Annotated in this window: 101 protein-coding genes and 1 tRNA gene (1 of these 102 only partly in view); 73 read left to right on the top strand and 29 right to left on the bottom strand. The window is 73.0% G+C overall.

The genetic code is table 11. From position 1 onward, the window contains the following. Nucleotides 1–204 precede the first annotated feature (204 nt). The 5 genes from AB0J08_RS04715 to AB0J08_RS04735 all read left to right on the top strand — a co-directional run bounded on the left by AB0J08_RS04715 (nucleotide 205) and on the right by AB0J08_RS04735 (nucleotide 5,383). Nucleotides 205–900, top strand: coding sequence for a TetR family transcriptional regulator (locus AB0J08_RS04715; RefSeq protein ID WP_360627340.1), 696 nt, complete (start codon nucleotides 205–207; stop codon nucleotides 898–900). 238 nt (nucleotides 901–1,138) lie between these two features. Further along, nucleotides 1,139–2,539 carry a chloride channel protein gene (locus AB0J08_RS04720; protein WP_360626874.1) on the top strand — a complete coding sequence of 467 codons (1,401 nt, stop codon included), beginning with the start codon at nucleotides 1,139–1,141 and terminating at the stop codon, nucleotides 2,537–2,539. 164 nt (nucleotides 2,540–2,703) lie between these two features. Beyond that, a complete protein-coding gene (locus AB0J08_RS04725; protein ID WP_360626877.1) occupies nucleotides 2,704–3,720 on the top strand; it encodes a DUF2278 family protein in 1,017 nt (338 codons plus the stop codon). A gap of 109 nt (nucleotides 3,721–3,829) precedes the next feature. Beyond that, nucleotides 3,830–4,111 (top strand): hypothetical protein, encoded by a 282-nt coding sequence (locus AB0J08_RS04730; RefSeq protein ID WP_360626880.1) that lies wholly within the window; start codon nucleotides 3,830–3,832, stop codon nucleotides 4,109–4,111. Between the two features lie 48 nt (nucleotides 4,112–4,159). Next, nucleotides 4,160–5,383, top strand: a complete 1,224-nt coding sequence (locus tag AB0J08_RS04735; RefSeq protein ID WP_360626883.1) for a hypothetical protein — start codon at nucleotides 4,160–4,162, stop codon at nucleotides 5,381–5,383. 4 nt (nucleotides 5,384–5,387) lie between these two features. Here the strand turns inward: AB0J08_RS04735 and AB0J08_RS04740 are convergent, their stop codons facing one another. Then, the gene (locus tag AB0J08_RS04740; protein ID WP_360626886.1) at nucleotides 5,388–5,747 is read right to left on the bottom strand and encodes a zinc ribbon domain-containing protein YjdM; all 360 of its coding nucleotides are present in this window, start codon (nucleotides 5,745–5,747) and stop codon (nucleotides 5,388–5,390) included. A 228-nt stretch (nucleotides 5,748–5,975) separates the two neighbouring features. Between AB0J08_RS04740 and AB0J08_RS04745 the strand changes: the two genes are divergently transcribed. Further along, nucleotides 5,976–6,419 (top strand): hypothetical protein, encoded by a 444-nt coding sequence (locus AB0J08_RS04745; protein WP_360626889.1) that lies wholly within the window; start codon nucleotides 5,976–5,978, stop codon nucleotides 6,417–6,419. A gap of 576 nt (nucleotides 6,420–6,995) precedes the next feature. Here the strand turns inward: AB0J08_RS04745 and AB0J08_RS04750 are convergent. Further along, a tRNA-Leu gene (locus AB0J08_RS04750) sits at nucleotides 6,996–7,080 on the bottom strand. 292 nt (nucleotides 7,081–7,372) lie between these two features. Between AB0J08_RS04750 and AB0J08_RS04755 the strand changes: the two genes are divergently transcribed. The 3 genes from AB0J08_RS04755 to AB0J08_RS04765 all read left to right on the top strand — a co-directional run bounded on the left by AB0J08_RS04755 (nucleotide 7,373) and on the right by AB0J08_RS04765 (nucleotide 10,387). Next, the gene (locus AB0J08_RS04755) at nucleotides 7,373–8,719 is read left to right on the top strand and encodes a M20/M25/M40 family metallo-hydrolase (RefSeq protein WP_360626892.1); all 1,347 of its coding nucleotides are present in this window, start codon (nucleotides 7,373–7,375) and stop codon (nucleotides 8,717–8,719) included. 257 nt (nucleotides 8,720–8,976) lie between these two features. Beyond that, entirely contained in the window at nucleotides 8,977–9,222 is a 246-nt protein-coding gene (locus tag AB0J08_RS04760) for a chaplin (protein ID WP_360626895.1), read from the top strand. A 391-nt stretch (nucleotides 9,223–9,613) separates the two neighbouring features. Next, a complete protein-coding gene (locus AB0J08_RS04765) occupies nucleotides 9,614–10,387 on the top strand; it encodes a chaplin (RefSeq protein WP_360626897.1) in 774 nt (257 codons plus the stop codon). Nucleotides 10,388–10,761: 374 nt separating this feature from the next. Here AB0J08_RS04765 and AB0J08_RS04770 read toward each other — a convergent pair whose 3' ends face one another. After that, entirely contained in the window at nucleotides 10,762–10,971 is a 210-nt protein-coding gene (locus AB0J08_RS04770) for a DUF5703 family protein (protein ID WP_037846781.1), read from the bottom strand. A gap of 331 nt (nucleotides 10,972–11,302) precedes the next feature. On the opposite strand from AB0J08_RS04770, the gene AB0J08_RS04775 reads away from it, so the two are divergent. Then, the gene (locus tag AB0J08_RS04775) at nucleotides 11,303–11,908 is read left to right on the top strand and encodes a hypothetical protein (RefSeq protein ID WP_360626899.1); all 606 of its coding nucleotides are present in this window, start codon (nucleotides 11,303–11,305) and stop codon (nucleotides 11,906–11,908) included. Between the two features lie 344 nt (nucleotides 11,909–12,252). On the opposite strand, the gene AB0J08_RS04780 is transcribed toward AB0J08_RS04775, so the two are convergent. From AB0J08_RS04780 to AB0J08_RS04790, 3 genes are all read right to left on the bottom strand, one after another. Continuing rightward, a complete protein-coding gene (locus AB0J08_RS04780; RefSeq protein ID WP_360626902.1) occupies nucleotides 12,253–12,813 on the bottom strand; it encodes a cysteine hydrolase family protein in 561 nt (186 codons plus the stop codon). A 150-nt stretch (nucleotides 12,814–12,963) separates the two neighbouring features. Further along, nucleotides 12,964–15,057 carry a helix-hairpin-helix domain-containing protein gene (locus AB0J08_RS04785; protein WP_360626905.1) on the bottom strand — a complete coding sequence of 698 codons (2,094 nt, stop codon included), beginning with the start codon at nucleotides 15,055–15,057 and terminating at the stop codon, nucleotides 12,964–12,966. 229 nt (nucleotides 15,058–15,286) lie between these two features. Next, a complete protein-coding gene (locus AB0J08_RS04790) occupies nucleotides 15,287–16,267 on the bottom strand; it encodes an aldo/keto reductase (RefSeq protein ID WP_360626908.1) in 981 nt (326 codons plus the stop codon). A 406-nt stretch (nucleotides 16,268–16,673) separates the two neighbouring features. Between AB0J08_RS04790 and AB0J08_RS04795 the strand changes: the two genes are divergently transcribed. After that, on the top strand, nucleotides 16,674–17,723 hold the full coding sequence (locus tag AB0J08_RS04795) for an LLM class F420-dependent oxidoreductase (protein WP_360626911.1): 1,050 nt from the start codon (nucleotides 16,674–16,676) through the stop codon (nucleotides 17,721–17,723). 42 nt (nucleotides 17,724–17,765) lie between these two features. Here the strand turns inward: AB0J08_RS04795 and AB0J08_RS04800 are convergent, their stop codons facing one another. After that, nucleotides 17,766–18,758: a magnesium and cobalt transport protein CorA gene (locus AB0J08_RS04800; RefSeq protein WP_360626914.1), complete on the bottom strand. Its 993-nt coding sequence runs from the start codon at nucleotides 18,756–18,758 to the stop codon at nucleotides 17,766–17,768. A 209-nt stretch (nucleotides 18,759–18,967) separates the two neighbouring features. Here AB0J08_RS04800 and AB0J08_RS04805 point away from each other — a divergent pair, with 209 nt between their 5' ends. The 6 genes from AB0J08_RS04805 (at nucleotide 18,968) to mshC (ending at nucleotide 25,080) form a co-directional block, all read left to right on the top strand. Further along, complete coding sequence (locus tag AB0J08_RS04805) at nucleotides 18,968–19,675, top strand: histidine phosphatase family protein (protein WP_360626917.1); 708 nt, start codon at nucleotides 18,968–18,970, stop codon at nucleotides 19,673–19,675. 334 nt (nucleotides 19,676–20,009) lie between these two features. Beyond that, nucleotides 20,010–20,582, top strand: coding sequence for a DUF3090 family protein (locus AB0J08_RS04810; protein WP_360626920.1), 573 nt, complete (start codon nucleotides 20,010–20,012; stop codon nucleotides 20,580–20,582). A gap of 68 nt (nucleotides 20,583–20,650) precedes the next feature. Next, entirely contained in the window at nucleotides 20,651–21,442 is a 792-nt protein-coding gene (locus AB0J08_RS04815) for an SCO1664 family protein (protein ID WP_360627343.1), read from the top strand. Between the two features lie 260 nt (nucleotides 21,443–21,702). Continuing rightward, nucleotides 21,703–22,620 carry a helix-turn-helix domain-containing protein gene (locus tag AB0J08_RS04820; RefSeq protein WP_360626923.1) on the top strand — a complete coding sequence of 306 codons (918 nt, stop codon included), beginning with the start codon at nucleotides 21,703–21,705 and terminating at the stop codon, nucleotides 22,618–22,620. A 141-nt stretch (nucleotides 22,621–22,761) separates the two neighbouring features. Further along, nucleotides 22,762–23,631 (top strand): carbohydrate-binding protein, encoded by an 870-nt coding sequence (locus AB0J08_RS04825; RefSeq protein WP_360626926.1) that lies wholly within the window; start codon nucleotides 22,762–22,764, stop codon nucleotides 23,629–23,631. A gap of 219 nt (nucleotides 23,632–23,850) precedes the next feature. Beyond that, nucleotides 23,851–25,080 carry a cysteine--1-D-myo-inosityl 2-amino-2-deoxy-alpha-D-glucopyranoside ligase gene (gene mshC, locus AB0J08_RS04830; RefSeq protein WP_360626929.1) on the top strand — a complete coding sequence of 410 codons (1,230 nt, stop codon included), beginning with the start codon at nucleotides 23,851–23,853 and terminating at the stop codon, nucleotides 25,078–25,080. An 82-nt stretch (nucleotides 25,081–25,162) separates the two neighbouring features. On the opposite strand, the gene AB0J08_RS04835 is transcribed toward mshC, so the two are convergent. Next, nucleotides 25,163–26,113, bottom strand: coding sequence for a PAC2 family protein (locus AB0J08_RS04835; RefSeq protein ID WP_360626932.1), 951 nt, complete (start codon nucleotides 26,111–26,113; stop codon nucleotides 25,163–25,165). Between the two features lie 505 nt (nucleotides 26,114–26,618). Here AB0J08_RS04835 and AB0J08_RS04840 point away from each other — a divergent pair. Continuing rightward, nucleotides 26,619–27,134, top strand: coding sequence for an SRPBCC family protein (locus AB0J08_RS04840; protein ID WP_360626936.1), 516 nt, complete (start codon nucleotides 26,619–26,621; stop codon nucleotides 27,132–27,134). A 51-nt stretch (nucleotides 27,135–27,185) separates the two neighbouring features. Here AB0J08_RS04840 and AB0J08_RS04845 read toward each other — a convergent pair whose 3' ends face one another. After that, the gene (locus tag AB0J08_RS04845) at nucleotides 27,186–28,163 is read right to left on the bottom strand and encodes a glycosyl hydrolase family 18 protein (protein WP_360626939.1); all 978 of its coding nucleotides are present in this window, start codon (nucleotides 28,161–28,163) and stop codon (nucleotides 27,186–27,188) included. A 255-nt stretch (nucleotides 28,164–28,418) separates the two neighbouring features. Between AB0J08_RS04845 and metH the strand changes: the two genes are divergently transcribed. The 3 genes from metH to AB0J08_RS04860 all read left to right on the top strand — a co-directional run bounded on the left by metH (nucleotide 28,419) and on the right by AB0J08_RS04860 (nucleotide 34,740). Continuing rightward, entirely contained in the window at nucleotides 28,419–31,922 is a 3,504-nt protein-coding gene (metH, locus tag AB0J08_RS04850; RefSeq protein WP_360626942.1) for a methionine synthase, read from the top strand. Nucleotides 31,923–32,065: 143 nt separating this feature from the next. After that, entirely contained in the window at nucleotides 32,066–32,770 is a 705-nt protein-coding gene (locus tag AB0J08_RS04855; protein ID WP_360626945.1) for an HAD family phosphatase, read from the top strand. A 356-nt stretch (nucleotides 32,771–33,126) separates the two neighbouring features. Then, nucleotides 33,127–34,740 carry an ABC transporter substrate-binding protein gene (locus AB0J08_RS04860; RefSeq protein WP_360626948.1) on the top strand — a complete coding sequence of 538 codons (1,614 nt, stop codon included), beginning with the start codon at nucleotides 33,127–33,129 and terminating at the stop codon, nucleotides 34,738–34,740. Nucleotides 34,741–34,838: 98 nt separating this feature from the next. Here AB0J08_RS04860 and AB0J08_RS04865 read toward each other — a convergent pair whose 3' ends face one another. Together AB0J08_RS04865 and AB0J08_RS04870 are read right to left on the bottom strand one after the other, a co-directional pair. Next, nucleotides 34,839–35,510 carry a response regulator transcription factor gene (locus AB0J08_RS04865; RefSeq protein ID WP_329486940.1) on the bottom strand — a complete coding sequence of 224 codons (672 nt, stop codon included), beginning with the start codon at nucleotides 35,508–35,510 and terminating at the stop codon, nucleotides 34,839–34,841. Next, nucleotides 35,511–36,434, bottom strand: coding sequence for a RecB family exonuclease (locus AB0J08_RS04870; RefSeq protein ID WP_360626951.1), 924 nt, complete (start codon nucleotides 36,432–36,434; stop codon nucleotides 35,511–35,513). A 165-nt stretch (nucleotides 36,435–36,599) separates the two neighbouring features. Between AB0J08_RS04870 and AB0J08_RS04875 the strand changes: the two genes are divergently transcribed. The 3 genes from AB0J08_RS04875 (at nucleotide 36,600) to AB0J08_RS04885 (ending at nucleotide 39,581) form a co-directional block, all read left to right on the top strand. Continuing rightward, nucleotides 36,600–37,820: a site-2 protease family protein gene (locus tag AB0J08_RS04875; RefSeq protein WP_360626954.1), complete on the top strand. Its 1,221-nt coding sequence runs from the start codon at nucleotides 36,600–36,602 to the stop codon at nucleotides 37,818–37,820. Nucleotides 37,821–37,865: 45 nt separating this feature from the next. Continuing rightward, a complete protein-coding gene (locus AB0J08_RS04880) occupies nucleotides 37,866–38,834 on the top strand; it encodes a tRNA (adenine-N1)-methyltransferase (protein ID WP_360626957.1) in 969 nt (322 codons plus the stop codon). 141 nt (nucleotides 38,835–38,975) lie between these two features. Continuing rightward, the gene (locus AB0J08_RS04885; RefSeq protein WP_360626960.1) at nucleotides 38,976–39,581 is read left to right on the top strand and encodes a hypothetical protein; all 606 of its coding nucleotides are present in this window, start codon (nucleotides 38,976–38,978) and stop codon (nucleotides 39,579–39,581) included. A gap of 296 nt (nucleotides 39,582–39,877) precedes the next feature. Here AB0J08_RS04885 and AB0J08_RS04890 read toward each other — a convergent pair whose 3' ends face one another. Further along, the gene (locus AB0J08_RS04890) at nucleotides 39,878–40,180 is read right to left on the bottom strand and encodes a ferredoxin (RefSeq protein ID WP_360626963.1); all 303 of its coding nucleotides are present in this window, start codon (nucleotides 40,178–40,180) and stop codon (nucleotides 39,878–39,880) included. 285 nt (nucleotides 40,181–40,465) lie between these two features. Between AB0J08_RS04890 and arc the strand changes: the two genes are divergently transcribed. The 23 genes from arc to AB0J08_RS05005 all read left to right on the top strand — a co-directional run bounded on the left by arc (nucleotide 40,466) and on the right by AB0J08_RS05005 (nucleotide 63,932). Further along, nucleotides 40,466–42,232, top strand: coding sequence for a proteasome ATPase (arc, locus tag AB0J08_RS04895; protein WP_360626966.1), 1,767 nt, complete (start codon nucleotides 40,466–40,468; stop codon nucleotides 42,230–42,232). Nucleotides 42,233–42,461: 229 nt separating this feature from the next. Next, entirely contained in the window at nucleotides 42,462–43,973 is a 1,512-nt protein-coding gene (dop, locus tag AB0J08_RS04900) for a depupylase/deamidase Dop (protein WP_360626969.1), read from the top strand. A 172-nt stretch (nucleotides 43,974–44,145) separates the two neighbouring features. Continuing rightward, entirely contained in the window at nucleotides 44,146–44,364 is a 219-nt protein-coding gene (locus AB0J08_RS04905) for a ubiquitin-like protein Pup (protein ID WP_360626972.1), read from the top strand. Nucleotides 44,365–44,524: 160 nt separating this feature from the next. Further along, nucleotides 44,525–45,367, top strand: a complete 843-nt coding sequence (gene prcB, locus AB0J08_RS04910; protein WP_360626975.1) for a proteasome subunit beta — start codon at nucleotides 44,525–44,527, stop codon at nucleotides 45,365–45,367. A 30-nt stretch (nucleotides 45,368–45,397) separates the two neighbouring features. After that, nucleotides 45,398–46,183: a proteasome subunit alpha gene (gene prcA, locus AB0J08_RS04915; protein WP_360626978.1), complete on the top strand. Its 786-nt coding sequence runs from the start codon at nucleotides 45,398–45,400 to the stop codon at nucleotides 46,181–46,183. Between the two features lie 270 nt (nucleotides 46,184–46,453). Then, entirely contained in the window at nucleotides 46,454–47,815 is a 1,362-nt protein-coding gene (gene pafA / locus AB0J08_RS04920; protein WP_360626981.1) for a Pup--protein ligase, read from the top strand. A 129-nt stretch (nucleotides 47,816–47,944) separates the two neighbouring features. Further along, nucleotides 47,945–48,931: an FKBP-type peptidyl-prolyl cis-trans isomerase gene (locus tag AB0J08_RS04925; protein WP_360626984.1), complete on the top strand. Its 987-nt coding sequence runs from the start codon at nucleotides 47,945–47,947 to the stop codon at nucleotides 48,929–48,931. A gap of 216 nt (nucleotides 48,932–49,147) precedes the next feature. After that, nucleotides 49,148–50,470, top strand: a complete 1,323-nt coding sequence (locus tag AB0J08_RS04930; protein WP_360626987.1) for an FKBP-type peptidyl-prolyl cis-trans isomerase — start codon at nucleotides 49,148–49,150, stop codon at nucleotides 50,468–50,470. Nucleotides 50,471–50,632: 162 nt separating this feature from the next. After that, nucleotides 50,633–51,007 (top strand): FKBP-type peptidyl-prolyl cis-trans isomerase, encoded by a 375-nt coding sequence (locus tag AB0J08_RS04935; RefSeq protein WP_360626990.1) that lies wholly within the window; start codon nucleotides 50,633–50,635, stop codon nucleotides 51,005–51,007. 168 nt (nucleotides 51,008–51,175) lie between these two features. Beyond that, nucleotides 51,176–52,210 (top strand): WYL domain-containing protein, encoded by a 1,035-nt coding sequence (locus tag AB0J08_RS04940; protein ID WP_360626993.1) that lies wholly within the window; start codon nucleotides 51,176–51,178, stop codon nucleotides 52,208–52,210. After that, on the top strand, nucleotides 52,207–53,178 hold the full coding sequence (locus tag AB0J08_RS04945; protein ID WP_360626996.1) for a WYL domain-containing protein: 972 nt from the start codon (nucleotides 52,207–52,209) through the stop codon (nucleotides 53,176–53,178). Before AB0J08_RS04940 ends, AB0J08_RS04945 begins: the two co-directional genes overlap by 4 nt. Before the next feature lie 3 nt (nucleotides 53,179–53,181). Further along, nucleotides 53,182–53,424, top strand: a complete 243-nt coding sequence (locus AB0J08_RS04950) for a hypothetical protein (protein WP_360626999.1) — start codon at nucleotides 53,182–53,184, stop codon at nucleotides 53,422–53,424. A 66-nt stretch (nucleotides 53,425–53,490) separates the two neighbouring features. Continuing rightward, nucleotides 53,491–53,667, top strand: coding sequence for a hypothetical protein (locus AB0J08_RS04955; RefSeq protein WP_360627002.1), 177 nt, complete (start codon nucleotides 53,491–53,493; stop codon nucleotides 53,665–53,667). A 256-nt stretch (nucleotides 53,668–53,923) separates the two neighbouring features. After that, on the top strand, nucleotides 53,924–54,223 hold the full coding sequence (gene tatA / locus AB0J08_RS04960; protein WP_360627005.1) for a Sec-independent protein translocase subunit TatA: 300 nt from the start codon (nucleotides 53,924–53,926) through the stop codon (nucleotides 54,221–54,223). A gap of 81 nt (nucleotides 54,224–54,304) precedes the next feature. Beyond that, nucleotides 54,305–55,246, top strand: coding sequence for a twin-arginine translocase subunit TatC (gene tatC / locus AB0J08_RS04965; protein ID WP_360627008.1), 942 nt, complete (start codon nucleotides 54,305–54,307; stop codon nucleotides 55,244–55,246). 133 nt (nucleotides 55,247–55,379) lie between these two features. Then, entirely contained in the window at nucleotides 55,380–56,549 is a 1,170-nt protein-coding gene (locus tag AB0J08_RS04970) for an FAD-binding oxidoreductase (RefSeq protein ID WP_360627011.1), read from the top strand. 99 nt (nucleotides 56,550–56,648) lie between these two features. Then, nucleotides 56,649–56,963 carry a (2Fe-2S)-binding protein gene (locus tag AB0J08_RS04975; RefSeq protein WP_360627014.1) on the top strand — a complete coding sequence of 105 codons (315 nt, stop codon included), beginning with the start codon at nucleotides 56,649–56,651 and terminating at the stop codon, nucleotides 56,961–56,963. 112 nt (nucleotides 56,964–57,075) lie between these two features. Next, the gene (locus tag AB0J08_RS04980; RefSeq protein ID WP_360627346.1) at nucleotides 57,076–58,452 is read left to right on the top strand and encodes an NAD(P)/FAD-dependent oxidoreductase; all 1,377 of its coding nucleotides are present in this window, start codon (nucleotides 57,076–57,078) and stop codon (nucleotides 58,450–58,452) included. Nucleotides 58,453–58,525: 73 nt separating this feature from the next. Next, complete coding sequence (locus tag AB0J08_RS04985) at nucleotides 58,526–59,434, top strand: dihydrodipicolinate synthase family protein (protein ID WP_360627017.1); 909 nt, start codon at nucleotides 58,526–58,528, stop codon at nucleotides 59,432–59,434. An 88-nt stretch (nucleotides 59,435–59,522) separates the two neighbouring features. After that, a complete protein-coding gene (locus tag AB0J08_RS04990; protein ID WP_360627020.1) occupies nucleotides 59,523–60,527 on the top strand; it encodes a proline racemase family protein in 1,005 nt (334 codons plus the stop codon). Between the two features lie 23 nt (nucleotides 60,528–60,550). Then, the gene (locus AB0J08_RS04995) at nucleotides 60,551–61,924 is read left to right on the top strand and encodes an aldehyde dehydrogenase family protein (RefSeq protein WP_360627349.1); all 1,374 of its coding nucleotides are present in this window, start codon (nucleotides 60,551–60,553) and stop codon (nucleotides 61,922–61,924) included. After that, nucleotides 61,924–62,952: a proline racemase family protein gene (locus tag AB0J08_RS05000; protein ID WP_360627023.1), complete on the top strand. Its 1,029-nt coding sequence runs from the start codon at nucleotides 61,924–61,926 to the stop codon at nucleotides 62,950–62,952. The genes AB0J08_RS04995 and AB0J08_RS05000 overlap by 1 nt, the downstream gene beginning before the upstream one ends. Nucleotides 62,953–63,044: 92 nt before the next feature. Beyond that, the gene (locus AB0J08_RS05005; protein ID WP_360627352.1) at nucleotides 63,045–63,932 is read left to right on the top strand and encodes an ornithine cyclodeaminase family protein; all 888 of its coding nucleotides are present in this window, start codon (nucleotides 63,045–63,047) and stop codon (nucleotides 63,930–63,932) included. Nucleotides 63,933–64,199: 267 nt separating this feature from the next. On the opposite strand, the gene AB0J08_RS05010 is transcribed toward AB0J08_RS05005, so the two are convergent. Then, on the bottom strand, nucleotides 64,200–64,778 hold the full coding sequence (locus AB0J08_RS05010) for a TetR/AcrR family transcriptional regulator (protein ID WP_360627025.1): 579 nt from the start codon (nucleotides 64,776–64,778) through the stop codon (nucleotides 64,200–64,202). A 354-nt stretch (nucleotides 64,779–65,132) separates the two neighbouring features. Between AB0J08_RS05010 and AB0J08_RS05015 the strand changes: the two genes are divergently transcribed. Next, nucleotides 65,133–65,843 carry a GntR family transcriptional regulator gene (locus AB0J08_RS05015; RefSeq protein ID WP_360627028.1) on the top strand — a complete coding sequence of 237 codons (711 nt, stop codon included), beginning with the start codon at nucleotides 65,133–65,135 and terminating at the stop codon, nucleotides 65,841–65,843. A 31-nt stretch (nucleotides 65,844–65,874) separates the two neighbouring features. Here the strand turns inward: AB0J08_RS05015 and AB0J08_RS05020 are convergent, their stop codons facing one another. Next, nucleotides 65,875–66,555 (bottom strand): ABC transporter ATP-binding protein, encoded by a 681-nt coding sequence (locus tag AB0J08_RS05020; protein ID WP_360627031.1) that lies wholly within the window; start codon nucleotides 66,553–66,555, stop codon nucleotides 65,875–65,877. Beyond that, on the bottom strand, nucleotides 66,552–67,628 hold the full coding sequence (locus AB0J08_RS05025; RefSeq protein ID WP_360627034.1) for an ABC transporter permease: 1,077 nt from the start codon (nucleotides 67,626–67,628) through the stop codon (nucleotides 66,552–66,554). Before AB0J08_RS05025 ends, AB0J08_RS05020 begins: the two co-directional genes overlap by 4 nt. Before the next feature lie 193 nt (nucleotides 67,629–67,821). Between AB0J08_RS05025 and AB0J08_RS05030 the strand changes: the two genes are divergently transcribed. The 3 genes from AB0J08_RS05030 to AB0J08_RS05040 are packed head-to-tail and all read left to right on the top strand — an operon-like array spanning nucleotide 67,822 to nucleotide 70,808. Beyond that, nucleotides 67,822–69,033 carry a sensor histidine kinase gene (locus AB0J08_RS05030; protein WP_360627037.1) on the top strand — a complete coding sequence of 404 codons (1,212 nt, stop codon included), beginning with the start codon at nucleotides 67,822–67,824 and terminating at the stop codon, nucleotides 69,031–69,033. Next, nucleotides 69,030–69,713: a response regulator transcription factor gene (locus tag AB0J08_RS05035; protein ID WP_360627040.1), complete on the top strand. Its 684-nt coding sequence runs from the start codon at nucleotides 69,030–69,032 to the stop codon at nucleotides 69,711–69,713. The genes AB0J08_RS05030 and AB0J08_RS05035 overlap by 4 nt, the downstream gene beginning before the upstream one ends. Before the next feature lie 57 nt (nucleotides 69,714–69,770). Further along, entirely contained in the window at nucleotides 69,771–70,808 is a 1,038-nt protein-coding gene (locus AB0J08_RS05040) for a nitronate monooxygenase (protein ID WP_360627043.1), read from the top strand. Nucleotides 70,809–70,936: 128 nt separating this feature from the next. On the opposite strand, the gene AB0J08_RS05045 is transcribed toward AB0J08_RS05040, so the two are convergent. Beyond that, nucleotides 70,937–72,415: an aminopeptidase P family protein gene (locus tag AB0J08_RS05045; protein ID WP_360627047.1), complete on the bottom strand. Its 1,479-nt coding sequence runs from the start codon at nucleotides 72,413–72,415 to the stop codon at nucleotides 70,937–70,939. 215 nt (nucleotides 72,416–72,630) lie between these two features. Between AB0J08_RS05045 and AB0J08_RS05050 the strand changes: the two genes are divergently transcribed. The 5 genes from AB0J08_RS05050 to AB0J08_RS05070 are packed head-to-tail and all read left to right on the top strand — an operon-like array spanning nucleotide 72,631 to nucleotide 78,358. Next, entirely contained in the window at nucleotides 72,631–74,382 is a 1,752-nt protein-coding gene (locus tag AB0J08_RS05050; protein WP_360627050.1) for an ABC transporter substrate-binding protein, read from the top strand. Between the two features lie 13 nt (nucleotides 74,383–74,395). Next, nucleotides 74,396–75,355 carry an ABC transporter permease gene (locus AB0J08_RS05055; protein ID WP_360627053.1) on the top strand — a complete coding sequence of 320 codons (960 nt, stop codon included), beginning with the start codon at nucleotides 74,396–74,398 and terminating at the stop codon, nucleotides 75,353–75,355. Next, nucleotides 75,352–76,338, top strand: a complete 987-nt coding sequence (locus AB0J08_RS05060; protein WP_360627056.1) for an ABC transporter permease — start codon at nucleotides 75,352–75,354, stop codon at nucleotides 76,336–76,338. The genes AB0J08_RS05055 and AB0J08_RS05060 overlap by 4 nt, the downstream gene beginning before the upstream one ends. After that, nucleotides 76,338–77,336, top strand: a complete 999-nt coding sequence (locus tag AB0J08_RS05065; protein WP_360627059.1) for an ABC transporter ATP-binding protein — start codon at nucleotides 76,338–76,340, stop codon at nucleotides 77,334–77,336. Before AB0J08_RS05060 ends, AB0J08_RS05065 begins: the two co-directional genes overlap by 1 nt. Continuing rightward, complete coding sequence (locus tag AB0J08_RS05070) at nucleotides 77,333–78,358, top strand: oligopeptide/dipeptide ABC transporter ATP-binding protein (protein WP_360627062.1); 1,026 nt, start codon at nucleotides 77,333–77,335, stop codon at nucleotides 78,356–78,358. The genes AB0J08_RS05065 and AB0J08_RS05070 overlap by 4 nt, the downstream gene beginning before the upstream one ends. Nucleotides 78,359–78,824: 466 nt before the next feature. Here AB0J08_RS05070 and AB0J08_RS05075 read toward each other — a convergent pair whose 3' ends face one another. The 3 genes from AB0J08_RS05075 to AB0J08_RS05085 form a co-directional block, all read right to left on the bottom strand. After that, the gene (locus tag AB0J08_RS05075) at nucleotides 78,825–81,197 is read right to left on the bottom strand and encodes an immune inhibitor A domain-containing protein (protein ID WP_360627065.1); all 2,373 of its coding nucleotides are present in this window, start codon (nucleotides 81,195–81,197) and stop codon (nucleotides 78,825–78,827) included. 170 nt (nucleotides 81,198–81,367) lie between these two features. Beyond that, nucleotides 81,368–81,745 (bottom strand): YrdB family protein, encoded by a 378-nt coding sequence (locus AB0J08_RS05080; RefSeq protein ID WP_360627068.1) that lies wholly within the window; start codon nucleotides 81,743–81,745, stop codon nucleotides 81,368–81,370. Nucleotides 81,746–81,833: 88 nt separating this feature from the next. Continuing rightward, nucleotides 81,834–83,906, bottom strand: a complete 2,073-nt coding sequence (locus AB0J08_RS05085; RefSeq protein WP_360627071.1) for a prolyl oligopeptidase family serine peptidase — start codon at nucleotides 83,904–83,906, stop codon at nucleotides 81,834–81,836. Between the two features lie 92 nt (nucleotides 83,907–83,998). On the opposite strand from AB0J08_RS05085, the gene AB0J08_RS05090 reads away from it, so the two are divergent. Next, entirely contained in the window at nucleotides 83,999–85,186 is a 1,188-nt protein-coding gene (locus AB0J08_RS05090; RefSeq protein WP_360627074.1) for an aminotransferase class V-fold PLP-dependent enzyme, read from the top strand. Nucleotides 85,187–85,262: 76 nt separating this feature from the next. On the opposite strand, the gene AB0J08_RS05095 is transcribed toward AB0J08_RS05090, so the two are convergent. Both AB0J08_RS05095 and AB0J08_RS05100 read right to left on the bottom strand, forming a co-directional pair. After that, nucleotides 85,263–85,595, bottom strand: coding sequence for a metalloregulator ArsR/SmtB family transcription factor (locus AB0J08_RS05095; RefSeq protein ID WP_360627077.1), 333 nt, complete (start codon nucleotides 85,593–85,595; stop codon nucleotides 85,263–85,265). Nucleotides 85,596–85,623: 28 nt separating this feature from the next. Next, on the bottom strand, nucleotides 85,624–85,998 hold the full coding sequence (locus AB0J08_RS05100; RefSeq protein ID WP_360627080.1) for a hypothetical protein: 375 nt from the start codon (nucleotides 85,996–85,998) through the stop codon (nucleotides 85,624–85,626). Nucleotides 85,999–86,256: 258 nt separating this feature from the next. Between AB0J08_RS05100 and AB0J08_RS05105 the strand changes: the two genes are divergently transcribed. Next, complete coding sequence (locus AB0J08_RS05105) at nucleotides 86,257–89,112, top strand: DEAD/DEAH box helicase (RefSeq protein ID WP_360627083.1); 2,856 nt, start codon at nucleotides 86,257–86,259, stop codon at nucleotides 89,110–89,112. Between the two features lie 81 nt (nucleotides 89,113–89,193). Here AB0J08_RS05105 and AB0J08_RS05110 read toward each other — a convergent pair whose 3' ends face one another. Next, nucleotides 89,194–90,093 carry a 5'-3' exonuclease gene (locus AB0J08_RS05110; RefSeq protein WP_360627355.1) on the bottom strand — a complete coding sequence of 300 codons (900 nt, stop codon included), beginning with the start codon at nucleotides 90,091–90,093 and terminating at the stop codon, nucleotides 89,194–89,196. 58 nt (nucleotides 90,094–90,151) lie between these two features. Beyond that, nucleotides 90,152–91,231 carry a cation diffusion facilitator family transporter gene (locus tag AB0J08_RS05115; RefSeq protein WP_360627086.1) on the bottom strand — a complete coding sequence of 360 codons (1,080 nt, stop codon included), beginning with the start codon at nucleotides 91,229–91,231 and terminating at the stop codon, nucleotides 90,152–90,154. A 173-nt stretch (nucleotides 91,232–91,404) separates the two neighbouring features. Between AB0J08_RS05115 and chrA the strand changes: the two genes are divergently transcribed. Then, on the top strand, nucleotides 91,405–92,613 hold the full coding sequence (gene chrA, locus AB0J08_RS05120) for a chromate efflux transporter (RefSeq protein WP_360627089.1): 1,209 nt from the start codon (nucleotides 91,405–91,407) through the stop codon (nucleotides 92,611–92,613). A gap of 117 nt (nucleotides 92,614–92,730) precedes the next feature. Here the strand turns inward: chrA and AB0J08_RS05125 are convergent, their stop codons facing one another. Continuing rightward, nucleotides 92,731–93,501 (bottom strand): gamma-glutamyl-gamma-aminobutyrate hydrolase family protein, encoded by a 771-nt coding sequence (locus AB0J08_RS05125; protein WP_360627092.1) that lies wholly within the window; start codon nucleotides 93,499–93,501, stop codon nucleotides 92,731–92,733. Between the two features lie 155 nt (nucleotides 93,502–93,656). Here AB0J08_RS05125 and AB0J08_RS05130 point away from each other — a divergent pair, with 155 nt between their 5' ends. From AB0J08_RS05130 to AB0J08_RS05145, 4 genes are all read left to right on the top strand, one after another. Continuing rightward, the gene (locus AB0J08_RS05130) at nucleotides 93,657–95,069 is read left to right on the top strand and encodes a glutamine synthetase family protein (RefSeq protein WP_360627095.1); all 1,413 of its coding nucleotides are present in this window, start codon (nucleotides 93,657–93,659) and stop codon (nucleotides 95,067–95,069) included. 5 nt (nucleotides 95,070–95,074) lie between these two features. Next, nucleotides 95,075–96,442 (top strand): aldehyde dehydrogenase family protein, encoded by a 1,368-nt coding sequence (locus AB0J08_RS05135; protein WP_360627098.1) that lies wholly within the window; start codon nucleotides 95,075–95,077, stop codon nucleotides 96,440–96,442. A 9-nt stretch (nucleotides 96,443–96,451) separates the two neighbouring features. Further along, complete coding sequence (locus tag AB0J08_RS05140) at nucleotides 96,452–97,258, top strand: 3-oxoacyl-ACP reductase (RefSeq protein WP_360627101.1); 807 nt, start codon at nucleotides 96,452–96,454, stop codon at nucleotides 97,256–97,258. Between the two features lie 99 nt (nucleotides 97,259–97,357). Then, nucleotides 97,358–98,506, top strand: a complete 1,149-nt coding sequence (locus AB0J08_RS05145; RefSeq protein WP_360627104.1) for a DUF2510 domain-containing protein — start codon at nucleotides 97,358–97,360, stop codon at nucleotides 98,504–98,506. A 139-nt stretch (nucleotides 98,507–98,645) separates the two neighbouring features. On the opposite strand, the gene AB0J08_RS05150 is transcribed toward AB0J08_RS05145, so the two are convergent. The 3 genes from AB0J08_RS05150 to AB0J08_RS05160 form a co-directional block, all read right to left on the bottom strand. After that, nucleotides 98,646–99,569 carry a lytic polysaccharide monooxygenase gene (locus tag AB0J08_RS05150; protein WP_360627107.1) on the bottom strand — a complete coding sequence of 308 codons (924 nt, stop codon included), beginning with the start codon at nucleotides 99,567–99,569 and terminating at the stop codon, nucleotides 98,646–98,648. 240 nt (nucleotides 99,570–99,809) lie between these two features. Beyond that, nucleotides 99,810–100,265: a hypothetical protein gene (locus AB0J08_RS05155; protein WP_360627110.1), complete on the bottom strand. Its 456-nt coding sequence runs from the start codon at nucleotides 100,263–100,265 to the stop codon at nucleotides 99,810–99,812. 81 nt (nucleotides 100,266–100,346) lie between these two features. Continuing rightward, complete coding sequence (locus tag AB0J08_RS05160; RefSeq protein ID WP_360627113.1) at nucleotides 100,347–101,579, bottom strand: amino acid deaminase/aldolase; 1,233 nt, start codon at nucleotides 101,577–101,579, stop codon at nucleotides 100,347–100,349. A gap of 118 nt (nucleotides 101,580–101,697) precedes the next feature. Between AB0J08_RS05160 and AB0J08_RS05165 the strand changes: the two genes are divergently transcribed. Then, on the top strand, nucleotides 101,698–102,441 hold the full coding sequence (locus AB0J08_RS05165) for an SseB family protein (protein WP_360627116.1): 744 nt from the start codon (nucleotides 101,698–101,700) through the stop codon (nucleotides 102,439–102,441). Nucleotides 102,442–102,541: 100 nt separating this feature from the next. Here AB0J08_RS05165 and AB0J08_RS05170 read toward each other — a convergent pair whose 3' ends face one another. Then, a complete protein-coding gene (locus AB0J08_RS05170; RefSeq protein ID WP_209415201.1) occupies nucleotides 102,542–102,919 on the bottom strand; it encodes a DUF1844 domain-containing protein in 378 nt (125 codons plus the stop codon). Nucleotides 102,920–103,401: 482 nt separating this feature from the next. Here AB0J08_RS05170 and infC point away from each other — a divergent pair, with 482 nt between their 5' ends. The 9 genes from infC to AB0J08_RS05215 all read left to right on the top strand — a co-directional run bounded on the left by infC (nucleotide 103,402) and on the right by AB0J08_RS05215 (nucleotide 112,988). Beyond that, a complete protein-coding gene (infC, locus tag AB0J08_RS05175) occupies nucleotides 103,402–104,121 on the top strand; it encodes a translation initiation factor IF-3 (RefSeq protein WP_360627358.1) in 720 nt (239 codons plus the stop codon). 140 nt (nucleotides 104,122–104,261) lie between these two features. Then, a complete protein-coding gene (gene rpmI / locus AB0J08_RS05180) occupies nucleotides 104,262–104,456 on the top strand; it encodes a 50S ribosomal protein L35 (RefSeq protein WP_360627119.1) in 195 nt (64 codons plus the stop codon). Between the two features lie 109 nt (nucleotides 104,457–104,565). After that, on the top strand, nucleotides 104,566–104,961 hold the full coding sequence (gene rplT / locus AB0J08_RS05185; RefSeq protein ID WP_329486876.1) for a 50S ribosomal protein L20: 396 nt from the start codon (nucleotides 104,566–104,568) through the stop codon (nucleotides 104,959–104,961). A 140-nt stretch (nucleotides 104,962–105,101) separates the two neighbouring features. Next, nucleotides 105,102–105,968 (top strand): RNA methyltransferase, encoded by an 867-nt coding sequence (locus tag AB0J08_RS05190; RefSeq protein ID WP_360627122.1) that lies wholly within the window; start codon nucleotides 105,102–105,104, stop codon nucleotides 105,966–105,968. Between the two features lie 125 nt (nucleotides 105,969–106,093). Further along, nucleotides 106,094–107,197 (top strand): ATP-binding protein, encoded by a 1,104-nt coding sequence (locus AB0J08_RS05195; protein ID WP_360627125.1) that lies wholly within the window; start codon nucleotides 106,094–106,096, stop codon nucleotides 107,195–107,197. 279 nt (nucleotides 107,198–107,476) lie between these two features. Further along, entirely contained in the window at nucleotides 107,477–108,598 is a 1,122-nt protein-coding gene (gene pheS, locus AB0J08_RS05200; protein ID WP_360627128.1) for a phenylalanine--tRNA ligase subunit alpha, read from the top strand. After that, the gene (gene pheT, locus AB0J08_RS05205) at nucleotides 108,598–111,099 is read left to right on the top strand and encodes a phenylalanine--tRNA ligase subunit beta (RefSeq protein ID WP_360627131.1); all 2,502 of its coding nucleotides are present in this window, start codon (nucleotides 108,598–108,600) and stop codon (nucleotides 111,097–111,099) included. The genes pheS and pheT overlap by 1 nt, the downstream gene beginning before the upstream one ends. Before the next feature lie 225 nt (nucleotides 111,100–111,324). Next, complete coding sequence (locus AB0J08_RS05210; protein WP_360627134.1) at nucleotides 111,325–112,164, top strand: chitosanase; 840 nt, start codon at nucleotides 111,325–111,327, stop codon at nucleotides 112,162–112,164. A gap of 92 nt (nucleotides 112,165–112,256) precedes the next feature. Continuing rightward, nucleotides 112,257–112,988 carry a hypothetical protein gene (locus tag AB0J08_RS05215; protein WP_360627137.1) on the top strand — a complete coding sequence of 244 codons (732 nt, stop codon included), beginning with the start codon at nucleotides 112,257–112,259 and terminating at the stop codon, nucleotides 112,986–112,988. Between the two features lie 428 nt (nucleotides 112,989–113,416). Here the strand turns inward: AB0J08_RS05215 and AB0J08_RS05220 are convergent, their stop codons facing one another. Next, nucleotides 113,417–113,952, bottom strand: partial view of a 3-hydroxybutyryl-CoA dehydrogenase gene (locus AB0J08_RS05220; protein WP_360627140.1) — the 3' portion only. It continues 334 nt past the right edge of the window; the window shows 536 of its 870 coding nt (coding positions 335–870); its start codon lies off the right edge, out of view; the stop codon is at nucleotides 113,417–113,419.

Raw genomic sequence — 113,952 nt, forward strand, 5'->3', positions numbered from 1 at the left:
GAAGATCACGCAGATCTACGAGGGGACCAACCAGGTCCAGCGCATCGTGATGGCCCGCAACCTGCCGTAGCGGGTACCGGCGGGGTACCCCGGCACCCCGCCGCACACGTTGGCTCGGCTGTTCGAAGCCGGTGCTATGTTCCGGGAATGAGCGAGAAGGAAGAGCAGGACCAGCCCATGAACGACGGTCCGCCGAAGCCGGCGATGCGTGAGGCGCTCGTCGCCGCCGCCTTCGAACTCTTCCTGGAACGCGGCTTCGAACAGACCACCGTCGACGACATCGTCTCGCTCGCCGGAGTCGGTCGGCGCTCCTTCTTCCGCTACTTCCCGGCCAAGGAGGACGTGGTCTTCCCCGACCACGAGCGCAGCCTCGCCGAGATGACGGAGTTCCTGGAGTCCGGCACCGGTGAGGAGGACCCGGTCCGGCACGCCTGCGACGCCGCCCGCCTCGTCCTGCGGATGTACGCCGAGCAGCCGTCCTTCTCCGTCCAGCGCTACCGGCTCACCCGCAAGGTGCCCGGCCTGCGCGCGTACGAGCTGTCGGTGGTCTGGCGCTACGAGCACATGCTCGCGCACTACCTGCGCGGGCGTTTCGCCGAGCGGCCCGACGGGGCGCTGCGCGCCGACGTGATCGCGGCCGCGGTGGTCTCCGCGCACAACCACGCGCTGCGCACCTGGCTGCGCTCCGGCGGCGAGAGCGACTGGATCACCGAGGTGGACGCGGCGATGGCCTTCGTCACCGGCACCTGGAGCGACCGGCCGGCCGAGGGCACGGCGGACGGCGGGACCGAGGCGGACGACGTCGTGGTGCTGGTCGCCAGCCGCCGGGCGCCGCTCTGGCGGATGGTGCAGGGGATCGAGAGCGCGCTGGAGGAGTCCCGGCAGGTCCCGCAGGCGTGACTCGCCCGCCCGCGTGCGGCCGCCCGGCGCGCCTGCCGGGCCCCGTCCGCGCGCCCGCGGGGCCTCGGCGGCCGACTCCGGGGGCCGTCGGACCGGGTCCTGACGACCGCTCACCCGTACGGCGCAACCCTCCCGGGGGCGCGCCGTGCCGGGGCGCGGGCGCCGGGGCCCCGGGCGAGACTCGGTCCCAGGACGGGACCGGGCAGCGGCCGGCTCCGGGGAGCGCGGAGGAGCGGGCATGCCTGAGCAGGCCGGGCAGCGGAGCAGCGGCCCCGACGCCGTGCGCGCGCTGCTGCTGAAGAAGGGCTACCTGGCCCTCCTGCTGATCTCGGCCCTCGTCGGCATCCCGGTCTCGCTGGCCGCGTTCGGCTTCGTCAGCCTGGAACACGAACTCCAGCACTGGGTCTGGGAGAGCCTCCCGGACGCGCTCGGCCTGGACCGCGCGCCCTGGTGGTGGCCGCTGCCCGCGCTGCTGCTCGCCGGGCTGCTGCTCGTCCCGGTCGTCACCTGGATGCCGGGCCGGGGCGGCCACATCCCGGTGGACGGACTCGGCGGCCCGCCCATCCTGCCGAAGGCCGTGCCCGGGGTGGTGCTGGCGGCCCTGGCCTGTCTGCCGCTCGGTGTCGTGCTCGGTCCCGAGGCGCCGCTGATGGGCCTGGGCAGCGGCCTCGCCCTGCTCGCCGTCCGGTCCGTCTGGCTGGCCGCCAAGCCCCAGCTGGGACCGGTGCTCGGCGCGGCCGGCTCGGCGGCGGCGATCTCCACCATCTTCGGCAGCCCGCTGGTCGCCGCCGTGCTGATCATCGAAGCGGCCGGGCTCGGCGGCCCGCAGCTGACGGCGCTGATCCTGCCGTGCCTGCTGGCGAGCGGCATCGGCGCGCTGGTGTTCACCGGCTTCGGCCACTGGACCGGGCTGTCGATCGGCGCCCTCTCGCTGCCCTCGGTGCCCGCGTCCACCGTTCCCGATGCGGGCGACTTCCTCTGGGGCATCCCGGTCGCGGTCGTGGTCGCGGCGGTCTGCGTGACCGGCCGCTCCCTCGGCGCGCAGGTCAAGGGGTACGTCACCGGCCGGCCGGACCGGCCCGCGCCGACCGTGCGGGCGACGGCCGTCCGGACGGTGCTGTGCGCCGTCGCGGTCGGCGCCTGCATCTGCGCGTACGCGCTGCTCACCGGGCGCTCGCCGGAGGAGGCCGCGCTCTCCGGGCAGATCACCCTCGCCAACCTGGCCGCCGACCCGGCGTCCTGGCCGGTCGGTGCGCTGCTGGCGCTGGCGCTCTGCAAGGCGCTCGGCTGGGGCATCGCGCTGGGCAGCCTGCGCGGTGGCCCGATCTTCCCGGCGCTCCTGATCGGCGCGGCCGTCGGGGTGGCCTGCGGCTCGCTGCCCGGCTTCGGCTACACCTCGGGCCTGGCCGCCGGCCTCGCCGCCTCCGGCGCCGCGGTCACCCGGTTGCCGGTCACCAGCACCGTGCTCGCGTCGGTACTGCTCGGCGCCGACTCCGCGAACGCGATGCCGCTGCTGATCGTCGCCTCGGTGACGGCCTTCGTCGTCGCCGAGACGCTCCACGCGCTCGGCCGGCGCCGGGCGGTCGCGCGGCCCGGCGGCCCGGCACCGGCCGAGGCCGCTCGACCGACGGGAGGGTGAGCCGGCCGCCCCCCGGTGGCCGGCCTTCGTGGCCGCCGGCGTTCCGGCAGCCGGTTCGGGCGGACAACAGGTGAACATCCGTCGATTCGCCGGCGCCGGGCGCCCCGGGTACGGGACAACGGAGTGCGTTCCCGCCACCGAACCCTCCGAAGGACACCTCATCCATGCCCCTCAAGAACTACGGCGTGCTCGCCGCCACCGCTGTCGACCGGCGCCGTGAGGACAGCACCGACACCCCGCACTACCAGATCCACCTCCGCGACGCGGCCGGCACCGACTACCGGGCGGCGGTCAACGTCGAGTCCCAGCAGGCCCCGTCCGAGCTGCTCCACATCGTCGTCGACGACTTCCGGCACCCGCTCACCGGGCTGCTCCCGGCCGCCGGCGGCGGCTGGACCGACCTGTCCTCGAAGCCCGGCACCGCCGCGCTGGACTTCATCCGCGGCAACCTCTTCGACCCGGCCGCGCTGCGCGTCCTGCCGCCCGGCCTCCCGGGCGCCGACAACGACCTCGCCGATCTGCTGGACCACTACGTGGGGCGCGCGATCAACGACCCGGCCGCCGCCGTCTACGTGATCGGCCAGCGATTCGGCCCGGAACCGGGCGTCCCCGACAAGGTGTTCGGCTTCCGGCCCGGCAACGGCGTCCACGACATCCACATGAACCAGGGCAACAGCGGCCGGTTCCACTCCGACAACGGCGTCTACCAGGACGGCGGCCTACTGATCCACCTGCCGGCCGAGAACCGCTGGGTCGCGGTCTTCCTCGCCTTCCAGTCCCAGGCCTGGCACACCGACGACACCACCGGCCAGCCCCTGCCGGGCACGCCGCCCCGTCCGACCGACCCGACCGGCCACGACGCCCCGCTGCGGATCGTCGCCGCCCTGGTCAACCCGATCGGTCCGGCACCCGAGGAGGAGACCGTCACCGTCCTCAACAGCTCGGCCGCAGCGGTCGACCTGACCGGATGGCACCTCGTCGACCAGTCCAAGGCGCGCCTCGCCCTGCCTGCCGTGCCGCTGGCCGCCGGCACCGCCCTCACCGTCCACGCCGCCGACGGTTTCACGCTCGGCAACCACGGCGGAGGCATCACCCTCCTGGACCCCAGCGGGCTCAAGGTCCACGGTGTCGCCTACACCGCCCGCCAGGCCGCCGCCGAAGGCCGGACGATCACTTTCTGAAGGCGGCCCGGGCCGTCCCGGCTCCCGGTCGCCGCTCCTGGCCCCGCCCGCGGTCGCCCATCCGGGTGAGCCCCGGATTCACCGGCCGCGGCCGGGGCAACCTCGCTGCGTGACCACTTCCACTCCCCGCCGTCGGCGCCGCCGCCCGGCCGCCCCGCACCGGACGCCGGCCCCGCCGCACACCTCCGCCCCGTCCACCGTGCCCGGTCCGACCACGCCGGTGTCCCCACGCTGCCCCGCTCCCGCCCCCGTCTCGGCCACCGCTCCCGTCTCCGCCACCGCGACACCGCGCTGCTGCGCCGTCTCCACCACCGAACACCGTTCGCTCGGCGGCACCATCATCCGCACCCACCGCCACCACCCGGCCTGCCCCGTCTGGACGGCCCGTTGACGGGCCGAAGCCCGTCGGTCGGCCGCTGCGGTTTGCTTGAATGACGGGGTGACGAGCAGCGCCGGATTCACCGAGGACGACCTGAGCGGGCTGGCCGGGCCGCGCTCCTTCGAACGAGGTCTGGGCTACCGGGACGCGGTCGCCGAACTCGACGTCGGGGCACAGCGGTTCACCGCCGTCGTGAGCGGCACCGAGGCCTACGAGGTCGTGCTGGAGGTGGACGAGGAGTACGGGCTGTCGGGCGAGTGCGACTGTCCCTACGGACTCGACGGCAACTTCTGCAAGCACTGCGTCGCGGTGGGCCTGGTGGTGCTGGAGAAGTGGCACGAGCTGCCCCGGCTCAAGGCCGAGGGGAGGGCCCGGGCCGGCGCCCTGGCGTCCTGGCTCGACTCGCGCTCGCGGGAGGACCTGCTGCTCCTGGTGCGCGAACTGATGGACGGTGACCGGAGCCTGCGCCGCCGCCTGGAACTCCGGGCCGCGACCGCCCAGGCCGATCCCGCCCAACTACGGGCCCGGATCGCCGATCTGCTCGCGGTCGGCCGCTTCAGCCGGTACGGCTACGTCGAGTACGCGGACGCCCAGGCCTACGCGCTCCAGGCCGGCGAGGCGGTGGCAGCCGTCCGCGCCCTGACGGCGGAGGGGCAGGCCGAGCAGGCGGTCGCCCTGGCCCGGGAGGCGATCAGGCTGCTCGGCCGCTCCTACGACCGGATCGACGACTCCGCCGGGTGCGTCGGCGGTGTCGCCGCCGATCTCGACGAGGCCCACATGGAGGCGTGCCGGGCAGCGCCGCCGGACCGGACCGAGCTGGCCGAGTGGTTGGTCGACCGGCTGCTGGGCGACCACGACCACCTGCTGGAGGCCGAACTGGGCGACTACCGCGACCTCCTCGGCGGACCGGGCCTGCGACGGGTCCGGGAGAGGGCGGAGGAGGCGAGCCGGCGCAATCCGTCCGGCTGGGCCGAGAAGCACCTGATGGGGCAACTCGCCAAGGCAGAGCGCGGCCTCAAGTCACCCCTGCCGGCCCAGCTCGGCCGCGGCGGCGCCGGCCGGGACGCCGAGGCGCTGGAGGGGTACCGCCGGGCGATCGAGCGGCTCAAGCCGCTCACCGGCGACGGCCCCTACCGGGAGATGGCCCGGCTGCTGCTCGAAGCCCGGGCCTGCCACCGGGCCCTGGGAACGGAGGCGGCGTTCGCGGACGACCTCGCGGCCCTGAAGGCCGAGCAGCGGCGCAGGCGCAAGCTCCTGACGATCCTCGACGAGCACGGCCTGTGACCGCTCAGGCCTTCTTGACCACGCTCGACTTGAGCTGCATCGGGCCGAATCCGTCGATCTTGCAGTCGATGTCGTGCCCGTCGACGCCGTCGACCAGGCGGATGTTGCGCACCTTGGTGCCCGCCTTGATCCCCGAGGGGCTGCCCTTGACCTTGAGCGCCTTGACGACCGTCACCGTGTCGCCGTCGTTCAGCACGTTCCCGACAGCGTCTTTGATCACCCGATCCCCGGCGGCAACCCCGTCGGGGCCGTCACTCTCGGCAGGCGTCCATTCGTTCCCGCACTCCGGGCAGACCATCAGCGCGTCCATCGCGTAGGTGTACTCACTGGAGCAGCGGGGGCACGGAGGCAGGTTCTCGTTCATCGACTCATGGTATCCGAGCCCCCTAAACGCCCCGCCACCTGCGCAGATCCGTTCCGAGGCGCCCCCTGGCCCACCCGGTCGCAGCGAGCCCTCACTTCGTGTACGGGCGTGCGACAGGCTGAATCGCTCTGAGGTCGGTGGGTGACTTTGAGTAACGTCGGCTTGGTGCACAAGGACGGGAAATGGCACATCTACGGGGAGGTTCTTCCCCGGTGAAAGGGCTGATCGATGAGTGAGGACGGGGGAAGTCACCTCCTCGGCGAAGACATGCAAATGCGGTTGGTAGAGGGCGGGCCAGTCGACTACACCTTCCGGACCGACAAGCCCGTCGAGTACGTGGCGGTCGCCAACGAGGCCAACGGCATCCTTGGTTACCTGTGGGCCTGCGACGCCGACGACGCCGCCGGCTGGGAAGGAAGGCTCGCCGCTGGCGCCATCGCGATGAATGGCAGCAGGTACTGGTACGGAAGGCTGCGGGAGGCCAAGACCCGTGGGCTACAGCCGTCACTGGCCTTGGCCGAGTTGTCCACCGACACCGAAGGCGGGTGGTCGGGGCACCTCGTCCCCGGTTCGCGGGCAATAGCAGCGAGCGTCTCCGAACTGCGGGAGAAGGCCCGCGACGGTTGGGAGCCGCCTTCGCCCGCCCCGGCGCCACGTGGTCGAGGTCGCTGAGTTCCACCCGTCTCCGGGGTGGCCCCGGAGATCCTCCGGGGCCACCCCGGGAGGTCGATGTTCCTCAGCCCGGGGTGCGCGGGCCTTCGGCAGCTCGCCGGAGATCCCGGAGGGGGAAGGCGAGCGATGTCGGGCTCACTGGGTTGAGACGCAGGTCCAGCCCTGCGGGCGCCGTGGCCGGATCACGGCCCGACATGTGAACGATGCGCGCCCAGTGCCCTGGCGCACGGCTCTGCGAGGTGCATGCGTCCACGCCGTCCTTGCCATTGGCTCCGGTCGTCATGTTCAGCAATGCGACACCGGCCGGTTGCCGCCCCGCTCGTAGTGGAGGTAGCCGTCGCTCCGTCCCGCTCACTAACCCCCTGAACCCTGGTCCACTTACAGTCGCGACGAGCCTACGCGTCCACCGGTGGCGGTGGTGGCCGCCGCCGGGGTGGAGGGGAAGCGCGACGTGGTCGGGGACGGATCCGGGTGGCCGGGCCCCGCACTGTCGTAGGACCCCGCGCAACGCAAAATGCGGGTCAGGATTGCTCCTGACCCGCATTGCTCTCGCCGACCGCGTCGACGATCCTGCTGTGTCCGAGGGGGGACTTGAACCCCCACGCCCGATAAAGGGCACTAGCACCTCAAGCTAGCGCGTCTGCCATTCCGCCACCCGGACCGGGTGTTGTCTCTTCGGCCTCGTCGGCCGCGCTGACAGATGTAACTGTAGCAAAGATCGGCTTGAGCTCCCAAAACGGCTGTGGACCGGTGGGCGGGGGCGGTGACCAGGGCAAGGGGAGCTCTGTGGCGGGGGTGTGACCAGGGGGTTTCGCGCCGTTTCCGGGGACCCTGCGGGGTGGATACGGGTGAGGGGCTGGGGGAGGATGGGCGGACGTGCTCGTACGGCCCGGGTGCAGGTCCCGGGGGTGGCGCGCTGGCGCGTCGGTGCGGGGCTGAGACGAGGAGTGACCGTGAGCGAGCGGAGCGAGTCGGCGGCGGGGCGGGCGGTGGCGCCGAAGGTGACGGCCGAGTCGGAGGTCGCCGAGATCTGTCGCGACCTGATCCGGATCGACACCAGCAACTACGGTGACGGCTCGGGCCCGGGCGAGCGCAAGGCCGCCGAGTACGTGGCGGAGCAGCTCGCGGAGTTCGGTATCGAGCCGCAGATCTTCGAGTCCGCCAAGGGGCGGGCCTCGACGGTGGTCCGGATCGAGGGCGAGGACCGTTCGCGCCCGGGCCTGCTGATCCACGGGCACACCGACGTCGTGCCGGCCAAGGCGGCGGACTGGACGCACGACCCGTTCTCCGGCGAGATCGCGGACGGGTGCGTCTGGGGGCGCGGCGCGGTCGACATGAAGGACATGGACGCGATGACGCTGGCCGTCGTGCGCGACCGGCTGCGGACCGGGCGCAAGCCCCCGCGCGACCTGGTGCTGGCCTTCGTGGCGGACGAGGAGGCGGGCGGCACGTACGGCGCCCGGTACCTGGTGGACGAGCACCCGGACCTCTTCGAAGGGGTGACGGAGGGCATCGGCGAGGTCGGTGGTTTCTCGTTCACCGTCAACGACCAGGTGCGGCTCTACCTGGTGGAAACGGCCGAGAAGGGCATGCACTGGATGCGGCTCACGGTCGAGGGCCGGGCCGGGCACGGGTCGATGGAGAACGACGACAACGCCATCACCGAGCTGTGCGAGGCGGTGGCCCGGCTCGGGCGGCACACCTTCCCGCTGCGGATCACCAAGACCGTCCGCGCCTTCCTGGACGAGCTGTCGGACGCGCTCGGCGTGCGGCTCGACCCGGAGAACATGGACGAGACGCTGCGGGTGCTGGGCGGCATCGCCAAGATGATCGGCACCACGCTGCGCAACACCGCCCAGCCGACGATGCTCGGCGCCGGCTACAAGGTGAACGTGATCCCCGGGCAGGCGACCGCCCATGTGGACGGGCGCTTCCTGCCCGGCTACGAGGAGGAGTTCCTGGCCGAGCTGGACAGCGTGCTGGGCCCGCGCGTGAAGCGCGAGAGCCTGCACTCGGACAAGGCGATCGAGACCAGCTTCGACGGCGCCCTGGTCGAGGCGATGCAGAGCGCGCTGCAGGCCGAGGACCCGATCGCGCGCGCCGTGCCGTACTGCCTCTCCGGCGGGACGGACGCCAAGTCGTTCCAGGACCTCGGCATCCGCTGCTTCGGCTTCGCGCCGCTGCGGCTGCCGCCGGAGCTGGACTTCGCCGGGATGTTCCACGGTGTGGACGAGCGGGTGCCGGTGGACGGGCTCAAGTTCGGCGTGCGGGTGCTGGACCGCTTCATCGACGCCTGCTGAACGACCGTCCCGCCACGTGGGACCGCGGCCCGCTCCCGGGAGTCCGGGGGCGGGCCGCCCGCATTGTCCGAGCTAATGATTTGGGACAGTGAAATGGAGATCGAGAGAAACGATTCTGCTGGAGTCCACTGATCGACTGCCTGTGCGAGTCATCACCGTTGCGGGTGAATGGAGAAGAGTCTCCGTACCCCGTTTGCCACACCGTCGTTCACTCCTATGCAGCCCGCCGAACGGGTTGCGTTGCTCATACAGGAGGAATGATGAAGGTCAAGAAGATCGCCGCTGTTGCCGCTGCCACCGGTGGCCTGGTGCTGGCCGTCGCGGGTGTCGCGTCCGCCCACGGCGGCGCCGCCGCCGACGGTGTGGCCGCCGGCTCCCCGGGCGTGGTCGCGGGCAACCAGGTGCAGATTCCCGTGCACATCCCGGTGAACCTCTGCGGCAACACCGTCAGCGTGATCGGCGTGCTGAACCCGGCGTTCGGCAACCACTGCGCCAACTTCTGAGCCGCGCCGCTCGCTGAGCACGCGATGACCGTGTGATCGGTCGACGGGTCGACCGGCCGGTGTTCCACCGGCTGACAGGTCGACGGGCTGATCATCGGATCGACTCACTTGGCCCCCGGGTGGCGGACGCGCCACACCGGGGGCGCTTGTGTGTCCGGAGCCGCTCGGCGGCGTGCAAGCGGCCCGGTGGCAACCTTTCGGCGCCGTGTCGCTCGATCGGGTGAAGTGGGTTCGTTCGGCTCAACCTCTCCGCTTGCGCCTCGTTGTCCCCTGTGCACTCGAAGACCTTGCTCGTTGTTCGGAAATTCCGATATTCAGTAGGTCATCACGTCGTCTCGATACGTCAGGGGAAATAATGAGGAATGTAGCCAAGAAGGGGCTCCTCACGGCTATGGCCACCGGCAGTGTCCTGGCCTCGACCGCCGGCTACGCCTACGCGGGCGCCGAGGCGCAGGGGGGCGCCGTCGGTTCGCCGGGCGTGGCCTCCGGGAACTCGGTGCAGGTGCCGGTCGAGGTGCCGATCAACGCCTGCGATAACACCGTCGACGTGATCGGCGTGCTGAACCCGGCGTACGGCAACCACTGCGCCAACGTCAGCGGGCACCCCGGCGCCGGCGCCGGCCAGAGCGCCTCGGGCGCCTCCGCCTCCGGCTCGGCGGCCGGCTCGCCTGGGGTGGCCTCCGGCAACAGCGTCCAGGCGCCCGTGCACGTCCCGGTCAACGCCTGTGGCAACTCCGTCGACGTGGTCGGCGTCGGCAACCCGGCCTTCGGGAACGCCTGCGGGAACGAGGGCCCGGCCGTGTCGCCCCCGCCCGCCCAGCCGGACGAGGACTGCCCCGAGGAGCACGGGACGGGCGGCCCCTCCGCCACCACCCCGGCCGCTACCACCCCGGCCGCTACCACCCCGGCCGCTACCACCCCGGCCGCCACCACCCCGGCGAAGACCACCGGTACGAGCGCCCCCACGGGGACCACCGCGGCCGGCGGTGGGCAGAGCGGTCAGGCCGTACCGGCGTCGGCGCGCACGGCCGCCCCCGAGACGGCCGGGGGCGGCCAGCTGGCCTCGACCGGCGCGGGTGGCACCGAGCTGCTCGGTGCGGCCGGCCTCGCGCTGCTGCTCGGTGGAGGCGTGCTCTACCGCCGCGCCCGCGCCGGCGCACGCTGAGTGGAGGCCGCACGCCCGGCGAGGCGTCTCCGCGCCGGGTGAGGTGGTCGCCGGAGGGGATCGCCGCCTGAGTCGGCACCCGTGCTGCCGCCGGATCCCGGGCGGGCCGGGTGCGGCACGTGCCTCGGTAGGCGCGGTGCGGGCCCCAGTGGGGTGAGCCGTGTGCCCGCGGCCGTCGGTCGGACATCGAACGGACGGTCGCGGGCGCCGGAGGCCGCGCTGCGACGACAGCGGGCGCCCACGAGGACGGCCCACGGACCTGCGCAGCACGCAGGGCCGCGCGGGGCGCGGCGCACGCGCGGTCATGTACCGATCCGACGGGTGAGGAGCCGGGGGCGCGCGGGGGGTCCGAACCGATCAGCGCGCGGGGCGCGTCACCAGCTCCGGACCTGCCGGATGATCCGCCGCCGCAGCAGCACCGTTCGGCTTCCGTCCGGGAACAGCCGCAGTCTGTCCAACTCCCAATGCCCGTATTCGGCATGGTCGGTGAGCAGTTGGCGCGCCGCGTTGCGGGAGGTGCCGCGCGGCATGCGCAAGGACTGGTACTCGTACTCCGGCTGCCGGACCGGCTTCGGTGGGGTCAAAACGCTCCTCCTGAGGGACACCTGCGGGCAAGCCTACGGCCTGCCTCCGACAACGGGCCCGGGTATTTTCGGCCGCCCTTCCGGCAGGCCCTCCACCCGCGCTGCTGACAGTGCATCAGTTCAGCTTCCACTGTGGACGGGATACCCCGATCGCAGCTCGCGGAAGCCGTGGGCGAACGGCCCGGCGGCGCCGGATACCTGCGCCCTGCGCGGGCGTGCGCGAGTACAGAACCACGCGGATCGGACATCAGGGGGGAAGTTGCGGTGAAATCGCGGGTGTAGGTGACAACCGCTGTGCGTACCGACACCGCGGGGAGATAGCGTCTGCACCATGTCTGATGCCGCGCAGCCCACCATTGCCGAGGTACGCGCCGCCGCCGAGGCGGTCAAGGCCGCCATCGACCGTCATCTGGAAGCGGTGTCAAGCCCCAGCGCAGCGGACGATCCCGCTGTGTTCGCCGCCTACGAGCAGCTCGCGACGGCGGCCATCGCCTACGACCAACTCCTCTACGAGGTCTACGACGAGGTCACCCCGTTCGAGGTCCCCGGGGACGAGGGGCCGGGCGGGTACCACGGCCCCGAGCAGCCCGAGGCGATCAGCGTGCTGATCCGCCGCGACTACCACGTCGTCGACCCGAAGCGGCTGCGCGCCCAGGCCGAGCGGCTGGACGACACGCTGACCCCCGGCGGGGGCGCGGCGGGCGAGGTGAACGCGGCCATCGGTGTGCTGTTCGGTGAGTACGAGCCGGACGAGATCGCCGCCCGGAGCGAGGAGTTCGGCCTGGAGGAGGGTGACTCCACGCTCTGGGTCGCCGCCGCGGAGCCGACCGAGCCGGGGGAGTGGCTGCCGGAGCCGTTCGAGCACGCGGACCCGCAACTGCTGATCTGCCGGTTCGACGTCAGCGAGGTCTACGACGACGAGGACCCGGACGACTGACCTGGCCCTGTGTCGTCCCGCCCTGCCGCCCGCTCCCTGCCCCCGGGCGGCAGGGCGGTGGCCTGACCGGGAGCTCGGCGGCCGGGTGATCCGCGACGGCGGGCGCGCGGCGGAGACCGCCACCGCGGTGAAGAGCGGGCCGGCGAGCCCGAGTGCGGCGGCGGCGCGGAGACGCTGCCGCGAGCGCATGGTTTCGGACGTTTCCTGTCGGGGAGCGACTCGGGGGCGCGAGAGCAGGGTGGCCAGTGCCTCGACGCGCTCCCCGAACGCTGCCGGCCTGCCCGCCGCCCGCCTATCCGCCCGCCCGTCCGCCTATCCGCCCGTCCGCCCGCGTGGTGCGGATGTCAGGACGCGGCGCCGAAATCGACGTCCTCGGTGGCGACCGTCCCGGCCGTCCGCCCGGGCGCCGTCTGGTACGTCCAGTACAGGTTGGTGTGGGCGATGACCTGGGCCGGCGGCGGCGCACCCCAGGCGGTCTGGTCCTCGGTGGTGTGGGCGTCACGGACCAGGATCGCGTCGTAGCCCCGGACGAGGGCGCCGTGCAGGGTCGAGCGGATGCACTGGTCGGTCTGGGCGCCGACGACGACGAGCCGGCCGACGCCGAGGCCCGACAGCACCGTCTCCAGGGTGGTGTCCTCGAAGGAGTCGCCGTAGTTCTTCCCGACCAGCGGCTCGGTGTCGCCCGGAGCCAGCTCGGGGACGATCCGCCAGCCGTCGCTCTCCCGCACGAGGTCCGCGTCGGAGTGCTGGACCCAGACGACCGGGACCAGTTCGCGGCGGGCCTTCGCGACCAGTCGGCCGATGTTGGCGACGACCGCGTCGCGTTCGTGCGCTCCCTCGACGACGCCGTTCTGGACGTCGATGACGAGCAGCGCGGTGTGCGGGCGGTCTTCGAGTGTGGTCATTGGTCTCCCCTTGCCCGTAGCGGGGCCACGAGTGGTGGCCTGGGAGCACGGTAGACCGCCCCCCCCTGACAGTGCCGGCCGGGCAGCCCCCGGGGTGGTCCGGTCGGCGAAGCGCCTCGCCGACCGGACCACCCGGGTGCCGGACAGGCGCTAGTAGGCCTGGGCGGCGTTCTCGGCGAGGATCGCCCGCAGCCGGGTGGTGCGGGCCGCGGCCGGGCGCTCGGCGACGGCCTGGGGGAGGGCGGGCCCGGCGGCGTGGACCACCGAGAGGTGACGCTCGCCGCGGCCGAACGCGGTGTAGACCCACTGGCGGGTGAGGGCGGTGCCTGCGTCCTCGGGGAGGACGACGACCGCGCCCGGCCAGCGGCGGCCGACCGCCTGGTGGACGGTCAGTGCCCAGCCGTGCCGCAGCCGGCCGGCCTCGGCGGGCGGGACGCTGCGGCGCGAGCCGTCCGGGTACTCCAGGTGCAGGCCGGTGGCGTCGCCGTCGACCACCCGGGCGGGGCGGACGACACCGGGGGCGGGGGAGTCCACCACCCGGTCGCCCGGGTCGAATCCGCCGAAGCGGCCCGAGCCGGGGTTGAGGCGGGCCTTCGCGGCGGCGTTCAGCGCCCGGGTGCCGGCGGCGCCGCCGTGGCCGGGGGTCAGCAGCACCACCTGCTCGGCGGGGATGCCGAGCGCGCGCGGGATGGAGTCGGTGAGCAGCTGGATCGCGCGGTGGACGGCCTCGCCGCTGTCCTTGGCGGTCAGGATGACCACCTCCTTGTCCGGCGCCTCCACCGGCTGGAGCTCGCCGATCCCGATGCCGGAGACCAGTTCGCCGATCGGACCGAAGTCCGGGGTGCGGGAGGCCACGGAGGGGCAGACCTTGGCGGCCAGCAGGTCGGCGAAGAACCGGCCCGGGCCGGCCGACCAGAGCTGACCCGGGTCGCCGCTCAGGACCAGCCGGGTGCCGTCGGCGAGCGACTCCAGGAGGGTGGCGGCCAGCTCGACGTCCAGCAGCGGTGCGTCGAGCACGACCAGGAGGTCGAGGGCGAGCGTGCCGTCGGAGGACCGGCCGGGGCCGGCCGTACCGGACAGCAGCTCGGCCAGGGTGGCGACGGACACCGGGCCGTCGGCGAGCGCGGCGACGGCGTCCCGGCCCTGCTCGGTCCAGGTGGCGGCCCAGGCGCGCAGGCCGAGGCCGGCGGCGGCGCGCACCAGGGCGACCGGCTCGGCGCGCGCCGCCTCGCCACCCGTATGGGTGACCAGGGCGCTCTGCGCGACGGCCCGGACGAGAGCGGTCGCCGAGGAGGACGGCGCCGCGACGGCCGCCGCCTCCCACGCGGTCGGGCCGGGGGCGGCGGGCGTACCCGCAGCATCGAGGCCGTCCTCGGCCGCGTCCTCCACAGCGCCCTCGGCCGGCGCGCCCTCCACGGCGGGTTCGTCGCTGCCGTCGCCGTCGCCGTCCTCCTCGGCGACGTCCACCCCGGGGACGAAGGTGGACATCAGGCGGACCAGCCCGTCGGCCAGACTTTCCTCCGCCAGCGCGAGCCGCTCCAGCGCGAGCACGGTGCGGGTCGGCGGCTCGTCGTTCTTGTCGCCGCCCGCGCTGTGCGCCTCGGCGCCGGTCAGCTCCTCCTGGAAGGGCATCGCCCGGCCGTCGACCACGGCGGACTGCAGTGCGGCGGCCGGGTCCGGCAGGCCGAGCCGGTCGAGCCCGGCCGTCACCTCGCCGATCTCCACGGCGGAGTGGCCGCGCAGGGCGGCCTGCTCCAGCAGCCACGGCACCAGCGCCTGGGCCCGGCGCGGGTCGCCCGGGCCGGCGGCGGGGCCGAGCAGCCCGCGGGCGAACCCGTCCGCATGCTCGGGGCGGACGCCGGGCAGGGTCAGCACGGCCCACGGGTCGGCGCGCAGCTCCTCGGCGGCGGCGTCGCCGAACGCGGCCACGGCGGCGGGCGCGAGGTCGGTGGGTGCGCCGCCCGCGGCGAGCACCTCGGCGGTGGCCCGCAGGGCCTGCGCGCGCTGTTCGTCCGGCTCGGGGGAGGCCGGTGCGGCAGGACCGCCCGCCTCCCCGGCCGGCGCCTGCGCCGTGCCCGGGGCGCGGGTGCCCCCGGCGGCCGGAGCGCCTGCCGGGCGGCCCGACTGCTGCCCGACCACCCGGATCGCCTCCGCCAGCGCCGCGACGGCGGCCGCCTTGTCGGGGCTGTCCGTACCCGGGGCCGCCGAGGTCTCCTCCGGAGCGCCGTTCTCCGTGTCACTCATCGTTCGCTCCAAAAGGTCACTCCACTGCTGGGGCTCCGCCGCCCGTGCCGTGCCCGGGGCAGCGGCCGGTTCGCGGCCGCCACCGCGGTACGCGCGGTCGGCGTGGTCGGGGCCGGATCAGGCCCGGGCCCGGCCGGTCACGTGGTCGTCGGCCGTCGGTCGTCAGCAGCTGTCGGTCATCGGTCATCGGTCGTCGAGATCCGGCCGCACCGGGCGGCGGTGCCAACCCCTAGAGCTCGCTCCACCCCTGGTCCGGATAGCGGTGGACCGGCGACGAGATGTCGTCGAGCGCACCGCGGATCTCACCCGGAAGCGTAAGCGCCTCCACTGACAGCGCCGACTGCAGCTGCGCCACCGTCCGGGCCCCGACCAGTGCGCTCGCCACGCCCGGCCGGTCCCGCACCCAGGCGAGCGCGACCGCGAGCGGGCTGCTGGCCAGCCCGTCGGCGGCGGTGGCGACGGCGTCCACGATCCGGCGCGAGCGCTCTCCGAGGTACGGCTGGACGAAGCCGGACAGGTACGGGGAGGCGCCGCGCGAATCCTGCGGGACGCCGTGCCGGTACTTCCCGGTGAGCACGCCGCGGCCGAGCGGCGAGGAGGCGAGCAGCCCGACGCCCGCTTCCTCGGCGGCGGGCAGCGCCTCCCGTTCGAGGCCGCGCTGGAGCAGCGAGTACTCCAGCTGGGCACCGGCCAGCGGCACCCGGCCGTGGTGGGCGCGCTGCCAGGTGGCGGCCCGCGCGAGTTGCCACCCGCTGTAGTCGCAGACGCCGACGTACCGGGCGCGTCCGGAGGCGACGGCGATGTCCAGGGCGCTGAGCGTCTCCTCGACCGGGGTCGCCGGGTCGAAGGCGTGCACCTGCCAGAGGTCGACGAAGTCCGTGCCGAGCCGACGCAGCGAGGCGTCGAGGGCGGCGAGCAGGTGCCCGCGCGAGCCGTCGAAGCGGCGGGGGGAGTCGGGGACGCTGCCCGCCTTGGTGGCGATGACCAGTTCGGAACGGGGGATCAGGTTGTCGGTCAGCCGGGAGAGCAGGTACTCGGCGCCGCCGTCGCCGTAGACGTCGGCGGTGTCGACGAGGTTGCCGCCCGCGTCGACGAACTCCTTGAGCTGGGCGGCGGCCTCGTGCTCGTCGGTGTCGCGGCCCCAGGTCATGGTGCCGAGACCGAGCCGGGAGACCTGTAGCCCGGTACGGCCGAGGTGACGCTTTTCCATCGGACGGGCCCTCCACTGGCCGACAACACCGCTTGTACCGCTGATACCGCTCGTCCCACCGGAGCCGCTGGGACCGCTCGTCCTGCTGAAACCGCTGAAACCACTCAAACCGCTGAAACCGCTCGCACTGTCGGTAACGCCTGCGCCACGCGGCCCGCGCCGTCCGCACCGGTGGTGCGACGGAACCGGCGGTATCGGCGGGGTCCGGCAAACGCGCAGGTGGGGAGAGGCGTCCCCACGTCGGCTGAGCGTAGCGGCCGGTGCCCGGGCAGGTGTGCAGACCCGCAGAACGATCACCACCCGACCGGCCGATCGGGATGTGGCCCAGCCCACAGCTACCGGCCAGTAGCATTGCCGCCGGACCTGCGGTTACCCTCACGGACAACCCGACTGGAAGGCATGGCAGATGCGACTCGGTATCAACCTCGGCTACTGGGGACTCGGTATGGACGCCGACAACACCGCCGTCGCCCAGGAGGCGGACCGGCTCGGCTACTCGGTCTGCTGGGCCGCCGAGGCCTACGGCTCGGACGCGGCCACCGTGCTGGCGTACGTCGCCGCCAAGACCGAGCGGATCGACGTCGGCTCGGCCATCTTCCAGATCCCGGCCCGTACGCCGACGATGACCGCGATGACGGCGGCCACCCTGGACACCCTCTCGGGCGGGCGCTTCCGGCTCGGCCTGGGCGTCTCCGGCCCGCAGGTCTCCGAGGGCTGGTACGGCGTGAAGTTCGACAAGCCGCTGGCCCGCACCCGCGAGTACGTGGAGATCATCCGCAAGGCGATGTCCCGCGAGCGGCTGGTCCACGAGGGCGCGAACTGGACGCTGCCGCTGCCCGGTGGGCCCGGCAAGCCGATCAAGCTCACCGTGCACCCCGTGCGCGAGCACATCCCGCTGTACATCGCCGCGATCGGGCCGAAGAACCTGGAGCAGACCGGCGAGATCGCCGACGGCTGGCTCGGCATCTTCTTCTCGCCCGAGCACGCCGCGCTCTCCCTCGACCCGCTGCGGTCCGGCCGGGCCAAGACCGGGCAGACCCTGGACGAGGGCTTCGACCTCTGCCCGACCGTCACCATCGCGGTCGGCGACGACATCAAGGCCGGGGTCGACTCCCAGCGCTCCTACGCCGCCCTCTACATCGGCGGCATGGGCAGCAAGGAGAAGAACTTCTACAACCAGCTCGCCCGGCGGATGGGCTACGAGCAGGCGGCGGACGAGATCCAGGAGAAGTACCTGGCCCGGGACTACGAGGGCGCCGCGGCCGCCGTGCCGCACGACCTGATCGACGCCACCTCGCTGGTCGGCGACACCGCCCGGATCGCGGACCGGATGCAGGCCTACGCCGACGCAGGCGTCACCACGCTCACCCTGGCGCCGGCCGGCTTCACCCTGGAGGAGCGGGTCCGGGCGCTGCGCACCGGCGTCGAGGCGATGGAGCGTGCCGGGCTGGCGTGATCCGGGCGCTCGCGGGGCGCGGGCCCCGGCCCGCGCCCCGCCCTACAGCCAGTCGTGCCGCTTGAACACCCGGTGCAGCACCACGCAGACCGTCACCATCAGTGCCACCGCCGCCGGGTAGCCCCAGGGCTGGTGCAGCTCGGGCATGTGCTCGAAGTTCATCCCGTACACGCCCGCGATCATGGTCGGTACGGCGGCCAGCGCCGCCCACGCCGAGATCTTCCGCATGTCGTTGTTCTGCTGCACGCTGACCTGCGCCAGGTTGGCGCTCAGGATGTCGGAGAGCAGCCGGTCCATGCCCTCGACCTGGTCGTTGGCCTTGGCGAGGTGGTCGGCGACGTCCCGCAGGTACGGCAGCGCCTCGGGGCGCACGAACGGCACGCCGCCGCGCTCCAGCCGCAGCATCGGGTCCAGCAGCGGCGCGGTGGCCCGGCGGACGGTCACCAGCTGGCGCTTGTAGCCGTAGATCCGGCCAGCAGTGTCGCGGCCGACCCGGGTGGGGGCGAACACGTCGGCCTCCAGCTCGTCGAGGTCGGCCTGGAGCCCGACGGCCACGTCGACGTACCCGTCCACCACCGTGTCGCAGACCGAGTGCAGGACGGCGCTCGGCCCGTACCGCAGCAGCTCGGGCTGTCGCTCCAGGTCCTCCCGGAGGTCGCCGAGCGGGCTGTCGGTGCCGTGCCGGACCGTCATCACGAAGTCCTCGCCCACGAAGACCATCACCTCGCCGCTGGTCACCGCGTGTCCGCCGGGGTGGTAGCCGAGCGTCTTGAGCGCGACGAACAGCGAGCCCTGGTAGGCCTCCACCTTCGGGCGCTGATGGGCGCGGACGGCATCCTCGACGGCCAGCGGGTGCAGCGAGAACTCCTCGCTGACCTGGTCGAGTTCCTCGACGGTCGGCTCGAAGAGGCCTATCCACACGAAGCTGCCCTTGCCGGCCGCCCGCGCGGCGGCGAGGGCGCCGGTGTGGTCCTCGGGCCCCTCGATCCGGCGGCCGTCACGGTAGATGGCGCAATGGACGATCATGCGGGCCATTCTGGCCCCTCGACGGCCACGACGCGGGCACACCGGCCACCGGGACGCGGGCACACCGGCCGCCGCGACGACGGCCCAAGGCCACCCACTCGATCGGGGGAGCCCCACGGCGCCGGACCGGCCAGCCGGCCGGCGGGACCGGACGGCGGGACCGGACGGCGACGGAATCCGGTCCCCACAGCCCGCCCGTGAGGCCTTACGCTGACCCCATGCCCACGCTGCTGCTCGTCCGCCACGGCCGATCCACCGCGAACACCGCCGGAATCCTGGCCGGTTGGACACCCGGAGTGGACCTCGACGACACCGGGCGCGAGCAGGCCGCCGCGCTGGCCGGCCGGCTCGCCGCCGTCCCGCTGGTGCAGGCCGTCAGCAGCCCACTGGATCGCTGCCGGCAGACCCTGGAGCCGCTGCTCGCCGTCCGCCCCGAACTCGCGGCACTCGCCGAGGACGAGCGCCTCGGGGAGTGCCACTACGGCGAGTGGACCGGCCGTCCGCTCGCCGAGCTGGCCAAGGAACCGCTCTGGCGCACCGTCCAGGACCACCCGGCGGCCGCGGCCTTCCCCGGCGGCGAATCCCTGCGCGAGCTGAGCCACCGCACGGTGAACGCGGTCCGCGAGTGGAACGCCAAGATCGCCGCCGAGCACGGCGAGGACGCGGTCTGGGTCGCGTGCTCGCACGGTGACGTGATCAAGGTGGTGGTGGCCGACGCACTCGGCCTGCACCTCGACCACTTCCAGCGGATCAGCGTCGAGCCCTGCTCGGTCACCGCGATCCGCTACACCCCGCAGCGTCCCTTCGTGCTGAGAATGGGCGACACCGGCGACCTCACCTCGCTCGCGCCCAGGCCATCCCGCGGCGGTCACGGGGACGGGGACGCGACCCCGGCCGGGGACGCGGTGGTCGGCGGCACGGCCTGACCGACGGCCCCCACGGCGCCGGCGACGCTCGCGCGGAGCCGCCACGGCCCCGGGCCCTGCCGCTGACCGGCTCACCCCCGCCGTCGGACCCGTCACCGGCTCGGCTCCCCGGGCCGGGCCCGGAGGTCGTAGGGTGACTAGCGAGCCTGCCGAGACCCGGCCCACCGGTGTCCGGCCGGCGGCGCCCGGACGGTCCGGTTGTCCGAGCGTCCGAACCAGTACGACAGACAGACGACACAGATCCGCAGACGTACGACAGCACGGCACCACACGACCCACCCGATACACCCGAGCCACCCGACATACGACGATCGAAACGATCCGGAGCGAGAGCGTGCCCCGTCAGGTCTTCTTCTACGACCAGCCCGAACGGTTCGTCGCGGGCACCGTCGGCCAGCCCGGCGCCCGGGCGTTCTACCTGCAGGCCAGCGCCCGGGGGCGGATCACCAGCGTGCTGCTGGAGAAGACCCAGGTCGCCGCGCTCGCCGAGCGGATCGAGGAGGTCCTCGACGAGGCCCTGCGGCGCAGCGGCGGCGACTCGGTGATCCCCGCCGCCGCCCCGGTCGACCTGCTCGACACCGCGCCGCTGGACCTGCCGCTGGAACAGGAGTTCCGGGTCGGCACCATGGCCCTGGCCTGGGACAGCATCGACAACTGCCTGGTCGTCGAGGCGCAGGCGGTGATCGAGGAGGAGGAAGCGGCCGAGGGCGCCGCCGAGACCGTCTTCGAGGACGACGAGAACGGCCCCGACATGCTGCGGGTGCGGCTCTCCGGCGCGATGGCCAGGGTGTTCGCCAAGCGGGCGCTGGACCTCGTCGCGGCCGGGCGCAAGCCCTGCCCGTTCTGCAACCTGCCGCTCGACCCGGAGGGCCACCTGTGCCCGCGCGCGAACGGGTACCGGCGCTGAACACCGAGACCGCGCCGCAGTCGGACCCGGCGGCCGGCGCCGCCCTGGCCGCCGACGTGCCGACCGCGCTGCGTCTGCTGCGCGAGGGCGCGCTGACGGTCCACGGCCGGCTCACCGACGCCTCCAACGCCGCGCTGTACTGCAGTGTCACCCTGGGCGGGCCGGACGGGCCGGACGGGCCGACGGCACAGGCCGTCTACAAGCCGGTGGCCGGTGAACGCCCGCTCTGGGACTTCCCGGACGGCACGCTGGCCGGCCGCGAGGTCGCCGCGTACGAGGTCGCCGCCGCCACCGGCTGGGCGTCGATCCCGCCCACCGTGCTGCGTGACGGCCCGCACGGGCCCGGCATGGTGCAGCTCTGGGTGGAGCCCGACCCGGACGCCGATCCGCTGCTCGCCCTGCAGGACCCGCGCGGACCGGAGGACGGCTGGCTGCCGATCGTGCGCGCCGAGGTCGGCGGCGGGCGGACGGCTCTGCTGGTGCACCCCGACGACGAGCGGCTGCGCCGGCTCGCCGTGCTGGACGCGGTGCTCAACAACGCCGACCGCAAGGGCGGTCACCTGATCGCCGCCGCCGACGGCCGGATCTACGGCATCGACCACGGCGTCACCTTCAACACCGAGGGCAAACTGCGAACCCTGCTCTGGGGCTGGGCCGATCAGCCGCTGCCGAAGGAGGCGCTGGAGGTGCTGGGCGGGCTCGCCGAGCAGCTGGACGGCGCACTCGGCGAACGGCTCGCCCCGCATCTGACCGCCGCCGAGCTGACCGCCACCCGCGCCCGGGTGGCCGAGCTGCTGCGCACCGGCCGCCACCCGCTGCCGTCGCAGGACTGGCCGTCCATCCCCTGGCCGCCCATCTAGGGGCCGCGACGGGGCGACGGCTGCCTGACGCGGTACTACGGGCCTTCGTGCTCACACCCCGAGCACCCTCCCCGGGTCAGCGGGCGGACCGGAGTGGAGTCCGGCCAGCTGGATGGTCGCGGTCCTCTCGTAGCGGGTTGCGATGCGTGCCACCGCCTCACGCCGCCGTGCAGCCTGGGCCGGGCCGTCCATGGCCCGCCGGCCCGGCCCCGTCTGCAATGGTCTGGACCGCTACGGCGGCTCGGCCCCAGACTGCTCCGATGGACGAGCGACGGACCACCCCCCACCTGGACCTGCCGCTGCATCGCTTACAGGTCCCACTGCCGCATCTGCTCCCGTTCGCGATCGGCAGCTTCGATGCCATCGGCCCGCTCTCCCGCGCGGGCTTCCCCCACCGGCACTCCTTCTACGAGATCGTCTACGTCACCGGCGGCCACGGCGCCCATGTCCTGGACCTGGTCCACCGGACGCTGCAGCCACCGCAGTTGTGCGTGATCGCGCCCGGCCAGGTGCACTACTGGGCCGACGCGGACGACCTGACCGGCCAGGTCGTCCTCTTCAACGAGGACTTCCTGCTCTCCCATCCCGAGGACCTCGCCGCGCTCCGCGGCCTGTCGGCCCGGCCGGCCCTGGCCCTGGGTGAACACGCCGGGCCGATCGCCGCGTTGCTGGCCGACATGGAGTTGGAGTACCGGACACGGCCGGCCGGCTACCCGGGGGTGCTGCGGGCCAGCCTGCACATCCTGATCGTCCGGGCGCTGCGCGCCTGCGCGCCGGGCACGGACGGTGCGGCGCCCGGCCGGGTGAGCGAACTGGCCGCCGCCTTCGCCAGGCTGGTCGCCGACCCGGGCGGGCTGCACCGCTCGGTGGCCTCCTGCGCCCAGGAGCTGGGCGTCTCGCCGGGCCATCTGCAGACCCTGGTGAAGCAGGCCACCGGCTGCACGCCGGGCCGGCTGATCCGACAGCGGCAGACGCTGGAGGCCAAACGGCTGCTGGCCTCCACCGAGCTGACCATCCGCCAGGTCTCCCGGGAGGCCGGATTCGGCGATCCGGCGTACTTCTGCCGCTTCTTCCGGCGGGAGACCGGGATGACGCCGGGGGAGTTCCGGGCCCGGGTCGGAGGAAATCACCACGATCCCCGGATCACGTCCATCGCGGGGGCTCCGGAGGCCCCGTAGGTTGACTGCTGGCCACCGGTGGCCGACCCGTACGGAACGGGTGGGCCGCCGGCGCGGTCCTTGTCATGCCCCCACCATGACAAGGGCCGCCCACACCCCCACACCCCAACCCCCACACCCACACACCGAAGGAGTCGGCCCATGCCCGCGTCCGAAGAGCCCACCCGGCCGGAGGGCCTGATCGACCGCCGGATCAGCCGCAAGACCGTCCTCAAGGCGGCCGCGGTGCTCGGCACCGCCCCGCTGCTGATCGGCGGCGGCGTCGCGCTGGCCCGCGACCGGGTCGGCACCGGCGAGGCACCCGGCCTCACCCCCGCCTGCCACGACGGCGACGAACCGACGATCGAGCAGACCGAGGGCCCCTACTTCAAGCCGAACTCCCCGCTGCGGACCTCGCTGATCACCGACAGCACACCCGGCACCCGGCTCACCGTGAGCGGCTACGTCTTCGGCCGGGCCTGCCTGCCGATCTCCGGCGTGCTGCTCGACTTCTGGCAGGCCGACGTCAACGGCGCCTACGACAACACCGGCTTCGCCTTCCGCGGTCACCAGTTCACCAACACCCAGGGTGCGTTCACCCTCACCACCATCGTGCCGGGCCTGTACCCGGGCCGCACCCGGCACATCCACGTCAAGCTCCAGGCGCCCGGCCGCCCGGTGCTCACCACCCAGCTCTACTTCCCCGGCGAGCCGCGCAACAGCACCGACACCATCTACGACGCGCGGCTGCTGATGAACGTCCGCCAGATCGGCTCGGCGAAGGAGGGCACCTACGACTTCGTCCTGAACGTGCCGCAGACGCCCACCACGCCGCCGACCAGTCCGAACCCCAGCTCGCCCACCACCCCGCCCCCGACCACCCCGCCCGGCGGCACCTGGACCGCCGGCACGCTCTACAACGCGGGCGACCGCGTCACCTACGCCGGCGCCTCCTACCGCTGCCTCCAGGGGCACACCGCCATCACCGGCTGGGAGCCGCCGAACGTACCGGCCCTCTGGCAGCGGCTGTAGCGGCTCCAGCCGCACCCCCAGGGGGTCGGGCGCCCGGTCGGCGGCAGGGCCGGCCGGGCGCTCATCCGCCGGCCTGCAAACGGGGGCTCCGGCGGGCGGACCACGTCAAGCACCGGTCCCTATCAGTCCAGAAGCGCTCAGGCAACGACAGGATGCGAATCCAGTCGATCTTGCGTACTGGTTAGGCTTTCAAATGTTCGCGCGGTTAAAGTGATTCCCATGCATGCCTGGCCCGCCTCCGAGGTTCCCGCCCTGCCTGGTCAGGGGCTCCCCCTTCGTATCCACGACACCGCCGCGGGCTGTATCCGCGAGGTCGTCCCGCAGGACGGCACCGCCCGGATCTACGTCTGCGGCATCACCCCCTACGACGCGACCCACATGGGCCACGCCGCCACGTACAACGCCTTCGACCTGGTGCAGCGAGTGTGGCGGGACGCCGGCCACGACGTCCTCTACGTGCAGAACGTCACCGACGTGGACGACCCGCTGCTGGCGCGGGCGGTCGAGACCGGCCAGGACTGGGTGGCCCTCGCCGAGCGCGAGACCGCGCTCTTCCGCGAGGACATGACCGCCCTGAGGCTGCTCCCGCCGGCCCACTACATCGGCGCCGTCGAGTCGATCCCGTGGATCGTCCCGCTGGTCCAGAAGCTGCTGGCGAGCGGCGCCGCCTACAAGGTGGACGACGATATCTACTTCTCGGTCGAGTCGGAGCCGCACTTCGGTGAGGTGTCCGGCCTGACCCGGGAAGCCATGCGCCCGATCTTCGCCGAGCGCGGCGGAGACCCGGACCGCCCCGGAAAGCGCCACCCGCTGGACGCCCTGCTCTGGCTCGCCGCCCGCCCGGGCGAGCCCGCCTGGGACACCGAGCTCGGCCACGGCCGCCCCGGCTGGCACATCGAGTGCGTCGCGATCGCCCTGCAGTTCCTCGGCATGTCGTTCGACATCCAGGGCGGCGGCAGCGACCTCTCCTTCCCGCACCACGAGATGGGCGCCGCACACGCCCAGGTCGCCACCGGCGGCCACCCCTACGCCCAGGCGTACGTGCACGCGGGCATGGTCGGCCTGGACGGGCACAAGATGTCCAAGTCCCGCGGCAACCTGGTCTTCGTCTCGGCGCTGCGCCGTGAGGGCGTCGACCCGGCGGCGATCCGCCTCGCCCTGCTCTCGCACCACTACCGCGAGGACTGGGAGTGGACCAAGGCCACCCTGGATGAGGCCGTCGAGCGCCTCGCCCGCTGGCGTGCCGCGGTCTCCCGCCCGGACGGCCCGCCGGCCGAGGCCATGCTCGCCGAGGTCCGGGAGGCGCTCGCGCACGACCTGGACGCGCCCGCGGCGCTGGCCGCGGTCGACCGCTGGGCCGCCGGCCAGGAGGCCGGGGGCGGCACGGACATCGGCGCGCCCGGTCTGGTCTCCCGCACGGTGGACGCCCTGCTCGGCGTCGCACTGTAGGACCGCGCACGACGTGGACGCACGGGAGGGGCGTCGGGACCACTGGTCCCGACGCCCCTCCTCCGTTCCGGCGTGCGGAGGGTCAGTCCTCCTCGCCGCCGTCCTGGCTCTCCCGGGCGGACGGCGGCTCGGGCTCGCTCGGCCGCTCCGCCGTGGCGTGCCCGGCGACCGGCTTCTCACCGGCCGGTCCGACGTTCTCCCGGCGCCGCAGATAGCGCTCGAACTCCCGGGCAATCGCGTCGCCCGAGGCCTCCGGCAGCTCGGCGGTGTCCTGCGCCTCCTCCAACTGCTGGACGTACTCGGCCACCTCGGTGTCCTCGGCGGCCAGCTGGTCCACGCCCAGCTGCCAGGCCCGGGCGTCCTCGCCGAGCTCACCCGGCGGGATGCGCAGGTCCAGCAGGTCCTCCAGCTTGTTGACCAGCGCCAGCGTGGCCTTGGGGTTCGGCGGCTGCGCGACGTAGTGCGGCACCGCCGCCCAGAGCGTCACGGCCGGCACGCCGGCGTGCGTGCAGGCCTCCTGGAGCACCCCGACGATCCCCGTCGGACCCTCGTAGCGGCTCTCCTCCAGGTCCAGCCGCTGGGCGAGCTCCGGGTCGGAGGTGACCCCGCTGACCGGGACCGGGCGGCTGTGCGGGGTGTCCCCGAGCAGTGCGCCCAGGATCACCACCAGCTCGATGCCCAGCTCGTGCGCGAAGCCGAGCAGCTCGTTGCAGAACGAGCGCCAGCGCATGCTGGGCTCGATGCCACGCACCAGGACGATGTCCCGGGTGGTGGGTTCGGTCACCCGGACCACCGAGAGCCGGGTCGTCGGCCAGGTGATCCGGCGGATGCCGCCGTCCAGCCAGACCGTGGGCCGGTTGACCTGGAAGTCGTAGTAGTCCTCGGCGTCCAGGGCCGCGAACACCTTGCCGCCCCAGGTCTCGTCCAGATGCGCCACGGCCGCGGAGGCCGCGTCCCCGGCGTCGTTCCAGCCCTCGAAGGCGCAGACCATCACCGGGTCGATCAACTCGGGAACATCTTCCAACTCGATCACCCAGCGTCTCCCTCCGGTCGGCGGACGGACGTGCCCCGCCCCGGCTGGCCTGCCGAGGCGCCGGTGGGCCGGCTGCCGACTGTCGAACCTCTCATCACCCATGGAACGCCTCGCTCCATGGTCCCTACCTGCCCAGCCTACGGGCTTTGATGCGCCTCCCGGCCGGGCACCGGGACAGTCTGGGGGAGCGGGGCGCCGGGATCCAGCGGTTATCGCCGGGGCGGGTTCCGGCCGCCCGGAGCGGTGCCCCGACGAGGTGCGGGACGCGTCGGGGCACCTGGGGACGGGCGCGGCTCGGCGCCGCCCGGTCGCGGCGGTGACGGCCGGCAGGTGGCCGGCCGGTGACGACCACCCGGGCCTGCGGGGCGGCGGTCCGTACGGCCGCCTCGACCCATCGGGCACGGACCGCATCGGACCGGGGATGCACAGTGGTGCCGTGCCGGTGCGGCGGGGCGGCGCGATGATGGAGGAAGGGGCCGGACGGCGGGTGTGAGGAGCCGGGCGGATGACTGGACGGCGGTGGATCGGTGTCGGCGCGGTGATGGCCGCCGGGGCCGCGGCGGTGTTGGCGGTCCTGGCGGCGGGCCGGCGCCTGCCGGTGGAGCACGTGACCGAGGGCGGCCTGGAGCTGGCCCAGCCGCCGGGCGCGGTGTGGGAGGTCCTGACCGACGTCGACCTCTATCCGGCGTGGCGCCCGGGCCTGTCCCATGTCGAGCGGCTGCCGTCCGGGGCCGACGGCCGGCCGCGCTGGCGCGAGTACCACCGGCACGGCCACACCACCTACGAGGTGGTGGAGAGCGAGGCCCCGCACCGCCTGGTGACCGGTGTCGCAGATCCGGACCTCCCCTACGGCGGCACCTGGACGTTGGTGCTGACGCCGACCGGCGGGGGCTGCTCCCTGACGGTCACCGAGCGCGGTGAGGTGTACCGGCCGTTCCAGCGCGCCGTCTCGCACTACGTCCTGGGTGAGAACGCCACCGTCCGGCGCTACCTGGGCGCCCTCGCGCACCGGATGGCGTAGCCGGCCGGGTCTTCGCCGCGGCCCCGGCGGGCCGCCGCCGCGCGCCGCGGCTCAGCGCACCCAGCCGCGCCGGTAGTCGGTCCAGTTCTGCTCGGTGGCGGCGAAGTCGACGTACAGGCCGACGCCGAAGTTCTCCCGGTCGAGGTCGTGGCGGCCGAGACCGAGCCGGATGCCGCGGATGCCGGCGTCCACCGTCTCGGCGTGCCCCCAGTGGCCCCACTTGTCCTCCCAGTAGAACGGCAGGCCCATCAGCAGGTCCACGTCCTCCGGGGTGGCCTCCAGGGCCAGTTCGGTCTGGTAGGCGTTGTAGCCCCCGTAGAGCGACGCGGTCGGCATGCTGGAGTCGTAGGTCATCACCGCGATCTGGTCGACCCGGCGGGCGGTCTCGGCGAAGTACGCCTGGTCCCACCACTTGCCGTGGTCGGTCAGCGCGATGGCGACGGTGTGCTGGAAGGGCAGCGGGTCGATCTGGGGGGCGGCCACCGACAGCCGGGCGCCGCGGGCGGCGGTGACCGGGCGGACCTGGTCCAGCAGGGCGAGCCAGCCCCGGGAGCCCGGGCGGATCGGCTCCATGTCGAAGTGCACCCCGTCGAAGCCGAGGTCCAGCACCTGGCGGGCGGAGGCGGTCACCCGGTCCCGGGTGGGCGCGTCCTCCAGGTCCAGGGCGTCCTTCTCGGGCTTGACCTCGTCGCCCAGCCAGCTCTGCACCCGGATGCCGGGCACCGCCCGGTGCGCGGCCTCGACGAACCACCGGGCCCGGGTGTGGACGGCCGGCGGCAGGGAGCCGTCGTGCTCCAGCGGGCCGGTGTGGACGTACAGGTCGCGCACGCCCGTCCCGGCGAGCCGCCGGGCGAGGTCGGCGACGTCGGCGTCACTCTTCCGGCCGTCCACCCAGGCGTGGCCCAGCCAGACGGCGTCCTTGCCGCGGGTGCGGGCCTCAGGGGAGGGGTCTCCGGCGTACTGCAGTCGCAGGGCGAGTGCCGCCGAGCCGATCGGCAGCAGGGCGACGGCCAGGGCGACCAGCGTCACGGCAAGGGTCCTGCGCCACCGCGACCACCTCCGCCAGCGCGTTCGCAGGGCCCGTGGCGGGGCCGCCAGGACCCCTCCGACCTGTCGTATCCGTGCGCCGATCCCCGCCATGCAGTCGCTCTCCCCTCGCGGCCGAGTGCTCAGGATACGAAATGCTCCACCGGTGCACGCCATCGGCCGGATACGCTGGCCACGTGCGTGCCCGATTCAGCGGGCGCGCAAAGCCGACAGCCGTCGCACCCAGGGAGAAGCCCCATGGCCACTGCAGCCGACCCGTCCATCACTCAGCAGAGCCGCGCGAACGCTTTGCGTGAGTCGCTCGCCACCAGGGTGGTGGTGGCCGACGGGGCGATGGGAACCATGCTCCAGGCCCAGGACCCGAGTCTGGAGGACTTCCAGAACCTGGAAGGCTGCAACGAGGTCCTCAACGTCACCCGGCCCGACATCGTCCGCTCCGTCCACGACGCGTACTTCGCGGTGGGCGTGGACTGCGTGGAGACCAACACCTTCGGCGCCAACTTCTCGGCGCTCGGTGAGTACGACATCCCCGAGCGGATCTTCGAGCTGTCCGAGGCGGGCGCCCGGATCGCCCGCGAGGCCGCCGACTCCTTCGACGACGGCCGCACCCGCTGGGTGCTCGGCTCGATCGGTCCCGGCACCAAGCTGCCGACCCTCGGCCACGCCCCGTACGAGGTGCTGCGTGACGGCTTCCAGCTGAACGCGGCCGGCCTGATCGCCGGCGGCGCCGACGCGCTGCTGGTGGAGACCAGCCAGGACCTGCTGCAGACCAAGGCCGCGATCCTGGGCTCCAAGCGGGCGCTCGCCGAGGCCGGGCTGGACCTCCCGGTGCTCGTCCAGGTGACGGTCGAGACCACCGGCACCATGCTGCTCGGCTCGGAGATCGGCGCGGCGCTGACCGCGCTGGAGCCGCTGGGCGTCGACTACATCGGCCTGAACTGCGCCACCGGCCCGGCCGAGATGAGCGAGCACCTGCGCTACCTGGCCAAGAACGCGAAGATCGGCCTCTCCTGCATGCCGAACGCGGGCCTGCCGGTGCTGGGCAAGGACGGCGCGCACTACCCGCTGTCCCCGCAGGAGCTGGCCGAGGCGCACGACACCTTCACGCGCGAGTACGGCCTCTCGCTGGTGGGCGGCTGCTGCGGCACCACGCCCGAGCACCTGCGCCAGGTGGTCGAGCGCGTCCAGGGCCGTCCGGTCGCCGCGCGCGACCCGCGCCCGGAGCCCTCGGCGGCCTCGCTGTACCAGGCGGTGCCGTTCCGCCAGGACACCTCCTACCTGGCGATCGGCGAGCGCACCAACGCCAACGGTTCGAAGAAGTTCCGCGACTCGATGCTGGCCGGCGACTGGCAGGCCTGCGTGGAGATCGCCCGTGAGCAGATCCGGGACGGCTCCCACCTGCTGGACCTCTGTGTGGACTACGTCGGCCGCGACGGCGTCGCCGACATGAAGGAGATCGCCGGCCGGCTGGCCACCGCCTCCACCCTGCCGATCGTGCTGGACTCCACCGAGCCGGACGTGCTGCGGGCGGGCCTGGAGGCGCTCGGCGGCCGCGCGCTGCTCAACTCGGTCAACTACGAGGACGGCGACGGCCCGGACACCCGGTTCGGCCGGATCGCCTCGCTGGCCCGCGAGCACGGCGCCGGCCTGATCGCCCTCACCATCGACGAGGAGGGCCAGGCCCGTACCGCCGAGACCAAGGTCGCCATCGCGGAGCGGCTGATCGCCCAGCTCACCACCGAGTACGGCATCGACGAGGGCTCGATCCTGGTCGACTGCCTGGCCTTCACCCTGGGCACCGGCCAGGAGGAGTCCCGCCGGGACGGCATCGAGACCATCGAGGCGATCCGCGAGCTCAAGCGCCGCCACCCGGACGTGCAGACCACCCTGGGCCTGTCCAACATCTCCTTCGGGCTGAGCCCGGCCGCCCGGATGGTGATCAACTCGGTCTTCCTGAACGAGTGCGTCGAGGCGGGCCTGGACTCCGCGATCGTGCACGCCTCCAAGATCCTGCCGATGGCCCGGATCCCCGAGGACCAGCGCGAGGTCGCCCTCGACCTGGTCTACGACCGCCGCAGCGAGGGCTACGACCCGCTGCAGAAGCTCCTCCAGCTCTTCGAGGGCGTCTCCTCGACCTCGATGAAGGCGTCCAAGGCGGAGGAGCTGGCGGCGCTGCCGCTGGAGGAGCGCCTCCAGCGCCGGATCATCGACGGCGAACGCAACGGCCTGGAGGCCGACCTGGACGAGGCGCTGACGGAGCGTCCGGCGCTGGAGATCGTCAACAGCACGCTGCTGGCCGGGATGAAGGTGGTCGGCGAGCTGTTCGGCTCCGGCCAGATGCAGCTGCCGTTCGTGCTGCAGTCCGCCGAGGTGATGAAGACCGCGGTGGCCCACCTGGAGCCGCACATGGAGAAGTCCGACGACGAGGGCAAGGGCACCATCGTGCTGGCCACCGTCAAGGGCGACGTCCACGACATCGGCAAGAACCTGGTCGACATCATCCTGTCCAACAACGGCTACACGGTGGTCAACCTGGGCATCAAGCAGCCGGTCTCGGCGATCCTGGACGCCGCCCAGGAGCACCGGGCGGACGTGATCGGGATGTCCGGCCTGCTGGTGAAGTCCACCGTGATCATGAAGGAGAACCTGGAGGAGCTGAACCAGCGCAAGCTGGCGGCCGACTACCCGGTGATCCTCGGCGGCGCCGCGCTCACCCGCGCCTACGTCGAGCAGGACCTGCACGAGATCTACGAGGGCGAGGTCCGCTACGCCCGGGACGCCTTCGAGGGCCTGCGGCTGATGGACGCGCTGATCGCGGTCAAGCGCGGCGTGCCCGGGGCGACCCTGCCGGAGCTCAAGCAGCGCCGGCACGCCCGGGTGGAGGTCGAGGAGCCGGAGGAGGTCAACCTCGGCCAGATCCGCTCGGACGTCTCGGTGGACAACGCCGTGCCCGCCCCGCCGTTCTGGGGCGACCGGATCGTCAAGGGCATCCCGTTCGCCGACTACGCCTCCTGGCTGGACGAGGACGCGCTGTTCAAGGGGCAGTGGGGTCTGAAGGCCGCGCGCACCGGGGAGGGCCCCTCGTACGAGGAGCTGGTGGAGACCGAGGGCCGGCCGCGGCTGCGGATGTGGCTGGACCGGCTGCAGACCGAGGGCTGGCTGGAGCCCGCCGTGATCTACGGCTACTTCCCGGCCAACTCCAAGGGCGACGACCTGATCGTCTACAACGAGGACGGCTCCGAGCACACCCGCTTCACCTTCCCGCGCCAGCGGCGCGGACGGCGGCTGTGCCTGGCGGACTTCTTCCGCCCGGAGGAGTCGGGCGAGCGGGACGTGCTCGGCCTGCAGGTGGTGACCATGGGCAACCGGGTCTCCGAGGCCGCCAACGAGCTGTTCGCCAACAACTCCTACCGCGACTACCTGGAGCTGCACGGCCTCTCGGTGCAGCTGGCCGAGGCGCTGGCCGAGTTCTGGCACGCCCGGGTCCGCTTCGAGCTGGGCTTCTCGGGTGAGGACCCGCAGGACGTCAAGGACATGTTCGCGCTCAAGTACCGGGGTGCCCGCTTCTCGCTCGGCTACGGCGCCTGCCCGGAGCTGGAGGACCGCGCCAAGATCGCCGAGCTGCTGCGGCCCGAGCGGATCGGCGTGGTGCTGTCGGAGGAGTTCCAGCTGCACCCCGAGCAGTCCACGGACGCGATCGTGATCCACCACCCGGAGGCCAAGTACTTCAACGCGCGGTAACCCCCGCGTCGCGCACCGTTCGCTCCTTTCGTCCGGGCGGGGCGTATCCTGGATCATCCTGAACGGGCCGGTCCGCTCACCAGCGGGCCGGCCCGTGCCATCCCCAGGGGCGGTGCCCCGGGGCACGGACGGAAGGACCCGCCATGACGACCATCTCCACCGCCACCCGTACCCTCGACCACGGCGAGGGCCGGGGCCTGCAGGCGGTGCTGCTGGACATGGACGGGACACTGGTGGACACCGAGGACTTCTGGTGGCAGTCCGAGGCCTCGCTCTTCGCCGAGCTGGGCTACACGCTGGACGAGAACGACCGTGCCCACGTCGTCGGCGGCCCGATGAGCCGGGTGATCGACTACCTGCTGGCCGCCACCGGCGTGGACATCTCGCCGGCCGACCTGACCGTCCTGATCAACCAGCGCTTCGTGGACCTGCTGGGCGGTGGCGTGCCGCTCATGCCGGGCGCCGAGCGGCTGCTCAACACCCTTGCCGCGCACGGCGTTCCGGCCGCACTGGTGTCCGCCTCGCACCGGCACGTCATCGACATCGTGCTGCAGTCCCTGGGTGCCCACCACTTCGCCTTCACCCTCGCCGGGGACGAGGTGCCGCGCACCAAGCCGCACCCGGACCCGTACCTGGAGGCCGCGCGCCGACTGGGGGCGGAGCCGGGCCGTTGCGTGGTGGTGGAGGATGCGCCGACCGGCGTCCGCGCGGCGGAGGCGGCCGGCTGCCCGGTGATCGCGGTGCCGTCGGTGGCGCCGATCGAGCCGGCCCCCGGGCGGCTGGTGCTGCCCTCACTGGAGCACGTCGATCTTGAACTGCTCCGCTCGCTGATCGCCTCGCGAGTGTGATTGTCGTCTCATTGCGGAGAGCTGGTACCGACCGGTACATGGGAGGTGCCGTCCGCTCACGGCAAGTCCCCGGGGAGAAATCGGGCATTGCCTGACAACTCGTCCGACCGTGGCGCTCGCGCCGTCCCCTCGTGTCCCAACTGTCACCTGTACGGGTATCGGTGGGGTGTGTTCGATATGGCACGCTACTCCAGTTCGTTCCCCACCCCCGAGCCCTGCCATCGCCGCTGACGGGCAACCCCGTCCTGCCCGCGGTCGCACGGCGCCCGGTCCGTGCGCGACCTCCGCGATCCCGGAGGACCAACCGAGCGCGGGCCGCCGGCCACCGGCCGGACCGCACCCGAAGGACGCGACCCGTGAAGACTTCAGCTGAACGACTGGCAGTTCTCGGCTGCGCCGGCCTGGTGGCCGTCTCGGTGGCCGGCTGCGGCTCGGTCACCGACGCCGTCAAGGGGGACGGCGACAAGGCGATCACGATGGGCACCACCTCGGTCACCAACGTGCTGGACCCGGCCGGGGCGTACGACGCAGGCTCCTGGCTGCTGCTGCGCAACACCTTCCAGTCGCTGCTGGCCTACCCGGCCGCCTCCAGCACCCCCGGCCCGGACGCCGCGCAGTCCTGCGAGTTCACCGCGGGCGAGGCCACCCAGTACCACTGCACGCTCAAGGGCGGCCTGAAGTTCTCCAACGGCCACGCGCTCACCGCCGCCGACGTCGTCCACTCCATCGAGCGGACGAAGAAGATCGCCGACCCGAGCGGCCCGTCGGGCCTGCTGGAGTCGATCAAGTCGGTCGAGGCCAAGGGCGACAACGAGGTGTTCTTCCACCTCTCCGCGCCCGACGCGACGCTCCCGGCGAAGCTCGCCGGCCCGGCCGGCGCCATCGTCGACCAGGAGGTCTTCCCGGCCGACAAGCTGCTGTCCAACGACAAGCTGGTCGGCTCCGGCCCGTACAAGATCGACTCGATCGAGACCACGGCCGTCGAGGGCGGCGCCAAGGTCCCCGGCAAGATCGTGCTCTCCCCCAACGACAAGTACACCGGCGACGCCAAGCTGCGGAACAAGAAGTTCACCCTCCGCTACTTCGACAAGCCGGCCGAGCTGAAGGCCGCGCTCGACAAGGGCGACATCGACCTGGCCGACAACAGCCTGGACCCCAACACGGCGGCCCAGGTCCTGGCCGACCAGCAGGGCGGCAAGAGCGACCTCCAGGTCGTCGAGGGCGACAGCAACGACACCCGCTACCTGGTCTTCAACACCAAGGACGCGACCGGCGGCAACGTCGCCGTCCGGCAGGCCGCCGCCCAGCTGATCGACCGCAAGTCGCTCGCCCGCGACGTCTTCGCGCGCACGGTCCAGCCGCTCTACTCGATGGTCCCGGCCGGTGTCGCCGGCCACAACACCGCCTTCTTCGACCGGTACGGCGACCAGGACGTCACCAAGGCCAAGGCGATCCTGACCGCGGCCAAGGTCCAGATGCCGGTCAAGCTGAACCTCACCTGGTCGCGCTCGCGCGCCCAGGGCGCCGAGGCCGACGCGCTGAAGAAGCAGCTGGAGGCCGGCGGCGTGTTCCAGGTGACCGTCCAGCATGAGGCGGACTGGGACGTCTACAAGAAGGGCTGGGTCGAGGGCAAGTACCAGGCCTACACCATCGGCTGGTTCGCCGACTACCCGGACGCGGACAACTACGTCGCACCGCTGATCGTCGACGGCGGGGCCTACCACCACGGCTGGGACGACCCGCGGATCAGCCAGAAGCTGGTGCCCGAGAGCCTCAAGCAGGCCGACCGCGCGGCCGCCGCCGCCACCTACGCGCAGATCCAGGGCATCGTCGCCGAGAACGTGCCGCTGATCCCGCTGTTCCAGAACAAGGCCTTCTTCGCCTCGCGTTCGAACATCACCGGCGTGGAGTCGACCGTCGACACCACCGGCTTCTTCCGCTTCTGGGAGATCGGCCGGCTCGGCAAGTAACCCGGGCGACCGGGCGACCCTCAGCACGGTGGCCCGTCCGCTTCCCCAGGGTGCAAGGGGAGCGGACGGGCCACCGTCACATCACGGCCCGGCCGGGCTCAGAGCGCGCCGGGGCGCACCAGCCCGCTCTCGTACGCGTACACCGCCGCCTGGACCCGGTCCCGCAGCTGAAGCTTGGTCAGCACATGGCCGACGTGCGTCTTCACCGTGGTCTCGCTGACGAACAGCTCCGCCGCGATCTCCGCGTTGGACAGGCCCCGCGCCACCAGCTTCAGCACCTCCAGCTCACGCTCGGTCAGCGCGTTGAGCGCCTGCGGCGGCGCCTCCTCGCCCGAGGGCAGCTTGGTGGCGTACATGTCCAGCAGCCGCCGGGTGATGCTCGGCGCCAGCATCGCCGCGCCGTCCGCGACCACCCGGATCGCCTGCACCAGCTCCTCGGCCGGCACGTCCTTCAGCAGGAAGCCGCTGGCGCCCGCGCGCAGCGCCTCCACCACGTACTCGTCCAGGTCGAAGGTGGTCAGCACGAGGACCTTCGCCGGGCCGTCCCGACCCGGGCCGGCGATCCGGCGGGTCGCCTCCACGCCGTCCATCCGGGGCATCCGGATGTCCATCAGCACCACGTCGGGCTGCAGCGCCCGGACCTGGTCCAGCGCCTGCTGGCCGTCGCCGGCCTCGCCGACCACGACCAGGTCGGCCTCGGCCTCCAGGATCATCCGGAAACCGGTGCGAAGCAGCGGCTGGTCGTCGACCAGCAGCACTCGGATCGTCACCTAGGACTCCTTGCTCATCGGATCCCCCGTGGGATCGTCCTCGTCAGACGTACGGGCCTGTGCCGGCACCGGCACCGGCAGCGGGTACGGCGGGGGAGTGCCGCCGAACTCCGGGCAGCTGGCCTGGTGGTCGCACCAGTCGCAGAGCCGGTTGCGGGTCGCGGGGAAGTCTCCGGTGGCCACCGCCTCCGAGATCCGCTCCCAGAGCGCCTGCAGCTTGCGTTCCACCGCGAGCAGGTCCGCCTCGTCCGGGTCGTAGCTGACCACGTCCCCGCCCCCGCCGAGGTAGACCAGTTGCAGCCGCTTGGGGACCACACCCTTCCACCGCCACACCACCAGCGCGTAGAACTTCATCTGGAACATCGCCTTGCCCTCGAAGTCCCGCGAGGGCGCCCGGCCGGTCTTGTAGTCCACCAGCCGCACCTCGCCCGTGGGCGCGACGTCGACCCGGTCGATGTAGCCGCGCAGCAGCAGCCCCGACTCCAGGGCCGTCTCCACGTACAGCTCCCGCTCCACCGGGTGCAGCCGGGTCGGGTCCTCCAACCGGAACCAGCGCTCGACGAGCTTCTCGGCGTCCGCCAGCCAGCGGGTCAGCGCCGCGCCGTCCGGGTCCTCCGGGAACAGCGAGACCAGCTCCGGGCGCTCGCCCAGCAGCCGCTCCCACTGGGGCCGCAGCAGGCCCAGCGCCCGCTCCGGCGTCCGCTCGACCGCCGGGCTGTCGAACAGCCGCTCCAGCACCGCGTGCACCAGCGTGCCCCTGGTCGCCGCCGCGCTCGGCGGCTCCGGCAGCTTGTCGATCACCCGCAGCCGGTACAGCAGCGGGCAGGTCAGGAAGTCCCCCGCGCGGGACGGGGACAGGCCGCTCGGCGGCGCGGGGGGACGCGCCGTGGCCGCGACGGCGCTGCTGGTGTCGGTCTGCTGCATACCCCGACCCTATTGCCCTGAGCTGTCATCCCGCTGCCACGGTGCTGCCACTGCGCCCTCCCAGTGGGTATGAAGCAGGCGAGAGGGGCGCGCGACGGTACGCGGCCCCGATCACGTAGCGTGGGCGCACGGTGCACGACGGGGGAACCGACCGAAGGGATCACGGTGAGCGACAGCAGGGGTCGACAGACCTCCGACCAGCCACCGCAGGACGGCGGCGCCCGGCCCGGCCCCCACCCGCCCGAGGAGCCGGAGCGGCGGGGCGGCATCCTGATGGGCCGGCCCTTCGGTGTGCCGGTCTACGTCACCCCCTCCTGGTTCGTCATCGCCGCGCTGATCACCTGGGTCTTCGGCGGCCAACTGGACCACGTCCTGCCCGGGCTCGGCGCCACCCGCTACGTGGTCGCGTTCTTCTTCGCCGTGGCCTTCTACGGCTCCGTCCTGATCCACGAACTCGCCCACACCGTGGTCGCGCTCCGCTACCGGCTCGGGGTCCGCCGCATCCGGCTGCAGTTCCTCGGCGGCGTCTCCGAGATCGAGAAGGAGGCCGAGAGCCCCTGGCGGGAGTTCTGGCTGGCCTTCGTCGGCCCACTGCTCTCGCTGCTGCTCGGCGGCGTCTTCTACCTCGGCGTCCAGGCGGTCGAGCTCTCCAGCGTCCCCGGAGTGCTGCTCACCGGCCTGATGGTCTCCAACCTCGTCGTCGCCGCCTTCAACCTGCTGCCCGGCCTCCCGCTGGACGGCGGGCGGATGCTGCGCGCCGTCGTCTGGGCCGTCACCGGGCGGCCGATGACCGGCACCGTCGCCGCGGCCTGGGCCGGCCGCGTGCTGGCCGTCGCCGTCCTGATCGGCCTGCCGCTGCTCGGCGCCGCCCGCGGCGTCGAGCGCACCACCACCGACACCATGGTCGACGCCGTGCTGGCCGCCGTCCTCGCCGTGATCATCTGGAACGGCGCCGGCGCCGGCGTGCAGCAGGCCCGGCTCAAGGAGGTCCTGCCCGACCTGCGGCTGCGCGACGTCGTCCGCCGGGTCGTCGAGGTCACCTCCGACACCCCGCTCGGCGAGGCACTGCGCCGCGTCCGCGAGGAGCAGGCCGGCGCCCTCGTCGTGATCGACGGCCGCGGCGACCCGATCGCCCTGGTCCGCGAGTCCCAGGTCCGCGAGGTCCCCGAGCACCGCCGCCCCTGGGTCGCCGTCGGCGCGCTGGCCCGCGACCTCGAACCGGGCCTGAGACTGCCCGCCGAACTCGCCGGCGAGGACCTGCTGCGCGCCGTCCGCGCCAACCCGGCCACCGAGTACCTGGTCGTGGAGTCCGACGGCCGGGTCTACGGCGTCGCCACGCTCAGCGACATCGAGCAGCGGCTGACCGCCGCCATCGCCGGCCGGTGATCATCGTGGTCGGGCGGAGCGCCTGCTTCCCTTAGGATTGTCCGCATGTCCGAACCGACCGGTGCCACCCGCCGACGCGGGCCCTTCCAGGTCGGGGACCAGGTCCAGCTGACCGACCCGAAGGGCCGCCACTACACGTTCACGCTCCAGGCCGGGAACCAGTTCCACACCCACAAGGGTGCGTTCCCGCACGACGAGCTGATCGGCGCCCCCGAGGGCACGGTCGTGCGCACCACGGGGAACGTCCCGTACCTCGCGCTGCGCCCCCTGCTCCCCGACTACGTCCTGTCCATGCCGCGCGGCGCCGCCGTGATCTACCCCAAGGACGCGGGGCAGATCCTGGCCATGGCCGACATCTTCGCCGGCGCCCGCGTCGTCGAGGCCGGCGTCGGCTCCGGCGCGCTCTCCACCTACCTGCTGCGCGCCGTCGGCGACACCGGCATGCTGGCCTCCTACGAGCGCCGGCAGGACTTCGCCGACATCGCCCAGAGCAACGTCGAGCGCTACTTCGGCGGGCCCCACCCGGCGTGGAAGCTCACCGTCGGCGACCTCCAGGACAACCTGGTCGAGTCCGACGTCGACCGCGTCATCCTCGACATGCTGGCCCCCTGGGAGTGCCTGGACGTCGCCTCCAAGGCGCTCGTCCCCGGCGGCCTCATCTGCTGCTACGTGGCCACCACCACGCAGATGTCGAAGACCGTCGAGGCGCTGCGCGAGCACGGCACCTTCACCGAGCCGCAGGCCTGGGAGACCATGGTCCGCACCTGGCACCTGGAGGGCCTCGCCGTCCGCCCGGACCACCGGATGATCGGGCACACCGGCTTCCTGCTCACCTCCCGCCGCCTCGCCGACGGTGTCGAGCCGCCGCTGCGCCGCCGCCGCCCGGCCAAGGGCGCGTACGGCGAGGACTACGACAACGGCTCGGCCGAGCCGAGCCTGCAGGAGCGCGCCGCCGCCCGGGCCGCCGCCCGTTCCGGCGAGACCGACCAGCCGGAGCAGTCGGACCTCGGCTGACCGTACGTCCGCGAGGGGTGGTACGACGGGCTCCACGCCCGCGTACCACCCCTTCGTGCTACCTCCGCACCCGGGCCGACTCCCGGTCACCCCGGTGTGGGACGATGCTCGCTCACACCGACCCACTGGAGGGGACGCCTGGTGGAGACCGCGGTCACGGCGACGGTTGAGCAGCAGACACCGCAGGCCCGCAGCGGGCCCGGACACGCCCGATCGGCCCCCCGGCACTGGGCCCTGGCGATCGGCGGCTGCGCCGCCGTGGTGGCCACCGTGCTCGCCGCGGACCCGGCCACCGGCACGCCGAAGCCCGCCCGCCCCACCGCCAAGGCCCTCCCGGCCGCCGCCGCACCCGATCCGGCCAAGGCCGAACTCCCGCTGGACTGCGGCCCGTTCCCGGTCAGGATATCCGTCAGCTTCGCCGCCGACCTCGGCGACGGCCGACCCGGCACCGTCGCCGCCGCGCACTGCGCGGCCGAGAACGGCACCCCGCCGGACGCCGTCTACCTGCTCGGCCCCGGCACCGACGGCCGGCCCGCCGTTCTGGCCACCCTGCTCTCCGAGCGCGAGAACCTCACCGTCGGCCGGCTCGGCCTGCGCAGCGACGGCGTCATCACCGGCCACGCGCAGGGGTACTCCAGCGACGACGTGCCGCGGTTCAGCCCGGACATCTCACTGGACCTCACCTGGACGCGCAAGGGCGGCGGCTGGGACCGCTCCCAGACCGCCGCCCCACTGGCACAGGCCTGACTGTGTTTTCGCCCGCTCGCCGCCGGGCCGCTTGATCCGGTGCCGACGGTCGGCGCTCCGTCGCTCCTGCGTCGCTCCGTCGCTTCTCGCTTTCGGCACCGGCGCGGCCCTTTGGCTCGGGGCGGGTTTTCGCCCGCTCGCCGCCGGGCCGCTTGATCCGGTGCCGACGGTCGGCGCTCCAACGCCCCTCGTCCCTCGGGGCGTCCTCGCCTTCTCGCTTTCGGCACCGGCGCGGCCCTTCGGCTCGGGGCGGGGTTGTCGCCCGCCCGCCGCCGGGCCCGTGCGGCCGGGGTGGGTTACTCGGCGTCCGGGCCGTAGACCTCGGCCCGGTCGGAGACCCGGCGCACGTGGATGCAGTCGCCCGGGCAGTCCTTCACCGAGTCCACCACGTCCTGAAGCAGCGTCAGCGGCACCGGCACGGTCTCGCCCGGCTGTTGGCGCAGCTCGTCGTCCGAGCCCTTCACGTAGGCGAGGCCGTCGATGTCGAGTTCGAAGACCTCGGGCGCGTACTGCGCACAGATGCCGTCGCCGGTGCACAGATCCTGGTCGATCCACACCTCCAGCGCTTCGCCGGTCGTCGCCTCTTCGGTCACCGACATGGTCCCCTGCCGTTTCTGTCCCGGGTCGCCCCTTATTGGGAGGCAATCCCGCCATTCGTACAACGATCGGACCGCGACCGTCGGTCGCGATCGGATATCGACTCGTTCGACGATACATCTGGTCGGCTTTGGGTGGTGCGCGCTGGGTATCTCCTTAGCAGAGGGGAAGCACGCGAGGGCGAAGATCGGACACGCCCGTTCCATCTTTCTTGATCTAGGGGTTTACGGACCCCTGGTCCCAGGTAGGGTCTGGAAGCGTCCAGCTCCCCGGAGGAGGTGAGGACCGTGGCAGCCCACGATGACGACTACAACCGCAGCACCGGCAGGCCCGCTCGTGGTTCCGACGAGGCCGCTCAGGTCTCGTACCTTGAGCAGGAAATCGCCGTGCTGCGCCGCAAGCTCGCCGACTCGCCGCGCAATTCGAGAATCCTCGAAGAGCGGATCGTCGAGCTCCAGACCAACCTGGCCGGCGTGTCCGCCCAGAACGAACGGCTCGCCTCCACCCTGCGAGAGGCCCGCGACCAGATCGTGGCCCTCAAGGAGGAAGTGGACCGGCTGGCACAGCCCCCGGCCGGATTCGGCACCTTCCTCAGCCAGAACGAGGACGGCACCGCCGACATCTTCACCGGGGGCCGCAAGCTCCGCGTGAACGTCAGCCCCACCGTCGACCTCGACGAGCTGCGGCGCGGCCAGGAGGTGATGCTCAACGAGGCCCTCAACATCGTGGACGCGATGGCCTTCGAGCGCATCGGCGACATCGTCACCCTCAAGGAGGTCCTGGAGGACGGCGAGCGCGCCCTGGTCATCGGCCACACGGACGAGGAGCGGGTGGTGCGCCTCGCCGAACCGCTGCGCGAGCTCACCATCCGGGCGGGGGACGCTCTGCTGCTCGAACCCCGTTCGGGCTACGTCTACGAGGTCGTGCCGAAGTCCGAGGTCGAGGAGCTCGTCCTCGAAGAGGTCCCGGACATCGACTACCGCCAGATCGGCGGTCTCAGCAACCAGATCGAGCAGATCCGCGACGCGGTGGAGCTGCCCTACCTGCACGCCGAGCTCTTCAAGGAGTACGAGCTGCGCCCGCCCAAGGGCGTCCTGCTCTACGGCCCGCCCGGCTGCGGCAAGACGCTGATCGCCAAGGCGGTGGCCAACTCGCTCGCGAAGAAGGTCGCCGAGGTCACCGGCCGGCCGCAGGGCAAGAGCTACTTCCTCAACATCAAGGGCCCCGAGCTGCTCAACAAGTACGTCGGCGAGACCGAGCGGCAGATCCGCCTGGTCTTCCAGCGGGCCCGGGAGAAGGCGAGCGAGGGCACCCCCGTCATCGTCTTCTTCGACGAGATGGAGTCGCTCTTCCGCACCCGCGGCTCGGGCGTCAGCTCGGACGTCGAGAACACCATCGTCCCCCAGCTGCTCGCCGAGATCGACGGTGTCGAGGGCCTGGAGAACGTCATCGTCATCGGCGCCTCGAACCGCGAGGACATGATCGACCCGGCGATCCTGCGGCCCGGCCGCCTGGACGTCAAGATCAAGATCGAGCGCCCCGACGCCGAGGCCGCGAAGGACATCTTCTCCAAGTACCTCAAGGACTCGCTGCCGTTCCACCCGGACGACGTCAAGGAGCACGACGGCTCCGTCGAGGCGACGGTGGTGGCGATGATCCAGGCGGTCGTCGAGCGGATGTACACCGAGACCGAGGAGAACCGCTTCCTGGAGGTCACCTACGCCAACGGTGACAAGGAGGTCCTGTACTTCAAGGACTTCAACTCCGGCGCGATGATCCAGAACATCGTCGACCGTGCGAAGAAGATGGCCATCAAGGACTTCCTCGACCACGGTCAGCGCGGTCTGCGCGTCTCCCACCTGCTCGCCGCCTGCGTGGACGAGTTCAAGGAGAACGAGGACCTGCCCAACACCACCAACCCGGACGACTGGGCCCGGATCTCCGGCAAGAAGGGCGAGCGGATCGTCTTCATCCGCACGCTGGTCACCGGGAAGCAGGGCGCCGAGTCCGGCCGCTCGATCGACACCGTCGCCAACACCGGGCAGTACCTGTAACCGAACCACTCCGGGCCGCCGGCGGCGGCCCCCGGAACAGCACGCACCCCGTCCGGCTGTGGCGCCTCGCGGCCCCGCAGCCGGACGGCGCGTCTCGGGGCCCGCCTGTCGGTGCCGCGTTCTAGGCTCGACCCACCGTTCGCGGGCACACCGCCGGCGTCGGTGTTGTTCAGCGGTACGTCAGCGTGTCCCGCCCGTGGGGGGCGGCACACCGGGCAAGGAGGGCCGCATGACCGTACGGCGCGTGATGGGCATCGAGACCGAGTACGGAATCTCCGTACCCGGGCACCCCAACGCCAACGCCATGCTCACCTCGTCCCAGATCGTCAACGCGTACGCGGCGGCGATGCACCGGGCACGGCGGGCCCGTTGGGACTTCGAGGAGGAGAATCCGCTGCGCGACGCCCGGGGCTTCGACCTCGCGCGCGACGTCGCGGACGCCAGCCAGCTGACCGACGAGGACATCGGCCTCGCGAACATCATCCTCACCAACGGCGCGCGGTTCTACGTGGACCACGCGCACCCCGAGTACAGCTCGCCCGAGGTGACCAACCCGCGCGACGCCGTGCTCTGGGACAAGGCCGGCGAGCGGATCATGGCGGCCGCCGCCCAGCGCGCCCTGGAACTGCCCAACGGGCAGACCATCCACCTCTACAAGAACAACACCGACAACAAGGGCGCCTCCTACGGCACCCACGAGAACTACCTGATGAAGCGGGCGACGCCGTTCGCGGACATCGTCCGCCACCTCACCCCGTTCTTCGTCTCCCGCCAGGTGGTCACCGGCGCCGGCCGCGTCGGCATCGGCCAGGACGGCTCGGCGAACGGCTTCCAGATCAGCCAGCGCGCCGACTACTTCGAGGTCGAGGTCGGCCTGGAGACCACGCTCAAGCGCCCGATCATCAACACCCGGGACGAGCCGCACGCCGACGCCGAGAAGTACCGCCGGCTGCACGTGATCATCGGGGACGCCAACCTCTCCGAGATCTCCACCTACCTCAAGCTGGGCACCACCTCGCTGGTGCTGGCGATGATCGAGGACTCCTTCATCGCCTCCGACCTCGCCGTCGACCAGCCGGTGCGCACCCTGCACCGGGTCTCCCACGACCCGTCCCTGAAGCACCTGATCACGCTGCGCAACGGGCGCCGGCTCACCGCCGTCCAGCTCCAGCTGGAGTACTTCGAGCTGGCCCGCAAGTACGTCGAGGACCGCTTCGGCACCGACGCCGACGAGCAGACGGTGGACGTGCTGGCCCGCTGGGAGGACGTGCTGGGGCGGCTGGAGCGCGATCCGATGTCGCTTTCCCGGCAGCTGGACTGGATCGCCAAGCGGGAGATCCTGGAGGGTTACCGCAGCCGGGACGCACTGGAGTGGGACAACTCCCGGCTGCACCTGGTCGACCTGCAGTACAGCGACGTACGGCCCGAGAAGGGCCTGTACAACCGTCTGGTGGCCCGTGGCCGGTTCGAGCGGCTGCTGACCGACGAGGAGGTCGAGCGGGCCGTCTCCAAGCCGCCGGAGGACACCAGGGCCTATTTCCGCGGGCGCTGTCTGGAGCAGTACGCGGATCACGTGGCGGCCGCCTCCTGGGACTCGGTGATCTTCGACCTGCCCGGCCGCGACTCGCTCCAGCGGGTCCCCACGCTGGAGCCGCTGCGTGGCACCCGCAACCACGTCAAGGAGCTGCTGGACCGCTGCCGCACGGCGGAGGACCTGCTCCGGGTGCTCTCCGGCGGGTAACTTTTCGATCACCACGGGTGAACGTCCGCCGAATGGGAATCATCCGGGGTGACAGCGGGTGTTGGACAGGAAGCGCCACCGGCAAACCGGAAGCGGTAGTCGCGCCCTGTGTATAGGGTCGGTGCAGCAAGCAGCGACCAAACCGTGCCAGAGATCGAGCGGGGTGAGGGAAATGGCGAGCAAGGACACCGACGGCGGCCAGCAGCGGGCGAACCGCTCCTCCGAGGAGGTCGAGGAGCAGGCTGCGGAAGCGCAGAATTCCGACGACCTCAAGGAGCGCCAGGAAAAGCTGAGCGACGACGTCGACGCGGTTCTCGACGAAATCGACGAGGTCCTCGAGTCGAATGCCGAGGATTTTGTACGCCAGTTCGTGCAAAAGGGCGGCGAGTAGCCCCGTTCGGGCATTCAGGGAATTCACGGTCGCGACCGCCGAGGGCGGACGGGCGGCAGAGCCGCCCGTCCGCCCCGGTCCGGCCCACCGCGCATGGACGGTGATCGTCGGCGGGTAGGGTGCGGGCAGCGTGCGCTTCAAGCTACCTGGAAGGAATCGTGTGGAAGCCAACACTCGTGGCACCGGGCGTCTACCGGCTGCCTTCCTGACCCCGGGGTCCTCGTCGTTCCTCGACTTCCTGGCCGACCACCAGCCGGAGCTGATCCCCGGCCGCCGCGAGCTGCCCGCGGGGTCGGTCATCGAGGCCCCGCACGGGACGACGATCGTCGCGGCGGTGTTCGACGGCGGCGTGGTCATCGCCGGTGACCGCCGCGCCACCATGGGCAACGTGATCGCCCAGCGCGACATCGAGAAGGTCTTCCCGGCCGACGAGTACAGCGCGGTGGGCATCGCCGGCACCGCCGGGCTCGCGGTCGAGATGGTCCGGCTCTTCCAACTGGAGCTGGAGCACTACGAGAAGATCGAGGGTGCCGTGCTCTCGCTGGAGGGCAAGGCCAACCGCCTCACCACCATGATCCGGGGCAACCTCGGCATGGCGATGCAGGGTCTCGCGGTGGTCCCGCTCTTCGCCGGCTACGACCTCGATCTCGGCCGCGGCCGGATCTTCACCTACGACGTCACCGGCGGCCGCTCCGAGGAGCGCGGGTTCGCCTCCACCGGCTCCGGCTCGGTCTTCGCCCGCGGTTCGCTGAAGAAGCTCTACCGCGCGGACCTGACCGCCCAGCAGGCCTCCACCCTGGTCGTCCAGGCGCTCTACGACGCGGCCGACGACGACTCCGCCACCGGCGGTCCGGACCTCGCCCGGAAGATCTTCCCGATCGTCTCGCTGATCACCGAGGACGGCTTCCGCCGGCTCACCGAGGCCGAGGTCTCCGCGATCGCCGTCTCGATCACCGACGAGCGCCTCATCCACCCCAACGGCCCGCAGGCCCCGCTGATCTAGCCACACCTACCAAGGAAGGGACGACCGCCGGTGTCGACACCGTTCTACGTCTCGCCCCAGCAGGCCATGGCGGACCGCGCGGAGTACGCCCGCAAGGGCATCGCGCGCGGTCGCAGCGTGGTCGTGCTCACCTACGTCGACGGCATCGTCTTCGTCGCGGAGAACACCTCGCGGGCGCTCCACAAGGTCTCCGAGATCTACGACAAGATCGCCTTCGCGGCGGTCGGCCGCTACAACGAGTTCGAGAACCTGCGCATCGGCGGCGTCCGCTACGCCGACCTGCGCGGCTACTCCTACGATCGGGCCGACGTCACCGCCCGGGGCCTGGCCAACGTCTACGCCCAGACGCTCGGCACCATCTTCTCCTCGGTCGGCGAGAAGCCGTACGAGGTCGAGCTGATCGTGGCCGAGGTCGGCCGCACGCCGGACGAGGACCAGATCTACCGGCTCACGCCGGACGGATCGGTCGTCGACGAGAAGAACTACGTGGTGGTCGGCGGCAACGCCGACTCGATCGGCAACTACCTGGGCCAGCGCCACCGCAGCGGGCTGTCCCTGACCGACGCGATCAAGGTCGCGGTGGACTCCCTCGCCCGGGACCCAAACGGCGGCAGCCCGCGCACCCTGACGCCCGAGCAGCTGGAGGTGGCGGTCCTGGACCGCCAGCGCTTCCAGCAGCGCAAGTTCAAGCGCATCCTGGGCGGCCAGCTCGCCCGGCTGCTCGACGGCGACGAGACCGCCGAGACGGACGAGGACGAGAAGCCGGCGGCCGCCCCGCCGGCGGACCAGCAGGACCAGCCGGACCAGTCGGACTAGCAGTGCCCGTGGAGTCCCGTGCGGCGGTCGCCCGCCGTCGTACGGGACTCCCCTCGGAGGTCCTCCCAGAGAATGGATGCCTCGTGACTCCTCCCCAACGGTCGAGACCGCGGGGCTTCAAGCCGACCTGACGGCCGGCCCCGGACAAGCCCTGCCCGCTGCCGAAGCAGGGGATCAGCCCATGAGGCCAGCTGCGGCCCAGCGCCGCAGAGTTCAGGATCCCGATCCGCGCACCGGCCACAGCCGGTGATTCCTTCGAGAGAAGGTGCCATGGACCGCCGAATTTTCGGGCTGGAGAACGAGTACGGCGTCACCTGCACGTTCCGGGGCCAGCGACGGCTGTCACCGGACGAGGTGGCGCGCTACCTCTTCCGCCGCGTTGTCTCCTGGGGCCGCAGCAGCAACGTGTTCCTGCGCAACGGTGCCCGCCTCTACCTCGACGTGGGCTCCCACCCGGAGTACGCCACCCCCGAGTGCGACGACGTCGTCGAGCTGGTGACGCACGACAAGGCCGGCGAGCGCATCCTCGAGGGGCTCCTGGTGGACGCCGAGCGGCGGCTGCACGAGGAGGGCATCGCGGGGGACGTCTACCTGTTCAAGAACAACACCGACTCGGCCGGCAACTCCTACGGCTGCCACGAGAACTACCTGGTGGCCCGGCACGGCGAGTTCTCCCGGCTGGCCGACGTGCTGATCCCGTTCCTGGTGACCCGCCAGCTGATCTGCGGTGCCGGCAAGGTGCTGCAGACCCCGCGCGGCGCGGTGTTCTGCGTCAGCCAGCGCGCCGAGCACATCTGGGAGGGCGTCAGCTCCGCGACCACCCGCTCCCGCCCGATCATCAACACCCGCGACGAGCCGCACGCCGACGCCGAGCGCTACCGCCGGCTGCACGTCATCGTCGGCGACTCCAACATGTCCGAGACCACCACCCTGCTCAAGGTCGGCGCCACCGACCTGGTGCTCCGGCTGATCGAGGCCGGCGTGGTGATGCGCGACCTCACCCTGGAGAACCCGATCCGGGCGATCCGCGAGGTCAGCCACGACCTCACCGGCACCCACCAGGTCCGGCTCGCCAACGGCCGGGAGGCCAGCGCGCTGGACATCCAGGAGGAGTACTACAGCAAGGCGCTGGAGTTCGCCGACCGCAAGGGCATCAACACCGGCACCATCGCCCAGGTGCTGGACCTCTGGGGCCGCACCCTGGAGGCCGTCCGCAGCGAGCGGCTGGACGGGGTGGCCACCGAGATCGACTGGATCATGAAGTACAAGCTCATCGAGCGCTACCGCGAGAAGCACCAGATGAGCATGTCCAACCCCCGGGTGGCCCAGATCGACCTCGCGTACCACGACATCCACCGCCGGCGGGGCCTGTTCTACCTGCTCCAGGGCAAGGGCCAGGCGAAGCGGATGACCACCGACCTCAAGACCTTCGAGGCCAAGTCCGTCCCGCCGCAGACCACCCGGGCCCGGCTGCGCGGGGACTTCATCCGCCGGGCGCAGGAGCAGCGCCGGGACTTCACGGTCGACTGGGTGCACCTGAAGCTGAACGACCAGGCGCAGCGGACGGTGCTCTGCAAGGACCCGTTCCGCTCGGTGGACGAGCGGGTGGAGAAGCTGATCGCGGGGATGTGAGGTCGAGCGGTCCCGTTGTGATCTTTGCGGTGTCCGGCCCCGGCGGTGTCTACCGGGGCCGGACACCGTCGGGGAATACGCTGTCCGTCGAGTCCGGAGAACCGACTTTGACCGACAGTTAGGATCGCCGTGCGCCGCTCCGCCGGTTTGCTTCTCACCCTGCCCCTGCTGCTGGCGGTCGCCTGCAGCAGCTCCACCAAGGCGACCAGCCCGGCGACCCCCACGGTGTCCAGCGCGGCCCCCACCGTGCCGGCGCCGGTGAACGAGGCCGCGCCGATGCCGACCCTGTCGGGCGGCGGGTTCGGGAGCAAGGCCACCATCACCATCCCGGACGGGGCGCCCAGCGGTCAGTTCGTGGTGAACACCGTCAGTGAGGGCGACCGCTCCACGGTCAACAAGGGCGACTGGGTGACGGTGAACTACTCGGCCAAGGACTGGACGACCGGCAAGGACCTGCCCAGCTCCTACGACGAGGGCGGCAAGCCACAGCTGTACCAGGCGGGCAGCGGGCAACTGGTGCCCGCCTTCGACCAGAGCGTGATCGGCAAGAAGGTCGGCAGCCGGCTGCTGGTCGTGGCCCCGCCGGCCGCCGCGTTCGGCACCCAGGGCAACAGCCAGCTCGGGGTCGGCCCCGGCGACACGGTGGTGTTCGTGCTGGACATCATGGAGAGCCTGCCGCAGGACTCCACCCTCTCCGGCGCCATGACCCAGCCGCCGGCGAACCTCCCGCAGGTGAAGGACAACGGCAAGGCCGCGGTGACGATCACCGTCCCGCCCGGGCAGCCCGCGCCCACCGACCTCCAGCAGGCGGTGCTGATCAAGGGCGAGGGCAAGCCGGTGAAGTCCGGGCAGACCCTCGTCGTGCAGTACACCGGGGTGCTCTGGAGCAACGGCCAGCAGTTCGACTCGTCCTGGAGCCACGGTGGCGCGCAGGCACTGCAGATCGGCACCGGCAGCGTGATCGAGGGCTGGGACAAGGGCCTGGTCGGTCAGACCGTCGGCAGCCGGGTGGAGCTGGTGGTACCGCCTGCCCTCGGCTACAAGGACCAGGCGCAGGGCTCCGTCCCGCCGAACTCGACGCTGGTCTTCGTGATCGACATTCTCGAGGCGGTCTGAGGCGCCGAACCCTGTCAAGTGACGGGTGGGGTCCGTACGCTTGGGCGGGCGCTCGCACATGGAAGCGTCCGCCCTCATCCTGACCTGTCATACTGCCCTCGCACTGTGGTAGGCGCCGTCGGCGTCCGGGCTCCGGGCGGCAGTGCGACAGCACTCCGGCGCTCACCACGCCGGCCGTAGACCTCGAAGACCTCGTGGCGAGATGGATGGGGAGTCATGTCTGAGAAAGCGTCGAGCCCGGGCGGGGCCGGCACCGCGAACGGAAACTCCGCCGGTGACCCGGCCGACTCGCGGCCCGGTGGCCCGCTGCCCGGCGACGGCGAGTCGATCGTCGTACCGCCGTCGATCCTGAAGCACTCGCCGGGCTGGGCCCAGCCGGGTGAAGCCGGCCAGGCGAAGCGGAGCGCGGGCGGGACGAAGACCGACGAGACCCCGCAGATCTTCGCCTCGAACGTGCGCCGCCAGGACACCTCGGAGGCCGGGTACGACGAGAACCCGCCCGGTGTCGGCAGGCTCGGTGTGATCCTGGGCACCGTGCTGGCGGTGCTGCTGGTCGGCAGCGGGATCACGCTGTACGTCGTGAACCGCGACGGCGGCTCCAAGACGGACACCACGGCCAAGGCGGACGCCGCCAAGTCCGCGCCGCCGACGCCGTCCGCCGAGCCGGTGCCGCCGATCAAGGACAGCGCCAAGGTGCTGCCGACCATCACCGGCGAGTTCGGCAAGAAGGCCACCATCGAGGTGCCCGGCGAGCAGGCCGACGGCAGCTTCGTGGTGAAGGTCCTGTCCGAGGGCAGCGGCCCCAAGGTCGAGAAGAACTCCTGGACCTCGGTCGACTACACGGCCAAGGACTGGACGACCGGCAAGGACATCCCGAGCTCGTACGACGAGTCGGGCAAGCCGCAGATCTTCCAGGCCGGCACCGACGCGCTGATCCCGGCGCTCGACCAGGCCGTGGTCGGGAAGAAGGCCGGCAGCCGGGTGCTCGTGGTGGCCCCGCCGGCCGCCGCGTTCGGCGCCCAGGGCAACCCGAACATGTCGATCGGGGCCAAGGACAACCTGGTCTTCGTCATCGACATCCGCAACAGCAACGCGCCCGACGCCGTGGTCAGCGGCACCGTGACCCCGCCGCCCGCGGACTTCCCGCAGGTGAAGGACAACGGCAAGAAGCCGGCCGACATCACCCCGGTCCCCGGCGCCGCCGACCCGACCGAGCTGAAGTCCCACGTCCTGATCAAGGGCACCGGACCCAAGGTCGAGAAGGGCGAGAAGGTCGTCGTCCAGTACACCGGCGCGCTGTTCAAGGACGGCAAGGTCTTCGACTCCTCGCTGAGCAAGGGCCAGGCCTTCTCCTTCCCGGTCGGTGGCGGCCAGGTCATCGCGGGCTGGGACCAGGGTCTGGAGGGCCAGACCGTCGGCAGCCGGGTCGAGCTGGTCATCCCCGCCTCGCTGGGCTACAAGGACCAGGCGCAGGGCGACATCCCGGCCAACTCCACCCTGGTGTTCGTGGTCGATATTCTCGATGCGGGTCAGGGCTGATCCACTTTCGGGTGACAATGGTGGGTGTGTGACCTTCGGGACCGGCCGCGTGGCCGACCCCGCACGGGCGGCGGGCGCCCGTACCGTGGTCCGGGCAACGGACCGGGGCGCGGGCGCCCGCCGCCGGGTCATGAACCGAACCAACCGCGAGAAGAGGCAGTAGTGAGCAACAAGACGAAGCCGGAGATCGACTTCCCGGGCGGCGACGCGCCCACCGAGCTGCAGATCCGCGACATCGAGGTCGGCACCGGCGAGGAGGCCAAGCCGGGCCAGGTCGTCGAGGTGCACTACGTCGGTGTCACCTTCGCCTCCGGCGAGGAGTTCGACGCCAGCTGGAACCGCGGCAGCAGCTTCAAGTTCCCGCTCGGCGCCGGCCGCGTCATCAAGGGCTGGGACCAGGGCGTCGTCGGCATGAAGGTCGGCGGCCGCCGCGAGCTGATCATCCCGGCGCACCTGGCGTACGGCAACCAGTCGCCGACCCCGCTCATCCCGGCCGGCTCGACGCTGATCTTCGTCGTCGACCTGCTGGGCGTCTGAGCCGGTCGTGACCCAGGGCCGCACCCCCACCCCGGGGGTGCGGCCCCACGCGTTCACGGACTCGGCTTTTGCAGTGCGTACCGCTACCGGTACGGTCGGTCCCGCCGGGTCGACCACCGCCCGGCGGGCGCACCCCGCGCGCGGCGCGGCACACCGGAAGGGTCAGCGATGGCGATCGCCAAGGCAGAGCGGCTGATGAATCTCGCCCTGTGCCTGATGAACACCAGACGGCCGCTCTCCAAGAAGGAGCTGCGGGAATCCATCGAGGCGTACCGCGAGGCCTGGCAGAACAGCAGCGAGGACGCCTTCAACCGGATGTTCGAGCGGGACAAGGACGACCTGCGCGAACTCGGTCTGGTCATCGACGTCGACGAGAACGCCCTCGACGGCGAACTCGGCTACCTCGCCCGCGCCGACCGCAACCGCCTGCCGGAGATCGCCCTCGACGCCGAGGAGGCCGCCGCGCTCACCCTCGCCGCCCGGGTCTGGCAGCAGGCCAAGATGTCCGGCGCGGCCAGCGGCGCCCTGCAGAAGCTGCGTGCCGCCGGTGTCCCGTTCACCGAGACCGAGGGCCGCACCGCCCTCGAACCACGGATCCCCGCGCGCGAGACCGCGTTCGAACCGCTGCTCACCGCCGCCCGCGACCGCCGCCCGGTCACCTTCGAGTACCGCAAGGCCGGTGCCGCCGCCGTCGAGCAGCGCACCGTGGAGCCCTGGGCCCTGGAGTGCTGGCGCGGCCACTGGTACCTGGCCGGCTGGGACCGCGACCGCGCCGACGCCCGGGTCTTCCGGCTCAGCCGGATCACCGGCAAGGTCCGCACCCGGTCCGGCGCCTTCCTCGGCAGCGTCCCCGAGCACGTCGACGTCCGGGCCACCGTCGCCAAGTTCGCCGGCGAGGGCGCCACCGCGACCGCGGTCGTCAAGGTCCGCCGCGGCGCCGGCTTCCCGCTGCGCACCAAGGCGCTCAGCACCCTTGCGCAGGATCCGGCCGGGGGGACCCCCGGCGTGGACGAGGAGTGGGACGTGCTGGAGATCCCGTACGGCAACGGGCTCGGCGCCGACCTCGCCGAGTTCGGGCCGGACGTGCTGGTGCTCGGCCCGGAGGAGCTGCGCTCCGACGTGATCGAGCGGCTGCGCGCGGTGGCCGGGGCGGGCGCCGTCGACGGCGCCGCGGTGGAGAGCGCTGAAGGAGTGCGGGCATGAGCAACGCGATCGACCAGACCCGGCGGATGCTGTCGCTGGTCACCTACCTGCGCGAGCGGCCCGGCGCCGAGGTGGCCGAGGTGGCCCGGGCCTTCGGCATCACCGAGCGCGAGCTGATCGGCGACCTCAACGTCCTGCCGATGTGCGGCACCAGCTTCCGCGGCGGCGACCTGCTCGACATCGACACCGACGGTGAGCGGATCTGGTGGCACAACGTCGACGACGTCGCCCAGCCACTGCGGCTGGCCGCCGACGAGGCGACCGCGCTGCTGGTCGCCGCCCGCGCGGTGGCGGGCCTGCCCGGTCTGCGGGCCGGTGACCGGGAGGCGCTCACCCGGGCCGTCGCCAAGATCGAGAACGCCGCCGGGGACAGCGCCGAGGGCAGCGCCCGGGTCGGCGTCACCTTCGAGGCGGAGAGCCACGTCTTCGCCGACATCGACCGCGCGCTCAGCGAGGGCCGGCGGCTCTGGCTGCGCTACTACTCGCACGGGCGCGGCGGCATGACCGAGCGCGAGGTCGACCCGATCCGGCTGCTCACCGAGGGCCACACCTACCTTGAGGCCTGGTGCCGGACCTCCGAGGACCACCGGATGTTCCGGCTCGACCGGGTCGCCGAGATCCGGGTGCTGGACGTCCCCTCCGACCCGCCCAGGCGTGAGCCGCGCGACCTCTCCGGCGGGCTGGTCAACCCGTCCGCGAACGACCCCGAGGTGGTCGTCGAGGTGTCCTCCGGCGGGCGCTGGGTGGCCGAGTACTACACCCACGACCGCGCCGAGGAACTGCCGGACGGCGGGCTGCGGATCACCCTGCGCAGCGCCGACCCGTCCCAGCTGCGCCCGCTGGCGTTGCGGCTGGGCCGGGACGGGCGGATCGTCTCGCCGCCGGCGCTCGCCGAGCAGGCGCGGTCGGCGGCGCTGGAGGCGCTGGCCGCCTACCAGGAGACGGCCGGCGGGCAGGGGCAGGTCTGAGCCGTGGAGCCGGGTACCAGATTCAAGGTCTACTGCTCGCAGTGCCGGGAGAAGGTGGAGCTGCCCGCGGAGGAGTTCCGCCTCACCCTCGGGCGGACGCCGGCCCAGGCGCACTACAGCTTCGGCTGCCCGCTCTGCGGGGCCTCGGTCCGCAAGCAGGCGGGGGAGAAGATCGTGTCGGCGCTGACCGGCGCCGGGGTGCGGACGATGCGGTTGGTGCCGGCCGGGGGTTCCACCCAGGGCTGAGCGCCGGGCCGGGCTGAGCGCCGGTCGGGGACGGCCGGGCCCGGGCCGGCGGATAGGGTGGTGGCCATGTCCTGGATGCTCGTCGCCGCCGTCCTGCTCGCTACCGCCGGTCTGCTGGTCCTCGGCGTCCTCGCGATCCGGCTCTGGCTGGACGTGCGGACGCTGGCCGGGGGAGTGGACGAGGCCTCCCGGGCGCTGGCCGAGGCGGCCGGCGATCTCGCGGCGGCGGTTCCCGGGCGCTGAGCGGTTCGCCGGTGGCAGGCCGCCGGCGGTGGGCCGCGGCGGTCGCCGCCGGTCCCCGGCGGCGGTCAGGGGCACCTCAGGGGTACGGGGGCTGCTGCCCGGAGGTTCCGGCGGGTTACGCTCTCAGATGGCTCCTGAAAGTGCGACCGGGGCCGCTGTCCTGTTCGGGCGGCCGTCGTCAGGGCGTCATCCGCAGCGGTTACCATCCCCGCAGCGGGCGGCCCGCCGGTGCCGCCATGACTGAAGGTGGTCGAACATGCGGATCTCGCCGACCGCGATCCTGGTGATCGTGGTTCTTGCCATTCTGCTCTTCGGCGCCAAGCGACTGCCCGATCTGGCGCGTTCGCTCGGCCAGTCGATGCGGATCCTGAAGAGCGAGACCAAGGCGATGCGTTCGGACGGTGCCGCGGACGAGAGCGCGCCGGCCCAGCCCGCGCCCGCCGTGGCGGCGGAGACCGCCAAGACGATCCAGGCCGCCCCGGGGGCGACCGGGACGGCCCGGCCGGTGGCCGAGCAGCCCGCGGGGACGGCGACGGACGGCGGCGGCCCGCGTTGAGCGCTCCGCGACGCGCGTGACGCACGCGACCACTGAGGCCCGTCGACCGGCGGGCCTCGACGCACGAGTTGAGGACCGGGGTTGAGCAAGCTCTCCAAGGCGCCGAATGCGCCCAAGGATCCTGAAGGGCGGATGGCCCTCGCCGACCACCTGCGGGAACTGCGGAACCGCGTGGTCAAGTCGGTCCTGGCGATCGTGGTCGTCACGATCGTGGCGGCGGTCTACCACAAGCAGCTCGAGGACTTCCTGCTGAAGCCGCTGCCGCACTGTACGCCGGAGACCGCCAGCCAGTTCCACGGTAAGTGCGCTCAGGTCAGCAACATCGGTCTGACCGCCGGTTTCACCTGGATGCTCAAGGTGGCGCTGACGGCCGGTGTGGTCGCGGCCGTGCCGGTCTGGCTCTACCAGGTCTGGGCCTTCGTCGCGCCGGGCCTGCACCGGCACGAGAAGAAGTACACGATCATCTTCATGGCCTGCGGGGCGCCGCTCTTCCTGGCCGGCGTGACCTGCGCCATCCTGGTGCTGCCGACCACGGTGGACGTGCTGATCTCGTTCACCCCGAACAACACCACGCCGATCCTGCCGCCCGAGGACTACCTCGACATCGCCACCCGGATGGTGCTGGTCTTCGGCGTGGCCTTCGAGTTCCCGCTGCTGCTGGTGATGCTGAACATGGTCGGCATGGTCACCGGCAAGCGACTGCTCGGCTGGTGGCGCGGCATGGTGCTGGGCATCACCGTGTTCGCCGCCTTCGCGACGCCGAGCGCCGAGCCCGTCAGCATGCTGGTGCTGGCCGCGCCGATCTGGGCGCTGTACTTCGTCGCGGTCGGGGTCGCCATCGTGAACGACCGGCGCAAGGCCCGCCGCAACCCGGACCTCGGGCTGGACGACGAGGAGGCCTCGCACCTGGACCTCTCGGTGCAGCCGGTGGCCGGGGCCGAGGCCGTGGAGGCCTCCCACGCGCCGGTGGCCAGTGCGCCGGTGCCGGCCGCCCGGCACGAGCAGATGGACGACATCACGTGATCCGGTGAACCACCTCGCAACCCCGGCCCGCCGCTTCCCGGCGGGCCGGGGTTTTTGCATGGGTTTGCGCGTGGAGGGGGCCGGCCGGTGGGGCACTCTTGGCAGGCGCGATGGCATGTGACATATTACTGCCGTGTCCAAGCCTCAGAGACCTCTCCTGGATGTCGTCGTGGTCGGCGCCGGCGTGGTCGGCGCCGCCTGCGCCTACTACGCGGCCCGAGCCGGGCTCGCCGTCGCCGTCATCGACCGCGGTCCGGTCGCGGGCGGTACCACCGGCGCCGGGGAGGGCAACCTGCTGGTCTCCGACAAGGAGCCAGGGCCCGAGCTCGACCTCGCGCTGCTCTCCACCCGGCTCTGGCGGGAACTCGCCGAGGAGTTCGGCACCGCCGTCGAGTACGAGCCCAAGGGCGGCCTGGTGGTGGCCGGTACCCCGGCCCGCCAGGACGCCCTGCGCGCCTTCGCCGCCGATCAGGCGACGGTCGGCGTCACCGCCGAGGAGATCCCCGGCGAGCGGCTGCGCGAGCTCGAGCCGCACCTCGCGCCCGGGCTGGCGGGCGGGTTCCACTACCCGCAGGACGCCCAGGTCCAGCCCGCCCTGGCCGCCGCGCACCTGCTGCGCGCCGCCCGCCGCGAGGGCGCCGTGCTGTACACCGGCGAGACCGTCCTGGGGGTGACCGTCGGCCCGGACGGCGCCGTGCGTGGTGTCGTCACCGACCGGCGCCGGCTGGCGGCGCCCGCCGTGGTCAACGCCGCCGGCACCTGGGGCGGCGAGCTGGCCGCGCTGGCTGGGGTGCACCTGCCGGTGCTGCCCCGGCGGGGCTTCGTCCTGGTGACCGAGCCGCTGCCGCGGATCGTCCGGCGCAAGGTCTACGCCGCCGACTACGTCGCGGACGTGGCCAGCGGTTCGGCCGCGCTGCAGACCTCGGCGGTGGTCGAGGGGACTCCCGGCGGCCCGGTGCTGATCGGCGCCAGCCGGGAACGGGTCGGCTTCGACCGGACCCTCTCGGTGGAGGTGCTGCACCGGCTCGCCGCGCAGGCCGCGGCGCTCTTCCCGGTCCTCGCCGACGTCAGTGTGCTCCGTGCCTACCGGGGCTTTCGCCCGTACCTGCCGGACCACCTGCCCGCGATCGGCGCCGACCCGCGGGTGCCGGGGCTCCATCACGCCTGCGGCCACGAGGGTGCGGGCATCGGGCTGGCCCCGGCGACCGGGCTGCTGATCACCGAGCAGCTCACCGGCAAGCAGCCGGAGCTGGACCTCGCGCCGTTCCGGCCGGACCGGTTTCCCGCCGACGGCTCCGGCTGAGCTTTGCAAAGTGCGAGAAACGCTTTGCAAAGACATCGCCCGCCCCGGTGCGACCTGATGATCGCACCAGCCCCACCACCGGAACGGAGAACCCCAGTCATGCGCCGAACCCCCGCCGAGCTGGTCGGGGCGGTACCCGGCCCCGCCCACACCATCGACTTCGACGGACGGCCGGTGCCCGCTCTGCCCGGGCAGTCGATCGCCGCCGCGCTCTGGGCCGACGGCGTGCTGGCCTGGCGCACCACCCGGGTCGGCGGCAGGCCGCGCGGGGCGTTCTGCGGGATCGGCGCCTGCTTCGACTGCCTGGCCGTCGTGGACGGCCGCCCCAACCAGCGCACCTGTCTGCTGCCGGCCGAGCCCGGCACCGTCGTCACCACCCAGGAGGGCAACGGCCGTGCCGACCTCGCCGTCTGAACCGTTCAAGCCGACCGAGCCGACCGGGGGGGCAGGGCCGACCACGCCGACCGAGTCGACCGAGGCGTCCGGGGCGACCGGGCTCGGCGGCCACCGCCCCTACGACCTGGCCGTGATCGGCGCCGGCCCGGCGGGTCTCGCCGCGGCCGTGGCCGCCGCCGACCTCGGACTGCGCTGCGCCCTGCTCGACGCCGGCCCGCGCACCGGCGGCCAGTACTACCGCCACCCCGCCCCCGGCCTGGGCGCCACCCGCCCCGACCGGCTGCACCACGGCTGGTCCGTCTACACCGGCCTGGCCGACCGGCTCGCGGTGCACCGCGGGACCGGGCGGGTCGACCTGCTGGCCGGCCACCAGGTCTGGGCGCTGGAACGTCCGGGCGACACCGGCTGGGCGGTGCACGCCACGCTGGGGCCGGAGGCCGCCGACCGGGCGACCGTCCGGGCCGCCGCGGTCCTGCTGGCCACCGGCGCGTACGAGCGGCAGCTGCCGTTCCCCGGCTGGACGCTGCCCGGGGTGGTCACCGCCGGTGGGGCGCAGGCCATGCTCAAGTCCGGCCTGGTGCTGCCGGGCCGGCGGATCGTGGTGGCCGGCAGCGGGCCGCTGCTGCTCGCGGCGGCCTCCTCGCTGGTCACCGCGGGGGCGCAGGTGCCGGCCGTGGTCGAGGCCACCGACTACCTCGGCTACGCGCGGCGCCCCGACGTGCTGGCCGCCGTTCCGGCCAAGCTCGTCGAGGGCGCCGGGCACGGCGCCGCACTGCTGCGCCACGGAGTCCGGCTGCGCCGCCGCAGCGCCGTGATCGAGGCGCACGGCACCGACCGGGTCACGGCCGTCACCGTCGCCCGGCTGGACGCGGACTGGCGGCCGGTGCCCGGTACCGAGCGCCGGATCGCCTGTGACGCGCTCGCCGTCGGCCACGGCCTGCTGCCGCAGATCGAGCTGGCCACCGAGCTGGGCGCCGGGACCAGGACGACGGCCGACGGTACGGTCGCGCTCGCGGTGGACTCGCGGTTGCGCACCACCCTCCCCGGCCTCTGGGCGGCCGGCGAGACCTGCGGCGTCGGCGGGGCCGACCTGGCGATCGCCGAGGGCGAGCTGGCCGCGCACGCGGTCGCCGGTGCGCCGGCCCGCACCGCCCTGCTGCGCCGCCGCTCCCGGCTGCGCGCCTTCGCCGAGCTGATGGCGGCGGCGCACCGGCCCGGTCCCGGCTGGACGCGGTGGCTGCGTCCGGACACCGATGTCTGCCGCTGCGAGGAAGTTCCGGTGGCCAGGATCACCGAGGCCGTGGAGGAGCTCGGCGCCGGCGATGCGCGGACCGTCAAGCTGCTCACCCGGGCCGGGATGGGCTGGTGCCAGGGCCGGATGTGCGGTCCGGCGGTGGCCTGCCTCTCCGGCGCCGGCGACGGGCGGGCGGACAGCCGTCCCCTGTCCTGCCCCGTCCCCCTCTCGCAGCTCGCGGCCGGCCCCGGAACCGGACTGCCGCCGTCCTGAACCCGCGGCGCGGGGCCACTTGTCTCCGCCCGCGCCTTCTAATAAAATGTCACACCTCACCAAGGAGTCATCTGTGTCCAACACCCCCCGCGACACCACCCGGCCCTGGCGCGGCATCATGGTCGCCACCACGATCCCGCTGCGCCCGGACCTCTCCGTCGACTACGACGCCTACGCCGACCACGTCCGCTGGCTGATCGACTCGGGCTGTGACGGCGTCGTCCCCAACGGCTCGCTGGGCGAGTACCAGACCCTCACCGCCGAGGAGCGGGCCCGGGTCGTCGAGGTCGCGGTCGAGGCCGCCGGTGACGGGTCCCGGGTCATGCCGGGCGTGGCCGCCTACGGCAGCGCCGAGTCCCGCCGCTGGACCGAGCAGGCCGCCGAGGCCGGCGCCGGCTCCGTCCTGCTGCTGCCGCCGAACGCCTACCGCGCCGACCACGACGCCGTCCGGGCCCACTACGCCGAGGTGGCCAAGGCCGGTCTGCCGATCGTCGCGTACAACAACCCGTACGACACCAAGGTCGACCTCGTACCCTCGCTGCTGGCGCAGCTGCACGGCGACGGCTCGATCGTCGCCGTCAAGGAGTTCAGCGGCGATGTCCGCCGGGCGTACGAGATCGCCGAGCTGGCCCCCGGGCTGGACCTGCTGATCGGCGCCGACGACGTACTGCTGGAGCTGGCCCTGGCCGGCGCGGTCGGCTGGATCGCCGGCTACCCGAACGCGCTGCCGGCCGCCAGCGTCGCCCTGTACCAGGCGGCCGTCGCGCACGACCTGGACGTCGCGCTGCCGCTCTACAAGGCGCTGCACTCGCTGCTGCGCTGGGACTCCAAGACCGAGTTCGTCCAGGCGATCAAGCTCTCGATGGACATCGCCGGCCGCCCGGGCGGGCCCACCCGCGACCCGCGGCTGCCGCTCAACCCGGAGATCGAGGCGGCCGTCCGCGCGGCCACCGAGAAGGCGCTGGCCGAGGGTCTCGGGTAACCGACACCGCTGCCATCGGGTGCGGCCGGCTGCTGGGGCAGCCGGCCCGGCCCACCACCCCACCCACCCCGACGGGAGCCGCAACCACATGCGCAGCCGCCACGTGTTCCACGCCGTCGACTCGCACACCGAGGGCATGCCGACCAGGGTCGTCACCGGTGGATTCGGCGTCATCCCGGGCGCCACCATGGCCGAGCGCCGCGTGCACTTCCAGCAGCACCTCGACCACTTCCGGACGCTGCTGATGTACGAGCCGCGCGGCCACGCCGCGATGAGCGGTGCGATCCTGCAGCCCCCGACGCGCCCGGACGCCGACTTCGGGGTGCTCTACATCGAGGTCTCCGGCTTGCTGCCGATGTGCGGCCACGGCACCATCGGCGTGGCCACCGTGCTGGTCGAGACCGGCATGGTGCCGGTGGTCGAGCCGGTCACCACCGTGCGGCTGGACACCCCCGCCGGGCTGGTGATCGCCGAGGTCCGGGTCGAGGACGGCGCCGCCACCGCGGTGACCATCCGCAACGTGCCCTCGTACGCCGCCGCCCTGGACCGCAAGATCGAGGTGCCCGGGTACGGCACGGTCGGCTACGACCTCGCCTACGGCGGCAACTTCTACGCCATCCTGCCGCTCGCCGAGTTCGGGCTGCCGTTCGAGCGCGAGCGCAAGCAGGACATCCTGGACGCCGGTCTGGCCCTGATGGACGCCATCAACGCCGGCCCGGACCGGCCGGTGCACCCCGAGGACCCGTCGATCCACAGCTGCCACCACGTCCAGCTGCTCGCCCCCGGCTCGACCGCCGAGCACTCCCGGCACGCGATGGCCATCCACCCCGGCTGGTTCGACCGTTCGCCCTGCGGCACCGGCACCTCCGCCCGGATGGCCCAGCTGCACGCCCGGGGCGAACTCCCGCTCGGACGGGACTTCCGCAACGACTCCTTCATCGGGACGACCTTCACCGGCCGCCTGGTCGAGGAGACCGAGGTGGCCGGGCGGCCCGCCGTCGTGCCCACCGTCACCGGACGGGCCTGGGTCACCGGCACCGCCCAGTACTTCCTGGACCCGAGCGACCCGTTCCCGGCCGGGTTCCTGCTCTGAACTCCCTTGAACACCCTGAAGGGCTGCCTGCTGTGACGATCCTTTCGTACAACCCCGCCGATCCCGAGGACCTCGTGGTCGAGGTCGAAGCGCCCGGTATCGAGGCCGTCCGGACCGCCGTCGCGCGGGCCCGGGCCGCGCAGGCCGGGTGGCTCGCCGCCGGTGCCGGCGCCCGCTCCGCCGCGCTCACCCGGATCGCCGAGCTGGTCGAGGCGAACGCCGACGAGCTGACGGCGCTGGTCGTCCGTGAGGTCGGCAAGCCGCTCGCCGAGGCGCGCGGCGAGGTCGCCCGCACCGCCGCGATCTGGCGCTACTACGCGCAGGCGCCGTTCGCGGCCTCCGGAGCCGTGCACGAGACCGCCGCCGGGCCCGGGCTGCTGCTCACCCGCCGTCGCCCGTACGGGGTGGCCGGGCTGATCACGCCGTGGAACTTCCCGCTCGCGATCCCCACCTGGAAGGCCGCCCCGGCGCTGGCCGTCGGCAACTCGGTGGTGCTCAAGCCGTCCTCGGAGGCGGTCGGCTGCGCGCTGCGGCTGGCCGAACTGGTCGCCGAGGCCGGTCTGCCCGCGGACGTCTTCACCGTGCTGCCGGGCGGTGGCGCGGAGGGCGGCGAGCTGGTCGGTGCCGCCGACGTGGTCTCGTTCACCGGTTCCACCGGCGTGGGCCGACAGGTGGTCCGGACCGCCACCGAGCGCGGCATCCCGGTCCAGGCCGAACTCGGCGGACTGAACGCGGCACTGGTCCTTCCGGACGCCGACATCGAGCAGGCCGCCGGCCACCTGGCCGCCGCGATCGCCGGGTACGCCGGGCAGAAGTGCACCGCCACCAGCCGGGTGATCGCCGTCGGCGCGGCGTACGAGCCGCTGAGGGCCGCACTGGTGAAGGCACTGGCCCAGGTCGACGACACGTCCTGCGGGCCGCTGATCAGCGCGGCCACCCGGGACGAGATCACCGCGGCCGTCGCCTCGGCCCGCGACGCCGGTGCCGAGGTGCTGACCGGCGGCGGCGTGCCGGAGCGGACCGGCTGGTACCTCGACCCGACCCTGGTCGCCGACGTGCCGCAGGGCCACCCGCTGCGGCGTGAGGAGTTCTTCGGCCCGATCGCCGTGCTGCACGCGGCGGCCGACCTGGACGAGGCGATCGCGCTCGCCAACGAGACCCCGTACACGCTGTCCGCCTCGGTGCACACCCGTGACCTGGACGTCGCGCTCGCCGCCGCCGACCGGTTGGACGCGGGCATGATCCGGGTCAACGCGCCCTCCAGCGGGGTCGACTTCCACCTGCCGTTCGGCGGCGCCAAGGGTGCCAGCCACGGTGAGCGCGAGCAGGGCCAGGCGGCGCTGGACTTCTACACCGCCAGTCGCACCATCACCCTGCTGCCGGCGGGGAGTGCCTGATGGACGTCCGGACCGTGGACTACCACGTGGCCGGTGAACCGTTCCGGATCGTTCTCGACGGGACGCCGGCCATCCCCGGTGACACGGTCGCCGAGCGGCGCGCCGTCGCGATCGGCGCGGGTGGCACGGCCACCGCGCCCCGGCCGGGCGCGCTCGACGAGGTGCGGCGGCTGCTCGTCCGCGAGCCGCGCGGGCACGCCGGGATGTACGGCGGGTTCCTGGTGCCGGCGGACGACGACGAGGCGCACCTCGGGGTGCTCTTCTGGCACAAGGACGGCTACTCCACCGCGTGCGGCCACGGCACCATCGCGCTCGGTGCCTGGGCGGTCGACTCCGGGCTGGTCCGGGCCCCGGACGACGGGGTGGCCCGGGTACGGATCGACGTCCCGTCCGGGCGGGTCACCGCCACCGTCCACCGCGCCGGCGGGCGGACCACCGGGGTGACCTTCCGCAACGTGCCGGCCGTCGTCAGCGCGCGGAAGCTGCCCGTGCAGACCTCGCGCGGCACCGTCGAGGTGGCCGTCGCGCACGCGGGCGCCTGCTACGCCTCGGTGCCGGCCGCCGCGCTCGGGCTCACCGTCGAGACCGCGCTGCTGCCCGAACTCACCGCCGTCGGGCGGGAGATCCGCGCCGCCCTAGCCGACTCGCCGGCCGTCCGGCACCCGAGCGACCCGCGGCTCTCGGGCGTCTACGGGGTGATCCTGTACGACGAACTGCCCGACGACGGAGCCGGGCCCGTCCAGCGCAACGTCACCGTCTTCGCCGACGGGCAGATCGACCGCTCGCCCTGCGGCTCCGGCACGTCGGCGCGCCTGGCCGTGCTCGCCGCCGAGGGGCGGCTGGCACCGGGCGAGGAACTGCGCCACGAGTCGGTGATCGGGACGGTGTTCACCGGCCGGGTGCTCCCCGGCGGCGACCCGCTCGGCGCCGGCGTGGTCACCGAGGTCACCGGTACCGCCCACCGCACCGGCGAGCACGCCTTCCTGCTCGACCCGGACGACACGCTGGGGACGGGGTTCCTGCTGTGACCCCCTCCCGCTCCGAACCCCTCCTGCTGCCCGGCGCGTCGGCTGAGCCGCTCCAGTACGCCGCGCCGGGCGTCGGTCCGGTCCACGAGTCGTTGAGCCCGGCCGGGGCGGCCGACGCGATCGAGCGGGCGCTGCTGGCCGGGCTGGACCCGGAGGCCGGGCCCGCCCGGTCGGCGGTCCCGGTGCCGGCGGGCGAGCTGCTGCTGATGCCCGCGGCCACGGCCGAGTACGCCGGGGTGAAGATCGCCGGGGTGGCCCCCGGGAACGCTGCCCTCGGCCTGCCCCGGATCACCGGCAGCTACCTGCTGCTGGACGGCCCGACGCTGCAGCCGGTCGCCCTGCTCGACGGCGCGGCGCTCACCACGCTGCGCACGCCCGCCGTCACGGCCGTCGCGATGCGCCGGCTGGCCGCGCCGGACGCCGCGCACCTCGTCCTGTTCGGGGCCGGCCCGCAGGCCTACGGGCACCTGGACGCGCTGCTCGCCGTCCGGCCGCTGACCAGGGTCACCGTGGTGGCCCGCAGGGAGGCGCCCGCCGAGGCGCTGGCCGGGCACGCGCGCCGGCTCGGGCTGTCGGCCTCGGTGGGCACGGCGTCCGCCGTGGCCGAGGCGGACCTGGTGGTCTGCTGCACCACCGCCCGCACCCCGCTGTTCGACGGTGCGCTGGTGCCCGACCACGCCGCGGTGGCGGCGGTCGGCTCGCACGAGCCGCAGGCGCGGGAGGTGGACGCCGTGCTGGTCGGCCGGGCCGCACTCTACGTCGAGGCCCGGGCGGCCGCGCTGCGGGAGGCGGGGGACCTGCTGATGGCGGGCGTCACCGGGGCCGACGCGCTCTGGAACCTGGCCGAGCTGGTGCGCGGCGAGGTGCCGGTACCGAGCGACCGGCCGCGCTTCTTCAAGAGCGTCGGGATGGCCTGGCAGGACCTCGCCGTCGCGGCGGAGATCCACCGGCGGGGCCGGGCGGAGGGGCTGCCCGGGTAGCCGGCGGGCCGGTCGTCCAGGAGGTGCCCCGGCCGGCGGGCGTGTGTGCGCACGCGGCGATCGGCCCGGTCGGGGGCGCTGCGGCTCCGGTGGGGGAGCCGGTGCGGGCGGCCGGTGCGGAGGGCGGGTTTCGACGCCCACGTCCGTCACCTCGGGCCGTGGGCGATCGTCGTGGGGGTGGGCCGAAGCTGCGGCCGGCGTGGTGGGACGGGATCCCCGGCCACGCCGGCCGCTTTCGTGTGCCCGGCGCGCATTGTCGGACAAGGCCTAGCAGTAGCTGCGGACCAGCCGGGCCAGGTGCTTGCCGGCGAGGTGCAATGGCTCCTCGCTGCGGGCCACCTGGGCGGTCAGTTCGGCGCCCTCCAGGGTGCTGACGACGGTGGCGGCGAGTTCGCGGGCGTCGTCCGCGCCGAGGCCGGCCGCCAGCAGCTTCTCCGCGACGACGGCGCGCCAGTGCGTGAACGCCTCGGCGACGGCCTGCTCGATCACGGGCGCGCGGCCGATCGTCTCCAGCGCGGTACTGGTGATCGGGCAGCCGTCCTGCCAGTCGGACTCGCGCAGGCCCGTGGCGAGGAGCCCGGTGCAGGCCGTCATCGCCTCGGCCGGATCGTCCGCGGCGGCCAGGCCGGCGCGGAGCAGCTCGGCGAACTCCCGGTCGCTGTGGCGGATCGCCTCGGCGGCCAACTCCTGCTTGCCGCCCGGGAAGAAGTGGTAGACGGAGCCGAGGGTGGCCTCCGCCTCGCGCGAGATCTGCTTGATCCCGGTGCCCTCGTAGCCTTGGCGCTGCAACAGCCGGGAGGTGGACCGGACGATCCGCTCGCGGGTGCCGGTGGTCGTCGTCTTCACGGGCCGAGTCTAGCCGCGCAACTGAATAGAGCGTTCGTTACAGCGCTCTGCCGGCTTCCTCTTCTGGGGGGACTGCGCGCTGCCCGCACTGGTGGTCGAGACCTTCCGGCGCGGTGTCGCGGCCGGGTGCGGCGCGTCCGGCTCGACCCGTCTGATCGAGCTGTTCAAGAAGGCGTAGCCGGGCGGTCCGCCGTGGATGTGCCGCCGGCCGTTGCGACGGCCGGCGGCCGCTGTCACCATGGGCCCGCCGGGAGAACGCGGCCGGCGACGAATGGTCCGAGTAACGGAATGTTGCACACTCAACGTAACGTGACATTGTACGCTGGTGTTCTGCGACCCACCCGGAGGAACACCATGGCCGACCTCAAACCCCGCACCCTGATCTCCGTCCAGGAGCGGCTGCGCGACCAGGTCGCCCACGCCCTCCGGGCCGCGCTGATCTCCGGCGAGCTGCGCCCCGGTGTGGTGTACTCCGCGCCCGCGCTCGCCGCCGACTTCGGCGTCTCCGCCACCCCCGTCCGCGAGGCGATGCTCGACCTCGCCCGCGAGGGCCTGGTGGAGGCCGTCCGCAACAAGGGCTTCCGGGTCACCGAGCTGACCGAGCGCGACCTCGACGACTTCACCGAGATCCGCGCCCTGATCGAGGTCCCGACCATCGGCCGGGTCACCCGCACCGCCACCGCCGAGCAGTTGGACGCGCTGCGCCCGCAGGCGGAGGCGATCGTGGCCGCCGCCCGCAAGCACGACCTGATCGGCTACCTGGAGGCCGACCGGCAGTTCCACCTGGACCTGCTCGGCCTAGCCGGCAACGCCCGCCTGGTCGAGGTCGTCGGCGACCTGCGCAAGCGCTCCCGGCTCTACGGCCTCAACCGCCTCGACCAGCGCGGCGAGCTGGTCTCCTCCGCCGAGGAGCACCTGGAACTGCTCGACCTGATGCTCGCCGGCGATGCGGAGGCCGCTGAGGCCTGCATGTCCCGCCACCTCGGCCACGTCCGCTCGCTCTGGGCCGCCGGCCAGGAGGAGACCGAGGAGGCCCGCCCGGCGCTGCGGCTGCGGGCGCGGTAGGACTCGGGCCGCTCGTTCGGGTGACCGGCGATCAGAACGTCGCCGCCACGGTGAGCCTTCCGTCGTGGACCTCGGCGACCCGGTCGACTGCCGTGAGGTGGGTCCGGTCGTGGGTGACCAGCACGGTGGCGGTGGCGCGGCGGTGGGTGAGTTCGGTGATCAGCTCGATCACGGCGGCGCCGCGCTCGTGGTCCAGCGCGCTGGTGGGTTCGTCGACCAGCAGCACCGTCGGGTCGTTCATCAGGGCGCGGGCGATGTTGACGCGCTGGCGCTGACCGCCGGAGAGCTGGTGCGGCCGCCGCGCCGCCTGGTCGCGCAGACCCACGGCGGCCAGGAGTTCGAGCGCACGGGGGAGGGCGGCGCGCGGGGAGCGGCCGTCGAGGTGGGCCATCACCTGGAGCTGTTCGGCGGCGGTGAGCGAGGGCAGCAGGTTGGCCTGCTGGAAGACGATGCCGATCCGGTGCCGGCGCAGCGCGGTCAGCTCGGCGCGGCTCAGCCCGGTGGTCTCGACGCCGTCCACCACCACCCGGCCGGTGTCCGGGGTGGTCAGCGTCGCGGCGACGGCCAGCAGGCTGGACTTGCCGGAGCCGGACGGGCCGACCACCGCGGTGATCGAGCCCTTGGGGACGGTGAGCGAGACCTCGTCCAGCGCGGTCAGCCGGCCGTCGCCGTCCGGGTAGGTGAGGGTGATGCGGTCGAGGTGCAGGCTCATCGGGCGCTCCCCAGGGCGGTCAGCGGGTCGACGGAGGTGATCCGGCGGATGGACAGGGCCGCACCGACCGCGCCGAGCGCGACCATCACGACGGCCGGGACGAGGACGGTCGGGGCGTCCAGGACGAACGGCACCGCCGAGCCGAGCAGCGCACCGGCGCCGACCGCGATCGCGGTGCCGACGGCCGTGCCGAGCACCAGCAGCAGCACCGCCTGGCCGAGCGCGTCCGTGAGCAGGTAGCGGGTGGAGGCGCCGAGGGCCTTCAGGACCGCGACGTCCCCGCTGCGCTGGATCGTCCAGACGGTGAAGAACGCGCCGATCACCAGCGCCGAGATGGCGAACAGGAAGCCGCGCATCAGCTGCAGCGAGCCGTTCTCCGAGGTGTAGGAGCCGATCGCGGAGAGTGCGTCCTCCCGGCCCCGGGTCTCGGTGCCGTAGCGGGCGTCCGCCGCGCCGAGGTCCGCGCCGGGCGCGGTGGTCAGGGCGATCACCGTGGCGTGTCCGGCGCCGCCCGGGGCGACCGACTGCCAGTCGGTGAGGCTGGTCCAGACGACCGGGGTGTGGCTGAACGAGGCGTCGCCGGCCACCGCCGCGACCTGGAGCGGGCGGCCCGCCAGGGTGAAGGCCGCGCCGGGGCGCAGGCCGCCCAGGTCGTCGGCGGCGGCCTGCGACAGCACGGCCCGGCCGGGGCCGACCGACGTGCCCTGGGGGGCCAGTGGCGAGCCGTCCGGCACGCCGAAGGCGGAGAGTGCGGCGGTGCGCTGCCCGGCGGCGGCCTTGGTGGTGGTGATGCCGAGCGGCTGCGCGGCCGTGACCCCGGGCACCTGCGCCCAGCCCTGCCACTGCTCGGGCGTGACCTGGGAGTCGGTGAAGGAGAGCTGTTGCCCCTCGGCGGGGACGGCGAAGGCCAGGTGGTCGGCGGGCAGACCGGTGATCGCCGAGACGTTCTGCCTGCCGAGCCCGGCCGTCAGGCCGGACAGCAGGCCGACCAGTACGGTGATCAGCACGACGACGGTTCCCATCAGGGCGAACCGCCCCTTGGCGAACCGCAGATCCCTCCAGGCGACGAACACGTCCGCGATCTCCTTCGTTCGGCTACGGCTACGGCTACGGCTACGGATGCCGGCTGCGACGCTCACCACGGTCGCGCGGGACGGGGTCGGCGGGCATCGCGCGCGGGATTGGATCCTCGGCATCGAAGGGGAGAGGCCGAGTTCAACCCTTTGATTGATGCCGGTCCGGAGCCGCGGACCCTAGGCTGGACGGATGGCGACCGAACGACCTCGAACCACTCCCGTCGCCCGCGTACTCCAGGTCTGCCTGCACCTGCTGGTGGCGGGCCTGCTCGCACTCACCGTGGCCCGCGCGGTGGTCGGCCGGGGCGGCGACCCGGCGGCCGTCGTCGCCGCCGGCACGGCGATGGGCGCGGTCTACGCGGCCGGCCCGCTGGTCGGTGCCGTCCGCCGGTCGCGGCGGGCCGCCGCGCTCTGGCTGGCCCTGCTCGGCGTCACCTGGGTGGGCGTGCTGATCGCCACCCAGGACGGCGTCTGGCTCGCCTTCCCGCTGTACTTCCTGGAGCTGCACCTGCTCGGCCGCCGGGGCGGGCCCGTCGCCGTCGCCCTCACCGCGGTCACCGCGATCGCCGCGTGGTCCTGGCACCAGCACGCCTTCAGCCTCGCCGCGGCGATCGGTCCCGCGCTCGGCGCGGCCGTCGCCACCGCCACCGTCCTCGGCTACCAGGCGCTCTACCGGGAGAGCGAGGAACGCCGCCGGCTGATCGACGAGCTCACCGCCGCCCGTGCGGGCCTCGACGCCGCCCAGCACACCGCCGGCGTGCTGGCCGAACGGGAACGGCTCGCCCGGGAGATCCACGACACCCTCGCCCAGAGCCTGTCCAGCATCCAGTTGCTGTTGCGCGCCGCCCAGCGGGCCCTGCCCGACCGGACCGAGGCCGCCGCCGACTACGTCGAGCAGGCCCGCCAGGCCGCTCAGGACAACCTCGCCGAAGCCCGCCGCTTCGTCCGCGCGCTCACCCCGCCGGACCTGGAGAGCGCCTCGTTGCCGGTCGCCCTCGAACGGCTCTGCGCCACCACGGCGGCCCATGCCGGCCTGCCCGTGCGACTGCACGTCTCGGGTGACCAGGTGCGGCTGCCGGTGCCGCAGGAGGTCGCGCTGCTGCGGATCGCGCAGTCCGCGCTCGGCAACACGGTGCGGCACGCGAAGGCCTCGCACGCGGAGGTGACCCTCAGCTACATGGACGGCGAGGTGGCGCTGGACGTGTTCGACGACGGAGCGGGCTTCGACCCGGCGCGGGCGGCCGCGAGCGCCGGTGGCGGGGACGGCGGCTTCGGCCTGCCGTCCATGCGGGCCAGGGCGCGGGCGCTGGGCGGTACCTTCGCGGTGGAGTCCGCCCCGGGGGAGGGGACGGCACTCGCCGTGCTGCTGCCCGTCGCCCCCACCACCGAGGACTCTTCGTGACCGACCCCGTGATCCGCGCCGACTCTGCGATCCGCACCGACCCCGTGATCCGCCTGCTGCTCGCCGACGACCACCCGGTGGTCCGGGCCGGGCTGCGGGCCGTGCTGGAGAGCGAGCGGGACTTCGTCGTCGTCGCCGAGGCCGCCACCGCCGAGCGGGCCGTGGAGCTGGCCGCGGAGGTCGAGGTGGACGTGGTGCTGATGGACCTGCAGTTCGGGCCGGGTTCGGCGATGAACGGTGCGCAGGCCACCGCGGCGATCACGGCCCGGACGGCGGCGCCCCGGGTGCTGATCGTCACCACCTACGACACCGACGCGGACACCCTGCCCGCGCTGGAGGCCGGGGCCACCGGCTACCTGCTGAAGGACGCGCCGCCGGAGGAGCTGGCGCGGGCCGTCCGTTCGGCGGCGCAGGGGCGGACGGCCCTGGCGGCGACGGTGGCGGACCGGCTGCTGGAGCGGATGCGGACGCCGTCGGCGGCCCTGAGCGCGCGTGAGACGGAGGTGCTGGGGCTGGTCGCGGACGGGCTGACCAACCAGCGGATCAGTCAGCGGCTGCATCTGAGCCAGGCCACGGTGAAGTCGCATCTGGTGCACATCTACGCGAAGTTGGGGGTGGACTCGCGGACGGCGGCGGTGCGCGAGGCGCGGGTGCGGGGGCTGATCCGGCGGGGGGTGTGAGGGCCCGGGGCCGAGGGGGCGGGCGTAGGGTTGGGCGGGTCCGAACCGTTGCGCGCAGTGGAGGGATCCGCAGTGGCCGTCCGCCTCGACGAACTCGCCGTCCCCGTCGTCGCCGCGCCCATGGCGGGCGGGGCGACCACCCCGGAGCTGGTGGCCGCGGTGAACGCCGCCGGCGGGCTCGGGTTCCTCGCGACCGGGTACCGGAGCGCCGCCGCGATGGTCGAACAGATCGGCCGGGTACGCGAGTTGACCGACCGGCCGTTCGGCGTGAACCTCTTCGTGCCCGCCGCGCCCGGCGATCCGAGGGCCGTCGCCGCCTACCGGGAGCACCTGCTGCCGGAGGCCGAGCGGTGGGGCGTGCGACTGCCCGGGACGATCGCGCCGGACCGCGACGACTGGGACGCCAAGATCGCCGCGCTGCTGGACGCGCCCGTCCCCGTGGTGTCGTACACCTTCGGGCTGCCCTCGCCCGAGGAGGCCACGGCGCTGCGGGCGGCCGGCAGCCACCAGGTCGCCACCGTGACCACGCCGCAGGAGGCGCGGCGCGCCGAGGCGGTCGGGGTGGACGCGCTCTGCGTGCAGGGTCCGGAGGCGGGCGGGCACCGGGCCACCCACCGGGTGGCGGACCGGCCGGGAGACGTCCCGCTGCTCGAACTGCTGCCCGCCGTCGGGGCGGTGACCGCGCTGCCGTTGATCGCGGCGGGCGGGATCGCCGACGGGCCGGCGGTCGCGGCCGCGCTGCGGGCCGGGGCGGTGGCCGTCCAGCTGGGGACGGCGCTGCTGCGCGCCGACGAGTCCGGCGCGTCCGCGCCGCACCGGGCCGCCCTGACCGAACTCCCGGACACGGTGGTGACCCGGGCCTTCACCGGCCGCCCGGCGCGCGCCCTGCGCAACGCGTTCATCGAACGGTACGAGCCCTACGCGCCGGCCGCCTACCCGGAGGTGCACCACCTCACCCAGCCCCTGCGGGCGGCGGCGGCCGGGCGCGCCGACACCGGGGCGATGCACCTGTGGGCCGGCACCGGCCACCGCGCGGCCCGCGGCGGGCCGGCCGCGGAGCTCGTCGGGGAGCTGTGGCGGCAGGCCCGTCGCTGAGCACGGCGCGGCAGTAGCCGGTCGGCGCCCGGAGGCGCCGCCGCCGGATCCGCTCATGCGGCTGATCCTCCCGCCCGCCGGGCCGCACGTCGGGGGCGCGGGGAGCCGCTGCCGGCCGTACGGGAGTCTCAGCCGAGCAGCTCGGCCATCCAGGACTCGACGTCGGTGGCGGTGCGCGGGAGCGCGTCGGACATCAGGCGGGCGCCGTCGGCGGTGATGACCAGGTCGTCCTCCAGGCGGATGCCGAGCCCGCGGAGTTCGAGCGGAAGGGTCTCGTCGTCGGGCTGGAGGTAGAGGCCGGGCTCGACGGTGAGGACGTGGCCCTCCTCCAGGACGCCGTCGAGGTAGGTCTCGGTGCGGGCCTTGGCGCAGTCGTGGACGTCCATGCCGAGCATGTGGCCGCTGCTGCAGAGCGTGTAGCGGCGGTAGAGCCCGCTGTCCTCGGCGACGGCCTGTTCGGCGGAGACGGGCAGGACGCCCCAGTCGGCGAGCCCCTCGGCGAAGACCCGCATGGCGGCGAGGTGGAAGTCGCGGAACCGCGCGCCGGGGCGCAGGGCGGCGATGCCGGCGTCCTGGGCCGCCAGGACCAGGTCGTAGACCTGGCGCTGGGCGGAGCTGAAGGTGCCGCCGAGCGGCAGGGTGCGGGTGATGTCGGCGGTGTACAGGGTGTCGGTCTCGACGCCGGCGTCGAGCAGCAGCAGGGCGTTCGGGTCGAGCGCGCCGTCGTTGCGGATCCAGTGCAGGACGCAGGCGTGGGCGCCCGAGGCGGCGATGGTGTTGTAGCCGGTGCCGTTGCCCTCGGCGCGGGCGCGCAGGTTGAAGACGCCCTCGATCCAGCGCTCGCCGCGCGGGTGGCGCAGGGCGGCGGGGAGGGCGCGGACGACGTCCTGGAAGCCGAGCACGGTGTGGTCGACGGAGAGCTGGAGCTGCTCGACCTCCCAGGCGTCCTTGATCAGGCGCAGTTCGGAGAGGACCGAGGCGAGGGCGGCGTCGCTCTCGCGCCGCTCGGGTGAGCCGGGCCGGTCGGTGGCGGCGTCCAGGGTGGTGTCCACGCCGGCCAGGACGCGGGTGGCGGGCTGCGGTCCGGTGAGCAGCTTGTCGAGGTCCTCCAGGTGCTCGGTGCGCAGGCCGGTGAGGCGGGTGGCCTCGGCGAGGTCGGGGCGGCGGCCGACCCAGAACTCGCCGTAGCGGCGGTCGCGGTAGAACTCGCCGCCGCGGACGGGGTCGTCGCCGCCGCGCGGGGAGCGCGGGCGCAGGTAGAGCACGGGCTCGTGGCCCTCGGGGCCGGAGGGCTCCAGGACGAGGACGTGGCCGGGCTGGTCCTCGCCGGTGAGGCCGGTGAGCCAGGCGTAGGCGGTGTGCGGGCGGAACCGGTAGTCGTCGTCGTTGCTGCGGGCCCTGAGTTCGCCGGCGGGGACGATCAGCCGCTCACCGGGGAAGGCGGCGGAGAGCCGGGCGCGGCGTCCGGGCATGGCGGCGTGGCCGGGGACGCGCCGGTCGTCGACGAGCGGGGTGGGGGCCCAGGCGGTGGCCATGTAGGCCTCCAGGGCGGGGGAGGTCGGCAGGTCGTGGCTGCTGGTGTTGAGGCCGGTCTGACGGAAGGTCACCGGGGTACTCCTATGAGGGGCGGCGGGGTCGCACGGGACACAGCTCGATAACGGGATGCGTCATCTCTTGTGCAGTGCAATTTCACATTACTATGTTACGGGTCACACCGTGGAGCGGCCAGACCCGCTGAGGACGCCCTCCCCGGCCGGGCCCCGGATCACCTCCGGGGTCGGACGACGGGCCTCAACGGCGGCCCCCCACTGCGGAGTTGCACATGACCAGGCGCACCCACGCCGCCCTCGCGGCGGCCCTCGCAGCGACACTCACCCTCGGCCTCGGGGCCTGCAAGAACGACAAGAGCGACACGGCCGGCGACACCGCGCCCAGCAGCACCAAGGGCCCGGGCGCGGAGGCCGGCTCGATCGTCGGCGGCACCCCGGTCAAGGGCGGCACGCTCACCGTGCTGACCAACCAGGACTTCGCCCACCTCGACCCGGCCCGCAACTGGGTGCTGCCGCACATGGACTTCGGCACCCGGCTGATCTACCGCACCCTGGTCACGTTCAAGGCCGAGCCGGGCGCCGCCGGCAGCGAGATCGTCCCGGACCTCGCCACCGACCTCGGCAAGTCCTCCGACGGGGGCAAGACCTGGACCTTCACCCTGCGCGACGGGCTGAAGTACGAGGACGGCAGCCCGATCAAGTCCGCCGACATCAAGTACAACGTCGAGCGGTCCTTCTCCCCGGACCTCACCGGCGGTCCCGACTACGCCGTCCAGTACCTGGCCGGCGGCGAGAACTACAAGGGCCCGCTGACCGGCGAGCACCTGTCCAGCATCGAGACCCCCGACGACAAGACCATCGTCTTCCGTCTGAAGCGCCCGGTCGCCGAGTTCTCGTACACCGCCACCCTGCCGACCTTCTCCCCGGTGCCGCAGGCGCAGGAGAAGGGCACCCAGTACGACTCGCGGCCGTTCTCCTCCGGCCCGTACAAGATCGAGTCCTACGACCGCGGCAAGCAGCTCGTGCTGGTCCGCAACACCAACTGGGACCAGGCCTCCGACTCGGTCCGCAAGGCCTACCCGGACAAGATCGTGGTCACCCAGGGCCTCAAGGGCGGCCAGGTCGACGACCGGATCATCGCCAGCGACGGCGCCGACGCCTCCACCGTCGAGATGCCGTGGATGCAGCACGAGTCCGTCGCCAAGGTGCTGCCCAAGGCGGACGTCAAGTCCCGCATGGTGGCCGAGCGGACCGGCTGTACCGACATGCTCTACCTGAACACCGCCAAGGCGCCCTTCGACGACCCGAAGGTGCGCGAGGCGATGATGTACGCCGTCGACCGCGAGGCCCAGGTCACCGCGTTCGGCGGCCCGGCGATGGCCGACGTCGCGACCTCCTTCCTGCCGCCCGCGCTGACCGGCGGCGTCAAGGCCGACCCGCTGAAGATCCCGGCCGCCGGCGACCCGCAGAAGGCCAAGGACCTGCTCAAGACGGCCGGCAAGACCGACCTCAAGGTCTCGCTCACCGTCTCCATCGGTGACAAGAGCCGCGGTGAGGCGCTCCAGCAGTCGCTGGCCAAGGCCGGCATCCAGGTCACCGTCAACACCGTGGACGCGTCCGCCGTCGCCGACGCCGTCGGTGACACCAAGAACGCCCCGGAGCTGTACATCAGCGGCTGGTGCCCGGACTACCCGTCCGCCGCGACCTTCCTGCCCTTCCTCTTCGACGGCCGCACCATCAAGGAGAAGGGCAACCAGGGCAACTACAGCCAGTTCCGGGACCAGGCCACCATGGACCGGATGGACCAGATCGCGGCCATGACCGACCTGGCCGAGGCCAACGCCGCCTGGAAGCAGCTCGACGAGGACCTGGTGAAGAAGGCCCCGGCCGTTCCGCTGATGTGGCAGCGCCGCCCGCTGCTGGTCGGCACCAACGTGGCCGGCGCGTTCGGCAACTCCGGTTACGCCGGCATGATCGACATGGCTGTGATCGGCCTCAAGGACCCCGCGAAGAGCCAGGGCTGAGGGACCGTCATCGATGAGTACAACCACTGAGCCCGCCGCCGTGGAGGTCACGGCGGCGGGCCCCGCGAAGGCCACCGGGCGGGGACCCTGGCGGCTCGTCTGGGACCAGCTGTGGGCGAGGGGCGCGGCCCGGTTCGGTCTGATCACCGTCGCCGTGCTGGTGCTGTCGGCCGCGCTGGCCGGCCCGTTGAGTTCGCTCGGCGGCTGGACCCCCGAGGAGTTCGACAAGCGCGCCATCGACCCGTACATGGGCGGCACGCCGATCGGCGACTTCGGCGGGATCGGCGCCCGGCACTGGCTCGGCGTCGAACCCGGTTCGGGCCGCGACCTGTTCGCCCGGGTCCTGCACGGCGGCCAGGTGTCGCTGCTGATCGCGTTCACCGCGACCGCCGTGGTCGTGATCGCCGGCACCCTGGCCGGAATCGCCGCCGGCTACTTCGGCGGCCGCATCGACGCGGCGCTCTCCCGGCTGATGGACCTCACGATGTCCTTCCCCTCGCTGATCTTCATGATCGCCATGATGTCGGTGGCCAAGGACGTCAACCGGATCCTGCTGATGACCCTGGTGATCGGCCTGTTCGGCTGGCCCGGCATCGCCCGCGTGGTCCGCGGCCAGACGCTCTCCCTCAAGCACCGCGAGTACGTCGAGGCGGCCAAGGTCGGCGGAGCCCGCTCCTGGCGCATCCTCACCCGGGAGATCCTGCCGAACGTCTCCGGCCCGATCATCGCCTACACCACGCTGCTGATCCCCGGCATGATCGCCACCGAGGCCGCGCTCGGCTACCTCGGCGTCGGCGTCCGCCCGCCCACGGCGTCCTGGGGCCAGATGATCTCCGAGAGCATCGTCCACTACGAGACCGATCCGACGTACTTCCTCATCCCGACGGTCTTCCTCTTCATCGCGGTGCTCGCCTTCACCCTGCTCGGTGACGCGCTGCGCGACATCCTCGACCCCCGGGGAGGCCGGTCGTGATCATCTACCTCGGCCGCCGGCTGATCGGCGTCGCGGGCATCCTGCTCGCCATCTGCGCCATCACCTTCACCATCTTCTACCTGCTGCCCAACGACCCGGCCGCAGCCGCCTGCGGCAAGACGTGCAGCCCCGAGCGACTCGCCGCCGTCAAGGTGGCGATGGGCCTGGACCAGCCGGTCTGGAGCCAGTTCGGCAGCTACCTGGCCGGGATCTTCGCCGGCCGCGACTACGGCAGCGGCCCCAGCGCCGTGCACTGCGGCTTCCCGTGCCTCGGCTACTCCTACGAGTACGGGCTGCCGGTCTGGGACCTGCTCACCGACCGCCTGCCGGTCTCCGTCTCACTCGCCTTCGGCGCGGCGGTGCTCTGGCTGGGCCTCGGCCTCGGCGCCGGCGTCACCTCGGCCCTGCGCAAGGGCGGTGTCACCGACCGGATCCTGACGGTGCTCTCGGTCGGAGCCGCCTCGTTGCCGGTCTACTTCACCTCGATCATGCTGATCTGGGGCGTCGTGCGATCCGCCGGCCTGCTGCCCTACCCGTCCTACCACCCCTTCACCGAGGACCCGTTCGGCTGGGCCTCCAACCTGCTGCTGCCCTGGATCGCGCTGGCCCTGCTGTACGCGGCCACGTACGCCCGGCAGAGCCGCAACTCGATGATCGAGACGATGGCCGAGCCGTACATCCGCACGGCCCGCGCCAAGGGCCTGCCCGCGCTGACCGTGACGGTCAAGCACGGGCTGCGCTCCGGGATGACACCCATCCTGACCATCTTCGGCATCGACCTCGGCGGCCTGCTCGCCGGCGCGGTCATCACCGAGTCCATCTTCGGTCTGCCCGGGGTCGGCCGGCTCTTCTACGACGGGCTGATCCGCTCCGACCAGCCGGTCATCCTCGGCGTCACCCTGCTCGCGGCCTTCTTCATCGTCGCGGCGAACCTGCTGGTCGACCTGCTCTACGCGGTGGTCGACCCGAGAGTGAGGTACTGATGGCACTGTTGGAGGTCGAGGATCTCACAGTCTCCTTCGACACCCCGCGCGGCACCGTCCGGGCCGTCGACGGCATCTCCTTCACCGTCGCGGCCGGCCAGACCCTCGGCCTGGTCGGGGAGTCCGGCAGCGGCAAGTCCGTCACCTCGCTGGCCGTGATGGGCCTGCACCGCGGCGCCGCCGTCACCGGCTCGATCCGGCTCACCGGGCAGGAGCTGAACGGGCTGGGGGAGCGGCAACTGGGCACCGTCCGGGGCCGGCGGATCGCCATGATCTTCCAGGACCCGCTGTCCAGCCTGCACCCCTTCTACACCGTCGGCGAGCAGATCGCCGAGCACTACCGGGTGCACTTCAAGGCCTCCCGCAAGGCCGGCCGCGAACGGGCGGTGGAGATGCTGGGCGAGGTCGGCATCCCCGAACCGGCCCGCCGGGTCGACGAGTACCCGCACCAGTTCTCCGGCGGCATGCGCCAACGCGTCATGATCGCCATGGCACTCGCCTGCGAACCCGACCTGCTGATCGCCGACGAGCCCACCACCGCCCTCGACGTCACCGTCCAGGCCCAGATCCTGGACCTGATCGCCCGCATCCAACAGGACCGCGGCCTCGGCGTCATCATGATCACCCACGACCTCGGCGTGGTCGCCCGGGTCGCCCACGAGGTGCTGGTGATGTACGGCGGCCGGGCCGCCGAACAGGCCCCCGTGGACCGGCTCTTCGCAGCCCCCGCGCACCCGTACACCCGCGGGCTGCTCGACTCGCTGCCCCGCCTGGACGACACCGACGACGCCCCGCTGCGGGCCATCCCCGGCAGCCCGCCGTCACTGATCGCCCCCGCCCCCGGCTGCTCCTTCGCCCCGCGCTGCGCCCGCACCGCCGCCGCCACCGCCGAGGAGCACGCCCGCTGCCTGGCCGAACGCCCCGCGTTCGGCCCGCTCGTCCCCGGCCACCAGGCCGCCTGCCACCTGCCGCTGGTGCCGCTGGGAGCCCGCTCATGACCGACCGTCCGCTGCCCTCCCAGCCGTCGGCCGACCGGCCGCGCTCCGCCGAGCCGCTCCTCTCGGTGCGGGACCTGGTGAAGACCTTCCCCGGAAAGCGCGGCCGCACCGGCCGGGCCGGCGCCCCGATCCGGGCCGTCGACGGAGTGAGCTTCGACGTCGCCAAGGGCGAGACGCTCGGCCTGGTCGGCGAGTCCGGCTGCGGCAAGTCCACCACCGGCCGGATGATCGTCCGGCTGCTCGACCCGACCTCGGGCACCGTCACCTTCGACGGCACCGAGATCGGCGGCCTGTCGCAGGCCGCGCTGCGCCCGCACCGGCAGCACCTGCAGATGGTCTTCCAGGACCCGTACTCCTCGCTCAACCCCCGCCAGACGGTGGCCCGGATCATCTCCGAGCCGCTGATCGTGCAGGGCGCCGGTGCGGCCGAGGCGCGCAAGCGGGCCTCCGAGCTGATGGAACTGGTCGGGCTGATCCCCGAGCACCTGGACCGCTACCCGCACGAGTTCTCCGGCGGCCAGGCGCAGCGGATCGGCATCGCCCGCTCGCTGGCCACCTCGCCCCGGCTGGTCATCGCCGACGAGCCGGTCTCCGCGCTTGACGTCTCCATCCAGGCCCAGGTGGTCAACCTGATGGAGCGGCTGCAGGACGAGCTGGGCCTGGCGTACGTCTTCATCGCGCACGACCTCTCGGTGGTCAAGCGGGTCTGCGACCGGGTCGCCGTGATGTACCTCGGCCGGATCGTCGAGATCGGCGACAAGGCGCAGGTGTACGGCAACCCCGCGCACCCCTACACCCGGGCACTGCTCTCCGCGGTGCCGCTGCCGGACCCGGCCGCCGAGCGGGCGCGCGAGCGGATCGTGCTGCTCGGCGACCCGCCGAGCCCGGCCAACCCGCCGTCCGGGTGCAGCTTCCACCCGCGGTGCCCGAAGGCCCAGGAGATCTGCCGGACCGAGCGTCCGCTGCTGCGGATCGCCGGCCCGGGCAGCCGGGAGGCGGCCTGCCACTTCCCCGAGAACTGAGGCCTCCGGCGGCCCCACCCGCCGCCGCACCGCCCCGCACCCCCACGCGAGGCGGTGCGGCTCCGAGTGTGTCCGGCGGACCCGCCTTCAGCCGCACACCTGCGGGGGCCCGCTGCGGCGGTAGCCCTCCCACTGACGCCCGGTCGGGCGTGGCGGGGAACCTTACGAGGGCCACGCTCGACCGGGTTCCACCGGCGCGCTGCTTCGGCAGCGCGCCGGTGGTGTTTTCCGGCCACCCGGCCACCCGGCCACCCGGCCACCCGGCCACCCGGCCACCCGGCCACCCGGCTGGCCGCCGGGCCGCTCGGCCCTGCCCCCGCGCCCCGCTCGGCGCCGTCCCCGCGCCCCGCTCGGTCCCGTCCTGTCCCGCCCGTCCTGCCCTGCCCCGCTGCGCCCCTGCCGGGAACGCCGAAGGCCCCGACTCCCGCCGTGTGCACGGGAGTCGGGGCCTTCGCCGGGGGCCGGGTCAGGAGGCCGGGCCCACCCGGACGGTGGTGATCCGCCCGCCCTGGGCTTCGCGGACGACCTCGATCTTCGTGTTGGTGTCCGGCACCTTCACGCCGAGCTGCGGCGTGGCGGGGTCGGAGTACACCCCGGTGCGGTCGTTGAAGGCGGCGACGGCCGGCTCGGAGCCGATCCGCACCGGGACGCCGGCCTTGTGCAGGGTGAAGGCGGTGGTCGGCTTCAGCGAGAAGGTCGCGTCGAAGGTCTGCGCGCGGCCGTTGACCAGCGAGCCGTCGGCGAACCTGATCGGCGCCGGGTGGGCGTCGATCGGCAGGATCAGCCCGCCGCCCGGGTGGTCCTTGGTGTTGTTGTCGCCGTACCCGGTGTCCCAGAGCCAGACCAGTACGCCCTCCTGGTACGGGTAGGTGTCGACGATGTCCTTCTTGCCGTCGACGCCGGAGTACCCGAAGTTGTACGGGCCGGTCTTCAGGAAGGCGCCGTATCCCGTGTACCGGCGGTTCTCCACCAGGTAGGCGCGCGGGTGCTGGGTGACCGCGGTGCGGCCGGTGACGACGGAGAAGCCGGTCGCGGTCCAGCCGTTCGCGCCGTTCTCGGCGCCGTCGGCGAAGAGCTCGGTGTCACCGGCGGCGATCCGGACGGCGTCGACCAGTACGCCGCGGCCGTGCGTGTTGCCGTCCGAGGTGACGTGGAAGCGCAGCTGTACCTGCTGCCCGGCGTACCCGTCCATTGGGACGGACAGCTGCCGGTAGGCACCAGAAGTACCGGTCAGACCCGGGGTGTTGGCGGTGGTGTTGCCGATCGGCGCGCCGTCGACGGTGCCGCCGAGTGCCTTCCAGGTCTTCCCCTCGTCGGTGGAGGCCTCGACGGCGAGGAAGTCGTAGTCCTGCTCGATGTCGTACCAGGCGGCGGCGGTCAGCGTGACCGGGCCGGTCACCGAGCGCAGGTCGACCGTCCGGGCCAGCGAGTTGTCCAGGTTGTCGCCCGTGCCGCTCCACCAGTGCTTGGCGCCCTGGTTCGGGTCGGCCAGATCGGTGCTGGTGGTGCCGTCGGGCAGGTGCACCAGGACCGCCTGGGCCTGGTCGGTGTTGTAGCCGCTGACGCCGAGCGCGTGGCTGGAGCGGGTGGCGGCCTGCGCCTCGTCGTAGTCGAGCCAGCCGAACTGCAGCTTGCTCCAGGCGTCGAGGTCACCGGGGTAGCCGCCGGTGGTGTTCCGGCCCTTGCCGAGGTACGAGCCGGAGGACATCAGCGACCAGAAGTTGACGCTGTTGTCGCCGCCGCTGGTGCTGTACAGGTCGGGCAGGCCCAGGTTGTGGCCGTACTCGTGGGCGAACAGGCCGACGCCGCTGTTCTCGCCGCCCTGCACGTAGTCGTAGACGTACAGGCCGGTGTCGCCGACCGGTGCGCCGCCGATCCGGTTGCCCACCGGGCCGGTCTGGCCGGCCGGGTCCGGGAAGGCCCAGCTGCGGTGCGCCCACAGGGCGTCGGCGCCCTGCGCGCCGCCGCCCCAGGTCTCGTCGACGCCCGCGTGCACCACGACCACGTTGTCCAGGTAGCCGTCGGGCTGGCTGAACTCGCCGTCCTTGTCGTGGTCGTAGCGGTCGTAGACGTCGTACTGGGCCAGCTCGGCCTTGACGTCGGCGGCGGTACGGCCCTTGGCGATCTCGCCGTCGTACCAGGCCTTGACCGCGTCCCGGATGAACTCCTGCCCCTGCGTCCAGGCGCCGGACCCCTGGGGGCCCTTGTTGCTGCCGTACCGGGCCTCGTTGTACGGCACGGTGACCCAGTCGCTGACCGTGCCCTCGATGTCGTAGCGGCCGGAGGACTGGGTGCGGTAGTAGTTGCGCATCGAGACCGCGCCGGGCGAGTCGTCGAAGAACATCTGCTGGTAGTAGCCGCGGTCGAAGTCCTTGCTCCAGAGCGTGTGGTTGTCGCTCCTGCCGGGCGCGGGGATCGTGTTGTGCCGCGGGCCCGGCGTGCCGCCGTAGCGGGACTGGCCGTTGTACTCGGTGGTGCTGTCCACCTGGTCGCCGAACTGGGCGAGGATGACGAAGACCTTGTCCTTGCGCTGCTGCGCGAGCTGGACGTAGTCGTTGCCGATCTTCACCTTGGCGGGTGCCCGCTTCTGCGAAGTCTTGGCGACGGAGCCCTTGTTGAGCTGTTCCAGTGCCTTGGTGCGGAGCGACTGGCGCTCCCGCTCCTGGGGGGCGAGCGGGCCGGGCGGGGCCTCGGCGCCGCCCTCCTCGGTGCCCTGGGCGGCGGCGGCCGCGATGGTGGCGGGGGAGGGGGGAGCGGCCTGGGCGGGGGTGCCGACGAGGGTGGCCGCTATCGCGCTCGTGGTGAGCGCGGCCGCGAGTGCCGCGGACAGTCTGCGCAACTGACCTGTCCTTTCAGGACGGTGGATGTTCGGGGGAGTCGGGCAACAGTCGGTGGAGCGCAGGTAATATTTCACATGTCATGGGTCACACGGAAGACGCTGGACGGGGGCGGAACGCGGAGCGCCGCACGACCCGGGCGGTCGTGCGGCGCTGATGGGTTGGCGTCCGGTCAGCCCGTGGTGTACTCCACGGCCACGCTGATCAGTGCCAGGACCCCGAACACCAGCCCCAGGGCGGGGCGGCCGGCGGCGTTCAGTGCCAGCGCGCCGACGGCGAAGACCGCCAGCTTGAGGGCGATCTCCGCGGGCAGCGGCAGCCGGACGGTCGGGCCGCCCGCGGCCAGGAACAGCCCCCAGGTGATCGCCGCGAGGGCCGGCGCGCCCAGCCCGAGCAGGGCCCGGGTGAGCGGGCCGGAGCCGCTCTTGAACCCCCAGTAGCAGAGCGCGGCGAGCAGCCCCAGTTCCAGCGCGAAGGCGAGCCCGCCGTTGACCACGGTCACCGGGGTCCACTGCCGCTGCGAGACCGGGCCCGGTCTGCTGATCCTCATCCGTCTGATCCTCCCCGTCCGGTCCGGCGCCCGGATGGACGCCGGTCCCGGCGGGAGTCTGGCAGGCACCGGCGCCCGCCACAACGGATCACCCCGACAAGGAGGCGCGCAGGAAGGCGAGTTCGGCCGTCGTCACCTGCTCGTTCACCCCGTCCGGGGTCATGTGGGTGACGCCGGGCAGCGGCAGCACGCTGTGCGGGCGGCCCGCCCGGGTGAGTGCCTGGGAGAGCAACAGGGTGTGCGACGGGTGCACGTTGTCGTCGGCCAGGCCGTGGATCAGCAGCAGCGGCCGGGTGAGCGACGGTGCGTCGTCGATCAGGCAGTCCGCCGCGTAGCCCTCGGGGTTGTGCTGCGGCAGGTCGAGGTAGCGCTCGGTGTAGGCGGTGTCGTAGCGGCGGAAGTCGGTGGGCGGCGCGCCCGCGCAGGCGGCGTGGAAGACGTCCGGCCGGCGCAGGACGGCGAGCGCGGCGAAGTACCCGCCGTAGGACCAGCCGCGCACGCCCACCCGGCCGAGGTCGAGGTCGGGGTGGTCCTCGGCCAGCGCGTGCAGTGCGGCGACCTGGTCATCCAGCGCCGCCTCGGAGAAGCGGCGGAAGATCGCCCGGGTGAAGGTCGGGGAGACGAACGGGGTGCCCCGGTTGTCGGTGGTGACGACCGCGAAGCCCTGGTCGGCCCACCACTGGCGGAGCTGCCAGCGGCGCGGCTCGTTCGCCACGGCCTGGAAGCCGGGCCCGCCGTAGACATCGAGCAGGACGGGCAGCCGCCGGCCGGGCCGGTGGCCGCGCGGGTACACCACGGCGGTGGGCAGGCCGTGCTCGGTGACCCGGGCGAGCCTCGGCTCGACCCGGTAGGGCAGCGCGGCGGACAGGTCGGTGAGCACCGTCTCGCCCGACGGGCCGGTGACCCGGCGGCGCACGCCGTCGGGGCCGGCCGAGACGAGCAGCAGGGTGTCGGCGGCGGCGAGCGCGGAGTGGACGCCGGGGCCGGAGCTCACCTGCTCGGGCGCGCCGCCGTCCGGGTCGACCAGGTGGACGTACTGGTCGGCCGGGTCGCCCTGGCCGGTCTCGCAGAGCAGCTTGCCGCGCAGTCGTCCGACCACCCGGCGGATCTGCAGGCCGGTGGTGTCCAGCGGCTTGCCGTCGAGCGCCAGGCCGCGCGCCGCGGGGGTGTCGTGGACGGTGAGCAGCCGGCCGTCGGCCAGCCGGGCGGGGGTGCCGGGCAGGTCGTCCACCCAGAACTCGTCGGTGGTGCGGGAGAGTTCGCGGGTGGCGCCGGTGGCCGGGTCGGCCGTGAGCAGCAGGACGTTCTGCTGCAGGCGGTCGGCGACGGTGAGCAGGACTTCACCGGCGTCGGCCCACTCGGCGGCGCAGAGGTAGGGGAACGCCTCGGCGTCCCAGCGCAGTCGGGTCCGGCTGCCGTCGTCCAGGCCCAGGACCCAGAGCTGGACGTCGGCGTTGGGCCCGCCGGCCTGCGGGTAGGCGAAGTCCTCGGGCTGCTCGTCCGGGCGGGCCGGGTCGGCGAAGTGCTTCCGGGGCAGGGCGGACTCGTCGACCCTGGCGGCGAGCAGCGCGCCGCCGTCCGGGCGCCACCAGTGACCCCGGGCGCGGCCCAGTTCCTCGGCGGCGGCGAACTCGGCGACGCCCCAGCGGGCGCCGTCGGCGGGGCTCAGCGGCCGGTGGCCGGGGGTGACGTGCAGGGCGTCGTCGGCGACGTAGGCGACGCGGTGGCCGGCCGGGTCGGGGCGGGGGTCGAAGGCCGGTCCGGCCACCGGGAGTTCGGCGCAGGTACCGGCGGTGGTGTCGGCGCGGAACAGGCGTCCGTCCAGGGTGAAGACGGCGATCGCGAGGTCCGCGGTGGCGGCGAAGGTGCCGATGCCGGCGGCGGTCAGCCTGGTCCGTTCGCGCAGCCGGCGCTCGACGGCGGGCAGGTCGTCCCGGTTACCGCTGCGGCCGGGGGCGAGGGCGGCGGGGTCGGCGACCAGGCGCTCCTCGCCGGTGGCGAGGTCGAGCAGGTGGAGCCGGTCGACCCGGTCCTCCGGGCCGGTCGAGCGGAGCAGCAGCAGCCGGGTACCGTCCTCGCCGAGGGTGATCGCGCGCGGGGCGCCGTAGCCGAAGCGGCCGGTGCGGGCGCTGAGGTTGAGGAAGGGGTCGGTGATGGTCACGGCCCGATGTTCGCCGCGCCGTACCGCTCTGGACCAGTGTTGCGTGATGTGAAATGTCACACATCACCTATGATCTTGCTCATGGAGGCACAGTGATCGAGGACCTGCGGACCGCCGAACCCCCGGCGCCACTGCCCGGTACGGACGAGCTGTTCACCCTGGACGGGGCGGCGGCCCACCTCAACCACGGGTCGTACGGCGCGGTGCCCGTCCCGGTCCAGCGGCTGCAGGAGCGGTTCCGGGTGGAACAGGAGCGCGACCCCGACGGCTTCTTCGCGGACCTGCCCGGCCGGGTCGCCGCCGCCCGGGCCCGGCTCGCCGCCGAACTGGGCACCGACCCGGGCGGGCTCGCCCTGGTCGCCAACGCGACCGAGGCGGTCGCGGTCGCCCTGGACAGCGTCCCGCTCGCGGCCGGCGACCGGATCCTGGTCACCGATCACGGCTACGGGGCCGTGACCCGGGCGGTGCGGCGGCGGGCCGGGGAGGTCGGGGCCGAGGTCGACACCGTCCGGCTGCCGCTGGACACCCCCGACGAGGAGGCCGTCCGGGACGCCGTGCTCGCCGCGGCCGGCGGGCGCACGGTCCTCGCGGTGCTCGACCAGATCAGCTCGCCCACCGCGCGCCGGATCGCCGGCCCGGCCCTGCTCGCCGCCCTGCGCGAGCGCGGTGTGACCACCGTGGTGGACGGTGCCCACGCCCCCGGGATGCTGGCCGCGCCGGTCGAGGGCGAGGCCGACTTCTGGTTCGGCAACCTGCACAAGTGGGCCTTCGCCCCGCGCGCCACCGGCGCCCTGGCCGTCCGCCCGGAGTGGACCGGCAAGGTCCGCCCGCTCGCCCTCTCCTGGGAGCACGACCGGGGCTTCCCGGCGAACGTGGAGTGGCGCGGCACCTGCGACTACACGCCCTGGCTGGCCGCCCCGGCCGGCTTCGACCTGCTGCGCGGGCTCGGCGCCGACCTGGTCCGCCGGCACAACGAGGAGCTGGCCGTGCACGGCCGGGCGGTGCTCGCCGAGCGCCTCGGACTGACGCCGTTGCCGGCCGCGCCGGGTGTCTCGATGCGCGCGCTGCGACTGCCCCCGGGCTGGGGCGAGACCGAGGACGAGGCCCGCGGGCTGATGGCCCGGCTGTGGCAGCGGCACGCCGTCCGGACGGTGGTGCGTGCCTGGCCGGGCGGCGGGGTGCTGCGGATCAGCGCACAGCTGTACAACCGGCCGCACGAGTACCGCACCCTGGCGGCGGGCCTGGCGGAGCTGCTGTCCGAGGGGCGGCGCGGGGCGTAGCCGGAGCGGCCGCCGCGCGGGGCCCTGGCCGGCGCGGCGGCCGCTCCGGGGTCGGGGTGTCAGTCGGGGCCGGGTGTCAGTCGGCGCCGGCGCGCAGCTCGGCGAGCAGCGCGTTCTGTTCGGCGATCAGCCCGGTGAGGATCCGCCGGGCGGTCCGCAGCAGGTCGGCGACCTCCGTCCCGGACAGCGCGTACACCACCGTGCTGCCCTCCCGGGTGGCGGTGACGATGCCGGACCGGCGCAGTACGGCGAGCTGCTGGGAGAGGCTGGACGGTTCGATCGCCAGCTCGGCCAGCAGTTCGCGCACGGGCGTCGGTCCGGCCTGCAGCAGCTCCAGCACCCGGATCCGGACGGGGTGGCCGAGCATCCGGAAGAACTCGGCCTTGGCCTGGTACAGCGCGACCGCCACAGCGCTCCTTTCCTGGTGCCCGGCCCGGTCAGATCTCCAGCGCGACCTCGATCCGCTTGAGCTGGTGGCGGGCCATCGCTAGGTTGGCGCGGGCTCGGTTGAGCGCCAGGAAGAGGAAGAGCCCCCGGCCGTTCGGCATGGTGAGCGGCCGGAGCAGGTGGTACTGGCTGGTGAGGCTGACCAGGATGTCCTCGATCTCGTTGTCGTGGAGGTTGAGCAGCTCCATGGCCCGCATCTTGGCCCGGACCACGTCGGTGTTGCCGGCGGCGGCGACGTTGAGGTCCAGTTCGCCGCCCTCGCCGAGGGTGCCGAGCGCCATGCCGCTGCCGTAGTCGACCAGGGCCACGCCGATCGCGCCCTCGATGGCCATGGCCTCCTTGAGCGAGGTCTCCAGGTTCGCCATCGTCTTCTCCTCCTGTGAGCGGGGGACTCCCCTGCGTGGTGGCTGTGGGACCGAATGTAGGGAGGCCGGACGGCGCGCCACCACGGATGACCGGAGACGTTCGAAGATGGCCGCTTCGTGGCTACTTGAAGACATTTGCAACTATGGATGTGAGAGAGAACCGATCCGGTAGCGCGGAAAATCGTTGCTATCGATGTCAGTCCTCCCGGGTAACCTCTCGCTGAGATGCGAGATCACACCAATCACACCCGGACGGCGATGAACACCCCTGAGCCCGAGCAGCCCGAAGACCGGGAGCTCAGCCCCGCCGAGGCGTACGCGGCCTTCCGCCGCCGGGCCAAGGAGCAGGCCACCGCCCTGTACGGCTTCCAGCAGCTCTACGACTTCCCGCTGGACGACTTCCAGTTGGAGGCCTGCCGGGCCCTGGAGGACGGCGAGGGGGTCCTGGTCGCCGCGCCCACCGGCTCCGGCAAGACGATCGTCGGCGAGTTCGCCGTGCACCTCGCCCTCCAGGCCGGGCGCAAGTGCTTCTACACCACGCCCATCAAGGCCCTCTCCAACCAGAAGTACGGGGACCTGGTCAAGCGCTACGGCGCCGCCAAGGTCGGCCTGCTCACCGGTGACAACAGCGTCAACGGGGACGCCCCCGTGGTGGTGATGACCACCGAAGTGCTGCGCAACATGCTCTACGCCGGCTCCTCCGCGCTCGACGGCCTCGGCTACGTGGTGATGGACGAGGTGCACTACCTCGCCGACCGCTTCCGCGGCGCCGTCTGGGAGGAGGTCATCATCCACCTCCCCGAGTCGGTCGTGCTGGCCTCGCTCTCCGCGACCGTCTCCAACGCCGAGGAGTTCGGCGACTGGCTGGACACCGTGCGCGGCGGCACCAGGGTGATCGTCTCCGAGCACCGTCCGGTGCCGCTGTGGCAGCACGTCATGGCCGGCAACCGGATGTACGACCTGTTCGCCAACCCGGACCGCGACGGCCGCCCCAAGGACGCCCCGCGCAACCCGGCCAAGGCCGTCAACCCCGAGCTGGTCCGGCTCGCCCGCTCCGAGCTCGACCGCAACCCCCGCGACAGGTTCGGCCGCGGCCGGGGGCGCTCGATGCCCAACGGCCGCCCGGGCAAGGTCTGGACGCCGGGCCGGGTCGACGTCATCGACCGGCTCCACACCGAGGGTCTGCTCCCCGCGATCACCTTCATCTTCAGCCGGGCCGGCTGCGAGGCCGCCGTCCAGCAGTGCCTCAGCTCCGGCCTGCGGCTCAACAACGAGGACGACCGGGCCCGGGTGCGGGCCGTCGTCGAGGAGCGCTGCGCCGACATCCCCGACGAGGACCTGCACGTCCTCGGGTACTTCGAGTGGCTCGACGGGCTGGAGCGCGGCATCGCCGCCCACCACGCGGGGATGCTGCCGCGGTTCAAGGAGGTGGTCGAGGAGCTCTTCGTGAAGGGCCTGGTCAAGGCCGTCTTCGCGACCGAGACGCTGGCGCTCGGCATCAACATGCCCGCCCGGTCGGTGGTCATGGAGAAGCTGGTCAAGTGGAACGGCGAGATGCACGCCGACATCACCCCCGGCGAGTACACCCAGCTCACCGGCCGGGCCGGCCGGCGCGGCATCGACATCGAGGGCCACGCCGTGGTGCTCTGGCAGCGCGGGCTGGACCCGGAGGCGCTGGCCGGCCTGGCCGGTACCCGCACCTACCCGCTGAAGTCCTCCTTCCGGCCCTCCTACAACATGGCCGTCAACCTGGTCTCGCAGTTCGGCCGGCACCGCTCCCGCGAGCTGCTGGAGACGTCCTTCGCGCAGTTCCAGGCGGACCGCTCGGTGGTCGGCATCGCCCGCCAGGTCCAGCGCAACGAGGAGGGCCTGGAGGGCTACCGCGCCTCCATGACCTGCCACCTGGGCGACTTCGACGAGTACATGGACCTGCGCCGCCGGCTCAAGGACCGCGAGAACGACCTCGCCCGCGAGGGCAGCAGCCAGCGCCGCGCGGCCGCCGTCGAGTCCATCGAGCACCTCAAGCCGGGCGACGTCATCCATGTCCCCACCGGCAAGTTCGCCGGCCTCGCGCTCGTCCTCGACCCGGGCCTGCCGCCGGTCAGCCGGGGCGGCCGGATCGGTGCGCGCCACCCCGACTTCCAGGACGGCCCGCGCCCGGTGGTGCTCACCGCCGAGCGGCAGGTCAAGCGGCTCGCGATGATCGACTTCCCGCACCCGGTCGCCGCCATCGAGCGGGTGCGCATCCCCAAGTCCTTCAACCCGCGCAGCCCGCAGTCCCGGCGCGACCTCGCCTCCGCGCTGCGCACCAAGGCGGGCCACCTGGAGCCCGAGCGCTTCCGCAAGGGCCGCGCGGCCGCCGCCGACGACCCGGAGATCACCCGGCTGCGCGCCGCCCTGCGCCAGCACCCCTGCCACGGCTGCGACGAGCGCGAGGACCACGCCCGCTGGGCCGAGCGCTACCACCGGCTGCACCGCGACACCGAGCTGCTGGAGCGCAGGATGCGCTCCCGGACGCACACCATCGCCCGCACCTTCGACCGGGTCTGCGGCCTGCTCACCGACCTCGGCTACCTGCAGGGCGACACCGTCACCGACGACGGCAAGCGGCTCGGCCGGCTCTACGGCGAGCTGGACCTGCTCGCCTCCGAGTGCATCCGCGAGGGCGTCTGGAGCGGTCTGGCCGCCGCCGAACTGGCCGCTTGCGCCTCGGCCCTGGTCTACGAGGCCCGGCAGTCCGACGACGCCGCCGCCCCCCGGGTGCCCGAGGGCGGCGCCAAGGAGGCGCTCGGCCAGATGGTCCGGATCTGGGGTCACCTCGACGCCCTGGAGGAGCAGCACCGGATCAACACCGCCGAGGGCGTCGGCCAGCGCGAGCCGGACGTCGGCTTCGCCTGGGCCGCCTACCGCTGGGCCCTCGGCCACAGTCTGGACTCGGTGCTGCGCGACGCCGACATGCCGGCCGGCGACTTCGTCCGCTGGACCAAGCAGCTGATCGACGTGCTGGGCCAGATCCAGGACGCCGCCGGTGAGGACGCCGAACTGCGCCGGACGGCCCGCAAGGCGGTGGACGGCCTGCGCCGCGGCATCATCGCCTACTCCTCGGTGGGCTGACGGCGACAGCCGAGCGAAGGGGGCCCGTCGTCGCGACGACGGGCCCCCTTCGCTGTCCGCGCTTCCCGCGCCCCGCGTCCGTCAGCCGGCCAGGACGGCCAGGACCCGCTCCAGCGACGAGCCGAGGCCCCAGCGGGCGGACAGCTCCTCCAGGGTCATCGGGTCCAGCGGCTCGCGCGGCAGCGCCGGGTCGAAGGCCGGCAGCGGTGCGTCCTCGGCGACCCGGACCACCGTCGGGGCGACGTCCAGGTAGGCCGCGCCCTCGACGATGTTGCGCCGGCGGGCCGGGGTGAGCTTCGAGCGGATGTCGAGGGCGGCGGCCCGGATCGCCGCGAGGTCGCCGTACTCGTTGATCAACTGGGCGGCCGTCTTCTCGCCGACCCCCTTGACGCCCGGCAGGCCGTCGCTCGGGTCCCCGCGCAGGGCGGCCATGTCGGCGTACTGGGCGCCGCGCACGCCGTACTTCTCCAGCAGCAGCGCGTCGTCGGTGACCTGGAGGTTCCCCATCCCCTTGACCGGGTACAGCACGGTGATCGCGCGGCTGTCGTCGACCAGTTGGAAGAGGTCGCGGTCCCCGGTGACGATCTGCACCGGGCCCTCGGCCCGGGCGGTGAGGGTGCCGATCACGTCGTCCGCCTCGTAGCCGGGGGAGCCGACCCGGGCGATGCCGAGCGCGTCCAGCACCTGCTCGATCACCGGCACCTGCGGGGCGAGCGCGTCCGGCACCTCCTCCTCGCCGTCCACGGCCGCCTCGGCGACCCGGTGCGTCTTGTAGGAGGGGACGAGGTCGACCCGCCACTGGGGGCGCCAGTCGGCGTCCATGCAGGCGACCAGTCGGTCGGGCCGGTGGTCCTGGACCAGCCGGGCGATGAAGTCCAGCAGGCCCCGGACGGCGTTGACCGGCTCACCCTGCGGGGAGCGCAGGGTGTCCGGCACGCCGTAGTAGGCCCGGAAGTAGAGGCTGGCGGAGTCGAGCAGCATCAGTCGCGGTGCGGTCACGTCTCAGATCATGCCGTACCCGGCCGACAGCCCGCCGGTTTCAGTGTTCGTGGGGGCCGGCGCGGTGGACCGGTCCGTGCGAGTCGGCGCAGTGCTCGGGGAGCTCACCCGCCGGGGTGGTGATCTGCAGCAGCGCGCCCGCGTCGTCCTCGCCGACGTGGTCGACCTGGAGGGTGCTGTGGGTGATCCGGTACTCCGTCGCCAGCCGGCGCTGCAACTCCCGGCGGACGGCGTGGCAGTCACCGCCCGGAGTCACCAGGATGTGCGCCGACAGGGCGGGCTGGCCCGAGGTGATCTCCCAGATGTGCAGGTCGTGGATCTCCTCCACCAGCGGCTGGGCGACCAGCCGGTCCGCCACCGCGTCCGGGTCGACGCCGGCCGGGGCGGCCTCCAGGAAGATCCGCCCGGAGGCGCGGACCAGGCCGATGCCGGCCTTCAGCATCAGCGCCACCACGATCAGCGAGGCGATCGCGTCGGCCCGGGCGAAGCCGGTGGCCAGCATCACCGCGCCGGCCACGGCAGTGGCGATGAAGGCGTACAGGTCGGTGACCACGTGCTGGAAGGCGCCCTCGACGTTGAGCGAGCTGCGGTTGGCCTTCGACATGCACCAGGCGGCGGCCAGGTTGACCACGATCCCGACCAGCGCGGTGACCAGCACCAGCGAACCGGCCACGTCCGGCGGGTCGATCAGCCGGGCGACGGCCTCGTAGCCCAGCCAGGCCGAGAGGATCAGCAGGGTGACGCCGTTGGCCTGGGCGGAGAGGATCTCGGCGCGCTTGAGCCCGTAGGTGTACCCGCCGCGGGCCGGGCGGGCGGACAGCCGCATCGCCACCAGGGCGAGCACGATGGAGGCGGCGTCGGTGAGCATGTGCGCCGCGTCGGAGATCAGCGCCAGCGACGACGCGGCGAAGCCGACCACCACCTCGCCGGCCATGAACACCACGATCAGCGCGAGGGCGCTCACCAGCCAGCGGCGGTCGGCGTCGGCGGCCACGCCGTGGGAGTGCCCGCCGTGCCCGTGACCGTGACCGTGCGCGCCGTGCCCGCCGTGGGCGGGGTCGCCGGCGGCGTGCCGATGGTCATGCGCATGATCATCGTGGGGGTGCTCGTGCCGGGCCATCGAAGTCCTCTCCTGGACGCGCGGGGGGTGGGGACAGGGACGCAACTGCCTGCAGTCGAAGTGAACCGCAGATCGAAGGAAGATCCAAAGGCTGCACTGGAGACCGTTGTCATTGCCGCCCCGTAACCCCCGTCCGGTATGGTCGCGCCGCCACTGAGGAGGGGAGACGCAGCATGGAACGGACCGAACGGGTCGGCCTCGGCACGATCGCCGCGCAATGGGGCCGGATCGGGCTGCTCGGCTTCGGCGGGCCGCCCGCGCACATCCTGCTGCTCCGCAGGCTCTGCGTGGAACAGCGCGGTTGGCTGGAGCCGGACGAGTTCGAGGACGGCATCGCGGCGACCAACCTGCTGCCCGGCCCGGCCTCCACCCAGCTGGCCGTCCTCACCGCGTGGCGACTGCGGGGGACACCCGGCGCGCTGGTCGGCGGGTTCTGCTTCATCGCGCCCGGGCTGGTGCTGATCCTCGCCCTGTCGGCGTTGTTCCTGGCCGGCCACCCGCCGCTCTGGGTGCTCGGCGCGGCCGCGGGGGCCGGTGCGGCCGTCCCGGCGGTGGCGGCGCAGGCGGCCACCTCGTTGATCCCCGGCAGCTTCACCCGCGCGGGCCGGGAGCGCCGCGCCCGGGTGCGCTGGGCCGGATACGCCCTCGCGGGCGCGGTCGCGGCGATCCTCACCGGGCCGTGGCTGGTGCTGGTCCTGGTCACCGCGGGCCTGGCCGAGATCGCCGCCCGGGCCCGGTCGCGGGCCCGGACGCGGGACGGCGATGGCGATGGCGACGGTACCGGCGGGCGCCGCGCCCCGCTGCCGCCGGCCGCCGTGCTGCCCGTGCTGCCGGTGGCCGGCGGGCTCGCCGGGCTCGGCGCGGTGGCCTGGGTGGCGTTCAAGGTGGGGGCGCTCTCCTACGGGGGTGGCTTCGTGATCATCCCGCTGATGCAGGACGACGCGGTGCACCGCTACCACTGGATGACGGACGGTCAGTTCCTCAACGCCGTGGCCCTCGGCCAGGTCACCCCCGGGCCGGTGGTGCACACCGTCGCGGCGGTCGGCTACGCGGCCGCCGGGGTCGGCGGCGGGCTGCTGGCGGCGGCGGTGGCCTTCGCGCCGTCGTTCCTCTTCGTCCTCCTGGGCGCCCGGCACTTCGACCGGCTCCGGGCGGACCGGCGGGTGCAGGACTTCCTCACCGGCGCCGGGCCGGCGGTGATCGGTGCCATCGCGGGTTCGGCCGTGCCGCTCGCCGCCGCGCTCGGCCGGGGCTGGCAGTGGGGGGTGCTGGCGGGCGCACTGCTCTGGCTGGTCGCGGCCCGTAGGGGTGTGGTGCTCACCCTGCTCGCGGCCGGCGGGGCCGGCGTCCTCGCCGTCCTGGCCGGCCTGCCTCCGGCGTGAGGCCCGTCCCGGCGTGAGGCCCGTCCCGGTGCGGGGGCTTCTCCGGGGCCGTCCCCGCCCCTGCCGAGCCCGACGGGCCGGAACCGCCGGAACCGCCGGGCCCACCGCCGCGACCGGTCAGGAGGCCGCGACCGGCCAGGCGCTGCCGAGGGCGACGGCCCCGACCTCCTCCAGCGGCACCGTCCGGGCCGCCGTCGCCGCCCGGACCAGGGCCTGCATCACCCGCAGGTCGTCGCCCTGCTCCGGGTGCCACTGCACCCCGAGGGTGAACCCCGGCCCCTCCACCGCCTCCACGGTGCCGTCCGGCGCGTGCGCACTCACCCGCAGCCCCGAGCCGAGCCGGTCCACCGCCTGGTGGTGGAAGGTCGGCACAGTCAGCTCGCTCTCCGGCAGCAGACCGCCGAGCAGCGTGCCGGGCACCGGCCGCACCAGGTGCTCGCCGTACCTGCCGGGCGAGCCGCCGTGCACGTCCGGGGCCACCACGTCCGGGAGGTGCTGGACGAGCGAGCCGCCGCACACCACGTTCAGCACCTGCATGCCCCGGCAGATGCCCAGCAGCGGCATGCCCGCCGCCAGGGCCGCCCGCAGCAGCGCCGACTCCCAGTGGTCCCGCTCCGGCGCGTCCGCCTCGGTCAGCGGGTGCGGCGGCTGCCCGTAGTACGCCGGGTCGATGTCCGGCCCGCCCGCGACGACCAGCGCGTCCAACCGGGCGAGCACCTCCGGCGCGCGCTCCGGGGCGTCCGGCGGCAGCAGCACCGCGATCCCGCCCGCGTCCCGCACGTACGCGGTGTACCGCTCGGGCACCAGTGCCACCCGGCGGGCCCGCCAGTCGCTCCAACTCGCGTCCACCAGGTAGGTGCTGACGCCGATGAAAGGCCTGCGATCCATGGCGGGCATTCTCCTCCCGCCCCACCCGATACCCCGACAACCACGCGTATCGGCGCGCCACACCCGTCCGCCCTCTTCCGCGCTGTCAGGGGCAGGCCGTACGGTTCGCTGTGACCGTCTGATCTCGCTGAGTGATCGAAGGGGAGGGTTCCGTCATGCCCGACAACACCGCCGCGGGTGCGCCGCCGCGCGCGCCGCTCACCCTCGACGAGCTGCGCACGCTGGTCGACGCCGGCGAGATCCACACCGTCGCGCTCGCCTTCACCGACATGCAGGGCCGGCTCCAGGGCAAGCGCTTCGCCGCCCGGTTCTTCCTCGACGAGGTCGCCGAGCACGGCGCCGAGGCCTGCGACTACCTGCTCGCCGTCGACATCGACCTCAACACCGTCGACGGCTACGCCCACTCCTCCTGGGAGACCGGCTACGGGGACTTCGCCATGCGCCCCGATCTCGGCACGCTCCGGCTCACCCCCTGGCAGCCCGGCACCGCCCAGGTCACCGCGGACCTCGCCCGGCACGGCGGCCACCCCGTCGCCACCGCGCCCCGCCAGCTCCTGCAGTGTCAGATCGAGCGCCTCGCCGAGTACGGCCTGGCCGCCGACATCGGCACCGAGCTGGAGTTCCTGGTCTTCCGCGACACCTACGAACAGGCCTGGCTCGGCGGATACCGCGGCCTCACCCCGGCCAACCAGTACAACGTGGACTACTCGCTGCTCGGCACCGCCCGGGTCGAGCCGCTGCTCTCCCGGATCCGCAACGAGATGGCCGGCGCCGGCCTCGTGGTCGAGTCGGCCAAGGGCGAGTGCAACCTCGGCCAGCACGAGATCGCCTTCCGCTACGCCGACGCCCTCACCACCTGCGACCAGCACAGCGTCTACAAGACGGGCGCCAAGGAGATCGCCGCCCAGCAGGGCTGCGCGCTCACCTTCATGGCCAAGTACGACGAGCGCGAGGGCAACAGCTGCCACATCCACCTGTCCCTGCGGGACCTGCGGGACCTTCGGGACGGGCGCGACCCGGGCGGCGCCCCCGCCTTCGCCGACCGCGACGGCCGGATGACCGACACCATGCGGCACTTCCTCGCCGGCCAGCTCGCCGCCCTGCGCGAGTTCAGCCTGCTCTACGCGCCCAACATCAACTCCTACAAGCGCTACCGGCCCGGCTCCTTCGCCCCGACCGCCGTCGCCTGGGGCCGGGACAACCGGACCTGCGCCTACCGGGTGGTCGGCCACGGTCCGAGCCTGCGGATGGAGAACCGCGTCCCCGGCGGTGACGTCAACCCGTACCTCGCCGTGGCCGGCATGATCGCCGCCGGCCTGCACGGCCTCCAGCACAAGCTCGAACTGCCCGCCCCCTGCCTCGGCAACGCCTACGCCGTCGACGAGTACGCCCGGGTGCCCGGCTCGCTGCGCGAGGCCGCCGACCGCTGGGCCGGGAGCGAGCTCGCCCGCGTCGCGTTCGGCAGTGACGTGGTCGAGCACTACCTGCACATGGCCCGGGTCGAGCAGGACGCGTACGACAGCGCCGTCACCGACTGGGAGCGCTACCGGTCCTTCGAGCGGATGTGAGCGGCATGGAGAGTCCCGCCGCCTGCACCGTCCTCAACCCCGCCACCGGCGAGCCGCTCGGCACCGTCCCCGACACCACCCCGGCGCAGCTGGACGCCGCCGTCCAGCGCGCCCTCAAGGCCCAGCAGGGCTGGGCCGCGCTCGCCCCCGGCGAACGTGCCCGGCAGCTGCGCCGCTTCGCCGACCAGGTCGAGGCGCACATCCCCGAGCTGGCCGCCCTGGAGGTGAGCGAGGCCGGCCACACCCTCGGCAACGCCCGCTGGGAGGCCGGCAACGTCCGCGACCTTCTGGAGTACGCCGCCGGCGGGGTGGAGCGGCTGACCGGCCGCCAGATCCCGGTGGCCGGCGGCCTGGACATCACCTTCCACGAGCCGATCGGGGTGGTCGGGGTGATCGCCCCGTGGAACTTCCCGATGCCGATCGCCGCCTGGGGCTTCGCCCCCGCCCTCGCCGCGGGCAACGCCGTGCTCCTCAAGCCCGCCGAGGCCACCCCGCTCACCGCGCTGCGGCTGGCCGAACTCGCCCTCGCCGCAGGGCTTCCGGAGGGTCTCCTCCAGGTCGTTCCCGGCGCCGGCGCCACCACCGGGCGGGCCCTGGTCGACCACCCCGCGGTCCGCAAGATCGTCTTCACCGGCTCGACCCTGGTCGGCAAGGAGGTCGCCGCCCGCTGCGCGGCCCGGGCCAAGCGGGTCACCCTCGAACTCGGCGGCAAGAGCCCCAACATCGTCTTCGCGGACGCCGACCTCGCCCGCGCCGCCGACCCGATGTCCTTCCTCGACAACAGCGGACAGGACTGCTGCGCGCGCAGCCGCATCCTGGTCCAGCGCGAGGCCCTCGACGACTTCCTCGCCCTGCTGCTGCCCGCCGTCGGAGCCGTCCGCACCGGGGATCCGGCCGATCCGGACACCGAACTCGGCCCGCTGATCTCCGCCGCCCAGGTCCGCCGGGTCGCCTCCTACGTCACCCCCGAGCTGCCGGTGCTGGCCCGCGGCGCGGTGCCCGACGGCCCCGGCTTCTGGTACCCGCCCACCGTGCTCGCCCCCGCCGACCCGAGCGTGCCCGCGGCGACCGAGGAGATCTTCGGCCCGGTCGCGGTGGTGCTCCCCTTCGACGACGAGGCGGACGCCGTGCGGCTGGCCAACGCCACCCGCTACGGGCTCTCCGGCTCCATCTGGACGCGGGACGTCGGCCGGGCGCTGCGGCTGGCCCGGGGCGTCGCGGCGGGCAACCTGTCCGTCAACTCGCACTCCTCGGTGCGGTACTGGACGCCCTTCGGCGGGTTCGGCGACTCCGGCATCGGCCGGGAGCTCGGGCCCGACGCGCTGGTCCACTTCACCGAGACCAAGAACGTGTTCATCCAGAGCGAGGAGTAGGAGCCGGCCATGAGTGAGAAGCCCGCCGCGACCGAGAAGGACGGCCCGGTCTGCCGGCGCCTGGTCGGCCGTACGGCCGTGATCACCGGAGCGGGCAGCGGCATCGGACTGGCCGCCGCCCGCCGGCTCGCCTCCGAGGGCGCCAAGGTGGTCTGCGCCGACGTCGACGAGGGCTCCGGCAAGGCGGTCGCCCAGGAGGTCGGCGGCCTGTTCGTGCACACCGACGTCACCGACCCGTACATGGTCGAAGCGCTCTTCGACGAGGCCTACGAGACCTACGGCAGCGTGGACGTCGCCTTCAACAACGCGGGCATCTCGCCGCCGGAGGACGACTCCATCCTCACCACCGAGCTGGCGGCCTGGCGCAGGGTGCAGGAGGTCAACCTGACCTCCGTCTACCTGTGCTGCAAGGCGGCGCTGCCGTACATGCGGCGGCACGGTCGCGGCTCGATCATCAACACCGCCAGCTTCGTGGCCCGGATGGGCGCGGCCACCTCGCAGATCTCGTACACCGCCTCCAAGGGCGGGGTGCTGGCGATGTCCCGCGAGCTGGGCGTGCAGTTCGCCCGGGAGGGCATCCGCGTCAACGCGCTCTCGCCCGGGCCGGTGGACACCCCGCTGCTGCGCGAGCTGTTCGCCGAGGACCCGGAGCGGGCGGCCCGCCGGCTGGTGCACATTCCGCTCGGCCGCTTCGCGCGGCCCGAGGAGATCGCGGCCGCGGTCGCCTTCCTCGCCAGCGACGACTCCTCGTTCATCACGGCGAGCGAGTTCCTGGTGGACGGCGGCATCGCGGGAGCCTATGTGACCCCGATCTAGCCCTCCGTTCCGCCTTCTCACCGTAATCTCATGCAGAATGCCGGGAATTGGCGGTCGCGCTGATATCGCGTTTATCCGGCTGCCTTTAGATTCTCTGTCGTGAGCGAGCAGATTCCCGCCGGGTGGTACCCGGACCCGAAGGACATCACCAGCGAACCGCGACCGCAGCGCTGGTGGGACGGCAAGGGCTGGACGGCCGACACCCGGCCCGCACCGTCGGACGCCCCGACGACGCCGGAGCCCGCGGCGCCGGGCGCTCCGGGGCCGGACGCGACCGCCGAGACCCGGGTGCTGGAGGGGGAGGTGCTGGGGAGCGGGCCGACGGTCCGCTACCCGGAGCCGCCCCCCTTCGGCGCCGCCTACGGTGCGATCGCACCGCCCGCGCCCAAGGCCCGGCGCAGGCCGTCCAAGCTGGTGATCGCGGCCACGGCCGCGGCCCTGCTGGGCCTCGGCGCCGGCTCCGGGATCACCTACCTGGCGATGGACGGGCACGGGGAGCCGCGTGCCTCGCACCGCACGCCCCGGCCGGCCCCGCCGTACGGCGAGGAGGGCCCGTGGAGCGGTCTGCCCGATCTGGGCGGGCCCGACGGCGGTCAGGGCGGCGACGGCCAGGGCAAGGGCAACGGCCAGGGCCAGGGCCAGGGAAAGGGCAATGGCAATGGCCAGGGCAAGGGCAACGGACAGGGGCAGGGCAAGGGCAACGGCGGTAACGGTCAGGGCAGCGGTCCCGCCGCCGACCTGGTGAACCGGATCACCCTGCCGGTTCCCGCCGGCTGGCAGGGCGGCACCACCCCCGACGGCTTCGCCGCGCTGAGCGTGGGCCTCTACACATGCGAGGGCGGCGGCAACTGCTCGCTGGGCGGCGCCAACACCGGCCGGATCGCCGGCGGCGGCACCGACGTCCAGGCGGCGGCCAAGGCCGACATCGAGAAGGCGGCCAAGGACTCGTACAACGACCTCAACTCCCACGAGGAGCTGAAGTCCGAGGCGGTCAAGGTCGACGGCCGGGACGGCTACCTGGTCCGGTGGAAGGTCGACGCGGCGAAGGGCAACGACGGCTACGTGCAGACCGTCGTCTTCCCGGCCGCCGACGGCAAGTCGCTGGTCTCCGTCCACCTCGGCTTCGACATCGCCGCCAAGGCGCCCGACGTCGCCATGATGGACACCATCGTCAAGGGCATCGCCGACTACACCGGCAAGGTGCCCGCCTTCCCGGGGGCCGGCCCCGACGGCGGTACCACCACCTGACCACGCCGCTCCGCTCACGTACGGCGGCCCACCCGGACTCCTCCGGGTGGGCCGCCGCCGTGTTCACACGCCGTGCTGGGGATCGCCTGGGCCGGACCGCACGGGGGTCGGTGGGCGGTCCGGCCCAGGCCTCCGGCGGTCAGGAGTCGCGTCGAACAGCCTCGAAGCGACGGCGCCGGAGCACCAGGCCGGCCCAGCCGCCGCCGATCGCGGCGGCGCCGGCGAGCAGCAGCGGACCGGTGGCCGAGCCGCCGACGGCGGCGCTGGCGGTCGGGACCACCGCGCCCGCCGGCTCGTTGGCGTTGCCGCCGTGCCCGTGGTGGGCGACGGTGGACTTGGACCGGCCCGCGGTGATCTGCTCCTCGCTCGGTGCGGCCGGAGCCTGCGCGGAGAGCGCCGACACGGTCTGGCCGGCGGTGGCCGCGGGCTGGCCGAAGTCGACGTCGGAGCAGCTGTAGAACGCCTCGGGGCTGTCGCTGCGCTGCCAGATCATGTAGAGCAGCTGGCGGCCGGTGCGCTGCGGCAGCGTGCCCGCGTAGTTGTAGTACCCGTCCGTGGCGGTGCGGGTGACCTGCACCTGGGCGACCGGGGTCGACTCCAGGTCGGACCACTTCAGCGGCTTGGTCGGGTCGTAGCCGGCCTTGGTGATGTAGACGGTCTGGGTGCCGACGTGCGCGGCGGTGACGCGGAACTTGAAGGCGAACGAACCGGCGCTGACCGGGGTGGCCGGCCAGTCGGTGCGCGGCATGTCGAGCGCCTTGTACTTGTCGCGGTTGGCCGAGCAGAGCTTGCCGTCCGGGATCAGCGCCTGGTGGTTGCCGTTCGCGTTGGCGATGTTGACCTCGTTCCAGTCGTACAGCGGCTGGGTGCCGCTCATCGCCACGAGGTCCTTGCAGACCTGGGACCTGGGGGTCTCCGGTCCCTCGGCGTAGCAGGCCGCGATCCGGCTGACCGGGTTGGTCATGGCACCGTGGGCGCTGGCGGTGCCGGCGGCGGTCGCCGAAACGGCGAGGACCGCGGCGCCTATGACACCGAGGGACAGGGCACTTCGCTTGATGGACATGGGGTGGGGACTCCTTGACCAGTGTTCCGGACCGAGAGTGTGGGGGAGGGGCACGTCTGCCCCGGGGGCCGCCGGCCCGGCGCGCGGGACCCGGGCTGAGCGTATGATTGGACTAGACCAACTGGCAATAGCCGGTCGTGGCGCACTTTTTGACGGACTGTAGCCGTACGCGCAGCACAGAGGCCCGAGGGGACGCAGGAGTTAGGCGTCCCCTCGGGCCTCTTTAAGGCTGGGAAAAGGTCAGTGGCCGGTGAACGGTCGGATCGGCGGCTGCGCGCTCTGGTGGTAGTTCACGCCCCCGTGCACGTTCTGGGCCTGGATCACGTTGCCGTGCACCGTTCCGCTGACGGTGTTGTACTGGATGCCGGCGCCCCGGTTGGGCAGCTGCGGCCTGAACTCGTCCAGAATGCGCTGGAGTTCGTCCGCCGCCCCGGGGTCCTCCAGCAGTGCCTGGCGGAGCCGGCCGCGCCAGGTGCCGGTCAGGTCGTCGACGGCCCCGGTGTCACCGCTCTCCTGGGCGCGGGTGATGACCGCCCGCGAGCGCTCCAGCGCGGCCGCCTCCGTCTCGTCGCCCTCGCCCCGCCCGAACAGCGCGGCGAAGCGCGAACGGGCCTGCGTCCAGGCCTCGGTGGCCATCAGTCCGACCAGTGTGGTGGCGCCCGACGTCACCAGTTGCTGCACGATTTCGGCCTCCACGGCTGCCCCCTGGGGTCACGTCCGGTCCTGTCGGAACCACGGTAGAGCAACGGCGGTGCCACAGAGGGGAATCCGGCGTGGTCAGAGGAAGGTCTTCAGCTCGCCCCGGTAGGTCGGGACGGTGCGCACCACCGTGTCGCCGTCGATCAGGTGCAGCTCGGCGAAGCGCTCGCACAGCTCACCCGCCTTGGCGTGTCGGAACCAGACCCGGTCGCCGATCAGCAGGTCGTCGGCGGCCGGGCCGAGCAGCGGGGTCTGCACCTCGCCGGCGCCCTCCATCGGGTCGTAGCGCAGCCCCCGCGGCAGGTAGGGCACCGGCGAGCGGTCCGGCCCGGCTGCGCCGGAGGCCGGGTAGCCGCCGCCGAGCACCGTCACCACGCCGAGGCCGGGCCGGCGCACCACCGGCTGGCCGAACAGCGCGGCCGGCCGGCCGCGGAACGCACGGTAGTTGTCGAACAGCTGCGGCGCGTACAGCCCCGAGCCGGCCGCCACCTCGGTGACCGCCCGCTCCGCCACGGTCGACTCGACGCTGCCGGTGCCGCCGCCGTTGACGAACTCCAGCTCGGCCACCTTGCGCAGCCGCCGGACGGTCGCCGCGCGCCGCTCGGCCAGCTCGGCCCGGGCCGTCGCCTGCATCAGCCGGATCACCCGGGAGCGCACCGGCCGCCCGGGCACGCTGTCGCCCACCCCGGCGATGTGCCCCTCGTAGGCCATCAGCCCGACCACCCGGAATCCCCGGCGGCGCTGCACCAGTTCGGCGAAGGCGCCGAGGTCCTCGGGCGTGCGCATCGGCGAGCGCCGGGCACCGACCCGTACCCGCCCGCCGAACAGCTGCAGCGAGGTGTCCAGCTCCAGGCAGACCCGCACCTCGGCGGGGCCGGTCCGGGCCGCGTCGATCAGGTCGAGCTGGGCCGGGTCGTCCACCAGTACGGTGACCGCGGCGGCCGCCGCCGGATCGGCGGTCAGCTCGGCGAAGCCGGCCCGGTCGGCGCTGGGGTAGGCCAGCAGGACGTCGCGGACGCCGGCGCGGGCCAGCCAGAGCGACTCGCCCAGGGTGAAGCTCATCACCCCGGCGAAGCCGTCCGTGGCCAGCACCCGCTCCAGCAGCGCCCGGCAGCGCACCGACTTGCTGGCCACCCGGACCGGTTTGCCGCCCGCCCGGCGGACCAAGTCGGCGGCGTTGGCGTCGAAGGCCTCCAGGTCGACGACGGCCACCGGGCCGTCCAGGTGGGCGGTGGCCCGGTTGTACCGGGCTCGGTCGGCCGCCGGCGAGGGCGCGGCGGCGGTGCGGGCAGCAGCTTCGAGCGTGGCCATGGGCGCAGAGTGCCACAGCGGACTACCGGTGGGTAGACCCGCGACGGGTGATCCGCCCCGACGGCGCGTGATCCGCCACGATCCGGCGGCGGGTGTGAGGTGGCATAGGGTCGGCCGGGTGGACCGCAAGAACATCCCGAACCCAGGATTCGCCGCCGACGACGGCACGGCCGACCCGGCTCTCGCCGAGGCGCTCGCGCGCTGGTCGCGGGAGCGCGCGGCCGAGCCGGAGGTGCTCGCGGCGCTGACGCCGACCCGGCTGATGGTCCCGATCGTCGCCGTCCTCGGCGAGGTGGAACTGGACGAGCACGGGCACAAGCACGAGAAGACCAGTGACATGGCCGTCCCGGTGATCGAGGCCGCGGACGGCCGCCGGGCGTTGCCGGCCTTCACCTCGATGGAGGCGATGACCCGCTGGCGGGCCGACGCCCGCCCGGCACCGGTCGCCGCCCCGCAGGCCGCGATGGTCGCCTACTCCGAGCGTGCGGACACCCTGCTGATCGATCCGGCCGGCCCGGTGCCCTACCAGCTGTCCGGGGCCCGGCTGCGCGCGCTGGCGGAGAACCGGCCGTACCTGCCGCCGGTGCGCGACCCCGAGGTGCGCGAGGCCGTCCGGGCGCTGCTGGCGGCCGAGCCGCAGGTGGTGAGCGGTCTGCTGGCGCCCTACCAGGAGGGGGACGGGCTGCTCGCGGTGGTGTTCGACCCGGCACTGGACCAGCAGGCCGTCCAGGCGGCCGCGCAGCGGCTCGGGCAGGCCGTCGCGGCCGACCCGGTGCTGCGGGTCCGGCTCGACCGGGGTCTGGGCCTGGCCGTCCTGCCGGCCGACGCCGGGCTGCCCGGAGAGCCCCTCTACCGCCGCTAGCGCGGGGGCACGGGACGGACCGGACGCGCCGGCGGCCCCTCGCCCACCGGGCGGAGGGGGCGCCGGCGCGTCCTGGCGGCTCTCGGGCGTGGACCGGCTCTCAGGCGTAGACCGGCCCGGTGAACTTCTCGCCCGGCCCGGCGCCCGGCGCGTCCGGGACGAGCGACGCCTCGCGGAAGGCCAGCTGGAGCGACTTCAGGCCGTCCCGCAGCGGGGCGGCGTGGAAGTTGCTGATCTCGGGGGCGCCGGCGGTGACCAGCCCGGCCAGTGCGGTGATCAGCTTGCGCGCCTCGTCGAGGTCCTTGTCGGCCTCGCCGCCCTCGGCCAGGCCGCACTTGACGGCGGCGGCGCTCATCAGGTGCACCGCCACGGTCGTGATCACCTCGACGGCCGGGACCTCGGCGATGTCCCGGGTGAGGTCGTCGAAACCGATCGCCTCGTCGTCCGCGGCGGGGTTCTGGGTGGGCTCGCTGCTCAAGGGGGGCTCGTTCCGTCGTGCCGGTGTCCGTACCCGAGGAGCGTACAAGGGGGCGGGCGGGGGCCCGGGTCGCGGGGAGCGAGGGGCGGAATACCGAGCACGGCCGAAACGCTGTATGATTCGAGACTGACCGGCCAGGAGCCCCTGAGGGCCCCCGGCCAGCAAGTGGAGGCTCCACCCAGGAGGCCCGAGAGGGCAACCGCGAAAGTCTCCCACCCGATCGACCTCGCGGTCGACGGGTCCCGGTCCGCGACGGGCGCCCAGGCGCCGAGTCGCCAGCAGCACCCCTCACCGGGTGCGGCCCCCGGTTGTGTGGAGCCCCGCTTGTACCGAGCGGGGCTTTTTTCGTGTCGCGGTGCATGCAGTGCCACTCAGCAAGGTAGGCAGCGCAGCACGAATGAAGCCCCGCCCAGTGGTCGAGTCCACTACGTGCGACCGCCGTCCGACGGCCGCATCGCAGAAGGTGCAACCTAGGAGGCCCCATCAGCACCGAGCCCCGCATCAACGACCGGATTCGCGTCCCCGAGGTGCGACTCGTCGGTCCCAGCGGCGAGCAGGTCGGCATCGTGCCGCTTGCCAAGGCGCTGGAGCTCGCGCAGGAGTACGACCTCGACCTCGTCGAGGTCGCGGCGACCGCCCGGCCGCCGGTGTGCAAGCTCATGGACTACGGCAAGTTCAAGTACGAGTCGGCCATGAAGGCCCGTGAGGCGCGCAAGAACCAGGCGCACACGGTCATCAAGGAGATGAAGCTCCGGCCGAAGATCGACCCGCACGACTATGACACCAAGAAGGGTCACGTCGTTCGGTTCCTCAAGCAGGGCGACAAGGTCAAGATCACGATCATGTTCCGCGGTCGTGAGCAGTCCCGCCCCGAGCTGGGCTTCCGACTGCTGCAGCGGCTGGCCAACGACGTCCAGGACCTGGGCTTCGTCGAGTCCTCGGCCAAGCAGGACGGCCGAAACATGATCATGGTTCTCGGCCCGCACAAGAAGAAGACCGAGGCGATGGCCGAGGCCCGCGCTATCGCGGACGCCCGCAAGGCCGAGCGACAGGGCCGCACCCCCGGCTCCGACGCCGCCGAGGTCGACGAGGACGCAGCGCTTGAGGCCGAGAACGCCGCGGCCGAGGCGGAGGCCGACGAGGCCGACGTCGAGGACGCCGCCGAGGTCGAGCAGCCGGCCGAGGCCTCCCAGGACGCCTGAGCCTTCACCGGCCAGGGCGGTTCGGGAGACCGGCCACCAAGGTCACCGGGCGTCCCGCCCGGTGACCGCAGATCCATCCTTCACGCCCGCGCGGCGCACACCGCGCGGGCGTGGACGGACCGACGAGGAGATACGGCGAAATGCCGAAGCAGAAGACGCACAGTGGCGCCAGCAAGCGCTTCAAGATCAGTGGCTCCGGCAAGGTCCTGCGCGAGCGCGCCGGTCGCCGCCACTACCTGGAGCACAAGCCCTCGACGCTGACCCGCAAGCTGGCCGGCACCGTCGAGGTGGCCCCCGCTGACGCCAAGAAGATCAAGAAGCTTCTCGGCAAGTGATCGCCCTCCCGCCCGGCGTGAGCCGTGAGCGGGACAGCTGATCCTTCCCGACCCATTCGAATGACGGACCGCGTGAAGTAGTCCGTGGTCCAACCCAAGGAGTAATCAAGTGGCACGCGTCAAGCGGGCAGTCAACGCCCACAAGAAGCGCCGGGTCATCCTGGAGCGCGCCAGCGGCTACCGGGGCCAGCGCTCGCGGCTGTACCGCAAGGCCAAGGAGCAGGTCACCCACTCGCTGGTCTACAACTTCAACGACCGCAAGAAGCGCAAGGGCGACTTCCGTCAGCTGTGGATCCAGCGCATCAACGCTGCGGCCCGTGCCAACGGCATCACCTACAACCGCTTCGTGCAGGGCCTGAAGGCCGCCAGCGTCGAGATCGACCGCAAGATGCTGGCCGACCTCGCGGTCAACGACCCGGGCGCGTTCGCCTCGCTCGTCGAGGTTGCGCAGAAGGCGCTGCCGGCCGACGTCAACGCCCCGAGGGCCGCCGCCGACGCCGCCTGATCCTCCTGGATCGGCCTGATCCTCCCGGGATCGGTTCGTCGCACTGACCGGACCCGCAGGCTCTCCCTGCGGGTCCGGTTTTGCGTTCCGCCCGCCACAGTCCCTGCACGCCACCGGCGCCCCGCCTCAGAGACGAGACCATGTCGAGCACCGACACCCCCCTGCTGACCTCCCTGCGCTCGCCCCGCGTCGTCGCCGCCCGCCGGCTCGCCAAGCGGAACCAGCGCACCAAGGAGCGCCGCTTCCTCGCGGAGGGCCCGCAGGCCGTCCGTGAGGCCGTCGCGTTCGGGAAGCTGCCGGGCTCGGACGACCACGCCGTGGTCGAGGTCTACACGACGCCGGAGGCCGCCGAGCGGCACGCCGGGATCGTCGCCGCCGCCCTCGCCGAGGGGCTGGCGGTGCTCACCGCCACCGACGAGGTCATCGCGGAGATCTGCGACACCGTGACCCCGCAGGGCATCGTGGCGCTCTGCCGGTTCATCGACACACCGTTCGCCGAGGTGCTCAGGGCCCGCCCCAAGCTGGTCGCGGTGCTCGCCCACGTGCGCGACCCCGGCAACGCCGGCACCGTGCTGCGGACCGCCGACGCGGCCGGCGCGGACGCCGTGGTGCTCACCGACGCGTCGGTGGACCTGTACAACCCGAAGGCCGTCCGGGCGTCCGTCGGCAGCCTGTTCCACCTGCCGGTCGCCGTGGGCGTGCCGGTGGAGGAGGCGGTCGGGCGGCTGCGCGAGGCCGGCGTGCGGGTGCTGGCCGCGGACGGCGCGGGCGAGCGCGACCTCGACCGGGAGCTCGACGAGGGCACGCTGGGCGCGCCCGGCGCATGGGTGTTCGGCAACGAGGCCTGGGGGCTCCCGGAGGAGACCCGCGCACTCGCCGACGAGGTGGTGCGCGTACCGATCCACGGACACGCCGAGAGCCTCAACCTGGCGACGGCCGCAGCCGTCTGCCTCTACGCCTCCGCACGGGCCCAGCGCTCGCCCGGTGGCTGCCGCACGCAGGCGTAGACCGCCCCCGGGCGCCCCCGGAAGTCGCCATCGCGACGCCGTGGGCCCTACTGCGGGGGGCCGCGAGACGCTAGGGTCTGCCTCGGTGGGGGGAAAGACACGGTGGGTAATCGGGGAGGACACCCATGGTCGGCAGCGGGCCAGAGCTCGACCCGGACGACCTGCCGGACGGCCTGGTGGTCGCCGACGCCCTGGGCCGGGTGGTCTGCTTCAACCGCACCGCCGCCCGGCTCACCGGCATTCCCCAGGACACCGCGCTCGGCAGCCCGCTGGAGCACGTCCTCCCGCTGGAGGACCTGGACGGCCGCCGCTGGTGGCAGCTGACCGACCCGTACGGCGGCCTGGCGACCCGCACCAGCCAGCCCGAGCGCAACCTGCTGCTCCCCGGAGGCCGTGAGGTGCTGGTCTCCGCCCGCTACGTGCGCGCCCGCCCGCAGGCGCCGCTGGAGCGGCTGGTGATCGCCCTGCGCGGCACCGAGGCCCGCCGCCGCACCGAGCGCAGCCACGCCGAGCTGATCGCCACCGTCGCCCACGAGCTGCGCTCGCCGCTCACCAGCGTCAAGGGCTTCACCGCGACCCTGCTGGCCAAGTGGGAGCGCTTCACCGACGGGCAGAAGCGGCTGATGCTGGAGACCGTCGACGCGGACGCCGACCGGGTCACCCGGCTGATCGCCGAGCTGCTGGACATCTCCCGGATCGACGCCGGCCGGCTGGAGCTGCGCAGGCAGGTGGTCGACCTGGCCGCCGCCGTGCGCCGGCACGTGGACCGCAAGGTCGCCACCGGCATCCCCGAGAGCCGCTTCGACATCCGGATCAGCGAGCCGCTCACCGTGCTCTGGGCCGACCCGGACAAGGTCGACCAGGTGCTCGCGAACCTGCTGGAAAATGCGGTGCGCCACGGTGAGGGAACTGTCACGATCGAGGTGGCACCGGCCAAGGAGGTCGTCGAGGCACCCGTCTGGGAGCGCTCCGGCACCCCTCCCCGCACAGTGGAAGGCACCGCGGTCACCGTGAGCGACGAAGGAACGGGCATCCCCGAGGATTCGATGCCGCGCGTCTTCACCCGCTTCTGGCGCGGCTCCAAGCGCGGCGGCACCGGTCTGGGCCTCTACATCGTCAAGGGCGTCGTGGAGGCCCACGGCGGGTCGATCCGCGTCGACCGCGCACCCGGCGGCGGCGCCCGGTTCCGATTCATCCTGCCCGCCGGCGTGCCCGACTTCATGCTCTGACGGAGCCTGGACGACAGCCGCGGCACGCTCCGGGCGGCGGCAGGGCCACCCCCGGGGAACGCCGTGGATCGGGAGGCCGGACGGGCTTCACGGCAGCCGCGCCACGCGCTGCGACTACACTCGACCTTTGGCGTTGTGGGACGCCCTGCGCGGCTGTGCCGCGGACACCCCTCCGGAGTACCGCGGCGGGGGCTGCCCGTGCCCCGGCCACGCCGGGCGTCACGCGAAGGCACGAGCCCTTACCTGAGCACGGACGAGCAGGAGCACGGGAAGATAGAGATGTCGGCACCCAACAAGTCGTACGACCCGGTCGAGGTCGAGGCCCTCAAGCCCGAGGTGGTGGAGCAGGCCCGGGACGAGGCCGTCCAGGCCTTCGCGGCCGCCACCACCCTCGACGAGCTGAAGCAGGCCAAGGTCGCCCACACCGGCGACCGCTCCGCGCTCTCCCTCGCCAACCGCGAGATCGGCGCTCTGCCCCCGCACGCCAAGGCCGCCGCCGGCAAGCTGATCGGCCAGGCCCGCGGCGCCGTCAACCAGGCGCTCGCCCGGCGCCAGGCCGAGCTGGAGGCGGAGCGCGACGCCCGCGTCCTGGTCGAGGAGGCGGTGGACGTCACACTGCCCTACGACCGGACCCCGCGCGGCGCCCGCCACCCGCTGACCACACTGGCCGAGCGCATCGAGGACACCTTCGTCGCGATGGGCTACCAGGTCGCCGAGGGCCCCGAGGTCGAGGCCGAGTGGCTGAACTTCGACGCCCTCAACCTGGGCCCGGACCACCCGGCCCGCTCGATGCAGGACACCTTCTTCGTCCAGGCCCCGGACGGCTCCGCCGACTCCGGCGTGGTGCTGCGCACCCAGACCTCCCCGGTCCAGGCCCGCACCATGCTCGACCGCGAGCCCCCCATCTACGTGGTCTGCCCCGGCCGGGTCTACCGGACGGACGAGCTGGACGCCACCCACACCCCGGTCTTCCGCCAGGTCGAGGGTCTGGCCGTGGACGAGGGCATCACCTTCGCCGACCTCAAGGGCACCATCGAGCTGCTGGTCTCCAAGCTGATCGGGGACGGGCTGGAGCTGCGCTGGCGGCCCTCGTACTTCCCGTTCACCGAGCCGAGCGCCGAGATCGACCTGCAGTGCTTCGTCTGCCGCGGCGAGAGCGTCGGCAATCCGGACAAGCCCTGCCGCACCTGCTCCTCCGAGGGCTGGATCGAGCTCGGCGGCTGCGGCGTGGTCAACCCGCGGGTGCTGGTCGCCTGCGGCATCGACCCGAGCCGCTACAGCGGGTTCGCCTTCGGCCTGGGCCTGGAGCGGATCCTGATGAACCGTCACAACGTCGCCGACATGCGCGACATGGTCGAGGGTGACGTGCGCTTCACCCTCCCGTTCGGGATGGAGATCTGATGCGCGTCCCGCTTTCCTGGCTGCGCGAGTACGTCGACCTGCCGGCCGGCGAGACCGGCCGTGACGTGGCGGAGCGACTGGTCCGCGCCGGTCTGGAGGTCGAGACGGTCGAGCAGATCGGCGCCGACCTCAAGGGCCCGCTGGTGGTCGGCCAGGTGCTCTCCATCGAGGAGCTCTCCGGCTTCAAGAAGCCGATCCGGCACTGCTACGTCAACGTCGGTGACGCCAACGGCACCGGCGAGCCGCAGGAGATCGTCTGCGGCGCGACCAACTTCGCCGTCGGCGACAAGGTCGTGGTCGTCCTCCCGGGCGCCGTGCTGCCCGGCCCGTTCCCGATCGCGGCCCGCCAGACCTACGGCCACACCTCGGCCGGCATGATCTGCTCCGCCCGCGAGCTGGGCATGGGCGACGATCACGACGGCATCATCGTCCTCCCGCCGGAGTACGAGCCCGGCACCGACGCCATCGAGCTGCTCCAGCTCGTCGACGAGGTGCTGGACATCGCCGTCACCCCGGACCGCGGCTACTGCCTCTCGATGCGCGGGGTGGCCCGCGAGGCCGCCGCCGCGTACGGGCTGCCGCTGGCCGACCCGGCGCTGCTCGACGTGCCCCCGGCGAACTCCTACGGCTACCTGGTCAAGGTCGCCGACCCGGCCGGCTGCGACCGCTTCGTGGCGCGTACGGTGATCGGTCTCGACCCGACCGCCAAGTCGCCGATCTGGCTCCAGCGCCGCCTGCAGAAGGCCGGCATCCGGCCGATCTCGCTGGCCGTGGACATCACCAACTACGTGATGCTGGAGGTCGGCCAGCCGCTGCACGCCTACGACAAGCAGCGCGTGGACGGGCCGATCCTGGTCCGCCGGGCCGAGCAGGGCGAGACCCTGACCACCCTCGACGGCACCGAGCGCAAGCTCTCCGCCGAGGACCTGCTGATCTGCGACAACAGCGGCCCGATCGGCCTGGCCGGTGTCATGGGCGGCGCCTCCACCGAGATCCTCGACCCGGCCGCCGGTCCGGGCACCACCGAGGTGATCATCGAGGCGGCGCACTTCGACCCGGTCGTCATCGCCCGCGGCGCCAAGCGGCACAAGCTCCCCTCCGAGGCGTCCAAGCGCTTCGAGCGCGGCGTCGACCCGGAGGCCGCCCGCGCCGCCGCGCAGCGCGCCGTCGACCTGCTGGTCCTGATCGCCGGCGGCACCGCCGAGGCCGGGGTCACCGACATCGCGGCCCCGCACCCGGTGCGCACCATCACCATCGCCGCGGACCTGCCGGACCGCGTGGCCGGCACCACGTACGGCCGCGAGAGCGTCACCCGGCGCCTGCAGGAGATCGGCTGCTCCGTCGCGGGCGCCGACGTCCTGGAGGTCACCCCGCCGACCTGGCGCCCCGACCTCACCGACCCGTACGACCTCGCGGAGGAGGTCATCCGCCTGGAGGGGTACGACAACGTGCCCGCCCGGATGCCCACCGTGCCGCCGGGCAAGGGCCTCACCGAGGCCCAGCGCACCCACCGCCGGGTCGGTGTCGCGCTGGCCGGCGCCGGCTACGTGGAGGTCAACAACTACCCGTTCGTCGGCGAGGCCGCCTTCGACGGGCTCGGCCTGGAGAAGGACGACCGGCGCCGCCGCACGGTGAAGCTGGTCAACCCGCTCAACGACGAGGAGCCGGCGCTGCGCACCACGCTGCTGCCGGGCCTGCTCGGGGCGCTGCGCCGCAACATCGGCCGCGGCAACACCGATCTGGCGATCTTCGAGACGGGGACCGTCTTCCTGCCCAAGGACGAGCAGACCGTCGCGCCGCGTCCGGCCGTCGACCGCCGTCCGAGCGACGAGGAGCTGGCCGCCCTCGACGCCGCGCTCCCGGACCAGCCGCGCCGGATCGCCGCCGCCCTCGCGGGCGAGCGGCTGCCGTCCGGTTGGTGGGGCAAGGGCGCTCCGGCCTCCTGGGCCGACGCGATCGAGGCCGCCCGTGCGGTGGCCCGCGCCGCCGGCGTCGAACTGGCCGTCCGCCAGGGCCGGCTGGCTCCCTGGCACCCGGGCCGCTGCGCCGAGCTGGTGGTCGCCGGTACCGACCGGGTGGTCGGCCACGCCGGTGAGCTGCACCCGCGCGTCGTCAAGGCGCTCGGCCTGCCCGAGCGCACCAGCGCGATGGAGGTCGACCTCGACCTGCTGACCGCCGACGGTGCCGTGCGGGCCTCGGGCCCGGCCGTCTCCGCGTTCCCGGTCGCGACCCAGGACGTGGCGCTGATCGTCGACGCGGCCGTCCCGGCCGCCGAGGTGGAGGCCGCGCTGCGGGCCGGCGCCGGCGAACTGCTGGAGGCCATCCGGCTGTTCGACGTCTTCACCGGCGAGCAGGTCGGCGACGGCAGGAAGTCGCTGGCGTACGCGCTGCGCTTCCGCGCGGCGGACCGCACGCTGACCGCCGACGAGGCCACCGCGGCCCGTGAGGCGGCCGTGGCCGAGGCCGTCGCCCGGACCGGCGCGGTCCTGCGCGGCGCCTGACGCGCACCCCCCTCGAAGGGCCCCGTCGCCGGTTCCGGTGGCGGGGCCCTTCGCCGTCCGGCGCGGAGGCCGTGGCGCTGGGACGGCTGACCTGGCTCTTTGAAGAGTTTCCTTCAAAGCCCTTGCGGGCGTGGGCCGGTGGGCGCTATTTCTTGGTTAGGAAAGTTTCCTAACTCCCCGCCGGCGGCGCCCCCATGCCCGCCCCCACGGAACACGGAGCGTCAGATGCACCGTCCGCAGCACCGCACCGTCCGGATAGCCCTCGCCGCCCTGCTGGTGGCCGCGCCCGCCACGGTCGTGGCCGCCGGCGCCGCCCACGCGGCGCCGACCGCCGCCGTCGTCCAGGTCAAGGCCGTCGGCCTGGACGACCCGCACAAGAAGGACATCGCGATGCAGCTGGTGTCCAGCGCCGAGAACTCCTCGCTGGACTGGAAGTCGCAGTACAAGTACATCGAGGACATCGGTGACGGCCGCGGCTACACCGCCGGCATCATCGGCTTCTGTTCCGGCACCGGCGACATGCTCGACCTCGTCGAGCACTACACCGACCTCAAGCCCGGCAACGTCCTCGCCAAGTACCTGCCGGCGCTGCGCAAGGTGAACGGCACCGAGTCGCACGCGGGCCTGGGCAGCGCCTTCGAGAGGGACTGGGCCACCGCCGCCAAGGACGGCGTCTTCCAGAAGGCGCAGAACGACGAGCGCGACCGCGTCTACTTCAACCCCGCCGTCAAGCAGGCCAAGGCCGACGGCCTGCGCGCGCTCGGCCAGTTCGCCTACTACGACGCCATCGTGATGCACGGCGGCGGCTTCGACCAGGCGGGCTTCGGCACCATCCGCAAGAACGCCCTGAAGAAGGCCAAGACCCCCGCCCAGGGCGGCGACGAGGCCACCTACCTCAAGGCCTTCCTGGACGCCCGCCGGGCCGCCATGAAGCTGGAGGAGGCGCACTCCGACACCAGCCGCGTCGACACCGAGCAGCTGGTCTTCCTCAACGCCAAGAACTTCGACCTCAACCCCCCGCTGAAGTGGAAGGTCTACGGCGACAGCTACTCCATCAACAGCTGAGCCCTGCCGGCCGCGGAGGCCGTTCGCCCGGCCTCCGGGGCCGCCCGTTTATCGGGTGACACCCCGCCGCGATCGCTGGTACGTTCGACGACGTGGCAAAGCTGAACCAGATCATCGCCGTCGAAAAGGGCGTCAAGTCCAAGTCGTTCCAGGAGCTGACGCAGTCCCACCAGGACTTGCAGAAGCCCGCGTTGCTGGCCGGCATCTCCCGGACGTACCAGCCCAAGGACGAGGAGGGTGAGCAGCTCCCCCCGGAGTCCACCCGCGTCCAGGTGAAGGCCGAGGACGTCCTGCGGACCACCGCCGCGACGCTGTCCCGACTGTTCGACGTCACCGCGACCAAGGACTGGGCGAACACCGAGGCCCGCGCCGACGTCGTGGTCGACGGCCGCACCCTCGTCGCCGACGTGCCGGTCACCTATCTGCTCTTCCTGGAGAAGCAGCTCACCGACCTGCGCACCTTCGTCCGCAAGCTGCCGGTTCTGGACGCCGCCGAGGCCTGGAACCTCGACGCCTCCACGGACTCCTGGAAGACCGAGGCGGTGCGCACGATCCGCACCAAGAAGGTGCCGCGCAACCACGTGAAGGCCGAGGCGACGGAGAAGCACCCGGCGCAGGTCGAGGTGTACTACGAGGACATCGCGGTCGGCTACTGGACGACCGTCAAGTTCTCCGGAGCCCTTCCGGCCCGGCGGGTGAACGAGCTCCTGGAGCGGGTCGAGAAGCTCCAGCAGGCCGTCCAGTTCGCCCGCGAGGAGGCCAACGGCTCCGAGGTCACCGACCGCAGGGTGGGTGACGCGGTGTTCGGCTACCTGTTCGGGTAGCCCCCAGATCGCCCCCGTATGAGAGCGGGGGTGGCGCGAAGAGCGCAAGCTGATACTGAAGTTGAAGCTGATATCAGGGGAGAACGTGGAGGTTCGAGTCCTCCTCCCGGCACTTCGTGCCGGGATGGCCCAACATGGCAGAGGCGCCCCTGTAAGACTCAGACTCTCGCTCCAGACTCAGCATTCGCCGCCGAGCGCCGGATCGACCGGGTGTGTGCCGTAAGCGTCGGATGCGGGTTCGACTCCCGTCTGCGCCTCTCCCTTGGCGCGGTAGCTCCAATGGCAAAGCACGATGCTGTGAAAATGACCCACACCCTTAAACGTGCCGGTGCGAGCAATTGGGTGGCACCTCAGGGGCCCGGGTAGCTGGATACCGCTCCCGGGCCCCGTCACCGTTCCCGCCGTCCGGGCGCTCGCGGTGCAGGAGGTCAGGCGCTCGCGGTGTAGTCGTAGAAACCGCGGCCGGACTTGCGGCCCAGCAGGCCCGCGTCGACCATCCGGGAGAGCAGCGGGGGAGCGGCGAACAGCGGCTCCTTGTACTCGTCGTACATCGACTCGGCGATCGAGACGATGGTGTCCAGGCCGATGAGGTCGCACAGGCGCAGCGGGCCCATCGGGTGGGCGCAGCCGGCCTCCATGCCCTTGTCGATGTCGGAGGCGGTCGCCACGCCCGACTCGAACATCCGCACCGCCGACAGCAGGTACGGCACCAGCAGCGCGTTCACCACGAAGCCGGCGCGGTCGCGGGCGCGGATCGGCTCCTTGCCGAGCACCTGGGAGGCGAACGCCTCGACCCGCTCGGTGGTGGTCGCCGAGGTGGTCAGCGTCGGGATCACCTCGACCAGCTTCTGCACCGGCGCCGGGTTGAAGAAGTGCAGGCCGATGACCTGCTCCGGACGCGAGGTGGCGGCGGCCAGCTTCACGATCGGGATCGACGAGGTGTTGGAGGCCAGGATCGCGTCCC

The organism is Kitasatospora sp. NPDC050463, from assembly GCF_040655255.1.
GTDB lineage: Bacteria > Actinomycetota > Actinomycetes > Streptomycetales > Streptomycetaceae > Kitasatospora.

Excerpts from the sequence above, each read along its gene's own strand:
- AB0J08_RS04715 (WP_360627340.1), top strand. The coding sequence starts at position 205 with ATGCGTGAGGCGCTCGTCGCCGCCGCCTTCGAACTCTTCCTGGAACGC.
- AB0J08_RS04720 (WP_360626874.1), top strand. The coding sequence starts at position 1,139 with ATGCCTGAGCAGGCCGGGCAGCGGAGCAGCGGCCCCGACGCCGTGCGC.
- AB0J08_RS04725 (WP_360626877.1), top strand. The coding sequence starts at position 2,704 with ATGCCCCTCAAGAACTACGGCGTGCTCGCCGCCACCGCTGTCGACCGG.
- AB0J08_RS04740 (WP_360626886.1), bottom strand. The coding sequence starts at position 5,747 with ATGAACGAGAACCTGCCTCCGTGCCCCCGCTGCTCCAGTGAGTACACC.
- AB0J08_RS04745 (WP_360626889.1), top strand. The coding sequence starts at position 5,976 with ATGAGTGAGGACGGGGGAAGTCACCTCCTCGGCGAAGACATGCAAATG.
- AB0J08_RS04760 (WP_360626895.1), top strand. The coding sequence starts at position 8,977 with ATGATGAAGGTCAAGAAGATCGCCGCTGTTGCCGCTGCCACCGGTGGC.
- AB0J08_RS04765 (WP_360626897.1), top strand. The coding sequence starts at position 9,614 with ATGGCCACCGGCAGTGTCCTGGCCTCGACCGCCGGCTACGCCTACGCG.
- AB0J08_RS04775 (WP_360626899.1), top strand. The coding sequence starts at position 11,303 with ATGTCTGATGCCGCGCAGCCCACCATTGCCGAGGTACGCGCCGCCGCC.
- AB0J08_RS04780 (WP_360626902.1), bottom strand. The coding sequence starts at position 12,813 with ATGACCACACTCGAAGACCGCCCGCACACCGCGCTGCTCGTCATCGAC.
- AB0J08_RS04785 (WP_360626905.1), bottom strand. The coding sequence starts at position 15,057 with ATGAGTGACACGGAGAACGGCGCTCCGGAGGAGACCTCGGCGGCCCCG.
- AB0J08_RS04790 (WP_360626908.1), bottom strand. The coding sequence starts at position 16,267 with ATGGAAAAGCGTCACCTCGGCCGTACCGGGCTACAGGTCTCCCGGCTC.
- AB0J08_RS04795 (WP_360626911.1), top strand. The coding sequence starts at position 16,674 with ATGCGACTCGGTATCAACCTCGGCTACTGGGGACTCGGTATGGACGCC.
- AB0J08_RS04800 (WP_360626914.1), bottom strand. The coding sequence starts at position 18,758 with ATGGCCCGCATGATCGTCCATTGCGCCATCTACCGTGACGGCCGCCGG.
- AB0J08_RS04805 (WP_360626917.1), top strand. The coding sequence starts at position 18,968 with ATGCCCACGCTGCTGCTCGTCCGCCACGGCCGATCCACCGCGAACACC.
- AB0J08_RS04820 (WP_360626923.1), top strand. The coding sequence starts at position 21,703 with ATGGACGAGCGACGGACCACCCCCCACCTGGACCTGCCGCTGCATCGC.
- AB0J08_RS04825 (WP_360626926.1), top strand. The coding sequence starts at position 22,762 with ATGCCCGCGTCCGAAGAGCCCACCCGGCCGGAGGGCCTGATCGACCGC.
- mshC (WP_360626929.1), top strand. The coding sequence starts at position 23,851 with ATGCATGCCTGGCCCGCCTCCGAGGTTCCCGCCCTGCCTGGTCAGGGG.
- AB0J08_RS04840 (WP_360626936.1), top strand. The coding sequence starts at position 26,619 with ATGACTGGACGGCGGTGGATCGGTGTCGGCGCGGTGATGGCCGCCGGG.
- metH (WP_360626942.1), top strand. The coding sequence starts at position 28,419 with ATGGCCACTGCAGCCGACCCGTCCATCACTCAGCAGAGCCGCGCGAAC.
- AB0J08_RS04855 (WP_360626945.1), top strand. The coding sequence starts at position 32,066 with ATGACGACCATCTCCACCGCCACCCGTACCCTCGACCACGGCGAGGGC.
- AB0J08_RS04870 (WP_360626951.1), bottom strand. The coding sequence starts at position 36,434 with ATGCAGCAGACCGACACCAGCAGCGCCGTCGCGGCCACGGCGCGTCCC.
- AB0J08_RS04880 (WP_360626957.1), top strand. The coding sequence starts at position 37,866 with ATGTCCGAACCGACCGGTGCCACCCGCCGACGCGGGCCCTTCCAGGTC.
- AB0J08_RS04890 (WP_360626963.1), bottom strand. The coding sequence starts at position 40,180 with ATGTCGGTGACCGAAGAGGCGACGACCGGCGAAGCGCTGGAGGTGTGG.
- dop (WP_360626969.1), top strand. The coding sequence starts at position 42,462 with ATGACCGTACGGCGCGTGATGGGCATCGAGACCGAGTACGGAATCTCC.
- AB0J08_RS04905 (WP_360626972.1), top strand. The coding sequence starts at position 44,146 with ATGGCGAGCAAGGACACCGACGGCGGCCAGCAGCGGGCGAACCGCTCC.
- pafA (WP_360626981.1), top strand. The coding sequence starts at position 46,454 with ATGGACCGCCGAATTTTCGGGCTGGAGAACGAGTACGGCGTCACCTGC.
- AB0J08_RS04930 (WP_360626987.1), top strand. The coding sequence starts at position 49,148 with ATGTCTGAGAAAGCGTCGAGCCCGGGCGGGGCCGGCACCGCGAACGGA.
- AB0J08_RS04940 (WP_360626993.1), top strand. The coding sequence starts at position 51,176 with ATGGCGATCGCCAAGGCAGAGCGGCTGATGAATCTCGCCCTGTGCCTG.
- AB0J08_RS04945 (WP_360626996.1), top strand. The coding sequence starts at position 52,207 with ATGAGCAACGCGATCGACCAGACCCGGCGGATGCTGTCGCTGGTCACC.
- AB0J08_RS04955 (WP_360627002.1), top strand. The coding sequence starts at position 53,491 with ATGTCCTGGATGCTCGTCGCCGCCGTCCTGCTCGCTACCGCCGGTCTG.
- tatA (WP_360627005.1), top strand. The coding sequence starts at position 53,924 with ATGCGGATCTCGCCGACCGCGATCCTGGTGATCGTGGTTCTTGCCATT.
- AB0J08_RS04975 (WP_360627014.1), top strand. The coding sequence starts at position 56,649 with ATGCGCCGAACCCCCGCCGAGCTGGTCGGGGCGGTACCCGGCCCCGCC.
- AB0J08_RS04990 (WP_360627020.1), top strand. The coding sequence starts at position 59,523 with ATGCGCAGCCGCCACGTGTTCCACGCCGTCGACTCGCACACCGAGGGC.
- AB0J08_RS05000 (WP_360627023.1), top strand. The coding sequence starts at position 61,924 with ATGGACGTCCGGACCGTGGACTACCACGTGGCCGGTGAACCGTTCCGG.
- AB0J08_RS05015 (WP_360627028.1), top strand. The coding sequence starts at position 65,133 with ATGGCCGACCTCAAACCCCGCACCCTGATCTCCGTCCAGGAGCGGCTG.
- AB0J08_RS05020 (WP_360627031.1), bottom strand. The coding sequence starts at position 66,555 with ATGAGCCTGCACCTCGACCGCATCACCCTCACCTACCCGGACGGCGAC.
- AB0J08_RS05030 (WP_360627037.1), top strand. The coding sequence starts at position 67,822 with ATGGCGACCGAACGACCTCGAACCACTCCCGTCGCCCGCGTACTCCAG.
- AB0J08_RS05050 (WP_360627050.1), top strand. The coding sequence starts at position 72,631 with ATGACCAGGCGCACCCACGCCGCCCTCGCGGCGGCCCTCGCAGCGACA.
- AB0J08_RS05055 (WP_360627053.1), top strand. The coding sequence starts at position 74,396 with ATGAGTACAACCACTGAGCCCGCCGCCGTGGAGGTCACGGCGGCGGGC.
- AB0J08_RS05065 (WP_360627059.1), top strand. The coding sequence starts at position 76,338 with ATGGCACTGTTGGAGGTCGAGGATCTCACAGTCTCCTTCGACACCCCG.
- AB0J08_RS05070 (WP_360627062.1), top strand. The coding sequence starts at position 77,333 with ATGACCGACCGTCCGCTGCCCTCCCAGCCGTCGGCCGACCGGCCGCGC.
- AB0J08_RS05080 (WP_360627068.1), bottom strand. The coding sequence starts at position 81,745 with ATGAGGATCAGCAGACCGGGCCCGGTCTCGCAGCGGCAGTGGACCCCG.
- AB0J08_RS05100 (WP_360627080.1), bottom strand. The coding sequence starts at position 85,998 with ATGGCGAACCTGGAGACCTCGCTCAAGGAGGCCATGGCCATCGAGGGC.
- AB0J08_RS05105 (WP_360627083.1), top strand. The coding sequence starts at position 86,257 with ATGAACACCCCTGAGCCCGAGCAGCCCGAAGACCGGGAGCTCAGCCCC.
- AB0J08_RS05110 (WP_360627355.1), bottom strand. The coding sequence starts at position 90,093 with ATGCTGCTCGACTCCGCCAGCCTCTACTTCCGGGCCTACTACGGCGTG.
- AB0J08_RS05115 (WP_360627086.1), bottom strand. The coding sequence starts at position 91,231 with ATGGCCCGGCACGAGCACCCCCACGATGATCATGCGCATGACCATCGG.
- chrA (WP_360627089.1), top strand. The coding sequence starts at position 91,405 with ATGGAACGGACCGAACGGGTCGGCCTCGGCACGATCGCCGCGCAATGG.
- AB0J08_RS05125 (WP_360627092.1), bottom strand. The coding sequence starts at position 93,501 with ATGGATCGCAGGCCTTTCATCGGCGTCAGCACCTACCTGGTGGACGCG.
- AB0J08_RS05130 (WP_360627095.1), top strand. The coding sequence starts at position 93,657 with ATGCCCGACAACACCGCCGCGGGTGCGCCGCCGCGCGCGCCGCTCACC.
- AB0J08_RS05135 (WP_360627098.1), top strand. The coding sequence starts at position 95,075 with ATGGAGAGTCCCGCCGCCTGCACCGTCCTCAACCCCGCCACCGGCGAG.
- AB0J08_RS05140 (WP_360627101.1), top strand. The coding sequence starts at position 96,452 with ATGAGTGAGAAGCCCGCCGCGACCGAGAAGGACGGCCCGGTCTGCCGG.
- AB0J08_RS05150 (WP_360627107.1), bottom strand. The coding sequence starts at position 99,569 with ATGTCCATCAAGCGAAGTGCCCTGTCCCTCGGTGTCATAGGCGCCGCG.
- AB0J08_RS05160 (WP_360627113.1), bottom strand. The coding sequence starts at position 101,579 with ATGGCCACGCTCGAAGCTGCTGCCCGCACCGCCGCCGCGCCCTCGCCG.
- rpmI (WP_360627119.1), top strand. The coding sequence starts at position 104,262 with ATGCCGAAGCAGAAGACGCACAGTGGCGCCAGCAAGCGCTTCAAGATC.
- AB0J08_RS05190 (WP_360627122.1), top strand. The coding sequence starts at position 105,102 with ATGTCGAGCACCGACACCCCCCTGCTGACCTCCCTGCGCTCGCCCCGC.
- AB0J08_RS05195 (WP_360627125.1), top strand. The coding sequence starts at position 106,094 with ATGGTCGGCAGCGGGCCAGAGCTCGACCCGGACGACCTGCCGGACGGC.
- pheS (WP_360627128.1), top strand. The coding sequence starts at position 107,477 with ATGTCGGCACCCAACAAGTCGTACGACCCGGTCGAGGTCGAGGCCCTC.
- pheT (WP_360627131.1), top strand. The coding sequence starts at position 108,598 with ATGCGCGTCCCGCTTTCCTGGCTGCGCGAGTACGTCGACCTGCCGGCC.
- AB0J08_RS05210 (WP_360627134.1), top strand. The coding sequence starts at position 111,325 with ATGCACCGTCCGCAGCACCGCACCGTCCGGATAGCCCTCGCCGCCCTG.